The organism is Ignavibacteriales bacterium, from assembly GCA_020635255.1.
GTDB lineage: Bacteria > Bacteroidota > Ignavibacteria > Tepidaquicellales > Tepidaquicellaceae > JAEYVS01.
On sequence record JACKAC010000001.1, the window covers coordinates 1,116,543 to 1,231,885 of the forward strand.

General features: G+C 40.2%; 96 protein-coding genes (2 of these 96 cut by a window edge). 46 read left to right on the top strand and 50 right to left on the bottom strand.

What is annotated here, in order from left to right:
* The 11 genes from H6614_05060 to H6614_05110 all read right to left on the bottom strand — a co-directional run.
* Nucleotides 1–354: the beginning of a 3-hydroxybutyryl-CoA dehydrogenase gene (locus tag H6614_05060; protein ID MCB9243020.1), read on the bottom strand. Its footprint begins 495 nt before the window's first position; only the first 354 of its 849 coding nucleotides appear in the window; the start codon lies at nucleotides 352–354; its stop codon lies beyond the left edge, outside the window.
* Nucleotides 355–371: 17 nt separating this feature from the next.
* Entirely contained in the window at nucleotides 372–1,547 is a 1,176-nt protein-coding gene (locus tag H6614_05065; protein MCB9243021.1) for an acetyl-CoA C-acetyltransferase, read from the bottom strand.
* A gap of 23 nt (nucleotides 1,548–1,570) precedes the next feature.
* Nucleotides 1,571–2,329: a triose-phosphate isomerase gene (locus H6614_05070; GenBank protein MCB9243022.1), complete on the bottom strand. Its 759-nt coding sequence runs from the start codon at nucleotides 2,327–2,329 to the stop codon at nucleotides 1,571–1,573.
* A 1-nt stretch (nucleotide 2,330) separates the two neighbouring features.
* A complete protein-coding gene (gatB, locus tag H6614_05075; protein MCB9243023.1) occupies nucleotides 2,331–3,788 on the bottom strand; it encodes an Asp-tRNA(Asn)/Glu-tRNA(Gln) amidotransferase subunit GatB in 1,458 nt (485 codons plus the stop codon).
* A 15-nt stretch (nucleotides 3,789–3,803) separates the two neighbouring features.
* Nucleotides 3,804–5,240, bottom strand: a complete 1,437-nt coding sequence (locus H6614_05080) for a deoxyribodipyrimidine photo-lyase (protein MCB9243024.1) — start codon at nucleotides 5,238–5,240, stop codon at nucleotides 3,804–3,806.
* 3 nt (nucleotides 5,241–5,243) lie between these two features.
* Entirely contained in the window at nucleotides 5,244–6,584 is a 1,341-nt protein-coding gene (gene sucC / locus H6614_05085; protein ID MCB9243025.1) for an ADP-forming succinate--CoA ligase subunit beta, read from the bottom strand.
* 14 nt (nucleotides 6,585–6,598) lie between these two features.
* Complete coding sequence (locus H6614_05090) at nucleotides 6,599–6,874, bottom strand: hypothetical protein (protein MCB9243026.1); 276 nt, start codon at nucleotides 6,872–6,874, stop codon at nucleotides 6,599–6,601.
* A gap of 11 nt (nucleotides 6,875–6,885) precedes the next feature.
* Nucleotides 6,886–8,448 carry an L-glutamate gamma-semialdehyde dehydrogenase gene (pruA, locus tag H6614_05095; GenBank protein MCB9243027.1) on the bottom strand — a complete coding sequence of 521 codons (1,563 nt, stop codon included), beginning with the start codon at nucleotides 8,446–8,448 and terminating at the stop codon, nucleotides 6,886–6,888.
* Between the two features lie 10 nt (nucleotides 8,449–8,458).
* Entirely contained in the window at nucleotides 8,459–9,625 is a 1,167-nt protein-coding gene (locus tag H6614_05100; protein ID MCB9243028.1) for a beta-lactamase family protein, read from the bottom strand.
* Between the two features lie 88 nt (nucleotides 9,626–9,713).
* Nucleotides 9,714–10,397 carry a hypothetical protein gene (locus H6614_05105; GenBank protein ID MCB9243029.1) on the bottom strand — a complete coding sequence of 228 codons (684 nt, stop codon included), beginning with the start codon at nucleotides 10,395–10,397 and terminating at the stop codon, nucleotides 9,714–9,716.
* Nucleotides 10,394–13,213 (bottom strand): HEAT repeat domain-containing protein, encoded by a 2,820-nt coding sequence (locus H6614_05110; GenBank protein MCB9243030.1) that lies wholly within the window; start codon nucleotides 13,211–13,213, stop codon nucleotides 10,394–10,396. Before H6614_05110 ends, H6614_05105 begins: the two co-directional genes overlap by 4 nt.
* Nucleotides 13,214–13,318: 105 nt before the next feature.
* On the opposite strand from H6614_05110, the gene H6614_05115 reads away from it, so the two are divergent.
* The 8 genes from H6614_05115 (at nucleotide 13,319) to H6614_05150 (ending at nucleotide 25,769) form a co-directional block, all read left to right on the top strand.
* On the top strand, nucleotides 13,319–16,282 hold the full coding sequence (locus tag H6614_05115; GenBank protein MCB9243031.1) for a choice-of-anchor D domain-containing protein: 2,964 nt from the start codon (nucleotides 13,319–13,321) through the stop codon (nucleotides 16,280–16,282).
* A gap of 212 nt (nucleotides 16,283–16,494) precedes the next feature.
* Nucleotides 16,495–17,835: a TMF family protein gene (locus tag H6614_05120; GenBank protein ID MCB9243032.1), complete on the top strand. Its 1,341-nt coding sequence runs from the start codon at nucleotides 16,495–16,497 to the stop codon at nucleotides 17,833–17,835.
* A 1-nt stretch (nucleotide 17,836) separates the two neighbouring features.
* Nucleotides 17,837–19,804 carry a T9SS type A sorting domain-containing protein gene (locus H6614_05125; GenBank protein MCB9243033.1) on the top strand — a complete coding sequence of 656 codons (1,968 nt, stop codon included), beginning with the start codon at nucleotides 17,837–17,839 and terminating at the stop codon, nucleotides 19,802–19,804.
* Nucleotides 19,805–19,918: 114 nt separating this feature from the next.
* A complete protein-coding gene (locus H6614_05130; GenBank protein ID MCB9243034.1) occupies nucleotides 19,919–21,505 on the top strand; it encodes a VCBS repeat-containing protein in 1,587 nt (528 codons plus the stop codon).
* A gap of 197 nt (nucleotides 21,506–21,702) precedes the next feature.
* Nucleotides 21,703–22,245, top strand: a complete 543-nt coding sequence (locus tag H6614_05135; protein MCB9243035.1) for a hypothetical protein — start codon at nucleotides 21,703–21,705, stop codon at nucleotides 22,243–22,245.
* A 58-nt stretch (nucleotides 22,246–22,303) separates the two neighbouring features.
* Nucleotides 22,304–23,260: a tRNA (adenosine(37)-N6)-dimethylallyltransferase MiaA gene (gene miaA / locus H6614_05140; GenBank protein ID MCB9243036.1), complete on the top strand. Its 957-nt coding sequence runs from the start codon at nucleotides 22,304–22,306 to the stop codon at nucleotides 23,258–23,260.
* The gene (locus H6614_05145; GenBank protein ID MCB9243037.1) at nucleotides 23,257–23,616 is read left to right on the top strand and encodes a VOC family protein; all 360 of its coding nucleotides are present in this window, start codon (nucleotides 23,257–23,259) and stop codon (nucleotides 23,614–23,616) included. The genes miaA and H6614_05145 overlap by 4 nt, the downstream gene beginning before the upstream one ends.
* A gap of 101 nt (nucleotides 23,617–23,717) precedes the next feature.
* Nucleotides 23,718–25,769, top strand: coding sequence for a hypothetical protein (locus H6614_05150; GenBank protein MCB9243038.1), 2,052 nt, complete (start codon nucleotides 23,718–23,720; stop codon nucleotides 25,767–25,769).
* Between the two features lie 58 nt (nucleotides 25,770–25,827).
* Here H6614_05150 and H6614_05155 read toward each other — a convergent pair whose 3' ends face one another.
* The 4 genes from H6614_05155 to H6614_05170 all read right to left on the bottom strand — a co-directional run bounded on the left by H6614_05155 (nucleotide 25,828) and on the right by H6614_05170 (nucleotide 33,100).
* Nucleotides 25,828–27,591 (bottom strand): aryl-sulfate sulfotransferase, encoded by a 1,764-nt coding sequence (locus H6614_05155; GenBank protein ID MCB9243039.1) that lies wholly within the window; start codon nucleotides 27,589–27,591, stop codon nucleotides 25,828–25,830.
* Between the two features lie 223 nt (nucleotides 27,592–27,814).
* Nucleotides 27,815–29,566: an aryl-sulfate sulfotransferase gene (locus tag H6614_05160; protein ID MCB9243040.1), complete on the bottom strand. Its 1,752-nt coding sequence runs from the start codon at nucleotides 29,564–29,566 to the stop codon at nucleotides 27,815–27,817.
* A 17-nt stretch (nucleotides 29,567–29,583) separates the two neighbouring features.
* Nucleotides 29,584–30,042, bottom strand: coding sequence for a T9SS type A sorting domain-containing protein (locus H6614_05165; GenBank protein ID MCB9243041.1), 459 nt, complete (start codon nucleotides 30,040–30,042; stop codon nucleotides 29,584–29,586).
* A 1,303-nt stretch (nucleotides 30,043–31,345) separates the two neighbouring features.
* Entirely contained in the window at nucleotides 31,346–33,100 is a 1,755-nt protein-coding gene (locus H6614_05170) for an aryl-sulfate sulfotransferase (GenBank protein ID MCB9243042.1), read from the bottom strand.
* A gap of 184 nt (nucleotides 33,101–33,284) precedes the next feature.
* On the opposite strand from H6614_05170, the gene H6614_05175 reads away from it, so the two are divergent.
* The gene (locus tag H6614_05175) at nucleotides 33,285–34,628 is read left to right on the top strand and encodes an MFS transporter (GenBank protein MCB9243043.1); all 1,344 of its coding nucleotides are present in this window, start codon (nucleotides 33,285–33,287) and stop codon (nucleotides 34,626–34,628) included.
* 7 nt (nucleotides 34,629–34,635) lie between these two features.
* Complete coding sequence (locus H6614_05180) at nucleotides 34,636–36,162, top strand: DUF853 family protein (GenBank protein MCB9243044.1); 1,527 nt, start codon at nucleotides 34,636–34,638, stop codon at nucleotides 36,160–36,162.
* Here the strand turns inward: H6614_05180 and H6614_05185 are convergent, their stop codons facing one another.
* Nucleotides 36,163–36,831 carry a hypothetical protein gene (locus H6614_05185; protein ID MCB9243045.1) on the bottom strand — a complete coding sequence of 223 codons (669 nt, stop codon included), beginning with the start codon at nucleotides 36,829–36,831 and terminating at the stop codon, nucleotides 36,163–36,165.
* A gap of 15 nt (nucleotides 36,832–36,846) precedes the next feature.
* Here H6614_05185 and H6614_05190 point away from each other — a divergent pair, with 15 nt between their 5' ends.
* Entirely contained in the window at nucleotides 36,847–37,617 is a 771-nt protein-coding gene (locus tag H6614_05190; GenBank protein MCB9243046.1) for a TIGR02757 family protein, read from the top strand.
* Here the strand turns inward: H6614_05190 and H6614_05195 are convergent.
* Nucleotides 37,607–38,971 (bottom strand): T9SS type A sorting domain-containing protein, encoded by a 1,365-nt coding sequence (locus H6614_05195; protein MCB9243047.1) that lies wholly within the window; start codon nucleotides 38,969–38,971, stop codon nucleotides 37,607–37,609. The two genes, H6614_05190 and H6614_05195, sit on opposite strands and share 11 nt — an antisense overlap.
* 409 nt (nucleotides 38,972–39,380) lie before the next feature.
* Between H6614_05195 and H6614_05200 the strand changes: the two genes are divergently transcribed.
* Nucleotides 39,381–39,851: an Lrp/AsnC ligand binding domain-containing protein gene (locus H6614_05200; GenBank protein ID MCB9243048.1), complete on the top strand. Its 471-nt coding sequence runs from the start codon at nucleotides 39,381–39,383 to the stop codon at nucleotides 39,849–39,851.
* Here H6614_05200 and H6614_05205 read toward each other — a convergent pair.
* The 5 genes from H6614_05205 to H6614_05225 all read right to left on the bottom strand — a co-directional run bounded on the left by H6614_05205 (nucleotide 39,848) and on the right by H6614_05225 (nucleotide 45,269).
* Complete coding sequence (locus tag H6614_05205; GenBank protein ID MCB9243049.1) at nucleotides 39,848–41,140, bottom strand: ferric reductase-like transmembrane domain-containing protein; 1,293 nt, start codon at nucleotides 41,138–41,140, stop codon at nucleotides 39,848–39,850. The genes H6614_05200 and H6614_05205 overlap by 4 nt on opposite strands.
* A 77-nt stretch (nucleotides 41,141–41,217) precedes the next feature.
* Nucleotides 41,218–41,511, bottom strand: coding sequence for a hypothetical protein (locus tag H6614_05210; GenBank protein MCB9243050.1), 294 nt, complete (start codon nucleotides 41,509–41,511; stop codon nucleotides 41,218–41,220).
* The gene (locus tag H6614_05215) at nucleotides 41,512–41,703 is read right to left on the bottom strand and encodes a hypothetical protein (protein ID MCB9243051.1); all 192 of its coding nucleotides are present in this window, start codon (nucleotides 41,701–41,703) and stop codon (nucleotides 41,512–41,514) included.
* 90 nt (nucleotides 41,704–41,793) lie between these two features.
* Nucleotides 41,794–42,771 carry a hypothetical protein gene (locus H6614_05220; GenBank protein ID MCB9243052.1) on the bottom strand — a complete coding sequence of 326 codons (978 nt, stop codon included), beginning with the start codon at nucleotides 42,769–42,771 and terminating at the stop codon, nucleotides 41,794–41,796.
* Nucleotides 42,772–44,477: 1,706 nt separating this feature from the next.
* Complete coding sequence (locus H6614_05225) at nucleotides 44,478–45,269, bottom strand: hypothetical protein (GenBank protein MCB9243053.1); 792 nt, start codon at nucleotides 45,267–45,269, stop codon at nucleotides 44,478–44,480.
* A 155-nt stretch (nucleotides 45,270–45,424) separates the two neighbouring features.
* Here H6614_05225 and H6614_05230 point away from each other — a divergent pair, with 155 nt between their 5' ends.
* Genes H6614_05230 through H6614_05240 form a run of 3 tightly spaced genes read left to right on the top strand, consistent with a single transcriptional unit; the run spans nucleotide 45,425 to nucleotide 46,845 of the window.
* Nucleotides 45,425–45,736, top strand: a complete 312-nt coding sequence (locus tag H6614_05230; protein MCB9243054.1) for a hypothetical protein — start codon at nucleotides 45,425–45,427, stop codon at nucleotides 45,734–45,736.
* Nucleotides 45,737–45,751: 15 nt separating this feature from the next.
* Complete coding sequence (locus tag H6614_05235; protein MCB9243055.1) at nucleotides 45,752–46,576, top strand: hypothetical protein; 825 nt, start codon at nucleotides 45,752–45,754, stop codon at nucleotides 46,574–46,576.
* Nucleotides 46,577–46,611: 35 nt separating this feature from the next.
* Entirely contained in the window at nucleotides 46,612–46,845 is a 234-nt protein-coding gene (locus H6614_05240; GenBank protein MCB9243056.1) for a hypothetical protein, read from the top strand.
* Between the two features lie 99 nt (nucleotides 46,846–46,944).
* On the opposite strand, the gene groL is transcribed toward H6614_05240, so the two are convergent.
* A complete protein-coding gene (gene groL / locus H6614_05245; protein ID MCB9243057.1) occupies nucleotides 46,945–48,582 on the bottom strand; it encodes a chaperonin GroEL in 1,638 nt (545 codons plus the stop codon).
* A 45-nt stretch (nucleotides 48,583–48,627) separates the two neighbouring features.
* Nucleotides 48,628–48,912 carry a co-chaperone GroES gene (gene groES / locus H6614_05250; protein MCB9243058.1) on the bottom strand — a complete coding sequence of 95 codons (285 nt, stop codon included), beginning with the start codon at nucleotides 48,910–48,912 and terminating at the stop codon, nucleotides 48,628–48,630.
* A gap of 428 nt (nucleotides 48,913–49,340) precedes the next feature.
* On the opposite strand from groES, the gene H6614_05255 reads away from it, so the two are divergent.
* Complete coding sequence (locus H6614_05255) at nucleotides 49,341–49,493, top strand: hypothetical protein (GenBank protein ID MCB9243059.1); 153 nt, start codon at nucleotides 49,341–49,343, stop codon at nucleotides 49,491–49,493.
* 165 nt (nucleotides 49,494–49,658) lie between these two features.
* Here H6614_05255 and H6614_05260 read toward each other — a convergent pair whose 3' ends face one another.
* Complete coding sequence (locus H6614_05260) at nucleotides 49,659–49,916, bottom strand: hypothetical protein (GenBank protein ID MCB9243060.1); 258 nt, start codon at nucleotides 49,914–49,916, stop codon at nucleotides 49,659–49,661.
* 142 nt (nucleotides 49,917–50,058) lie between these two features.
* On the opposite strand from H6614_05260, the gene H6614_05265 reads away from it, so the two are divergent.
* Together H6614_05265 and H6614_05270 are read left to right on the top strand one after the other, a co-directional pair.
* Nucleotides 50,059–51,534: a VWA domain-containing protein gene (locus H6614_05265; GenBank protein ID MCB9243061.1), complete on the top strand. Its 1,476-nt coding sequence runs from the start codon at nucleotides 50,059–50,061 to the stop codon at nucleotides 51,532–51,534.
* A gap of 251 nt (nucleotides 51,535–51,785) precedes the next feature.
* Nucleotides 51,786–52,052 (top strand): UBP-type zinc finger domain-containing protein, encoded by a 267-nt coding sequence (locus tag H6614_05270; protein ID MCB9243062.1) that lies wholly within the window; start codon nucleotides 51,786–51,788, stop codon nucleotides 52,050–52,052.
* A gap of 19 nt (nucleotides 52,053–52,071) precedes the next feature.
* Here the strand turns inward: H6614_05270 and H6614_05275 are convergent, their stop codons facing one another.
* From H6614_05275 to pyk, 3 genes are all read right to left on the bottom strand, one after another.
* Nucleotides 52,072–52,629: a DUF922 domain-containing protein gene (locus H6614_05275; protein ID MCB9243063.1), complete on the bottom strand. Its 558-nt coding sequence runs from the start codon at nucleotides 52,627–52,629 to the stop codon at nucleotides 52,072–52,074.
* A 144-nt stretch (nucleotides 52,630–52,773) separates the two neighbouring features.
* Entirely contained in the window at nucleotides 52,774–53,811 is a 1,038-nt protein-coding gene (gene ypdA / locus H6614_05280) for a YpdA family putative bacillithiol disulfide reductase (GenBank protein ID MCB9243064.1), read from the bottom strand.
* Nucleotides 53,801–55,237 carry a pyruvate kinase gene (gene pyk / locus H6614_05285; GenBank protein MCB9243065.1) on the bottom strand — a complete coding sequence of 479 codons (1,437 nt, stop codon included), beginning with the start codon at nucleotides 55,235–55,237 and terminating at the stop codon, nucleotides 53,801–53,803. Before pyk ends, ypdA begins: the two co-directional genes overlap by 11 nt.
* A gap of 66 nt (nucleotides 55,238–55,303) precedes the next feature.
* On the opposite strand from pyk, the gene H6614_05290 reads away from it, so the two are divergent.
* The 9 genes from H6614_05290 (at nucleotide 55,304) to H6614_05330 (ending at nucleotide 68,004) form a co-directional block, all read left to right on the top strand.
* Nucleotides 55,304–56,071 carry an SDR family oxidoreductase gene (locus H6614_05290; GenBank protein ID MCB9243066.1) on the top strand — a complete coding sequence of 256 codons (768 nt, stop codon included), beginning with the start codon at nucleotides 55,304–55,306 and terminating at the stop codon, nucleotides 56,069–56,071.
* 173 nt (nucleotides 56,072–56,244) lie between these two features.
* Nucleotides 56,245–58,665, top strand: coding sequence for a S8 family peptidase (locus H6614_05295; protein ID MCB9243067.1), 2,421 nt, complete (start codon nucleotides 56,245–56,247; stop codon nucleotides 58,663–58,665).
* A gap of 168 nt (nucleotides 58,666–58,833) precedes the next feature.
* A complete protein-coding gene (locus tag H6614_05300) occupies nucleotides 58,834–59,907 on the top strand; it encodes an Omp28-related outer membrane protein (GenBank protein ID MCB9243068.1) in 1,074 nt (357 codons plus the stop codon).
* 207 nt (nucleotides 59,908–60,114) lie between these two features.
* Entirely contained in the window at nucleotides 60,115–61,179 is a 1,065-nt protein-coding gene (locus H6614_05305) for an Omp28-related outer membrane protein (protein MCB9243069.1), read from the top strand.
* Between the two features lie 155 nt (nucleotides 61,180–61,334).
* Nucleotides 61,335–62,687, top strand: coding sequence for a T9SS type A sorting domain-containing protein (locus tag H6614_05310; GenBank protein ID MCB9243070.1), 1,353 nt, complete (start codon nucleotides 61,335–61,337; stop codon nucleotides 62,685–62,687).
* 1,471 nt (nucleotides 62,688–64,158) lie between these two features.
* Nucleotides 64,159–64,806: a T9SS type A sorting domain-containing protein gene (locus tag H6614_05315; GenBank protein MCB9243071.1), complete on the top strand. Its 648-nt coding sequence runs from the start codon at nucleotides 64,159–64,161 to the stop codon at nucleotides 64,804–64,806.
* Between the two features lie 95 nt (nucleotides 64,807–64,901).
* Nucleotides 64,902–65,795: a squalene synthase HpnC gene (gene hpnC / locus H6614_05320; GenBank protein MCB9243072.1), complete on the top strand. Its 894-nt coding sequence runs from the start codon at nucleotides 64,902–64,904 to the stop codon at nucleotides 65,793–65,795.
* Between the two features lie 3 nt (nucleotides 65,796–65,798).
* A complete protein-coding gene (hpnD, locus tag H6614_05325; protein MCB9243073.1) occupies nucleotides 65,799–66,674 on the top strand; it encodes a presqualene diphosphate synthase HpnD in 876 nt (291 codons plus the stop codon).
* Complete coding sequence (locus H6614_05330; GenBank protein MCB9243074.1) at nucleotides 66,667–68,004, top strand: FAD-dependent oxidoreductase; 1,338 nt, start codon at nucleotides 66,667–66,669, stop codon at nucleotides 68,002–68,004. The genes hpnD and H6614_05330 overlap by 8 nt, the downstream gene beginning before the upstream one ends.
* Here H6614_05330 and H6614_05335 read toward each other — a convergent pair.
* Both H6614_05335 and secA read right to left on the bottom strand, forming a co-directional pair.
* Nucleotides 67,997–68,419, bottom strand: a complete 423-nt coding sequence (locus H6614_05335) for a hypothetical protein (protein MCB9243075.1) — start codon at nucleotides 68,417–68,419, stop codon at nucleotides 67,997–67,999. The two genes, H6614_05330 and H6614_05335, sit on opposite strands and share 8 nt — an antisense overlap.
* Before the next feature lie 5 nt (nucleotides 68,420–68,424).
* A complete protein-coding gene (secA, locus tag H6614_05340) occupies nucleotides 68,425–71,496 on the bottom strand; it encodes a preprotein translocase subunit SecA (protein MCB9243076.1) in 3,072 nt (1,023 codons plus the stop codon).
* Between the two features lie 193 nt (nucleotides 71,497–71,689).
* Here secA and H6614_05345 point away from each other — a divergent pair, with 193 nt between their 5' ends.
* Entirely contained in the window at nucleotides 71,690–72,031 is a 342-nt protein-coding gene (locus H6614_05345) for a 4Fe-4S dicluster domain-containing protein (protein MCB9243077.1), read from the top strand.
* Here the strand turns inward: H6614_05345 and lspA are convergent, their stop codons facing one another.
* The 5 genes from lspA to H6614_05370 form a co-directional block, all read right to left on the bottom strand.
* Nucleotides 72,032–72,805 carry a signal peptidase II gene (lspA, locus tag H6614_05350; GenBank protein MCB9243078.1) on the bottom strand — a complete coding sequence of 258 codons (774 nt, stop codon included), beginning with the start codon at nucleotides 72,803–72,805 and terminating at the stop codon, nucleotides 72,032–72,034. It abuts the gene before it with no gap.
* Nucleotides 72,806–72,813: 8 nt separating this feature from the next.
* Nucleotides 72,814–73,527 (bottom strand): conjugal transfer protein TraR, encoded by a 714-nt coding sequence (locus H6614_05355; GenBank protein MCB9243079.1) that lies wholly within the window; start codon nucleotides 73,525–73,527, stop codon nucleotides 72,814–72,816.
* A gap of 28 nt (nucleotides 73,528–73,555) precedes the next feature.
* Nucleotides 73,556–76,714 (bottom strand): isoleucine--tRNA ligase, encoded by a 3,159-nt coding sequence (locus H6614_05360; protein MCB9243080.1) that lies wholly within the window; start codon nucleotides 76,712–76,714, stop codon nucleotides 73,556–73,558.
* Nucleotides 76,715–76,795: 81 nt separating this feature from the next.
* Nucleotides 76,796–78,727 (bottom strand): S1 RNA-binding domain-containing protein, encoded by a 1,932-nt coding sequence (locus H6614_05365; protein ID MCB9243081.1) that lies wholly within the window; start codon nucleotides 78,725–78,727, stop codon nucleotides 76,796–76,798.
* Nucleotides 78,720–78,953, bottom strand: coding sequence for a hypothetical protein (locus H6614_05370; GenBank protein ID MCB9243082.1), 234 nt, complete (start codon nucleotides 78,951–78,953; stop codon nucleotides 78,720–78,722). The genes H6614_05365 and H6614_05370 overlap by 8 nt, the downstream gene beginning before the upstream one ends.
* A gap of 1,412 nt (nucleotides 78,954–80,365) precedes the next feature.
* Here H6614_05370 and H6614_05375 point away from each other — a divergent pair.
* From H6614_05375 to H6614_05400, 6 genes are all read left to right on the top strand, one after another.
* Nucleotides 80,366–80,713, top strand: a complete 348-nt coding sequence (locus tag H6614_05375; GenBank protein MCB9243083.1) for a DUF4359 domain-containing protein — start codon at nucleotides 80,366–80,368, stop codon at nucleotides 80,711–80,713.
* 19 nt (nucleotides 80,714–80,732) lie between these two features.
* Nucleotides 80,733–81,299 (top strand): DUF4256 domain-containing protein, encoded by a 567-nt coding sequence (locus H6614_05380; GenBank protein ID MCB9243084.1) that lies wholly within the window; start codon nucleotides 80,733–80,735, stop codon nucleotides 81,297–81,299.
* Between the two features lie 25 nt (nucleotides 81,300–81,324).
* Nucleotides 81,325–81,834, top strand: a complete 510-nt coding sequence (locus H6614_05385) for a DinB family protein (protein MCB9243085.1) — start codon at nucleotides 81,325–81,327, stop codon at nucleotides 81,832–81,834.
* A gap of 69 nt (nucleotides 81,835–81,903) precedes the next feature.
* Nucleotides 81,904–82,176: a DUF4242 domain-containing protein gene (locus H6614_05390; protein MCB9243086.1), complete on the top strand. Its 273-nt coding sequence runs from the start codon at nucleotides 81,904–81,906 to the stop codon at nucleotides 82,174–82,176.
* Between the two features lie 87 nt (nucleotides 82,177–82,263).
* Nucleotides 82,264–83,082 (top strand): prolipoprotein diacylglyceryl transferase, encoded by an 819-nt coding sequence (lgt, locus tag H6614_05395; GenBank protein MCB9243087.1) that lies wholly within the window; start codon nucleotides 82,264–82,266, stop codon nucleotides 83,080–83,082.
* Between the two features lie 58 nt (nucleotides 83,083–83,140).
* The gene (locus tag H6614_05400) at nucleotides 83,141–83,719 is read left to right on the top strand and encodes a DUF4126 domain-containing protein (GenBank protein MCB9243088.1); all 579 of its coding nucleotides are present in this window, start codon (nucleotides 83,141–83,143) and stop codon (nucleotides 83,717–83,719) included.
* A gap of 5 nt (nucleotides 83,720–83,724) precedes the next feature.
* On the opposite strand, the gene H6614_05405 is transcribed toward H6614_05400, so the two are convergent.
* The 9 genes from H6614_05405 to H6614_05445 form a co-directional block, all read right to left on the bottom strand.
* A complete protein-coding gene (locus H6614_05405) occupies nucleotides 83,725–84,420 on the bottom strand; it encodes an outer membrane beta-barrel protein (protein MCB9243089.1) in 696 nt (231 codons plus the stop codon).
* A gap of 123 nt (nucleotides 84,421–84,543) precedes the next feature.
* Nucleotides 84,544–87,138, bottom strand: a complete 2,595-nt coding sequence (locus H6614_05410) for a T9SS type A sorting domain-containing protein (GenBank protein MCB9243090.1) — start codon at nucleotides 87,136–87,138, stop codon at nucleotides 84,544–84,546.
* Between the two features lie 108 nt (nucleotides 87,139–87,246).
* Complete coding sequence (locus tag H6614_05415; GenBank protein MCB9243091.1) at nucleotides 87,247–88,548, bottom strand: HD domain-containing protein; 1,302 nt, start codon at nucleotides 88,546–88,548, stop codon at nucleotides 87,247–87,249.
* 95 nt (nucleotides 88,549–88,643) lie between these two features.
* Nucleotides 88,644–89,525, bottom strand: coding sequence for a metallophosphoesterase (locus H6614_05420; protein ID MCB9243092.1), 882 nt, complete (start codon nucleotides 89,523–89,525; stop codon nucleotides 88,644–88,646).
* Nucleotides 89,526–89,532: 7 nt separating this feature from the next.
* The gene (locus tag H6614_05425) at nucleotides 89,533–90,543 is read right to left on the bottom strand and encodes a Gfo/Idh/MocA family oxidoreductase (GenBank protein ID MCB9243093.1); all 1,011 of its coding nucleotides are present in this window, start codon (nucleotides 90,541–90,543) and stop codon (nucleotides 89,533–89,535) included.
* 14 nt (nucleotides 90,544–90,557) lie between these two features.
* On the bottom strand, nucleotides 90,558–91,973 hold the full coding sequence (locus tag H6614_05430) for a cation diffusion facilitator family transporter (protein ID MCB9243094.1): 1,416 nt from the start codon (nucleotides 91,971–91,973) through the stop codon (nucleotides 90,558–90,560).
* Nucleotides 91,951–92,862 carry a DMT family transporter gene (locus tag H6614_05435; GenBank protein MCB9243095.1) on the bottom strand — a complete coding sequence of 304 codons (912 nt, stop codon included), beginning with the start codon at nucleotides 92,860–92,862 and terminating at the stop codon, nucleotides 91,951–91,953. Before H6614_05435 ends, H6614_05430 begins: the two co-directional genes overlap by 23 nt.
* A 220-nt stretch (nucleotides 92,863–93,082) precedes the next feature.
* Nucleotides 93,083–94,141, bottom strand: a complete 1,059-nt coding sequence (locus H6614_05440; protein ID MCB9243096.1) for a class I fructose-bisphosphate aldolase — start codon at nucleotides 94,139–94,141, stop codon at nucleotides 93,083–93,085.
* A 17-nt stretch (nucleotides 94,142–94,158) separates the two neighbouring features.
* Nucleotides 94,159–95,001 (bottom strand): hypothetical protein, encoded by an 843-nt coding sequence (locus H6614_05445; GenBank protein ID MCB9243097.1) that lies wholly within the window; start codon nucleotides 94,999–95,001, stop codon nucleotides 94,159–94,161.
* Between the two features lie 307 nt (nucleotides 95,002–95,308).
* Here H6614_05445 and H6614_05450 point away from each other — a divergent pair, with 307 nt between their 5' ends.
* The 7 genes from H6614_05450 (at nucleotide 95,309) to H6614_05480 (ending at nucleotide 102,907) form a co-directional block, all read left to right on the top strand.
* Nucleotides 95,309–95,968: a metal-dependent transcriptional regulator gene (locus H6614_05450; protein ID MCB9243098.1), complete on the top strand. Its 660-nt coding sequence runs from the start codon at nucleotides 95,309–95,311 to the stop codon at nucleotides 95,966–95,968.
* Nucleotides 95,955–97,364, top strand: coding sequence for an Nramp family divalent metal transporter (locus H6614_05455; GenBank protein ID MCB9243099.1), 1,410 nt, complete (start codon nucleotides 95,955–95,957; stop codon nucleotides 97,362–97,364). The genes H6614_05450 and H6614_05455 overlap by 14 nt, the downstream gene beginning before the upstream one ends.
* Nucleotides 97,365–97,482: 118 nt before the next feature.
* The gene (locus H6614_05460; GenBank protein ID MCB9243100.1) at nucleotides 97,483–98,145 is read left to right on the top strand and encodes a hypothetical protein; all 663 of its coding nucleotides are present in this window, start codon (nucleotides 97,483–97,485) and stop codon (nucleotides 98,143–98,145) included.
* Nucleotides 98,145–98,594 carry a GatB/YqeY domain-containing protein gene (locus tag H6614_05465; protein ID MCB9243101.1) on the top strand — a complete coding sequence of 150 codons (450 nt, stop codon included), beginning with the start codon at nucleotides 98,145–98,147 and terminating at the stop codon, nucleotides 98,592–98,594. Before H6614_05460 ends, H6614_05465 begins: the two co-directional genes overlap by 1 nt.
* A 25-nt stretch (nucleotides 98,595–98,619) precedes the next feature.
* On the top strand, nucleotides 98,620–99,132 hold the full coding sequence (locus H6614_05470; GenBank protein MCB9243102.1) for a CvpA family protein: 513 nt from the start codon (nucleotides 98,620–98,622) through the stop codon (nucleotides 99,130–99,132).
* Nucleotides 99,132–101,477: an endonuclease MutS2 gene (locus tag H6614_05475; protein ID MCB9243103.1), complete on the top strand. Its 2,346-nt coding sequence runs from the start codon at nucleotides 99,132–99,134 to the stop codon at nucleotides 101,475–101,477. The genes H6614_05470 and H6614_05475 overlap by 1 nt, the downstream gene beginning before the upstream one ends.
* Before the next feature lie 50 nt (nucleotides 101,478–101,527).
* Nucleotides 101,528–102,907 carry a sigma-54-dependent Fis family transcriptional regulator gene (locus H6614_05480; protein ID MCB9243104.1) on the top strand — a complete coding sequence of 460 codons (1,380 nt, stop codon included), beginning with the start codon at nucleotides 101,528–101,530 and terminating at the stop codon, nucleotides 102,905–102,907.
* On the opposite strand, the gene H6614_05485 is transcribed toward H6614_05480, so the two are convergent.
* Complete coding sequence (locus tag H6614_05485; protein ID MCB9243105.1) at nucleotides 102,908–104,188, bottom strand: T9SS type A sorting domain-containing protein; 1,281 nt, start codon at nucleotides 104,186–104,188, stop codon at nucleotides 102,908–102,910.
* Nucleotides 104,189–104,288: 100 nt separating this feature from the next.
* On the opposite strand from H6614_05485, the gene H6614_05490 reads away from it, so the two are divergent.
* Nucleotides 104,289–105,755: a hypothetical protein gene (locus H6614_05490; GenBank protein ID MCB9243106.1), complete on the top strand. Its 1,467-nt coding sequence runs from the start codon at nucleotides 104,289–104,291 to the stop codon at nucleotides 105,753–105,755.
* 167 nt (nucleotides 105,756–105,922) lie between these two features.
* Here the strand turns inward: H6614_05490 and H6614_05495 are convergent, their stop codons facing one another.
* Nucleotides 105,923–106,339 carry a leucine-rich repeat domain-containing protein gene (locus tag H6614_05495; protein ID MCB9243107.1) on the bottom strand — a complete coding sequence of 139 codons (417 nt, stop codon included), beginning with the start codon at nucleotides 106,337–106,339 and terminating at the stop codon, nucleotides 105,923–105,925.
* A gap of 275 nt (nucleotides 106,340–106,614) precedes the next feature.
* Between H6614_05495 and H6614_05500 the strand changes: the two genes are divergently transcribed.
* Nucleotides 106,615–108,096 (top strand): hypothetical protein, encoded by a 1,482-nt coding sequence (locus H6614_05500; protein ID MCB9243108.1) that lies wholly within the window; start codon nucleotides 106,615–106,617, stop codon nucleotides 108,094–108,096.
* A gap of 5 nt (nucleotides 108,097–108,101) precedes the next feature.
* On the opposite strand, the gene rlmB is transcribed toward H6614_05500, so the two are convergent.
* Nucleotides 108,102–108,854 carry a 23S rRNA (guanosine(2251)-2'-O)-methyltransferase RlmB gene (gene rlmB, locus H6614_05505; GenBank protein ID MCB9243109.1) on the bottom strand — a complete coding sequence of 251 codons (753 nt, stop codon included), beginning with the start codon at nucleotides 108,852–108,854 and terminating at the stop codon, nucleotides 108,102–108,104.
* 86 nt (nucleotides 108,855–108,940) lie between these two features.
* On the opposite strand from rlmB, the gene aspA reads away from it, so the two are divergent.
* The 3 genes from aspA (at nucleotide 108,941) to H6614_05520 (ending at nucleotide 113,317) form a co-directional block, all read left to right on the top strand.
* A complete protein-coding gene (aspA, locus tag H6614_05510; protein ID MCB9243110.1) occupies nucleotides 108,941–110,353 on the top strand; it encodes an aspartate ammonia-lyase in 1,413 nt (470 codons plus the stop codon).
* A 65-nt stretch (nucleotides 110,354–110,418) separates the two neighbouring features.
* Nucleotides 110,419–111,078, top strand: a complete 660-nt coding sequence (gene rsmI, locus H6614_05515) for a 16S rRNA (cytidine(1402)-2'-O)-methyltransferase (GenBank protein ID MCB9243111.1) — start codon at nucleotides 110,419–110,421, stop codon at nucleotides 111,076–111,078.
* A 307-nt stretch (nucleotides 111,079–111,385) separates the two neighbouring features.
* Nucleotides 111,386–113,317, top strand: coding sequence for a glutamate--tRNA ligase (locus H6614_05520; GenBank protein MCB9243112.1), 1,932 nt, complete (start codon nucleotides 111,386–111,388; stop codon nucleotides 113,315–113,317).
* Nucleotides 113,318–113,526: 209 nt separating this feature from the next.
* Here H6614_05520 and H6614_05525 read toward each other — a convergent pair whose 3' ends face one another.
* The 3 genes in view from H6614_05525 to H6614_05535 are tightly spaced (at most 10 nt apart) and all read right to left on the bottom strand, a layout consistent with a single transcriptional unit that may run on beyond the window.
* Complete coding sequence (locus tag H6614_05525) at nucleotides 113,527–113,811, bottom strand: integration host factor subunit beta (protein MCB9243113.1); 285 nt, start codon at nucleotides 113,809–113,811, stop codon at nucleotides 113,527–113,529.
* Nucleotides 113,812–113,821: 10 nt separating this feature from the next.
* A complete protein-coding gene (sppA, locus tag H6614_05530) occupies nucleotides 113,822–114,799 on the bottom strand; it encodes a signal peptide peptidase SppA (GenBank protein ID MCB9243114.1) in 978 nt (325 codons plus the stop codon).
* Nucleotides 114,800–114,802: 3 nt separating this feature from the next.
* Nucleotides 114,803–115,343 carry the 3' portion of a tetratricopeptide repeat protein gene (locus tag H6614_05535; GenBank protein ID MCB9243115.1) on the bottom strand. 392 nt of this gene lie beyond the right edge of the window, so only the last 541 of its 933 coding nucleotides appear in the window; the start codon falls outside the window, past its right edge; the stop codon is at nucleotides 114,803–114,805.

Genomic DNA, 115,343 nt, shown 5'->3' on the forward strand with positions numbered 1-115,343 from the left:
GGTATTTGTTGCTAGTATGGCTTCCGGTTTACAGGAGTTATCGAGTGTCTCGAAGATGCTTTTTTTAATGTCGAAGTTTTCCGAAGCGGCTTCAACTACCAATTCAGAATCTTTTGCATCCTCAAGATTTAACGAGGTCTTTATATTATTCAGTGTTTCTTGTTTCTGATCTTCGGTTATCTTTTCTTTCTCGACCATCCTGCCGAGATTTTTTGTAATCGTTGCGATTCCTTTATCAAGGAATTCCTGTTTTATATCAATTAGCGTTACAGTATATCCATATTGAGCAAATACGTGTGCAATGCCGTTTCCCATTGTGCCGGAACCTATTACCGATATGTTTTTTATGTCCATTTGATTTAAATTTAAAGTTAATCTCTTTCAACAATTAAAGCGCTGGCTTCACCACCACCAATACACAGTGTAGCAAGACCACGCTTCACGTTATTATCTTTCATAGCGTGGAGCAATGTCGTAAGTATCCTGGCTCCGCTGGCTCCGATCGGGTGACCAAGAGCGATAGCACCGCCTCTTACGTTTACCTTTTCCGGGTCGAGTTTTGCCAATTGCATTACTGCACATGACTGTACGGCAAATGCCTCATTTGATTCATAAAGGTCTATGTCAGCCGTTGTCAGGTTAGCTTTCTTGAGAACCTTCTCTATTGCATAAGCCGGTGCAGTAGTGAACCACTCCGGTTTATGAGCGAATGAACCCTGTGCAACGATCTTTGCGAGAGGAGTTAATCCCAATTCTTTTGCTTTCTCGGCGGACATTAATACTATTGCAGATGCGCCGTCATTGATACTGGAAGCATTAAAAGCTGTTACTGTGCCTTCCTTTTCAAACGATGGACGCAATGTTCTGCCTTTCTCGAAATTAGCTTTTTTGGGATCATCATCTTCAGTAACAGTGATTGTTTCTTTCTTCGTCTTGATCTCGACCGGTACTATCTCATCCTTGAAATACCCTTTTTCATTGGCATCCAATGTCCTTCTATAGCTCTGTTCTGCGAAATCATCCTGGTCATCACGGGTTATATTCATTTCCCTGGCGCAAAGCTCAGCCGCGCTTCCCATATGATAATCGTTATAAACATCCCACAATCCGTCATTAACCATACCGTCTATGATCTCTCCGTTACCCATCCTGTATCCCTGTCTTGCTTTCATCAGGTAATACGGGGCATTACTCATTGACTCAAAACCTCCGGCTACAACTATTTCAGCGTCACCGCATTTTATTGCCTGCTCGGCCAGCATCACTGATTTCAATCCCGATCCGCAAACTTTATTTATCGTCATACAGGGTACAGTATCAGGTAATCCAGCAAATATTGCCGCCTGTCTTGCGGGAGCCTGCCCCAGGCCGGCTGGAAGCACACATCCCATGATCACTTCCGAAACGTCTTCACCTTTTATACCTGCCCTTGCAACAGCTTCCTTGATTGCGATCGCTCCCAGTTCAGTTGCTTTTAATGATGACAGCGAGCCCATAAAACCGCCGATTGGCGTCCTCACTGCCGATACAATTACTACTTCTTTCATTTAATTATGATCCTTTCTTTATATTATATACTTCTTATTATTTGTACGAAACTGTCGGCTTCAAGGCTTGCGCCTCCTATCAGCCCACCGTCTATATCGCTTTGGGAAAGTAGTTCCTTTGAATTAGACGGTTTCATGCTTCCGCCATAAAGTATTCTTACTTTAGACGAAGTCTTTTCATCGTAAACTTCTTTTAAGATCCCGCGGATAAATGTATGCATTTCGTTTGCCTGCTCTGGTGTAGCGTTAACACCTGTGCCTATCGCCCATACAGGCTCATATGCTATGGTAACATTTTCTATATCCGGAACGTTTAAATTCGCTATGCACTCTCTGACCTGCTTTCCGACGACATCATCCTGTTTTCCTGAGTTTCTTTCATCGAGTGTTTCCCCAACACATAGTATCGGTTTAAGTTCGAATCCGAGAGCCTTTAGAGCTTTCTTATTTATTATCTCGTTTGTCTCTCCGAAATATTGCCTTCTTTCACTATGCCCGATAATTACATAACTGCATCCTACTGACCTCAGCATACCTGCCGAGATCTCCCCGGTATATGCCCCGTCATCTTCGTAAAACAAATTCTGCGCGCCGAGGTCTATACTCGAATCCTCCAGTACATCCCGCACAATGCTAAGTGATGTGAAAGGCGGACAAAGAACAACGTCGGCGTTTTCGTAATCGAATTCCGTTAGTTCAAGATTTATCAGGTCAGCAAGTGCCTGCGAATCCTTATAATTCTTGTTCATTTTCCAGTTGCCGGCTATTAACTTCTTTCTCATTCTATTTTGCTTCCTGCAGTTTCTTTAGTAAGAGTTCATTTACGATCTTTGGGTTTGCTTTGCCGTTACTTTCGCTCATCACCTTCCCAATAAAAAATCCCGCCAGTTTCTTCTCTCCGGAATTATATCTGTCAACCTCGTCCTTATATTGTGCTATAATTTTCGTTACAACTTCCTCGATAGCTGATTCATCGGTAACCTGCACTAGGTCTTTTTCTTTAATTATCTCTTCAGGATCCTTGCCGGATTCCTTCAGCATTTCAACGAATACATCTTTTGCAGTGTTATTATTTATCGTTTCGTTAGATACAAGCTCCACCAGCTTTGCGATATGTGAAGGAGGGATAGGGAAGTCGGAAATACCGATCTTATCGTCATTCAATACCCTCATAACTTCGGTCATAACCATATTGCTGGCTGCTTTATAATTCTTTGCGGATTTATCATTTAATCCTGTAACTACTTTCTCGAAATACTCTGCCATTTCCTTTTCCTGTGTAAGTACATCGGCATCGTATTCCGGCAGTGAATACCCGGAGATAAAACGTGCTTTTATTTCGTTAGGAAGCTCAGGTAATTCAGATTTTATTTGATTCTTCCATTCATCACTGACTTCTACAAACACAAGGTCAGGTTCCGGGAAATATCTGTAATCGTGAGCCGCTTCCTTTGTTCTCGTTGCAGATGTGGTCCTGTCCTTAGCGTTATATGTCATCGTATTGTAAATGACCCTCTCACCGCTGTCGAGAACTGCTGACTGTCTTTTTATTTCAGCCTCGATCGCATCCACTACATTCTTGAACGAGTTCAGGTTCTTAATTTCCGTTCGTGTACCGAATTCTTTCGTGCCAGCCGGTCTTATTGAGATATTTGCGTCGCATCTGAGCGAGCCTTCCTCCATATTGCCGTCGTTGATACCCAGCCACATAAGCAGCTGCTTAACCTTTTGCAGGTAAAGGAATGCTTCGTTAGATGAATTCATATCCGGCTCACTTACTATTTCAATCAATGGTACTCCGCACCTGTTAAAATCTATCAGCGAATCATCATCGGAAAAATCGTGAATGGATTTTCCGGCATCCTCTTCCATGTGAATACGTGTGATACCGATCCTTTTCTCACCATTATCTTTAAGTGAAATGTCGAGATATCCATCATAGCAAATTGGCGTTTCATATTGTGTGATTTGATAGCCTTTTGTCAGGTCGGGATAGAAATAATTCTTTCGCGCGAATATCGACCTTTCTCTTATCTTGCAGTTCGTTGCCAGCCCCATTTTAATAATGCTTTCCACCAGTCCCTGGTTAACAACCGGCAGTACCCCCGGGTGTCCAAGACATATAGGACAGACGTTAGAGTTTGCAGGAGCGCTAAAATCCGTCGAGCACCTGCAGAACGCTTTCGATGAAGTATTCATCTGGGCGTGTATCTCAAGCCCTATTACCGGCTCATATTTTATAATGGTTTCTGTCAATTACGATACTGCTTTGTATTCTTTTATTGCTATATCTCTTGCTTTACTGTGATCTACTATTGGCTTCGGATAATCATTTCCGATTACTACCCCGTATTTCTTTTGCTCTTCACTGCTCATTTCCCACGGAGCGTGAATGAATTTTCCCGGGAGGGGAGTCAGTTCAGGAACATATTTTTTAATGTAATCACCGTCTTTGTCGAACTTCTTGCTTTGAAGTACCGGGTTGAATATCCTGAAATACGGCGCTGCATCTACACCTGTCGATGCGCTCCACTGCCACCCGCCGTTATTCGATGAGAAATCCAGATCTATAAGATGATCAGCAAAAAATCTTTCGCCCTTTCTCCAGTCGATAAGCAGGTCTTTTGTTAAGAACATGGCGGTTATCATTCGTACCCTGTTATGCATCCAGCCTTCCTGAACCAGCTGTCTCATTCCCGCGTCCACTATAGGGTATCCCGTCTTTCCCTCGCACCATGCCGTGAGATCTTTCTTATTGAGATTCCACTTTAATGTGTCATATTTTTGCACGAAGGATTTCTTTATTATATCCGGGAAATGATATGTAATATTATAATAAAACTCTCTCCAGATAAGTTCGTTTATCCAGGTTTTAGCCTCTGCCAGATCTTGTCCTGATGATTTTGATAATCGGTTAAATCCTGTCCTGAATGCTTCCCGTATTCCAACCGTGCCGAAATGCAAGTGCGGAGAAAGCTTGCTCGTTCCGTCTAAAGCAGGGAAATCGCGTCTCGATTTGTATCTTGCCAGCTTACTATCCCAGAACTTCTTAAGTTGCTTTAATCCTTCCGCCCTGCTTCCATCGAATACTTCCGCCCCGTTTAAACTCTTCATCTCTTTTCCGGGATCTGTGCTTTTCAATCCGCTGAGTTTGAATTCTTTCGCTTTAGATAGTTTCTTAAAATCGTAATTACACTTTGCATAATCATCTTTCGAAAGCCTGTTGTAGAATGATTTCATGAACGGGGTGTAAACTACATACGGGGTACCGTTATCTTTGAGTATCTCGCCAAGCTTAAAAATTGTGCTGTCGGCAGTTAGCGTAAATTCGCCGCCATTCTTTTTTAAGATCTCTTCTACTTCATTGTCTCTTTTTTTGCTGTAAGGCTCCGGCTGTTCATTCGCGGATACACGTACCTTACCCGCTTTCCCGATTATCTTTTTAAATACCTCGCTGCTGCTGCCAGTAACGATATTCAATTTAAGCGAGCGCTCAGTTAAAGCATTTTCAAGAGATCGAAGTGCCTGGCAGAGAAAGTAAATCCTCTTTTCCCCGAAATATTTATACGTATTCTCATTCTTTATGTAAAGGAACAGGTACTCATCATCCTCAGTAATGTTTTCTATAAATAGCTTTAGACCGGCGTTATCTTCTATACGCAGGTCTTTCCTGAACCAAAATATCTTTAACATTAATTATAATTCTCTGTTGCCCGGGTTCTCGTTGTTTTCGGATGCCATCTGAACTTCAGCGCTGGTCTCTGCATATATTTTCGGCGTGTCATCATATTCATTATCTACAAGACTTTCTTCCTCACCGTTCTTATTAATTGCTTGTGTAACCTTTTGCGCGGCATCCTCAAGAGTATCTGCGGATATTAGGTTAAGACCTGATTCATCGAGTATCTTCCTTGCTTCGATTGCATTTGTTCCCTGCAGCCTGACCACAACCGGTATATTGATATCGATATTCTTTGCTGCCTGTATCACACCGTTTGCAACCCTGTCGCACCTTACGATACCGCCGAATATATTTATTAGTATTGCTTTTACGTTCTTATCTGAAAGTATGATCCTGAATCCGTTCTCGACTGTCTCTGGTGAAGCTGTTCCACCAACATCTAAGAAATTAGCCGGCTCACCGCCTGCAAGCTTGATAAGATCCATTGTTCCCATCGCAAGTCCGGCGCCGTTAACCATACATCCCACGTTTCCGTCCAGCTTTATATAGTTAAGGTTATACTTTGATGCTTCTATTTCCAGAGGGTCTTCTTCATTGAGATCCCTTAATTCCGGATAGTCTTTATGGCGGAACATTGCGTTATCGTCGAGCGTGAGTTTCGCGTCCAGTGCGATGATCTTATTACTTACCGTCAGAGCCATTGGATTTATCTCTACAAGTGAAGCATCCAGGTCTACATATGCCTTGTAAAGCTTTGTTATGAATTTTAGAAAATCTTTGTACGCATCACCCTCAAGTCCTAATCCAAATGCCAGCTCTCTTGCCTGATAATCAGCCAGCCCGATCGCCGGGTCTACCCATACTTTGATTATCTTCTCTGGTGTTTCTTCTGCAACCTTTTCGATTTCTACACCGCCTTCCGTAGAAGCCATAATAACATTTCTTGAGTTACTTCTGTCTAGCAAGATACCTAGGTAATACTCTTTCTTTATGTCCACACCTTCTGTGATAAATAATGTCTGAACCTGCTTGCCTTCCGGTCCGGTCTGGTGTGTAACGAGAATGTTACCGAGAAGCTTCTCAGCATAAGTTTTACCTTTCTCGACATCACCCCCGATAAACTTTACACCGCCCTCAACTACCACATTGTCCCTGTTGTGCTTGCTGTAGACTATCCCTTTACCTCTACCGCCTGCGTGTATCTGTGATTTGACTACGAATTGGTCGATTCCTTGCTCTTTTAGCTTTGCTATCGCGCCATCAAATTCTTCCATGGTTTTTATTGCGACACCATTCTGGACAGGAACACCGTATCTTTTTAAAAGCTCTTTTGCCTGGTACTCGTGAATTTTCATTAAGGTTATTTTATTTATTTATTTTTTTTCTTTTGTTTGATATTTAATGAGTCGAGTGACTTTTGCATCGAATCCAGTTGTTTGCCTGAACTTTCCAGTAATGAGTCTATCTTAGCATTAATTGAATCAGGATTGTTTGCTTCCAATACCGAATCGAGTTTCCTTTGAGATTCGTCTATTGTTTCATCGATCTTTTCGTTTACCTTTTGTTCTACTTTTTGCTTCAAAAAACCGCACCCTGCGACAGCTAGTATCAGGATAACCGTCGCGGTAATGAATTTTATTCTCATTGTTATTGAGTTTATTTGATTTTTTTAGCGCTAATAAGTTTTGCCTGCAGGAACAACAGGAGGTAATCTCTTCCGCCCGCCTTTGAATCCGTACCGCTCATGTTAAATCCGCCGAACGGGTGAACACCTACCAATGCCCCGGTACATTTCCTGTTGAAATATAGATTTCCTACAAAGAAATCGTCGTATGCCTTTTGTAGTTTTTTCTTGTTCTTTGTATATACAGCTCCTGTCAGCCCGAACATCGTGCCGTTTGCAATGTTGATCGCGTCATCGTAATCTTTTGATTTGATGACTGCCAGCACCGGCGCGAATATTTCTTCCTGTGCAATTGTATCGGTCGGCTTTACATCTTTTATTATGGTTGGCTCTATGAAGTACCCTCCGTTGTTGTCTATCTCTTTACCGCCTGAGATAAGCTTTCCGCCCTCTTCCTGTGCTTTATTGATATACCACATTGTTTTTTCCCTGGACTTGGCATTAATAACCGGACCCATAGCAGGGTTTTCTGCGGCATTCCCGATTGAGATATAACTTGTTTTTTCTACCAGCGCATCACAGAATTTGTCATATAAACTCTCATCTACTATAACTCTTGAACAGGCTGAACACTTCTGACCTGTAAATCCGAATGCTGATGCTGTCACTCCAGCTACTGCATCATCGAAATCATGCAGTTCGCTGTCAATGATTATTGCATCCTTACCGCCCATCTCTGCAATAACTCTCTTTATCCAGATTTGTGTCGGTTGTTTCTTTGCAGCAACTTCGTTTATCCTCAATCCAACTTCCATTGAGCCTGTGAATGCAATAACTCTTGTTAGCGGATGCTGAACCATTACCTCTCCGACTATAGACCCGGGTCCCGGAACGAAATTTAATACTCCCGGAGGAAGTCCCGCTGACTGGAATAGCTCTACGAACATCCATGCTATGGAAGGGGAGTCCTCCGATGGCTTCAGAGCCACCGTGTTACCCGAAACGATTGCAGCCGAAGTCATTCCGATTGCTATCGCAAGCGGGAAATTCCAGGGAGGTATCACAAGGCATACACCCATTGGTATATATTCGAGATTGTTATCTTCTGATGGAATTCTGGTCAAAGGCTGTTTTTCACTGAATCGGATCATCTCCCTTGCGTAAAACTCAAGAAAGTCTATTGCTTCTGCTGTATCTCCGTCAGCTTCGGCCCAGTTCTTTCCAACTTCATATACCATCATTGCGGAAAACTCATGCTTTCTCTTCTTAAGTTCCTTTGCGGCTTTAAGTAAAATGTTTGCTCTCTTCTTTGGAGATACTTTCTTCCACATCTGGAATACCTCGTTTGCATGTCGGATCGCCTTATCACCCATTTCCGGTGTCGCTTTTTGAAAGACACCAATTATCTCTTCCGGTTTGCTCGGGTTTAGTGATGCGTTCTTCTCATCTGTGTAAAGCTTTTCTTCTCCTATCAATATTGGGTATTCCTGTCCGAGTCTTGCTTTTACTTTATCGAGTGCTTTTTGAAAATCTTTTCTGTTCTTCTTTTTCGTGAAGTCTGTTAGCGGTTCGTTCTTAAATTTTGGTAATGACATCTTATTTATTCTAGTTTTGTTGGTTAGTATATAATTCAATTATTTTATCATGCAGCTCGGGTCTTACCTGCCAGATACCCTTCGCGGTTCTGGATGGATATACCCGGTTTGTTAAAAATATTATTACAAGGTTCCTGTCGCGGTCGCACCATACGCTGGTACCTGTGTATCCCGTATGTCCGAAGCAGTTATCGGAGATCATATCCCCGCATGGTCTTCCATAGCTATTCGGCTCGGGCTTCGAATCCCATCCCAGCAATCTTGTGTTGTAATAAAATACATCATTGGGTTTCTCAAGGAATAGATCTACGGTTCCTTCGTAAACAAATGACTCGATCTTCAACCCTGCGGAATATGAGTTGTAATATCTTCCCTCATTCATGAGAGTGGAGACAAGCTTGTAAATATCCTCTGTGTTAGAGAATAAACCGGCATTTCCTGATACACCTCCCATTACGGCAGCGGACTCATCGTGAACTTCGCCTTTAAGCTGGCGTCCTCTCCAGTTATTATCATACTCGGTCGGCAATGCAAGGTCATTTAGCTTACCTTTCGGGTTAAATGTAGTACTCGACATTCCAAGCGGTTCGAATATCTCCTGTCTGCAATACTCATCCAGCCCCATATCCGTAACTTTCTCTACTATCACACCAAGTAGTATTGCATTCAAATCGCTGTACTCGACTGACGTGCCGGGTTCATATTTTAATTCCTGGTCGCAGATAGTCTTTATTACATCATCCTTATTCTTACAGGTTGTGTAAAATGGTATCCAAGCCTTAAGCCCTGAATTATGAAGTAGAAGGTTTCTTACAGTGATCCATTCTTTACCGTTCACTGCAAAGTCCGGTAAATAATATGCCACCCTGTCGTCCAGTGACAGCTTGCCCTGGTCATATAGCTTCATTATAGCTGAAGTTGTTGCGATCACTTTAGTCAGTGATGCCAGGTCGAAGATACTATTCTCGGTTACAGGGGTTGATTGGTCATATGTATAGTATCCGTATGATTTTGAATATAGTATTTCATTATTTGTACCGATCAAAAGCTGAGCGCCGGGGTAGGACCTGTTCCGGATACCGTTTTCTACGATTGCGTCTACTTCAGAAAAATCATATGGATATGCCTGTGTGTATAGTAGTAAAGAAAGGAATATTATTAAATAGGCTCTTTTCATAGTAAAAACAAATATATTCAATTATAAACCTTACTTCAATTTATAAAATTGCCCCAAATATTATGTTTTTAAGGAAGATAATGCGGTATTAACGGCGGAATTTTAGTCTTAATACGGTAAGTGTTAGTAAAATTATGATTGGTAGTTCAAAACCGAATAATCCGCACTTTTTTTCCTTCTTTTCTTCAACTGTGCCGGGTCTTACTTTTGTTACCAGGTCCACGTTTTGCACCAGGTCTGCAACAGTATTTTCCCAGCGGACAGTATTGCCGTTTTGTGTACCGTTTGTACCGATCACTTCATTAGGGAAGGTTATCTCATGAACTATCTTATAATCACGCATGCCCGGGCTGAGCGCATTTAATGAATCCTGTAGTAGTCTGTATATAAGTATCATAACTTCCTCCTTTTCGTCGAAATCCCATTCCGCCGTCATTTTTGAGAAGCTCTTCGCTTCAGGTAGCATATTTATATCTCTGAATTTTAAATTTAGCCTGACATGTGTGGTCGAATCTGCGTCATTTTTCTCGATGACAATGCCGCTTGGCTCAGAATTTTCTGATGTGTAATTTTTATTAACGGTGTAATCCGTGAATCCGAACCCGTATATCTCTTCCGATGTGATATTTGAGTTATATGTCCAGTAATGTATCTCCATCGTTCCGGAACCGTCCTCGTTCAGCTTTATCTTCTCTTCTAAGTTCACACATGACGAAAGTATCAAGCATAAGAATACAAACAAAACCGGGTAATATTTTTTGAACTTACTCATTCTACTTTTAAAGGCAGTCCTTCTTTGAACATATTGATCTTTTCATCTGCCCATGATTTGAATTCGCCGTTTTCCGATGCGTCTCTCTTATCCATCAGAGACTTTATCATGTTGTATTTCTGTGCGTCTGTGAATGGAATAGGGGAAATTCCTTCCACAACATCCTCGTATTCTTCATCTGTCAATTTATTCAATGAATATATGAATGAAATCACTGCGTAATCTTCCTGCAGAAGGGAAGTAACATTGTTTAATCCTATTCCCAGCAGGAAGGAAGAGTATGACGGGTACTTGCTTAATGCATCAGATGCGAGGAATCTTGCCCCAAAGAAGTCGTTGCTTAGAAATCCGAATACTGCCGGGAAATTATTTACACTGGGGTAATTATTGAATGCGTAAAGCAGGTTCTTAAAATATATTTTCGAATCGGTTTTCTCTTCGGCAAGCTCCCTGAGTCTTTTGGAAACCGCCTCAATGAATTCTATGTCAGCTGGATCGTATTTTATCTTGCCAAGAGCCAGTACGGCGTTGGACCTTACTCTTATATCATCGTCGTAAGTCAGTAAAAGCAGAGCGTCCTTGCCGAGAGGGTCTTTTGTCTCACCGTAAAGATATGCCATCATGCTCAGCTCCTGTTCGTTAAGCACTTTCTTGTTGCTCTTGTATTCCTCGAGCTTCCTGCTGAATACTGTGCTTACTGCCACGGGTATTTTTACGATCATATTTCGCATCAGGAATGTTTCTCTATGATCGTCTGTACCCAGCTTCGTAAGCATATGCTCTGCCGTTTCCATGCTGTCATTCAGTAAATGTTCCTCACCATACTTTTGCCATAATGAAAATCTCGGCTCGATAGTCTTCGCCATTATAAAGTATTCCTCTATAGAATAAAAATCCTTGATCGGGCTCAGCTCAACCTTGTATCCCTCATTGGTAGTTTCGGTCACTTCTTCATCCGTGTAATAAAGGTCCAGTCCTTCACCCCAGTAGGATTTATTTGTGATTGTGCTGTCCAGTCCTCCAACTGAGTAAAAATCATTTCCCGAACCATCGGCCAGGAGCCCGATACTTCCGTATTCGCGCCTCGGATTACCGTAACCGCGAGTATTACCCGGCTCTTTGTTCAGATAGCCATCCCGTCCGCTCCTGTCTATCAATATTCCTATACCGTTCGCATTGCCCGCGCCCTGCGACAGGGAATAAGCTGAATAATTATCATAACCCTTCACGTCATCGAGTATGCCGACACCGTAATCATGTCCGCATCCCTGCGACACTCCGTTAGATGTGTAGTAGTCCCACCCGTCGTAATCTTTCAATATTCCCACGGCAAGGTGTATTCCCGCACCCTGTCCGTATTGGTATGAATTATACTTATCATGCCCGGATTTATCCACTATAGCGCCAAGCCCGTACCAGTATGCTCCGCCCTGCCCGAAGATATCCGTCGCGTATATATCATTCCCGCCTCCTTCGATGATCAGCCCCACACCACCCGCATAATATGGCCGCAGTCCCAGTCCGTAACCCTGGCACATTGAGACGAAGTGGTCTTCGTACCTGCCCATGTCCAGCGATAGGGAATTGATAAGATACGAATCGTTACCGGAGTTATCTACTATTGCCCCCGCGCCTTTTGTTAGTCCAAATCCCTGTGAGTAAGTATTCGCAGTGTATATGTCATTGCCGGTTTTATCAAAAACTAATCCTACTCCGAATGCTCCCGCGCCAATTGAAAAAGAATTCGAATAGTAAATATCATTTCCGCTTCTGTCCTCAAGGATACCAAGCCCGCATACACCTGCCCCTAACGTAACATTCTTCCCCTTGTATATATCATCGCCATCCATGTCGAGTAAGAATCCAAAAGAAAATACTCCGCTCGCAAGTGCGTAGTTATCGAGAGCTGTGTATGAATCATTTCCTGAATAATCGATTATGACATTAGTATTGTTTCCAAAAATATCTTTATTCTCTAATTCGTAGACGTCATCACCGCCATAGTCAATTATCAAATTGAATTTCCCTTTGTAATAATTCTTTCCCTTCCCGCCGATCGCTATTCTTATCCCGTCTTCGTCACTGTAATAATAAAAACTGCCCTTTACATTATCGTTATCAAGTTCTTCCATAGAGACTTCCGGAGGAACAGAAACAACTTCAGCATTTCCTGTCATTTCATCGTGAAGGAAGCCTATATTCGATAAATAACTACCATCAAATTTTGTCAAAATGTCGGCGACTCTTTTAGTTATTACTTCAGACGAATCCCTTGAAATATTATATTTAAAAATATCTGTTGTACTGTTGTCTATTTTGAATGTTTCTTCACCTGCGAGAAAGGAGACAAGATGTTTTTTTAAGAACTGAATATCTTCTTCTGAAAAGTTGGCTACAGCTTTATCCTGGTATCTGATGATATTCTCGAGATTAAATACTCTCAACAAGTTCTTTATAGTTCTATTACCGGATGTATAAAAATTCAATTTATCACTGCCCCTGCCGTAAAATTTAGTATCGATGTTCTTGTAAAGAAGTTCTAATATTTCATAAATATTATCTGCATTCATGTTTGCCACACTATCCACCCATCCATCATATTCAAGCGGGTTCTTCATCAATCTTTCCACGATAGGAAGTATTAACCTGTTATTGTTCGTAGCTGTAGTATCGGAAAAATTAAGTGGGATAGAAATGTCCCCGGGAGTCAGACCCCGGTACTTTATTGCATCGTAAATTGGATTAGTAATTGTCTGTGAATACAGTGGGTTGGTTATAACATAGGAGACGGACAAAACCAGGAAAAATCTTTTCACTCGATTTTAGGGTTATATTTTATCCTAATAATTAACATTATGATAACATATTTTTTCCTTAAAGATAATTCATTTTTTAACACTTTTGACTTAACGGAGGATTAAATGAAGTTTTTATACAAATTCATACTTATCTGGGCAATTATTTCGTCGGCATCTTTTGCGCAAACCCTGGTGAATACTTACCCTTTTCCCAGTAGTACGGTTAATAATTCATTCTGGGGAATAACAGACCTTAACGACACACTCTTCGTAGCCAGCGATAATAACGGCGCTATTTATAGAGTTTCAAAAGTTGATGGTTCTATAATTGGCGGAAGCATCATGCCGCCTTCAACGATTAATTTCAATCACGGTCTCAGCTGGGACGGATCCGGTTTCTGGGTGGCTCGTTCTGCTAGTGGTGTAACAAGAAGGTTCTATAAGATAAATTTACTTGGAGCCGTAGTTGATTCGATCACCATCCCGACCCTATGGGGAAATTCAACTATCGGGCTCGGCGGTATAGACATTCACGGAACCGATATGTGGTTCTCGGTTTACTATCCCGACTTTGCTTCGTATCCGTTTACATACGCTTACAAGTTAGACCTTAATACAAAAGCTATAACTGATACAATACCTCTGAGAGGAAAACAACCCCAGGGCATCGCTGTAAAAGGCGACACGATATTTTACGTTAACGACAACTTCCAGGGCGAACCTGAAAGAATATACGCCTATAGCATTTCACTCGGCGATACGATATTCTCTTTCCCGGCTCCTGATCCGGATGGCGATTGCGATCCGAGAGGACTGCATTGGGACGGACAATATCTCTGGCATATAGCAAGAAGTGTCGGACCGCTTACAACAAGAACGTTGTATAAGTACCAGCTTGGAGGATCCGGAAATCCGATCATCCATACCTCGGTGGATTCATTATCATTTGGAAATGTAGTCATTGGGCAGAGTTCTAACCTTGCGCTTAACATTGCAAATAACGGGACAGCCCCGCTCATCATAACAAATTTTAATATTTCAAACCCGGCGTTTACTATTGCGCCTAATTCACTGCCGGATACTATTGCCCCTTCGGGTAATGCTAATTACAACGTGACATTCAGCCCGAGTGCGTTTGGTAATACACCGGCTACTTTACAGATATCGAGCAATGATATCGGTACACCGGTCGAGACGGTTGGTCTAAGAGGTGTTGGTGTTTATACCGGTGGACACATTACAACTGTTACTAATTATGACTACGGTAACAGGCGCGTCAATTCGCTCTGCGGATATACGTTTGAGGTTGAAAACCAGGGCGGGGGTGTTATTCAGATATATTCTATCGACACGGAAACGGAAAGATTCCATTTTGATAGTACCGGAATTACTTTTCCTATTAGTATAAACCCGCTTGATAAGGCTTCATTCAGGATATGGTTTAATCCCAATTCTGCGGCAACATTCTCAGATTCGGTAACAATAACTTCCAATTCGACAAACGCACCTTCTTACAAGTTTTCTATTTCTGGTACTGGTGATGCCACGCCTACAGACCTTGGTGATATTCTATGGCAGGGTATAAATCCTGACAACCCGAACACCAGCTTTAATGACATTCAGCCGACAAGTATGAAGTATATAAGTGATGTAAATGGTGATGGTGTGTATGATCTGCTTGTTGCAACAGAAAACTATCTGACTATATGTTACAATGGAAATTCATCGGTTACTGCAGATATACTCTGGATATTCAATACTCACTTTGGAACGATAAATACGGGCTCTGTCGATTGGCAGGATGCCGTCCAGACAATTCAGGACATTGACAATGACGGAATTGAGGATGTTATTATCGGGTGCACGGGCGGAAATGAAATGGTCTATGCGATCTCTGGCAGAACAGGACAGAAGCTCTGGGAATATGGTAATCCTTCTACTACAGATGACGGTGACATCATGGGAGTAAGAACCGATTACGATTATAATAACGACGGACATAAGGACGTTCTTATATCAGCCAGTGGTTCCGGTATGGGTGCCGGACGTCATGCGGCAATATGTGTTAACGGACTCAACGGCGCTGTTATTTTTAATACTACACAATCCAGCGAATTCACATGGGATGTGGTTGCTACGGAAGAGGGAGGTGCGATCGCACTTTCCAATAACGGCGGACCATATTCTGTTAACGGATTCAACACATCCGGTATTGTTTCCTGGAATTACGGTGTTACCGGCGCAGTGTGGAATATGAGAGAGATCAACGACATTAATGGCGATAACGTGAAGGACATTATTGGATTCTATGGTTTTAGCGGTAGTATTTTTGCCATAGATGGCTCAAACGGTGCTCAGCTGTGGACAGATGGTTTAGGTAATAGCAATAATGGAAACTTTGCCATTCTTCCTGATCTCGATGGAAACGGATTTTCTGATTTCACTTTATCCGGTCCTCAGTCGGTATTCAGAAAGGATACTAAAACCGATTCTACTCAATGGATATACAGTCCAAATAGTTCATACATAAGAGGTATTGCTTCCATTGACGACGTAAACGGTGATTCTGTTTCAGACATAGCGGTTATTACGCAATTGCCTCCTAGAGTAATAGTACTCGATGGTGCAAAAGGCTCTGTGCTCTTTGATTACTCTCTCGGTAGTTCTATCAATCAGCGCGGGGACAGGATATCTGCGCTTCCTGATCTCGATAATAACCATAGCAACGAATTTGTTGCCGGTTCAAGGGACGGAAGAGTTATCTGTTTCTCCGGCGGACCGGATGGAACGGTAGGTATACAGCCGGTTTCAAACGTTATACCGGAAAAATATTCTTTATATCAAAATTACCCTAACCCGTTCAATCCGAGCACGCTTATCAAGTTCGATATACCAAAGAATGCTTTGGTAAAATTAAAAGTATATGATATACTTGGAAGGGAAGTCGCGAAACTTGTGAATACTGATCTCCTTGCTGGTAGTTATGAGTTCTCGTTTAACGGCTCTAACTTTGCGAGCGGTGTTTATTTCTACACTCTCGAAGCAGGTGATTTTAAACAAACGAAAAAAATGTTGTTGGTGAAATAAGTGAAAAGTTTTATTAATAAAAAAGCATCCCTTAACAAGGATGCTTTTTTATTTTATAGTTGAATTTATTGCAACTAATATTTATATTATTTCCAATCTACACTATCACTAGTTTTTTTTAAACTAAGCAATTGATCTATCAGGTCGTACTAAATTAAAATCTGTAATTCTATTACGGAATTTTATAAACTTAAAATTTCAGGAGGTTTCCTATGAGAAATTTTTTCCTGCAGTGCATCGCTATATCTTTTTTCGTTTCAATTCTTTCTGTTAATTCCTGGGCTCAGAACTCTGGCCGGGGTATTGATTTTCCAATTCAACTCCCGAGTAACAATGACTTTGATTTTATACTTGCAAGTGAAGGCTGGACAGGTTTTGATCTGACCGGTGATACTGAGGGGTATCAAAAAATATTGTTAGCTATTCATCCGGGTAGGACTTTGAGTGATGTTCTCAGTATAGGAACATATAATCACGGTGTTTTTACTCCGAAGTTATCTTTAAATAGTGACGGTAGTGCTTTCTTCGACAGTGGTATAGAGGTAAATGGTGAAGTTGATGCGTCAGATCTATCTGCGCAGAATATCACAGTTACTGGAAATAGTAACTTTGGAGAAAGTATCAGTTTAAACGGTTCCCTTACCGGAGCCAATGGCTATACTCTTAAACTAAAAACAATTGATAATGATGATTGGGGAATTGAATTTAAAACTAACATTAGTGATAATACCCTTTTTCAGGGAATGGGATTGAGAATTAAAGACAATGCGGGTAATGGCTTCTATATCAGGGATATTGTTTCTGGTGCAATTAGAATGGCTGTATTAAATGGGAATGTTGGGATCGGTACCTCAAGTCCTTCGTATAAGCTCGATGTTAATGGGTCAGTTAATGCTACCGATATAAAGGTAAATGGAAATTCAATTGTCAGTAACCTATGGACGTCTGTACCTGGAGGCATTGCTTATAATGGAAATGTTAGTGTTGGAGAAAGACTTAATCTAAGTAGTTCTCTTACCGGAAGTAATGGATATACACTTAAGCTAAATTTATTAGGTGACGACAACTGGGGACTTGAATATAAATCTTCGATAAGTGATAATTTGTTCGATGGAATGGGCATAAGAATATATGACACAGGAACAAATGGGTTTTATATCCGTGATGCAAATTCTGGAAATATGAGATTCGTTATACAAAATGGAAATGTCGGTATTGGTACTACCAATCCTACCACTAAATTATCTGTCAATGGTCACATTAGAGCCAAAGAAGTTACTGTAGAAACAGGATGGTCCGATTTTGTATTTTATGACAATTATAATTTAATGCCTCTTTCAGAAGTCGAGCAGTTTGTAAAGGAAAATAAACACCTTCCTGAAATTCCATCGCAAAGTGAAGTTGAAGAAAATGGTGTTCAATTAGGCGAGATATCGTCTAAACTTTTACAGAAAGTCGAGGAGTTAACCTTGTACGTTATTGAGCAAGACAAAAGAATCGAAAAACTTGAGAAAGAAAATAAGGAATTGAATGAAAAGCTGAAGGAGGAGTGAAATGAAAAGAAAATGTATTTTGAGTTTACTACTAGTAGTATGTATTCTTTCATTGGGCAATGATCTATATTCTCAAAAAAGAGAATTTAGAGTTAAACCTGGCGCTATTGAGATTGAAGAACTAAGGACGTTTAATTCAAAGACCTTCAAAAATCCTGATGGAACAAGAACAGTTGCTATATCAACTGGTAATTTGCACAAACTTGACCAGTCAACGCATAAGTTAATTGATCTGGAGTTAGATGGCTCAAAGAAAGATATTGATCCCATTACGGCAGAAGTCAATGGACCCATAGAAGCTGGAGTAAGATTGAATAGTAGTGTTTACAGTAGGGTTCCATTTAATAATGCTGGATTAACTTCAAATGGAATTGAAAGGTGTTATAAGGATTGGCCACTTAGTATTATTCCTCCGGGGGTCAATGTGACAGATGCATATTTTACTCTCGATCCAATACCAACAATTTACAGTACAAGCTTTAAGGTAAATTCAATGGAAGAGGACCCTTTTCCTGTTACTACATCTGCGGAAACAATTTATAACGATATTGGAAATCAAAATAGCAGTGGAGTTACATATTTTGAAGGCTCCTTTACAAATGAGGATGAAATCTTTGTTCAAGGGGATGCCAACTTTATTGCAAAAATAGAGACTGAGATAAATAATCCCTTTCCTTATGTAGCGATAGGTATTAAAGTTAATAATGAGAGTTCCCAAAATGATTATATATCTTTGCGTACTGCGACAATTCTATATATAACTTACGATCCAATTCAGATTCCTGAATATCAATTGGTGGTGTATGATACATTTATCTCATCAACTTTGGGATATACAGATGTGAGACAAATGACCCTAGTAAATGCTGGTACTCATGGTCAGGACATGATTGTGAAGTTCACAGTTTTGGATCAACCATCGTGGTTATCTGTTACTCCATCTCAAATAACTTTACCTAATAATGGTCCTCATGACGTTAGTGTTAATTATCTCCAGAATAACTATACAATGCAATATAGATCCGCTATTATTAAGACTGAAACTCTTAGTCCTCCGCCTGCATTTGTTTTGGGAGGTATCCATTATAGTTTTGTAACTCAAGATCCCGTTCATTTTTATACTCATCATGCTTCTTTAGAAGATTATCATTATTATGGCGGGATAGAGCAGATAGAAGTTTTAACTGCTGCTGCCTATGCAATCCAAGAAAATTATAATGTTACCTCAAACGATTCGTGGTTAATTCCTGATATTAATAGCGGTATTACTCATTTGGACAACATAAATCTCACAATACTGCCTAATAATACATTTTCACAAAGAACTGGTAGTATTACAATTAGCGGTACTAATATTGTCCCACATGAGGTTTTTGTTACACAAGAAGGCATTCCCGCAACAGTTACTTTACCTGATGACGAGATTTCGGGTTTGCAGGAGTATTATGCCTCTGATTGGATTATAACAAATGTATTCAATGTCGGAACCGGCGGTAATGTAGAAAATCTAACACTAGGAGCTGGAAACTATGTTAACCTCAAGCCGGGTTTCCATGCATATCCAACAGGCTCAAATAAATTCAGAGCATATATTTTGTCTTCTCAACTTGATAATATTTCCTCTAAGCCTGTTTCGACTAAATCGCTTACTTATGGAAAGAATACGGTTGAGGAAGGTGATAAAATTGAGAGCATTGAACTTCCTTCTGATTTCGAGATCTCTCAAAATTATCCCAATCCCTTTAACCCTGTTACAACCATAAAATATGCTTTACCGGTTGATTCCAGGGTTTCGATCAAAATATATGATATGCTTGGTAGAGAAGTGGCAACTCTTGTAAATGATGATAAACAAGCTGGATACTACCAGGTAAGGTTTGACGCAAGTAATATCGCCAGTGGTATCTATTTCTATCGCATAATTGCTGGGGATTATGTTAAATCTTATAAGATGGTCATTGTGAAATAAGAATTTTAGAAGCTCCAAAATGTATTGTTAAGGCGTGAAATACACTTTTCACGCCTTTTTTATTTCATATAGATTCTTTAAATTTTCTTTAGGTTATTAATTAAATAACGGCTTATGAAGTACCTTATACTTACTCTGGCAATCTTTTTAACCGCTTCAGTTTTATACCCGCAGAGCAGGGGATTGGAATTTGGAGATATCCTGTGGCAGTTTCAGGTTCCCGATAATCCGGGTACCTCTTTTCAGGATAAACAAATAAAAAGCTTAAAACAAATGCCTGATGTGACAGGTGACGGAATAAACGAGGTCATCGTTGCAACGGGAAATTACTGGACGATCTGTTTGAATGGTTCTAACGGTGATACATTATGGAAGTTCAGCACGCACTTCGGTACAATAAATACCGGTTCTGTGGACTGGGAAAATGCTGTCAATATTGCCGATCTCGAAGGCGACGGTACTTATGACGTTGTCATCGGCTGTGCCGGCGGCAATGAAATGGTTTACGCGCTCAATGGACTTACCGGTGCGCTTAAATGGTCTTATGGAAGCCCCACTACGACAAACGATGGTGATATCGAGGCAATAAGCATCAAATATGATTTTAATGGGGATAGTAAAAAAGATGTTCTTGTCTCTGCCAGCGGTGTTACAAACGGAGGACGCCATGCCGCGATATGTCTTGATGCCGTAACCGGTGGTGTCATCTTCAATGTTACACAACCCGAGCCTTTTACAGACGATGCGATTGCGACGGAGTCCGGCGGTGCAATTGGCGTAAGTAATAACGGCTCGCCTTACGGAGTGAACGGGCTGACAACTAACGGCGGAAGTGCGTGGAATTACGGATCACCCGGGAATGTATGGAGCTTACTCGAAATTCCCGATATTAATAATGATAGTGGAAAGGATATACTAGGTCTTTGTGGATTCAGCGGACAGATATTTGCTATAACGGGTGATGCCGGTGCGCAGATATGGACCGGTTCGCTCGGTTCGAGTAATAATGGAAAAATAATACTTCTCGATGACGCAGACAATAACGGCTTTGCTGACTTTACATTATCGGCTCCGCAGGTCGCGTACAGAATTGACACTAAAACAAAAAATATAATATGGTCTAACTCGCTGAGCTCATCTTATACAAGAGGCGTGGCAAATCCGGGGGATCTTAATAACGATAATATAGATGAGGTTGTAATAGCTACACAAACCCCTCCACGTTTGGTTGTGCTTAATGGTGTAAACGGTGGGATACTTTTTAATTACAGCTTTGGTGCAGGTATTAATCAAAGGGGAGACAGAGCGGAAGTACTCGATGACATCGATACTAATGGCATCAATGAATTCCTCGGTGGAAATAGGGAAGGACGCGTGATCTGTTTTTATGGCGGTAATGGGATAATAAGCAGTGTCGATCCTGTATCTTCCGTACCGTCTGATTTTACGTTGTATCAAAATTACCCGAACCCTTTCAATCCATCTACGGTCATTAAATTCTCTCTTCCCGAAAATTCGGATGTTTCTTTAAAAGTATTTGATATGCTTGGCAGAGAAGTATCTACGATAGTGAGCTCGCCTCTGTCAGCCGGTGTGCATGAGTTTTCCTTTGAAGGTGATAATATTGCTGGTGGAGTGTATTTCTACACATTGCAGGCAGGAGATTTCAGACAGACAAAAAAAATGCTTTTGGTTAAATAATTGTAAGTTTTCATACTAAGAAAAAGGTATCTTATTAACTTAATATAAGATGCCTTTTTTCATTAGGTTAAATTTTTGTGTCATTTAATAAATTAATATTTAGTATGTTTATGGTGGTAATCTTAACACGGGAAATTTAAAAACGGGACTGTAGTGGGGGCTTTATTCGATTTATTGGGAGAAATATAACCATTTCTTTGGTATTTCTGGTAGTATTCTTATCTGCGGCTGATATCCATTCGCGCGCAAAAGTATCTTTTCCTCAAAAAATCTTTGTACCTCCGGATACACTTGAAGAGGGTTTTCTGTCTGACGAATCATTTACGATCGGGTCGGGAGTTTCTTTTTTTATAGATAATACTGGTAACTCTCGTAGAAGTCTTATTGGTTACTACGGTACGGTCAGTGCCGAAAAAAAATTCTTTGGCAATTTCCTCATTTCCGCAGGAATAGACGGATATACAATACCAAAATCGGAAACTAAACTCATCGGAAATATTAATATGAACGTTATCTATGGTATTCCGCTGGGCGATAGGATAACTATTGGTCTGATGAGCGGATTGTTTACCGGGTTTATACAGCGAAAAAATTCCAGCGGTATAAATTCGGGCGGTTTGATGGGCATGACCATACGCTACAAAATAAACAAGAAGTATGAGACCGGTATAGTATTTAAATATCCCTTTTTTACAGAGTCAAAGGGTATTGTGCTTACGAACGCATTTTTTTCGTTTTAAATTTACCTTTCTATATACTTTCATAGAATAATTCCCTTATCATTCCTATCTTTGCAATATGAAAAAAGTCCTTGCCATAATAGGTCCCACTGCATCGGGTAAGACCCAGATTGGGGTGGAAACCGCAAAACTACTTGATGGCGAGATAATTTCTGCTGATTCAAGACAGGTATATAAACATTTCCCCATAGCTTCTGCGATCCCATCCGAAAAAGAACGGGAGGGTATTCCACATCATTTCATGGAGGAACTCAATCTGAACGAAGAATTTAATGCCGGAGACTTCGGTAGAATGGGCAGGGAGCTTATTAATCGGATCTTCGAGAGTGGAAAACAACCCATTATTGTAGGGGGAAGCGGGCTTTACATTCGATCTCTTATCGACGGGCTTTTTGATGATGACGAAGACCCCGCAACCAAAGAGGAAGGTAGTAAGGAGATTCGTGATAAACTTTATGAGAGGCTCAAAGAGAAAGGCAAAGAGTTTCTCTATAACGAACTGAAAGAGATAGACAAGATCGCCGCCGCTACAATGCTCCCCACAAATTTCAAACGCGTTATACGAGCGCTGGAGATATATTATGCCACCGGGAAAAAGATCTCCGACCTCCACAAAAATAAAATTGAAGTTGACTTTAAGACCCTGCAGGTTGGGCTTATGTGGGATAGAGCTGAACTATACAAACGCATAAACGAACGTGTTGATATGATGCTCGAAATGGGGCTCGTTGATGAGGTGAGACAGCTTAAAAATAATGGCTATAACCCCGTGCAATATAATTCACTTAATACCGTAGGAATAAAGGAGGTTTTTAGTTACTTAGATAACGAGACGACTCAGTCCGAGATGATAAGACTTATTAAACAAAATTCCCGCCGATATGCCAAAAGACAAATGACCTGGTTTAGGAAAGATAAACGCATAAACTGGGTAAACCTTTCCCATGATTCAGACATCAAACGTGTAGCGGGTGAAGTGGTTACGCTCTTTGAAAATTTTAATCCTGAAAAATGAAAGTGAAACTTGGTCACATCGAATTATTTGTCAAAAACCCCTCTGAATCAAAGAAATTCTATATGGACGTACTTGGATTTAAACTGGTTGAGGTCCAGGGCGATGGCAATTTTGTCTGGCTGTGCTCAGGTGAATCGGTATTTTTATTACGTCCCGGTAAAGGCGCAAAAAGGGGAGTCGATTACCAATCTTCATCTTCCGGGCTGGTCATCTATACTGATGATCTTCCTGCATCGAAGGAACAAATGGAGTCAAAGGGGCTTGAATTTAAAGGCACCGACGGCTCCGAAAACTGCCTTACTTTCACGGATCCTGATGGAAACTGGTTTCAGCTTGTAAATCCGGAAGACCATTAAAAGGATTAAAATTTCACAACTTTTATACCCAATTTACCGTATATCCATTAAAATCCCGCTTTCTGTTACTATTATTCGGTTTCAAAGCAAAAAGCTAAATTATGCGAAAATTTTACCCCATATACATAATTATATTCATTTGCCTGTCCTTATTTTACGTAAGCACTTTTGCCCAGGAAAGCAAAGAGGGATTTCCTACGATCGATGGTAAGATTGAACCGGGTGAGTGGGATGACGCTACAGTTTTTGATAATTTTTATATGATGATTCCCAGAAGCGATGAAAAATACTATGATAGCACCATTGTTTACATCAAACAATCATCGACCGCGCTCTACTTTGCATTCAAGTATTATCCTAAAGGAAAGGTCATCTCGAAATCCCTTACACGTGATAGGAGTACGGAGGACGAAAACGAATTCTTTATTTTGCTCGATTTGGAAAATAAACGGCAGAATGGGTATATATTCGTATTCAGCTTCCTGAATAACCAGAGAGACCAGCTCGTATATAACCAGCGTAATAAATCTTCCGAATGGGATTGGAAATGGTACGTACAGTCAACCATTTATAAAGAGGCAAAGAATGGCGAGCCGGGATATATTGAGACTGAGGTCATGATACCGGTCGACCGTTTGCAGAATAAGAATAAAAAGAAGATCGGAATAGATTTACAGTTATTTGCTTATAAACCCGATGGTGGATACTACTATTATTCCTTGGTTCCTAATTCACAGCTCCTTTCAGTAGAAGAAATGTATGAGTTCACTCTTAAACAGCCATTTGAGGAGAAGCTGGATGTAAAGTTCGAAGCGGTTCCGTACCTGAGGGCTGATGCATTTAATGACTCGACTGCAAATGCGCAGTTCGGCGGTGAATTTAATATGAGCATCGACAAACATAAGCTGAAAGGCACGTATCAGACGGACGAATCAACGCTCGAGGCTGATCCGTTCACGTTCAATTTTAATCGCAGTACGACTTTCCTTGAGGAGAGGAGACCCTTCTTCAGCAAGGACCTCGATCTATACAGCTCTCCGATAAACCTGTTCTATACCCGTTCTATTAAGGACATTCTATATGGATTTAATTACACTTACCGGAGCGACAGGCTCAAAGGCGGTGCTATCTTTGTACAGGAGGATCAAAATCTAAGCGGCAGGGATAGAAAGGTGCTTTTCATGCGTCCTTTCTATGAGACGAATGAGTTTAAAATAGGCTCGATGTTTATTTACTCGGATAATGCCACTTCCGATTATAATGAAAAAATTATTAGCGGTGATTTCTTTTACCGCTTCCCTCAGAACAGGTTTAGGTTCGGCGGGCAGTTCGCGCACAGTAATAGTTCTCAATCGGGCACGGACAATAGTGGTAACTCCATGGAACTTTACGGCTATTACCAGTACAATGATAACGGCGGACCTTACGCGGATTATGGATACAGCAGGACGGATGACGGATTCCGTGCGTCCACGTCTTTTAATAGTCAGACAGGCTTATTAAGCGATTATGAAAATTATTATCTTTCCGGTGGGTACAACTTCGTTTTCGATAGAAAGTATTTCACCGACATGAACTTTAATGGTGGCTATTCAAAGGGCAACGCGATTTCCGATGGGTATGTTTACTATAATCAGTTTTACACTAATAGCAATGTTAAGGTTGCTGAATGGCTCAGGTTAAATCAATACTTTGAATATAATAGACCTAATGATTTTGACGAAACAGGACAGCTTATTACAAGGACAAACACGCTGCAGGAGTATAGTGCCTCATTCTTTTTCGGAACTAACTATTTCAATGTCGGGTATTTCTTTGGTCCGTACTATGGTTCTTACCTGAAAAATCCGTATATGAATTTCAACGTTTTCTTCTTTGAAAAGGTCGGTTTCAGAGGGGGTATTCAATATATTGATGACGGATACAGCAAAGGTATGTTAATGAATACACGCCTTGATTACAGGGTGTTTGACAAGTTGTATCTGCGTTCATTCTTCCAGAGGGATAACATTAGCGACCAGTCGCTGTGGAATTTGCTCGCGCAGTACGAGTTCTTCGGCGGAAGCAACATTTACCTGGTCATTAACCTCATTGGCGACCATCTCCAGCAGACCAATAGATACTTTAAAGTATCCTACCAGTTCGATTTTTAAAAAAAAAGGTGGACAGAGTTTTCACCGTCCACCTAGATTAATGCCGGAAGAAATGATATTACTTCATTAAGACCATTTTCTTTGATTCGATAAAATTACCTGTTTCTATCTTATATATATAAACCCCGCTTGCCAGGTTTGATGCCCCAAATGTCACATTATATGAACCGGCTTGCTTGTATTCGCTTACCAATGAACCCACCTCTCTGCCCATTACATCATATACCTTAAGCATCACATTACCGGCTGCAGGTATCGAATAACTGATGCTTGTTACCGGGTTAAATGGATTCGGATAATTTTGGGATAATGAATATGATTCGGGTATTGAACCATTATTGTTTCCCGTGCTGGTAGGGGAGTCCCACTCGAATTTGAATGCCCTGTATGACAGCCTTGGTGAATCGAGTTTCATTTCAAGTGCTATCCTTCCATCAGGAGTTATTTCAGTTAATGTCGCGGATGTGGCTCCACCGGTACCCCATCCTATCAGCGTGTTTCCATTTTCAAGCCTTCTTACCGATCCCATAGCTGACCCGTATATTGTTGGAGTATTTTTATATTCCCACACTAGTGTTGCGGTTTTATTTATTTCATCCAGTTCGTACTCTACGGCTCTTGAAAACTGTGGAGAGTGATAGTTGCCATTATCGAAGAGCGTTATGTGACCATCGGCTAATCTTCGTATGTCATGCTGATGACTGAATTTCATGGTATCATTCATAAAAGTGAATTCATTATTCTGACCTCCCAATCTCCATATTATCGTACCCTTTGTTCGGTCTATCTTTGTGATCTCATCCATGTGTCTGCTGGAGATGAGCAGGTTCCCGTCTAGATCAGGTTCTATAGCATTACCGTGCACGTAATCTATATAATCCACTGTCATATCTTCGTGAGTTGCATCCGTTATTTGAAAGTGATCCCAGCTCCTCCATTGAAATACGACGTTTTTATTTTCATCCAGCTCCTGCACTACAAGTCCTACTACCCATGCGCTTGTGTCACCCCCAGGTACAATAAGACTCATGTTTATTATTTGGTTATCATACGACATTAAAAGAGCGTGACCGTTCGGGAGCAGTACCAGCTCATGACCATCGGTTGTATATCCGTTTCCGCATGTGAAGGAATCGATTATTTGGTATTGATCATTCATCTGGTAATATCTTGAGATAGCCGATTTATAAAATGTAAGAGTCCCGTCATATTGTTTTTTAAAATCTAAACAATTGTACTCCGTGCCCATCGAGTAGTATAAACTACCGTCATTATTTGCTATTATTAGGTATGGATCTGATTGGTTGAAACTTCCTAAAAAGATTTTTCCCGGCGAAGGATTATCTGAAATTGTAACAGTCAAATTAGGCGGATCGCCTCCCGGTCTGAGATTAAAAGGAGCTCTGAAGTTTTCTCCCAGTTCATCCCTAAAAGATTTTTCGCTATCGACGGATATCCTTGTCTTTTCGATTTGGAAACTGTAACTGAAATCCCTGCTGGAATTGTATTTTATCTGATTATTATTTGAACTTATATGAACTGTGACAGTCTCGTCCGTATTAAATGGGGTGTGAGGCTGGAATAATATCTTTTTCTTATCAGATGTGAATTTTATATCCCCTGTATGCATACCGCTTCTAGAACCGGTTACTATTATTCTGATGTCGGATAGGGAAGATTCACTTATCTGGGATTCAAGCCCGATGATGAGACCATTATATATACTGACGTATTTTGCGTCTGGTACCGGGTCGAGGTATATTACGTCCGGCTTTACCACAGAAGCACAACATAAGAAAACTAAGAGGGAAAGTGCTTTCATATTTTGGGAATTAAGGTTTTAAACTATTGGCTGTTTTCATTTTATTTATTCATTGTCACCAACAGCAAATTTACTGTTTTGTAACCTGTTTCCCCGGTAATTCTTAGACATGCTACTATTAGACGACAATATATCAATAATACTTACGGCAGTGTTTAGCTAGGATAAAAGGAAAGGTGGACAGTATTAATACTATCCACCTGTTGCTGCCGAAAGAAATTGATTACTTCATCAAGATCATTTTTTTGGATTCAGTAAAATTACCTGATTCTATCTTATAAATATAAACCCCGCTTGCTAGCTTAGATGTCCCGAAAGTCACATTGTATGATCCGGCTTGCTTATATCCGTTTACAAGTGATCCTACCTCTCGACCCATTATATCATATACCTTTAGTGTCACATTGCCCGCTACGGGAATCGAATAATCGATAGTCGTTATAGGGTTAAATGGATTCGGATAATTTTGTGATAAAGAATATGTATTTGGTATTGAACCGTTATTATTACCGACCGAGGTAGTGCTGTCCCAATCAAACTTATACGCCCGGTAGGAGACCATATCGTTGCTTAACTTCATTTCAAGTGTAATGTCTTTCTGCTGTGTGACCTCGGTAAGCGTTGGTGTTGTAAACCCCCAGCCTATCAAAGTATTCCCGTTGTCGAGCCTTTGAACGTATCCCATAGCTTTACCGTAAATGGTCGGCTCATTCCTGTATTCCCAGACCAATGTAGCAATTTTATTTACCTCGTCCAATGAATACTCGATTGCTCTTGAAAACTCTGGCGTGTGATAATTTCCGTTATCGAATAATGTAACGTTGCCGTTTGCTATTCTGCGTATAGCATGCTGGTGGCTAAATTGGATCGTATCATTTACAAAACTAAATTCATTATGCTTTCCGCCCAGCCTCCATATAATATCACCGGTATGCCTGTCGATCTTGGTTATTTCATCCATATGTCTGCATGATATCATAAGATTACCGTCTATATCCTCTTCGATGGCATTCCCATGAACGTAATCCAGAGTGCTTGCGGTAAAATTCAGATGTGTCGCATCAGTGATCTCAAAGTGATCCCAGCTCCTCCATTGAAATACCACGTCCTTATTTTCATCCAGCTCTTGTATTATAAGCCCCACAACAGATGCATTCGTATCACCTCCCGGAACAACAAGGCTCATATTTATATATTGAGCGTCGTATGCCATCAGTAATGCATGCCCGTTAGGCAGGAGTCTCAATTCGTGGAGGTCAGTTTCATACCCATTGCCGGTGGAAAATGAGTCGATCATAGTATAATTGTGATCGAGCTGATAAAACTTATTTTTTCTGTCTTCGAAATAGGTCAATGTACCGTTTGGTTGTACCTTAAAATCCATTCCTTCATAGACGAGAGGCTTTGCAAAATAAAATATACTGTTGTTTTCGGCTATAATGAGATATGATTCTGCATTAAAAAAATTGCTGAGAAATATCTTCCCGTGAGAAGGATTATTCGACTTTGTAACTTCGAGTTCAGGTAGATCGTTATCATCCCGTCGAAACGGAGCCCTGTAATTATCCCCAAGTTCGCTTCTCAAAGTATTATCGGTATTCCATCTTCTTCTGGACTTTTCAGTGTAAAAGGAATATGAGAAATCTTTCGAGGAATTGTATTCTATTACACTGGAGTTAGAACTGATCGTGACCGTCACAATTTCATCTTGTACAAAGGGTCTTTCCTGTGTCCAGAGTATTTTCCTTTTGTCAGTTGTAAGTCTTAATGTGCCTGTCTGTAAACCGCTTTTAGTCCCGGATACTTTTACAGTGAGGGTGTTAAATGTTTCATCCGTAAGAGCTTTATCTAGACCTATGATCAGGTTATTATTGATGTTTACATACCTTGCATCCGGCAGTGGGTCAAGATAAACTACATTAGCCCTTGCAGCAAGTGATATTAAAAATAATATCAAAAGGGTAAATTGTTTCATCCTGGTTTAATTTTTAGTTATTTAATTAATACCATTTTTCTGGAAGCAGTATAGCTTCCTGCTTCCAGCTTATATAAATATACCCCACTTGCAAGATCTGATGCGTCGAATAAAATATTGTAATTTCCTGATAGTTTATAATGATTTAGTAATGTCTTTATTTCTCTTCCCAGCATATCGTAAACTTTAAGACTAACGTTTCCCGAAACAGGGATCGAAAACCCGATTGATGTTACCGGATTAAATGGATTAGGATAGTTTTGTGCAAGATGAAATTTATCTGCTATGGAATTATTACCGGGGATATTCGTTAGATTATCGACCTGTGCCTTGGATACTCTGTAAGTAAGAGACCCGGTCGGCAGTTTCATTTCCAGGCTTGTCGTTCCGCTTGGCGTTACTTCTGTTAGGGTAGGGGTTGTATATCCCCAGCCTATTAACGTGTTGCCGTTTTCTAGCCTCTGAACGGAGCCCATTGCGAATCCGTATATATCAGGTGTATGACGGTATTGCCATACCAGTGTAGCTTTCTTATTTATTTCATCTAGATGATATTCAACTGCCCTGGAAAATTGCGGTGAATGGAAATTACCATTATCGAATAAGGTTATATTTCCATTTGCAATCCTTCTTATATCATGCTGGTAAGTGAAATGCAGCGTATCATTAATGAATTCAAATTGATTATTTTTACCTCCCAGTCTCCAGATGATCTCGCCATTTGACCTGTTTATCTTTGTTATTTCATCCAGGTGACGGGATGATAAAAGCAAATTCTCGTCTGTGTCATAATCCAGAGCATTCCCGTGTACATAATCTATGGAATGTGCTGTCAGGTCCAGGTGTAATGCATCAGTGATCTCAAAGTGATCCCAGCTTCTCCATTGAAATACAACGTTTCCCTCTGGATCTATTTCCTGAATTACTAATCCGGTTACCTGAGCTGCTGTATCTCCGTTTGGGACTACAAGGCTCATGTTTATTATCTGCTGATCGTATGATAATAATAAAACGTTATGGGAAGGAGTGAAGATTATATCATGGAGATCTGTCGAGTAACCATTCCTGCAATAAAATGAATCTATGGGATTGAGACTGCTATCCAGTTGTATGAATTTATCATCTAGCTTACTATAATATGTATATGTGCCATCTTCATGCCTTTTAAAGTCATAGCAATTTGATAATAACTCTTCGGAGTAAAATAAACTTCCCGTGTTCTCAACCATCAATAAATACGAGGGAGTTATTGAGAATATACCCATCAGTATTTTTCCCGAAGATGGATTGTTTGATGTTATTACGGTTACTTCGGGGGGATCGGGATCCTTGTCCGTTTGAAAGGGAATATGATATTTGCCAAGCTCACTTTCCAAAGTGCTCTCGATACCTACTTTAATTCTTGATCTTTCTGTTTGAAACCTGTATGAGAAAGTTCTTGAATTATATAAACTAATCTGAGCAGTCCCTGAGTTCACAGAAACAGTAACGGTTTCATCCCCGGCAAATGGCTCGTCTTTTACCCAGATGATTTTTTTCTTATCTGTGGACAATTTAAGAGTGCCTCTAAGTAGTCCGCTCTTAGATCCGGTAACAGTAATTGAGATATTATTTAATTCATTCTCGCTAACCGGGTATTCCAATCCTAATATCAGGTTATTCTCGATGCTAACGTATTTTGCATCCGGCATCGGATCTAGATAGATTACCTCAGCCTTACCGGTTATAGATGCAAGAATAAACACGGCAAGAAATACACTAAAGTTTTTCATTTGGGTATTATTTAATTAACACCATCTTTCTGGAAGCAATATAGCTTCCGGCTTCAAGTTTATATAAATATACCCCACTTGCAAAATTTGATGCGTCGAACAAAATATTATACGACCCCGCTTGTTTATACTCACTTACAAGCGATTTAATTTCTCTTCCCATCATGTCATATACCCTGATGGATACATTCCCAGCAACCGGTATAGAGTAGCTTATGGACGTTACCGGATTGAACGGGTTCGGATAGTTCTGTGCCAAGCTATATGACTCTGGGACTAAACCGCTGTTGCTTCCGGTCGATGTTATATTGTCCCAGTTAAATTTAAATGCTCTGTATGATACTATATTGCCCGGAAATTTCATTTCTAATGCAACCTTCCCATCCGGAGTTACTTCGCTGAGAGCAGGAGTTGTAAAGCCCCATCCTATCAATGTATTACCATTCTCTAGGCGCTGTACACTGCCCATTGCAAAACCATAAATGGTCGGATTGTTCCTGTATTCCCATACAAGGGTAACAGTTTTACCGATTTCGTCCAGGTTATATTCTACCGCCCTGGAGAATTGGGGAGAATGAAAATTGCCGTTATCGAACAGAGTTATATTACCGTTTGCAATTCTGCGTATGCAATGCTGTCTGAAAAATCCAAGCGAATCGTTTTTAAAAGTAAATTGATTATGTATCCCGCCCAGTCTCCATATTATCGAACCCTTCACTCTGTCGATTTTTGTTATTTCGTCCATGTGCCTGCTGGAGATAAGCAGGTTTCCATCCGTGTCCATATCGATAGCATTCCCATGAACGTAGTCTATTGTCGATGATGTAAGATCAAGGCTTGTTGCGTCGGTGATTTCAAAATGATCCCAGCTCCTCCATTGGAATACAACATTCTTGCTCTCATCTAGCTCCTGGATTATTAGCCCGATCACAGTTGCCGCGGTATCTCCGCCTGCTACGATCTGACTCATATCTACTATCTGAGGATCATAAGCCATTAAAAGCGAATGACCGTTTGGCAATAGTATAAATTCGTGCGTGTCTGTTGTGTAACCGTTCCCGCAGGCAAACGAATCGATAACTTCATAATTATCGTTCATCTGGAAAAACTTATCCGATCCGGTTAGATAATATGTCAGAGTTCCGTTAGACTGAACTTTAAAGTCGAGTGTTTGATTGCCAAACCCCTTGCTCCAATAAATATTTGCATTGTTCTCGGCAATTATTAAGTATGAAGGATCTGTATTGTATGAGGAAACGAATAATCGTCCGGGTGACGGATTATTGGATATTGTGACAGTGAGCTCTGGCGGATCCGCGTTGTCCAGCTCGAATGGAGCCCTGTAATAGTCGCCGAGTTCATCACGCAAAGATTTATCACCGCTTATAGGGATTCGTGCCGCCTCGGTTGTGAACCTGTAGCTGAAATCTTTTCGTGAATTAAATTTTATTTGATTATTGTTAGAACTTACTTGCACCGTTACGGTTTCGTTCGTTCTAAATGGAATTTGCGGACGGAATAGGATCTTCTTTCCATCCGAAGTGAGCTTTACGTCATACGTATGTAAACCGCTCTTGGAACCTGTTACGGTTATGTTAACTTCCGCCAGCAAGGATTCGTTTATCGGTGATTCCATCCCGATAATAAGATTATTGTAGATGCTGACGTATTTTGCATCCGGTGCCGGGTCTAGATATATCACGTCCGGCTTTACCAGGGAAGTACAGCAAAAGAGAATAATGGTTGAAATTATCAGTTTCATGTAATGTAAGAGAATTTTTTGCTTCAGTATTTTACTTATTCCCCGCTGAATGCAAGCTCTTTATGTAAGAGAACATGTCTTGAATAAAAGACCAACAAAAATAAATCAATTATAATAATTAAACAAACATAAAATTGGTGGATTTGTAGCCCGTATTTTTCTTTGCTAATGGCTATATTCCTCTATGCCCAAAAAGACACCATTATTACCCATCCTGTCCGTCACATTTGTAAGCACACTTGGTTATAGCATCGTTATTCCGTTCCTGGTCTATCTCGTCGAGCAATATGGTGGAAATGCAATAATTTACGGAGTACTTGGTGCTGCTTATCCTGCTTTCCAGCTGATTGGAGCGCCTATTTTGGGAAATTGGTCGGATATCTACGGCAGAAAAAAGATCCTCTTCCTGAGCCAGGCTGGGACACTTATTTCGTGGGTGCTTTTTCTTGTAGCTATGCTGATCCCGGTAACCAATTTATGGAAAGTAGATTCAGGTTTTCTGGGCGCGTTCTCTATTACTCTGCCTTTGCTATTACTCTTTCTTGCCAGGTCATTCGATGGGCTCACGGGCGGGAATATCTCCGTCGCAAATGCATACCTCGCCGACATTACTAACGAAAAAGATCGGAATAAAAATTATGGCAGGATGTCCATTGCGTCGAATCTCGGCTTTATACTCGGACCCGCGCTTGCGGGTGTGCTAGGAGCGACAGCTTTTGGTTATTTTCTACCTGTTTACGCTGCAATAGCCATTTCCACGGTTGCGACATTCCTCATCGTCTTCTATTTGCCCAACGCAAATCCATGTGACGAAGAAACGGAATCGATAAAGCGCACCGGTCTCAGAAAGCTTTTTAATTTCGAACAAAAGGAGTGTGTTGAATCCCGCGATGACAGAAAGATAAAATTTTCCACCATCTCAAAGTTGCAGGGCATCCCATATGTTCTTGTATTATACTTTCTCGTATTTCTCGGGTTCAGTATTTTTTATACAGCGTTCCCGGTTCACGCACAGCAGACTCTTAAATGGAGCGTTACCCAGCTCGGAGTATATTTTTCCGTGATCAGCCTCTTTATGATATTAGTGCAGGGTCCTCTCCTCACACGGCTATCTAAGTCTTTCGATGACAGCACACTCGCGCTTTTTGGAGCGATCATACTCGGCACGAATTTCTTCCTGCTTACATTCACCAATCTTGTCATTGTATATGCCGCGGCGGTCTTCTTCGCCGTCGGTAACGGCATTATGTGGCCCTCCGTTCTCTCGCTTTTATCCCGGCTGGCAGGTAAGAAATACCAGGGCGCAGTGCAGGGCTTTGCCGGCAGCGCCGGCAGTCTCGCGGGAATTATCGGTCTCACTCTTGGTGGTATTCTTTACGTCCAGCTTAATTCTACCACCTTTATCATTTGCGCCGTGATAATATATTTGACATTTTTATTATCATTTAGATTGATAAAATTAGAGAAAGGGTGCCAATCCAAAGAAGATTTTGCTAAAGAAATGAATCCTGCTTCCGTTAATCCATAATTTTATCATGAGCAATAAAGAACAATTTACAGCAAAAGTCAGTGACGGCTATTCCTTCAAAGGTGACAGCTTCATACTCGGCGCAGCAATGCTCGATAAAGAAACTCTTCCGGGTGTTACTGTATCTGTCCCTCTTAAAACAATGAACCGCCACGGACTTATCTCGGGCGCGACCGGTACGGGAAAAACAAAAACCCTGCAAAATATCGTCGAGCGCCTCTCCGATAATGGCATCAGCGTTCTGCTTATGGATGTAAAGGGCGACCTCAGCGGACTCGCTCAGCCCGGCTCGGAAAATGAAAAGATAAAAGAAAGGCATGAACTTATCGGCGTACCGTGGAAGGCTTCGTCTTATCCCGTGGAAATGTTCACGCTTTCCGAACAAAATGGTGTTCGCCTCCGTGCAACCGTTTCGGAGTTCGGTCCGGTACTTCTCTCAAAAATACTCGGTTTAAATGATAACCAGGCAGGCGTCGTCTCACTCGTTTTCAAATACTGCGACGATAACGGGCTTCTCCTTCTGGATATAAAAGATTTTAAAAAAGCTCTGCACTATCTTACTAATGACGGCAAGGATGAGATAAAAGAACATTACGGGGCGATAAGCACTTCAACCGCAAGCGTCATCCTGCGCAAGCTCATCGAGATAGAGGAGCAGGGCTCCGAACTCTTCTTCGGAGAGCTCTCATTCGAAGTGGAGGACCTCATCCGCATAGATGAAAACGGCAGGGGATACGTGAATATTATCCGCCTCAATGATATACAGGATAGACCTAAAATGTTCTCTACTTTTATGCTCAGCCTCCTCGGCGAGATATATGAGAAATTCCCCGAAAAAGGTGATACCGACCGTCCTGAACTTGTTATCTTTATTGATGAAGCGCACCTGATATTTGATGAAGCGTCAAAAGCGCTCCTCGAACATCTTGAAAATATTATCAAACTCATCCGCTCTAAAGGTATCGGTATTTTCTTCTGTACACAACTACCTACTGATGTTCCGCCGGAAGTTCTTTCACAGTTGGGTTTAAAAATACAGCATGCCCTGCGCGCCTTTACTGCTAACGACAGGAAAGCAATTAAATCCGCTTCCGAAAATTACCCGGATTCGGAATTTTACGAGGTCGATAAGCTTATTACGGAAATGGGTATCGGTGAAGCGTTCGTCACTGCTTTAAATGAGAAGGGTATCCCCACGCCTCTCGTACATGTTTTGCTTACCGCTCCTTCATCTAGAATGGACATATTAACTCCGCAGGAGCTGGATGAAGTTATAGCGAAGTCAAACCTGCTGAACAAATACAGCGAGACAATAGACCGCGAGAGCGCTTATGAACTGCTTACGAAAAAAGTAGAACAAAAAGCTGTCGAGCAAAAAAAGGAAGAATTGAAAAAAGCTGAGGAGAAAAAGGCCGCGTCGGAAAAACCGGAGCCTACTATCATTGATAAAGCTTCTAAAAATCCTCTGGTGAAAACCGCCGTACGTGAAATTTCGCGCGGCTTCTTTGGTATGCTTAAGTCTGCTTTGAAGTGATCACTTTACCATGCTCTCGAGGTAAAGCTCTCTGAGAAGGGGAGTGATGCGGTACCTATCGTCGCCGAAGCTGTTGTACATCGATTCCAGCACATGATAAACATTATCGAGCCCGATGCGCTCGCTCCATTCTATCGGACCGAACGGGTAATTTGTGCCGAGCTTCATCGCCGTATCTATGTCATCACGGTTTGAAGTGCCTTCCTGCAGTACCTGGTACGCCTCATTCATTATCAACGTAACGACGCGCAGATTTACCATGCCGGGCCTGTCCTCAACGTGATGAACTTCCTTCCCGAGATCTGTTAGCGTATTTACAAGTGAATTGAATTCATCATTCGATGTGAACCTGGTGTTCGAAACTTCTATCCCTTCTACTTCCGAAAAGGTTGGGTACAATCCTATTCCCATGAGCCGCGCCGGGTTGCCCAGCGAACGCAATTGTTCGTGAAGAGTTATACAAACCGAAGCGGAAACTACGGGAGCAGTTGTATTGTTCTGGTCTATGTAATTAAGATTATTAAATTTTATTTCCCTGTCATAATTCGTAATTTCGAATATCATCTCCGCGGAACCCGGTGCGTCGATTATCTCGTGCTTTTGTGAAAGAAAACCGGACAGCTCGGATTTAAGCGCGTCACTATCGCCTATGATAAAAATTTTCGACATATTAATATTGCTTGATTGACCGATAAAAAGTTAAAGAAATATTTAGATGGGATATATAAACATTACAGGAAAAAACATTCTTCGAAAGATCCCATCTGGACCCTGCACCGCCTCGATGACCCGCGAGATATCGAACTCCTTGGCTTTATCATTTCCTGCTACTCCTATGGGCAGGTCAACGTGATAAACGCATTTATCGAACGGCTTCTCAAAATAACGGGCAGTAATATATATGAATTTACCGTTAATTTCTCGAAATCTAAAGATAAAAAGCATTTGCAGGGAATGTATTACCGCTTTCATACCGGTGCTCACCTTATCGCGCTGATAGAAATACTCAAGAAAGCAGTCATAAAACACGGCTCACTCAATAATCTTTTTTTAAGTCATTATAATGAAAGCGATGAAAATATAGTAAACGGTCTCGCCGGATTTACACGTGAACTCAAATCACCGCTCAAAGCAAAAGAGTCGTTCAAGCATTTCATCCCGGAGCCGGTCACGAATTCCGCGTGCAAACGGCTTAACCTCTATCTTCGCTGGATGGTTCGTAAAGATGAGATAGATCTCGGTGTGTGGCAGGGGATAAAGCGGTCGAAACTTATAATACCCCTCGACATTCACGTGCACCGCAACGCGCTGAAACTAAACCTGATTCAAAGAAGATCACCCGATCTAAAATTCGCCGTCGCACTTACTAGCAAGCTAAAGCAATTCGACCCGCGCGACCCGGTGAAGTATGACTTCGCCTTATGCCACACCGGAATAGATAAAGCTATTTTATGAGTAGCATCTTACGTGAGTCCGTGTAAACTTTTCCCGAAACACCTTCCGTTTGTAATTTCGCAAAGTAAACTCCGCTCGAAAGATTCCCCGCATCCCATGAATATGTATATTGTCCGGTAATAAATGTAGCATTAACCAATTCCGTAACGGTCCTTCCCATACCATCGTAAATTATCAATGACACGTCCGACTTCTCCGGTAAGTCGAAGCTAATGTTAGTAGAAGGATTGAACGGGTTCGGGTAGTTTTGATAAAGTCGGTATTGCACAGGTGTTGAATTTGTAACCCCGCTCAAGCCTGTTGCCAGGTCGAATATTTTGTATATAGCCTTGTCAGTACTTGCATAAAGAGTGTCGCCGGTGCCGGGATCTTTTGATATTCCGATTATCTTACTTGATATAGGAAAAAGGTAACCTTGCTGATTAAAGGTCATCCCGCCGTTTATTGAGCGGTATATCCCTGAGTTTGCGCCTACGTAAATTATGTTCGGGTTATCAGGATTGATCTCTACCGCATTCACATTTGCGATCGAAGATACCTGCGACCATGTTACACCTTTGTTTGTAGATTTAAATACTCCCGACGAAGAAACCCCGTAAACGTTGTTCCCGCTGTCGAATGCCATATCATTAAATGGAGGAACAGACAATTGTGTAAATGTCGCGCCCGCATTTGTGCTGACGTACATCGACGTTGTCCCTTCTGCAAAAATGATCGAGCTATTCTGGGGGTTGACTTTTATAAAACCATTAAGGAATTGTATGCCGGATATTATATTAAAGTTAGCGCCCCGGTTCGTACTTTTGTAGAGATACTGTATAATTCCAAAGTAAATATTGTTATCGTTATTAGGATCTATGTCGAAGCCTTTTACTTCCTGGTTAGGGAAAAGAGATTGCGTAGTTAGCCCCCCGGTCGTACTCAATTTCGTCATGTATTGTGGATTGAGACAGTTTACGGTGTTGAGGTTCGCGTCTATTTTCATGTAACCGATGACGAAATCCGAATCCTGCTTCGATACCCTGATGATATCCCATGGTTCAGGATAGCATCCCATGTTTACCTCCGAGCAGATAAATCTTTCGAACATTCCCCAGAACGGTTCGTAATTTTGCCCGGTATGAAGGATACGGTAAAGATTGGAATTCTCGGGCGTCAACACGCTGCATGGCGATCCGCTCAAGCCCCTCGGTTGAAAGTACATATTCTTTCGTGGTTGCCCTGAAATTTCGATACTCCAGAATGATATCATATCGAATACCGGCGTATAGATTACAGTGTAATTTTGAGCTGAAGCAGGAATATAACTACATATAAGAATGATCCATATCGTAAATGTGATCAGTTGTTTCATCGTGGTAAGATTATTGAAGGGAGCCGATAAATAATACCGATAATCACAAAAAATAACAACAAAAAAAGCCGGAGTCACTAATGACCACGGCTTTAATTGATTAATCAACTAACATACTTCAGGAGAAGTAATTGCTGTAGGGGAAGGACTCGAACCTTCATGGAGCGGTTAGCTCCCGTATCTCCCACTTGCTTTTGCAACTATGACCGGGAATTTATGCCGTACATCTCCGCCCTCGAGACCGGAGGGTGTGTCTGCCTGATTTCACCACCCCACAGTGTATTTTATCAACGAACTGAAATAATTATAATGATATTGCTATTAAATTACAATATCATTAATATATTATGTAAATTTTTATGAATACTATAATATTATATTCATATTATTAAGAAAATTGTAAAACACTATGCCCGAAACGTCCCAAAATTATGAAATTGATAAGCTGGACCGCGATATTCTCAGCATATTAATGGACGATGTTACGATTCCTTATACCGAGATCGCCAAAAAACTCCTCGTTTCCGGCGGTACAATTCATGTTAGAATGAAGAAATTGAAAGAAATGGGCGTTGTGAAAGGTGCGCAATTGATCGTGGATCCGGTTAAACTCCACTACGATATAACTTCATTCATCGGTGTTTACCTCGAAAAAGGGTCGATGTACCATGACGTAGCGAAGGAGTTACGTAAGCTAGATGAAGTAGTGGAAGTTCATTATACAACAGGCGCTTATGGGCTTTTTGCTAAACTGGTTTGTAAGAATACGCAAAATCTGCGTGAGGTGCTGAATGAAAAGATACAGCGAATAAAAGGGATCCAGCGAACCGAAACCTTCATCTCGCTTGAGGAATCGGTTAAACGCCAGATAAAACTCTAAACAAAATCGAAATCTTCGTATTGTATCCGCTCTCTCGCAACATTTAACTTATCGAATCCTTTTAGTAACGACCGGCGCATTCCCTTCGGTCCGCAAATGTAAACATCCCTCCCGTCCAATTCCTTTATGTGATCTGCTTTAAGGAAACCCGTCTCATCAACGCATACAAGGTGAACGTGAAAATCCTTGCTCTCCAATTCCTCGAACACATTTTGATGAACCGCATCATCCCTGGTATCTACGCAATAGTATAGGTCTGCTTTTAATCCCGGGTACGGTTTTTCTTTAAGCTCGCGCGCCCAGCTGATAAATGGCGCCATGCCAACACCTCCGCCTATCCAAACCTGCTCCTTCTTACCTGTCCTGTAATAAAATGTGCCGTAAGGTCCCTCGAGTTTTGCTTCGATGCCGGGTTCGATATTTTTAAAAAGATTATTAGTGTAATCCCCGAGAGCTTTCATGATTATTTTTATTTCCTTCTCCTCCTTTACATTACATATCGTAAACGGGTGCGACTCTTTCGTAAATTGCGGAGCGATAAAGCTGAAAAAATAATACTGCCCCGGAATGAACGGCGCTTCCTCACCGGAAGCTTTCAAAGTAATTTCCATCACTCTGTCGCTCAATTTATTTACATTTGTAACGGTGTATTGATATTTCCGTTTTATCATGTCGAATAAAAGCGTCTTGTAAACATACGCGGAAGTGCCCAGTACGCTGAGTATTATAACATAAATCAGCAGCGGCGCAAAATCGTATAGGTTGTCTTTGAGCAGAAAAATGTGAAGCATGCTGAGAATAAAAAATATTCCCATGAGCTTGTGGAGCCGTTTCCATTTATCGTAGGCGATGCGTATAAAGAAAGTAAACAAGAGCAATATGGTCACACCGATCACCGCGATACTGCCGAGGTCGATAGCAAGCTTGTCATGTGTCGGGAGCAGGAACGTAATGACCTGCCCGATGCCGTCGGGACGCCATCGGAATGCCATCAGCACCGGATGTATCAACATGAAAACGTACGCGAACTTAGCCATGGTGTGGTGAGTATGATACATCGTATCCAATCCGCCGAAATATTTTTCCATCCACTTTATGCGCGAGGAAAGCAGGAACGACATAGCGAACAATGAGAAGCCCAGCATCCCGCATACCTGGCTCAGCAGGAACGTTATGGGCTTTATATTCTTGCGGAAGGTGTCGTCAAGCGGAGATAATAGCACGAGCGGAACCGCGAGAAGCGCGAACCCCCAGAAGAACCATTGTCCGATGTTATCTTTTCTGATCATCTATGGAAATAACATTTATATACAAAATTAAGATATTCACGCGAGAAATGTGATTCAATACGGGAGTGATGCTGGAGCTACATGGAGGTGGAAAGGTTTATTAGTATAATAAATAATATGACGATAAATGCTATCACAATACCGCCAATGCATTCATACTTGGCATCCCTTTTTTTAACAGCCTCCTCATCCTCTTCGTCATAATCGTCTTTTACTTCAGGATAGTAATTTTCATCTTTGCGTGAAAACATCCCGCTGACCATTTCACCCAGATTTCTTGTAAACTTGTTAAACCAATAATGAAATATTCCAAAGAGTATAAATAAAATAACTGCAAGGATGAAATATCCTATTCCCTTTGGTTCACCCATTTAATTCCCCGATATCAGGTAAATGAATAGCGCGAGTATGATGACCTGGGCGAGAATGCCGGCGGTGATGAAGAGCTTGTCTTTGCCGGTGTACTTTTCGCCGTGTTGTATCGGTGTGTAATCTTTGAATGGGGTGAGTATGAATTTGCCGAGACGGCGGTCGCGCTCGAATGCACGGGCGTAATTTCCCATGACGGCGCGTATGAGTATGAAGGCGCCGAGCCCGATGAGGAAGAGTTCGATGGGGGAGTAGTGGCTCATATATTAATCGGGTAAATCAAATTACGGGAAGACAACATTTTCCAGAAGTGATAACACATCATCTGTCAAAGATTCTATTGTGTTCATATTTAAACCCTGAATAATAAAAAAAGTATATATGAAATCAGATCCATATATTGAAAGTGTCTTTGTTGGAAGTGTAGATCCATCGGATATCTTTTTTAAAAGGACATCCAATAAAACCGCATCTTTTCCGCCGACAGTAGTCTTTCCATAACCCGTGAGCTCGGAGCTCATTCCAGATGAAAATAAAGCATCGATTGCTCCTTTGTAACTCTCATAATTTTTGTCAATGTCCTCGTACACTTCGCTAAAGGATTTCCCGTATTTGTTCTTATCCGTTATTATCACGATGAATCCCTTATCATTCTGAAGAGCATGATATCCTTTGAAATTACTATACTGCCAGTTATCCGGGTAATTGATCATAAGCCCGGTTAAGGAATCGGTAATTACTCCCGGAGTAAACCCGGGAAACCGCGCCGCTTTAAGGATATCATCGATCTCTGCAACGAACGGCTTGTAATTTTCTTCAATTGTCATCGCCGAAAAATTAACCATATAACCTTTGTAATAAGTCATAATAGCTTTTACCTTTAAGATCTCATCAGTGCCAGTATTAAATTTCTGGCTTATATTTAGCACCATATAGACCGATCGTTCTCCGCTTATGTAGGTAGTACCATGCTCTAATAATCCTTCACCCGTGATGCCGGGGAACATGGTTTTTATAAGTTCTTTATCAGAACCTAAGGCTTGGTTAAAAGCAATCGGGTCGAAGGGTTCTCTTGTTTTCTGTGAGATAATATTTAATTGCCCGAGCTTATTATGAATGACAATTGTGCTGTCCTCCTGTATATAGCTCCATCCTTCCGGATAATCTATCGTTAAGCCTGTATTAATATCGGTCAGTGTGCCCTGCGCTAAGGTGATGTTTATCGTGATGAACGATATGATGAGTGTGATAGCAGTTTTCATATCAGAATATAATAAGGCTTTTGAAAAAAAACAGTGGTCTTCTGAGTTCTAAATATACGACGGCTCAATGGAAAATATGTTTCCAACGGGCTCTTTGGGCTTGATCCCCCGCATCCGCTCCGCTTGTGCGGGGCAGGCTCCAGAGCCAAAAGATCAAGACCTCTAGTGTAAATGTTTGCCTTCGGCGACTTCTTTTGCTTGCCTCCCGCATCGAGTGCGGGACAGGCGCCAGAAGCAAAAGGGCAGTCTAACGTAAATCGTCTAAAGCCACACTTCGTGTGAGTTCTTTTGTCTTGATACAAAAGAACCCCCGAAGGGGCAGGCAAAAGATCAAGGCCTCTAGTGTAAATTGTCTAACAATTGCTGCGTTTTTTGCTCGAAGAAAAAAACTCGCTCGAACCCGGTAAACCGGGTAAGACCTCGCTCAGACCACCGCTAAAGCCACCGCATTCTGCGGGACAAGCGGGGCAGGCAGTTTTTCTTCGTCCCTTCGGAAGCGCAAAAAGCCTCACAATTTTACCCCGACTCGTCGGGGCCGACAATTTACACATGGCCGTTTGGAGACTCCTTCGGAGTCTATGGAAACGACGATTTCCGTAATGGCTTTGAATCACCTTCGGTGATTACTTGGTATAGTGTAATATTTGTTTTGTTGTGGTAGTGTGTTTGTGTTTGTTTTTTTCTTAACCCCCCTCTTTCCCCCCTTTGTAAAATGGGGGATGATTTATCATCTTCGTTTACAGTTTGTGTTAAGGGATATAGTTTATTTCATCGTATTTAGTTTTCTCCTCTGGATTCCCGCCTTCGCCCCGTAGGGGCTCGCAGGAATGACAAATAAGAGAAGGATGACAAAAATATAAACAGGCTAGCCTGATTTCGTTGTATCATACGTTATACAGTATTTATGGCAAGTATCCCACAGAGGATAAGGATACAACTGCTCCTTCTGCCGAAGGCGACGGAACACCTTCACGCGATCAGAATCGCATTACAGACGGCTGAACTGTTACGTTGGACTTTTTAGTAGAGGTCCAAGCCACGGGTCACTATTAGACTCTCACCGCCGAAGGGAATATACATATCACCCTTCCACAACATCCCTCACCGAAAGCACATATCGGTTTGCATTAAACGATCCTCTCGCAATTTATGCCGGAGGGACAGCTTATGCTGCCGGTAGAGACCCTTCGAAGTGAAGTAACCAAGCGGTCCCGCCCGCCTAGCGACCTGGGACATTGGCAATCTCTGCTTAAGCAACAGTGAAAGCGGCGCAAGTTAGACAAACAGAACACCGCGGAGCGCGGATATGCCGTTCCTGCCGTAAATACCGGTTCAATTGATGCCGAAGGCATGCCTACTAAGAAACAAAACCAACGGCAATGAACTGGTTATTCGAATAACTGTACAAAGATAGTATGTAAGTCAAGCGTATTAAATGAAGAAAAGGTTAGATACGTATCTATACTTTTTTGTTTTCTTTTAGAATGTATGTACTTTTGACCGCGCAAAAGTACCAAAACGCGCCGGCTTAATGAAGATCGTCTAAAATTCCCCGTGTTCTGCGCTCGAACGGCTAAACTCGCTCGAACCCCGATAGATCGGGGTAAGACCTCGCTCAGACAGTACCCGTTCGTTCCTGCTTCGCCGGAATCGCTTGAAGCCGGGAAATTTTTAATCGCCGATCTTCATAATGCCGTTTGATCAAATTATAATGAAGCTAGAATGTCTTTGACTTTTGTAAATGAAGTTTCCCAAGTTGATTTGGGATGAGTTTGTTTCTCTTTTTCTATTCGAGCAATTAGTTCTTTCTCAATGTTTGCGGATATATAATCATTAATCGCTGTTACTTTTAAAGAAGCAGAATGTGCACCACTAGTAATTCTCATGCTATTTAAGGCAACCAAAAATCCCTGATAGTAAAGGGAAATTCTATAAACATCATCGAATTTGTATAAACTAATTTCCTTGGTTGATGAAAAACTATAATTAGCAATATATAATGCGATTAATCCACTAAAAGAAGAGTATTTTAGTAAAGATTTTATGGTTTCATCATTAACTTTATCAATATTGTCCTTTGTTGGAATTTCTTTTGAAACGTTAGCTGAACTTTCAACTTTTTCAATAAAACTATCTAATCGCTTATGAGTTTTATCTGTGGATTCAGTAATAATTTCTGAAATACTTTCCGTAACATGCTCAATCTTATTCTTAAGATCTGATGTAGCATTATTTAAAGTTAATGCGTTTTCTTCAATATCTTGCGAAACGTCCTTCAAAGAACCAACAATATTATGAAAAGAAGCATTGGAAATATAAGCGTAAACGATTGCTAACACAGCAAGAGCCATTGAAGTGAGTGTCATTCCAAAAGTAAAATAATCGACAATTATCTTTACACCTCCTAGGTATAAAGTAAGTAACGTTATGATTATTAGGCTTAGTATCAGGACAATATAAAAAAAATGAATTCTTACATTATTTTTAATTTTCTCCATTTAAACTATTCATTATAATTTGTGAAAACAATATTTAAAATAGAATAATAAAAATTTTATTTATGAAATACGATATTGAATATAAATAAAATTACTAATAATTTCTTACCAAAATAACTTTAACTATTTTCTATTTTTGGAATTCAAATTTTAAAATGAGAAGAAATATACTTGCCATTGGAAGGGATGGAATACCTGATCAGTATTCAACTCAACTATTTGAAAAAATTGAAAATGAGGTAAGGAAACTTAACATACCTTCAGATTGGAAGTTTAGAAAATGTTTTAAACCAAATAGTTCTGGACTTAATCAAGCTGGGGAATTACTATTTAAAGCTAATAGTTGGGTAATGGAATTTTATTTAAATGATGCTTTTTATGAACAGTTTGCAATAAGTAATATAAAAGAGCTTTATAAAATTGGAATAGCAAAGAAGAATTTAGAAAACCGAATAAATAAACTATAATTGTTTAACAAAGAAATTGAAAATAATAATACAGAATTAATACACTTTAAATCTGAGTTAGAAAAGACCAGATCTTCAAAATTTCAAAAAGCTATAACGAAGTTTATTTTGGCTGCTCTTGGTAGTATTCCATGGGTTGGTGGTTTTGTTGCCGCAGCTGCAAGTCTTAAGACTGAAGAGAAAGATACAAAGCAAGAGGAAATCCAAAATCAATGGCTTGAAGAACACAGCAAAAAAATGCAAAAATTAGGATTAACAATTTTAGAAATTACAAAGAGGTTTGATAGTATAGGAGAGGAAATTGGTGATAGAATAAGTAGTGAAGAATATCTTGATATTGTTAGAAAAGCTTTTAGATCTTGGGATGAAGCTGATACAGATGAAAAGCGGAAATATGTATCAAATTTAATTGAAAACTCAGCTGGTACTCGAATTTGTTCTGATGATGTTATAAGATTATTTATAGATTGGTTAGATCAGTACCATGAATCACACTTTGCGGTGATAAAAGAAATTTATAAAACACCAGGTGTAACTAGATATGATATTTGGATAAATACGTATGGTGAATTAGTAAGAGAAGATTCTGCTGAAGCAGATTTGTTTAAGTTATTAATAAGAGATTTAAGCACGGGCGGAGTTATTAGACAGGCAAGAGATACAACTGAAGATGGAAGATTTTTAAAGAAAACTCCAATAAAAACGAGTGTAAAATCGAAGACGATGGAATCTGCGTTTGAAGCAACCAAACCATATTTGCTTACAGAATTAGGAAAACAATTTGTCCATTATACTATGACAGAGCTAGTACCTCGCGTTACTTCAGAAAATAGCAATTAAATTTATTATCTCATTAATTAAAATTATATAAAAATATGCCAAAATTTATTACAATTGAGTGCTTCTGGGAAAGCGGTAAAGAGCGGGAGGTTACAATTGACTCCGAAAATGTTAGGGGTTTTGATATCTCACCTTCTGAAAAGGATACCTATTATCCAGACAAACCTCCTTATTGTTTACATATCACTGCAGAGCCACAAAAATATTCTGAAGATTTATATTTTCAAACAAAGGAAGATGCGCAAAAAGCAAGAGATTCTCTCACGTAGATTATCTCTAACAAAAAACCCCGCTGACGCGGGGTTCGTTTTTATGGGGTAATACAGTTTTACTTATGGATTCCCACTTCCGTGGGAATGACATCGATATTAATACATATCCATACCGCCGCCCATTCCGCCCGGAGGCATCATTGGTGCAGCTTCTTTTTCGGGTTTCTCTACGATGGTTGCTTCCGTCATGAGTAGCAGTGAAGCGACTGATGCAGCGTTTTCGAGAGCCACGCGTGTTACCTTAGTCGGGTCTATGACGCCGGCTTTCACCAGGTCTTCGTATTCATCGGTAGCAGCGTTGAAGCCGAAGTTTCCTTCGCCTTCTTTTACTTTGTTAACGACAACGGAGCCTTCGAGACCTGCGTTGTGAACTATCTGCCTGATGGGCTCTTCGATAGCCCTGCGGATTATGTCCACGCCGATCTGAATGTCGTGGTTGTCAGCTTTTACTTTATCGAGCTTATTAGCAACGCGGAGAAGAGCAACACCGCCGCCGGGAACTATACCTTCCTCGACAGCCGCGCGAGTAGCGTGAAGAGCGTCTTCCACACGAGCTTTCTTTTCTTTCATTTCGACTTCGGTAGCAGCACCGATCTTAAGGACCGCGACACCGCCGGAGAGCTTAGCAAGGCGCTCCTGGAGCTTTTCTTTGTCGTAGTCTGATGTGGTGTTCTCTACCTGTGCTTTAATTTCTTTGATCCGCTTTTGTATCTCTTCGGTCTTGCCTGCGCCTTCGACGATGGTCGTATTGTCCTTGTCGATGACAACGCGCTTAGCGCTTCCTAGATAAGATACGGTCGCGTTTTCGAGCTTGTAGCCCTGCTCTTCAGAGATAACGGTACCGTCAGTGAGTACAGCGATATCCTGGAGCATAGCTTTTCTCCTGTCGCCGAATCCGGGAGCTTTAACGGCAGCGACTTTTAGCGTACCGCGGAGCTTATTGACAACGAGAGTAGCGAGCGCTTCGCCCTCTATGTCTTCAGCGATAATAAGGAGAGACTTTCCGCCCTGCGCAGTTTTTTCGAGGATAGGGAGGAGGTCCTTCATAGTGGAGATCTTCTTATCGTGTATTAGAATGTACGGGTCTTCGAGCTCGGCTTCCATAGTCTCGGCGTTAGTGACGAAGTAAGGGGAGAGGTAACCGCGGTCGAACTGCATACCTTCAACAACGTCGACCATAGTCTCGGTACCTTTTGCTTCCTCTACAGTGATAACACCGTCTTTGCCTACTTTATCCATAGCCTCGGCGATAAGGTCGCCGATGTACTTGTCATTATTAGCTGAGATAGCGCCGACCTGGGCGATCTCTTTACTTTCTTTGATGTCGTTTGAAATTTCTTTGAGACCTTTTACGAGTTCACCGACAGCAAGGTCGATGCCTCTTTTGATGTCCATCGGGTTAACACCGGATGTGACGAATTTGAGGCCTTCGCGGACGATAGCCTGCGCGAGAACGGTAGCAGTAGTAGTACCGTCACCGGCGACGTCGGAAGTCTTGGAAGCGACTTCTTTAACCATCTGCGCTCCCATATTTTCGACCGGGTCTTCGATCTCGATCTCTTTAGCGACGGTAACACCGTCTTTGGTTACGGTCGGGGCGCCGAACTTTTTGTCGATGACGACATTGCGTCCTTTCGGTCCGAGAGTAACCTTAACCGCGTTAGCAAGAGTATCGACGCCTTTTTTGAGAGCGTTCCTTGCTTCGCTGTTAAATTCGATTATTTTTGACATAATATTATAATTAAAATTTTAAAATTAAAATTGTTAATTGTCGTGTATCTAGATGATAGCATACACATCAGATTCTCTCATAATGAGATATTCAACGTTATCTATAGTGATTTCAGTACCGGAGTATTTACCGTAAAGTACTTTATCGCCGACTTTGAGCTCCATTGGAATTGATTTTCCATCCTCGGTTACTTTTCCGCTTCCGACCGCAACGATCTCGCCTTTCATAGGCTTTTCTTTTGCAGTGTCGGGGATAATGATACCGGAGGATGTGGTCTCTTCAGCCTCCATCGGCTTAACGAGAATTCTGTCCTGAAGTGGTTTTAGGTTCATTTTTTAATATATGTTTAATTAATAAGATGATTATAGTTATTAGCACTTATTATAACAGAGTGCTAAAATAATAAGTTTCATTTTTTAATGCAATGCAGGAAAAGGGTAGAGTGGGGGAATTTTTGGGGGAAGGGGTATGGATAAAGGGGAAATCCGGGTCGCACTTACGTGCGTGAGAATGGGTTGATCTTAAGAATTATGATATTGTTATGTACTTTTGACCGCGCAAAAGTACCCCCGTAGGGGCAGGCAAAGGGCGCGGCTTAATGGAAATTGTTGATTTCTTCTTTTGCTGACCAATTTGGGTTATGTTATTTCTTCTTTTGCTTGCCCAAAAGAAGAAAAAGATCAAGGCCGCTAGTGTAAATTATTGCCTTCGGCGACTTCTTTTGCTTGCCCAAAAGAAGCAAAAGGCAGCCTTACGTAAATTGCCTAAAATTATTTCGTTCAATGCTACGGCAAAAAAACTCGTCCGCTATGGCGGACTCAGACAGTTTTTGCCGCTCGTTTTCCCGATAAAATCGGGAAGAACGACGCATTTCACTCATAATTTCTTGACGGCAATTTCCATATGGCCTTGAAACCCGCCTTCGGGCGGGTTATGGTTAGCGGGAATTCTAAACGACGATTTCCATAATGCCGTTTTGAATCACTCCACGAGTCGAGGACTCGATGAGTCATAGACCAATGGCGGGTATGGGTACGCCTACGATTTATATATAGCCGTATTGGGGATGAATAGATACTTACTTAGATCTCCATTCGAATTCTTTGAATGCCTTCGAAAATTCATCGACTTTATCCATTATCTTATCAGTATTAGAAAAGGTCTTACTGATCACGATCATCAGAGTACCCTGGACCAGAGAAAAATACATTAGTGAAATAGCCACATAAACATTTAGTCCTTCATTATAACGGTTTTTGGAAAAAAGGATCAATATTCCCATAATGCCACCGACAATATAGGTAAAGATGCCGAGGGTTTTAAGTAAGTTTCCCATAATTAATAATTTTGGTTTGATTAGGTAGTTTGTTGTGATGAAATATAGGAAATTTTTTGAAATAAAATAATCATAAAGGGAACATAATGCCCCACAGCGGAGTAATAAAATCAAGGAATTAACCTAAATCAAATCAATAAAGATGAGAAAGAGCAACGACTACTCACAAAGTAATTTCGTCCGCAACTACTTTCTCGTTATTTTGTCGGTGGTGTTCGTGTTTTCGCTAATGATACTGACCATCAACAAGGTAACGGGAAGCGGTAATAATTTCATTGGAAAGCTTGGAAAGACGCTTTTAATTCCTAAGGAAGCAGGTAGGAATAGCGGTCATATCCAGATGGATATGCGTTTGAATAACAACTACTATTACGACGAGAAGAATGGGCAGGTATATCTATACCTGGATATAAAAGCCGACAACATCGAAGTGTCTAATGAGGACAGGACACCGATGAACCTCTCGATCGTTGTAGATAGAAGCGGTTCGATGAATAGTTCGAATAAGCTGGGCTATGTGAAGGAGGCAGTGAATTACATTCTCGACGAGTTGAATTACGATGATTATGTTTCCATAGTAACGTATGATGACTATGTGGACGTATTACAGAAGTCTTCGCAGATGGAGAGCCGTTACGATCTAAAGGATAAAGTGAACAGGCTGGAGTCCGGCGGATATACAAATCTCAGCGGCGGAATGCTGGAGGGATTCGACCAGGTGAAGGATACTTACAGAAGCGGTTACGTGAACAGAGTGCTCTTGCTCTCCGATGGAATTGCGAACAGGGGAATCACTGAAGTTTACAAGCTAAAGGATCTGGTGAAAGAAAAGAACTACCGCGACGGTATAGTCCTTTCTACTTTTGGTGTAGGAAGTGATTTTAATGAGGACCTGATGAGTTCGATAGCCGATTACGGCAGAGGAAATTATTACTTCATTAACAATCCGGAAAGGATACCGAGAATATTTGCCGAGGAACTCAGGGGCATCAGTACATTAGCAGGGCAGAACGCAAAGGTTAAGATACAATTTCCGGCAGATTATTTCAGATTGAATAAGGTTTTCGGTTACCCGTATGATGCAGAGGGAAGCAGTGTAACAATAGATTTTAAAGATATATTCGCGGGAGAAAGAAAGACCGTGCTATTGAAATTCGACGTGATCAAAAAATCAAGCAAGCACCAGAAGTTCTATGCCGATCTTCAATATAACGATGCGACCGAAAACGGCAGATGGGTGACCGATTACCAGGACGTTTCAATAACTCCTACGGAGAGTGCGTCGATATACAGGGATAACTTCGATGAAGAGGTTCAGCAACAGGTAGCGATGTTCGAGGCTAACGAGATAATGGAAGAGGCAATGAAGCTTACAGACGAGGGCAGGTATGACGATGCAAGAGCAAGACTTCAGACGGGCAGGGATGAGATCCAGCAGGAGTTTGGAGAACTGGCGCCTTCACCGGAGATGAACAGGCAGATGGAAAGTCTTGATAAGTATGAAAAGGACCTCGACGGAGTAGAGAATAAGACAGAGGAAGAGAGAAGTACTATGCAGAAGTCAGCAAAGTATGATAATTATAATATAAGAAAGGGTAAAGAGGAGCAGGACGAGTAGCCTGTGACCTCACAACCTTCGCCCCTCTTACAGCTAACGAAGAGGGGCGTTAGATTTGATTTATTCTTTACTTACTTTATTAAGGAGATCTTGCACCGGGGCAAGGTCTCCTTTTAAATTGTGCTTGCACCTCTTCGAGGAACGCTTCGAAGCCGTGAAATTCTTAACGCCGATTTCCATAATGGCGTTTCTTTTCTATAATGATAATATATTCTGATAAAGATAATTCGTATATTATAATAAAAATAATTATGAGCGAATACTGCGGGCATTTTACGGGTGAAGATCTTAAGACAGCAAAGGCATACGAGTGCGAGGAGTGCGTGAAGACAGGCGACACATGGGTGCATTTAAGGACGTGCCAGACATGCGGGGCGACGCTTTGCTGTGATAACTCACCAAACAGGCACATGACAAAACATGCGAACGAAATGGGACACCCGGTTGTGATATCGTCTGAACCGGATGAATACTGGGCTTATTGTTATCCAGATGATATGTTTATGAGATATAGATAGAAGATCCTACAATAAGTAGTTATTTACAAGTTTCAGGTAAATCGTACGAACGATCTTTTCTTCCATGGTCTGTGGTATCGTCTAACTCTTTGGTCTTGTCATCCAGCTCAACGTTATACTCTTCAATAATTTTTTCTAAATCCGATATAGATGTTCGCGGTGATTTTTTCGATAATTCATTTTCTAATTTTGTCAATAGATCATCGAGAATTTGTTGATGCTCTTTTTCGTGTTCCTCCAGATACCCAATCTCTTTATCATATATTTCCTGGCATTCTTTGGGTTGACTAGATGCTTCAATCCATTTAGGCAGGATGATACGATATTTAGGGATCAGAGTAATGAGGTAAATAGAATCGCCTTTGTTGTAATATTTCCACTCAACATTTCCACTCCAGTCGCCGGGTAATTTATCCCGAAGATTAACAAAGAATGACTTTAGGTTTGAGAAATTCACTCCTTTCGTGTCGGTAGATCCGCTTGCAGATGAAACAGTAACTTTTATTTGTGCTGTTATGACATCTTGCATAAAAAATAATGAAAAAATTACTATAAATAGTAAAATTAATGTCTTCATGATCATTGATTTTAGTTTTGAATTAAAAATTTGATAAGAAGGAAGAGGTGCTTTATAGTAAAATAATATTAAGGAAAAATCAAAGAAATTTTTTTCAAAAAGTATTGGTTTGTAAATTCCTAATTAAAGGATAGTTGGAGAGTTTTATGAATCTTTCCGATTGAGAATCTCTTTGATTATTCTCTCGCCGTGTTCGATGGAGTTTTCGATGAAGAGTTTATCGGTTTCCATACCGCCGAGTATGACGCCGGCGTAGAATATCCCGGGTTTGCTGGATTCAAGGGTATCGCGGTTAAATACGGGCATGTTGTCCTTCACTTCAAGACCGATCTTTTCCAGGAAAGTAAAATCGGGTTTATAGCCGGTCATTGCAAAGACGAAGTCATTCGGTATCGTGATTTCGCCCTCCGGAGTTAGAATTACCAATTCCTTTTCCTTGACTTCTTTTACTGTCGAGTTGAAATATGCTTTGATAGAGCCTTCCTTAATGCGGTTCTCTATGTCGGGACGCACCCAGTATTTCACACCTTTCTTGAGCTCAGGTTCGCGAATAACCATTGTAACGTTAGCACCGGTGCGGTATGTTTCCAGCGCGACATCGACGGCTGAGTTGCCCGCGCCAATGACGGCGACGTTTTGGTAAGCGTACGGGTGGGCTTCATCGAAGTAGTGCCTGACCTTAGGCAGGTCTTCACCGGGGACATCCATTGTAACTGCATAGTCATAGAAGCCGGTTGCTATGATAATGTATTTTGTAATGTATGAGTGATTGTTTGTTTTTACTACGTAGCCATCCGATAGGTCGATGGATTTCATCATTGTAAATTTTTCGCCGCCGAGTGTGATCGTTTCGCCTTCTTTTGCGGTTACATGTTTAACACCCTTTATGGATTCCACAGTTTCGTAGGTGTGAATGTTAAGTTTGTAAGAATCGGCGACACGGCGGTAATATTCGAGCGCTTCACGGCGTGTAGGTTTCATTCCGTGTGATACGAAAGGCACCCCGCCGAGTTCGAGCCTCTCCGACGTGGAGAAGAACGTCATATTAGTAGGGTAGTGGAAGATCGAATTAACGATACAGCCTTTCTCGATAATGAGATAGCTAAGCCCTTTCTTTTCGGCTTCGATACCGCATGCAAGCCCGATGGGACCCGCTCCTATTATTATAATGTCATATTGCACTTACGGAAATATTATTTGCAGATTCACCTTCTGCGAGAGGTAATGAAGAAACGATAATAACCCTGTCACCTGCGTTAAGAATTTTGTGATCGCGAATCTTCTCACGTATTTGATGCAGGACCGCGTTATACTCCTCCCGTCCGTCCTCGTCTTTTTTAATCAGCAATGACTCGACACCCCAGATGAGTTTGAAATACCTTATCACCGACATGTTAAAAGTTGCGGCAATGATCTGCGCGCCCGGGCGGTGATTCGATAAAAGCAGGGGAGTTTTCCCAGTGTGTGTTATGCATATGATAGCCTTTGCATTAAGGCGCGCGGCTATTTCGGATGCTGAGTTAGCAATCGTATGCAATGTATTTTCCGGAGAATCTTCAACGAAAAGCTCCTGGAAGTAGGACGATTTTTTAATTGTCTCGGTGCGGAGGATGATCTTTTTCATCATCTCGACCGACTCAATAGGGTATGCCCCGGTGGAAGTTTCACCGGACAGCATTACGCAGTCGGTGCCGTCGAGGATGGCGTTAGCGATGTCGGACGCTTCAGCACGGGTCGGAATCGGCTGTTCTATCATCGAGTCGAGCATTTGCGTAGCGGTAATTACAGGTCGTATCTTTTCGTTGCATTTGCGTATGATCATTTTCTGCAGGACGGGGACTTCCTCTGTGGAAAGTTCCACACCCAGATCACCCCGCGCGACCATAACAAGGTCTGATGCTTCAATGATAGAATCAATGTTATCGATTGCCTCACGGCGTTCTATTTTGGCAATAATGGGAACCTTCTTACCCTTTTCTTCAATGAGCGAGCGCAGATAATAGATATCATCGGCGCTTCTCACAAAACTCATTGCAATAAAATCGACATTATGTTCGAGGCCGAATTCGAGGTCTTTTTTATCTTTCTCTGTTAGAGAATGTAACTTGATATCGGTGTCGGGAAGGTTCAGTCCTTTATTTTCTTTTAGTATGCCCCCTCTAACCACTTCGCAGTGGATGCAATTGCTATCCGGTTCATTTGAAAGGACTTTAAGTTCCAGAGTGCCGTCATCTATAAGAACAGGATGATCCTTTTTAAGATCGTTGATGATGCCGGAGTAGTTAGTGGATATTCTTTCATGATTTCCAATGACCTGATCAGCGCATATATTAATTTTATCACCTTTATTGATCTCAAGTTGTCCGTTTTCGAGCTTACCAATGCGAATCTTTGGACCGCCGAGGTCCTGAATGATCGCGACCATTTTATGGAGCCTGTCGCATACGGTTCGGATGTTATTAATATAGCTCAGATGCTGTTCATGGTTGCCGTGTGAGAAATTCAGACGCGCACCGTCCATACCGGCAGTGATGAGCGCTTCTATTTTTTCTTCGATTTCTACTGCAGGACCTATCGTACAGATTATTTTGGTCTTTTTATATATCAATTTTATTAGAATTATTTCATTTTCATAAAATATTCATAAATTATACTTAATTAAAGTTAGTTATACATGAAAAAACTATTAAATAAAACGGTTTTGATAACGGGAGCGACGAGCGGGATAGGAAGATCGACGGCGTATTTACTTGCTGAACATGGCGCCAATATAATTATTGCCGGAAGAAGAAAAGAAAGGCTGGAGGAAGCGGCAAGTGAGTTAGATAAAAGTGGTGTGAAAGTTTATACAATGCAACTGGATGTGCGAAATTACGATGATGTCGAAAAAGCTGTAAGTGAATTACCCGATGAGTGGAAAAAGATAGATATATTAGTAAACAATGCCGGACTATCAAGGGGATTAAATAAAATCCATGAAGGAGTGCTGGATGACTGGGAGGAGATGATAGATACTAATGTAAAGGGTTTGCTCTATGTTTCTAAGTGTGTGATACCGCTTATGCTGGCAAATAACTCCGGGCATGTGGTAAATATTGGTTCGATCGCGGGACACGAAGTATATCCGGCGGGAAATGTTTACTGCGCGACAAAACATGCCGTGGATGCAATTACAAAGGGAATGAGAATGGACCTAAATGGGACGGGAGTAAAGGTGACGACGATAGACCCGGGGCTTGTTGAAACGGAGTTCAGTAATGTGAGATTCCGGGGAGATGATGAGAGAGCCAAGGCGGTATATAAGGGTATGACGCCGCTAACTCCGGATGAAGTAGCCGAGGCAATTTTGTTCGTGGTTACATGCAGTGAGAATATGGTTGTTGCCGAGATGATATTGCTTCCAAAAGACCAGGCGAGTTCGACAATGGTACATAGGAGTTAAAAAGCTTTTTCGTAATATTTTACCAGTATTTACTTTTTTGTCAAAACTTTTTCGCTTCTAAATAGGTTGATGTTTTAGAAAAAAATCCTGATATTTTAATTCAGGAATATATTTCATTCCTCCAACGCAGAAAGTTTTTCCGATACTATTTCATAATTAAATTCAATTGACTTATGAAGGGAATAATATTAATTATTTTCGCTGCGCTTTTGCATTTACCATTAAGCGCTAACAGTACCCCAAGGATAGATCCGTATTTACAGGAAAAAATGAACTCGTCACAGGATTATGAGCAAATACCTATATATATAAGTTTCAATGAGCATATGAGGCTTCAGGATTTTGCAGATCTTCCGTACAATATGCCAAAGGCAGAGAGACGCAAGGTAGTAATTCAAAGACTCATGACGTTTGCTGAGCAAAGGCAGAGAGACGTAAGGGAATATCTCGACGGGAAATTCGCATCGCGGAACGTAGGGTATTATGAGGTATTGTGGATAAACAATTCGATACGTTTATCGGCTGATGAGCAGACAATAATGGACCTGGCGAGCGATTTTGACAATGTCGAGATGCTTCACTATGACTATCCATACCCGACGAACGAGCTGACAGATGAACCCAAATACGGTGCACCGTTTTCAAGTTTTTCCAGATCCGACATAATGACAATAAATCCTGGTATTACCCTGATGAATGCCGATGATGTATGGGCGTATGGGAATAAGGGCGCAGGGGTATTGGTCGCAAATGCCGATGACGGATTTCACTGGAGACATCCTGACGTAGTGCACAACATTTATCAGAATCTGGGTGAGGATATTAATCACAATGGTATGACAGTTATTTACGGAAGCGGAACGACATCAGCATTCGATCCGGGTGACATAAACGGTGTAGACGACGACGGAAATGGAAAAGTAGATGACCTGGTCGGATGGGATTTTACGACGAATAACTATAATATAACGACAGCATCACACGGTACCGCTACACTGAGTACGGTGATAGGCGACGGAACAATGGGCAACCAGACCGGTGTGGCTCCCGAAGCAAAATGTATCCTGATGAGAAACAGCTCCGGCCAAACAGAGCAGTGGGCGGCTTTCCAATATGCATTACAAATGGGAGCTGACATCGTAACGAGTTCGCTGAGCTGGAAATGGAATCCAAATACGGGAAGCCCGGCACCACCCGATTACAGTATGTTTAGAACTGCGTGCGATATGTCGCTCGCGGCTGGGATGATACATACAAATTCAACAAGTAATGACGGAGGTTCAGTAAATACTACGAGACCTATCCCGGTGAATATTTCAACCGCAGGTAATGTACCTGCACCATGGATACATCCTGATCAATTATTAGTAGGAAACATAAGCGGGACGATCGGTGTAGGTAATGTAGAAGTTAATTCAGATGTAATATATTCCACCTCACCATACGGACCTTCAACATGGGGAAACTGGGCATTATGGGGAACATACACATATTCTATAGATCCTAATCACAGGGATTATCCGTACAGCAGGACAGCCCCGGTAGAGGTTCCCGATTCAATGGGCTTGATAAAGCCGGATGTTACAGCACCCGGACAGAATTCGATCGCTGTGTATGTAAGCTCGGGTACGGGGTATGGTTCACTCTTCGGAGGAACATCATCTGCTACTCCGCATACAGCCGGTTGTGTTGCTTTGATGCTTTCGATCAATCCGGAAATGCTCCCTCAGGATATAGCAAAAGTGATCCAGTTAACAGCTGTCGAAAAAGGTGATCCGGGTAAGGATAACCGTTACGGAGCAGGAAGGATAGATGCATTAGCGGCGACGACGTCTCCGAAATTTACACTCGAAGGTATCAACGGCGGAAGCAACATGCTCATTAGTAATACACTTGCTTCGAGCGATACAGCGAAAGAGTTAGTTGGGCTTAAAATATCTACCAATGTAAATCCACAAGTTGGGTCACTCAAGTCGATCCAGTTTGGTATGGTAACGAATGCATCAGGATCGCATATTAGTTCGTTCGATCTGTATTATGATGCAGACAATAGCAATAATGTCAGCACCGGTGATGTGCTCTTAAAATCGCTTCCATTCCAGAGCGGACCGCTTACTTTTGATGAAATTAAGTTCAAATTCCTCGACACTGAAAGGAAGATAATCCTTTGTGCCAGAACAACCGCTTCAGCAAACAATACGCATACAGTTGATGTAGGTTTACTGGATACGAACCAGGTAACTGCTTACTATACGACAAGACCTTTTGGTACGAATTTCCCATTTGGATCGGTAAGCGGAATAGGCAATACTAACCAGGAGCTATCGTATACTTTGCAACAGAATTACCCGAACCCATTTAATCCTACAACGCTTATAAATTACTCGATCGCTAAAGACGGTTTTGTGAATATAAGTGTCTTCGATGCGGTAGGCAGAAGGATAGGGGTACTTGTAAACGGTGTTAAAACTGCCGGAAACTATAGTGTAGAATTTGATGCAGATTTCTTCGGCGGATTATCCAGTGGTGTTTACTATTACAGGATTAGCTCACTGGGATTTACCGATATTAAAAAAATGATATTACTTAAGTAATATATTTTCTCTCAATCAAAAACCCCTTGTCCGGATCCCCCTCCAGGGAGGGGTTTTTATTTTTTATGAAACTTGAACGAGAAAATGCCATTAACGCATTGAAATTCAGGAATTTTTAATTTACTTTTTTTAATAAACCTAATGTATTATTAAAAGGAAGGAAGGGAAATGAAAAAATTCTTTACGGTTTTAAGTATTGTTTTATTGATATCTATTGCAGGTAACAATAATTCATACTCTCAAACTCCAACAGGTTTTAATACAGTCATCGAATACTGTACAGGTACATGGTGCGGCTATTGTCCATGCGGTCACGATGTCATAGACAATATCCTTCTTGTTTTTCCGGAAACAATGGTACTAGGTTATCACGGTCCCGTTGGATACGGTGATCCCTGGGACAGCTACAGTGCACCAATGATAAGCCTTTTTGGGTTTAATGCCTATCCTACAGGAGTAGTTGGCAGGAGGAGCGGAATAGTTTCACGAAGCGCATGGAATGGTCAGGTTATTAATCAAACCAGCAATGTTCAACCTTCTGCTGAGATAAATATTTCTTCTTTTGATTATAACTCATCAACCAGGCAGATAACCGCTACAATCGAATTTACAGCGATCGGAACGCCGGTTGGTGAACAGCGCGTTAATTTTATTCTAACTGAAGACAATTTAGTTTATCCTCAAGTAGGATATTCTCAATATGGATGTAATGGAAGTAATACTTATGTCCATGATCATGTGGTAAAGGGTTTAATAAACGGTTCTATGGGTGAAGTGGTTGCCTTTACCGGAGACAATTCTACAGTTATCAAAAATGTGAATTATACTATCCCGGCCGGATTTGTAGCAGAGAATTGTGAGCTGAATATACTTTTCTGGACAAATGGAGGAAGTGTTTCAACGCAGGGAGATGTTGGTCAAACAAAACATACTCCGGTTGATAACCCGACAGGAATTCACAACAGCAACATAGCGTCAAGCTACGAATTAAAGCAGAATTACCCAAATCCATTCAACCCAACGACTAATATTTTCTTCTCAATTCCGAAGGATGGAAATGTAAGCTTGAAATTCTATGATATTCTTGGAAACGAAGTTGCTTCATATATTGATAATGGCTTCCTGAAAGCAGGGACTTACAATGCTGAATTTGATGGCAGTAAGCTAGCATCCGGGGTTTATTTTTACACCCTTAGTACCAATGATTTCGTTGATACTAAAAAGATGATCCTGACTAAATAGGTATATCCTAAAACGATTATTTCAACCCCTTCCCGGATAATTTCCGGGCGGGGGTTTTTTGTATAAAATAGGGTTAAATTATGGTGAAAATATGAAAAAATATAATATTAAAGTATTGAAATTTATGAAATCTTAAGTTAAATTCGCTTATAAGGGCACATTTGTATATAAATAACTCAATCTTATAATTAAAAGGAGTATAAGAGAATGAAAAAACTCTTTACTATTTTGAGTGTTGTATTATTATTGTCGATCGCCGGCAATAATACATCATACTCACAAACAGGGTTTAACACAACACTTGAATATGCGACCGGTACATGGTGCCAGTGGTGCCCATGCGCCGAGACTATTATTCATGCTATTTTACAAAACTATCCTGAAACAGTAGTTTTAGGATACCACGGTCCTCCCGGAAGCAGTGATCCATGGGATGGTCTTTGCGGTAACATGATCAGTTTATTCGGATTCAGCGCTTACCCGACCGGTGTAGTAGGTAGAAAATCTGGTATTATTTCAAGAGATGCGTGGAATAACCAGGTTGTAATTCAATCGAATACACAACAGCCTACTATCGAAATAAATCTCGCAGCGATGAATTATAATTCATCAACGAGAGAATTAACTGCTACAATAGATTTCACAACACTTGTTACTCCGTCAGGAGAGCAGAGAGTGAATTTTATCTTAACGGAAGATAACATCATCTTTACCCAGACCGGAAACGGTTCATGTCCGGGATCAGCATCCTTTACACACGATAACGTCGTTAAGGGTATGATCAATGGTGACATGGGTGAAGTACTGACATTCACCGGAGATAATTCTACAGTTACCAAAAATGTTTCTTATACAATTCCTGCTGAATACGTAGCAGAGAATTGCAGATTAAACATTGTTACCTGGACAAACGGCGGCAGCATGTCAACCTCAAATACTGTAGGTCAATCAAGAGCTATTGAAGTAGATAATCCAACCGGTATTCACAATACAGGCAATATAGTAAGCAGCTACGAGTTGAAGCAAAATTATCCAAATCCATTCAACCCGACAACTAATATCTTCTTCTCAGTTCCTAAGGATGGAAATGTAAGTCTTAAGTTTTATGACATTCTTGGAAATGAAGTAGCTTCCTATATTGATAATGGCTTCCTGAAAGCAGGAACCTATAATGCTGAGTTTGACGGTAGCAAATTGGCAAGCGGTGTGTATTTCTACACTCTAAGCACTAACGATTTTACTGCAACCAAGAAAATGATCTTGACCAAGTAGTTACGGTTATTGGTTTTAGAAGTAAGAGAGTAAAAAACGGGTGAAATAAAATTTTTCACCCGTTTTATTATTGATTTTTAAATGTCTTATTGAGATATTACCAAACCATTAAGATTTGAAAATGTTTAACAATTTAAAATAACCTGGAGGGGAAAATGTATAAAAAATACTTCCTAGCATTTCTTTTCTTAGTATTTGCTTTAATCAACCAGAATGCTTTTTCACAATGGACTTTTGCAGGGTTTGTAACCGGTGCAGGTACATTTCCAAGTATTTCTGTAGCAGGTCCTAATCTTGTCGCTGTATTCGGCGGTCCTAACGGATCACCTCAAGTATTTGTATCTACAAATGGCGGTGCTAACTTCACATCCGCAACAGGTACAGGTCTTGGTGCATTAGAACTTTACTGTGGATGGATGAGTAGCGCTACCGAAATGTATGGTGGAAACGGTGGAGCATCCGGCGGAGCAGGTGGTAACGCATCATTTTACAGGACAACTGACGGCGGTACAACCTGGTCGACCGTACTTTCAACAGGAGGTACAGGTGGATTCTTTAACGCTATTACATTCTCAAAAACAACCCCAACTTTTGGTGTTGCTCAAAGCGATCCTCCAACAGGAGCGGGTCAACAATATTATTTCCCGGTCACAACTAACGGTGGCGCAAACTGGTCAGTAACTAATCCTCCTGGAGTATCGGGTGCTGCATCAGCTCAGAACTCTGTCGTTGTTATCGATAACCAGTTTTATGGCTTCGGTCTTAATGCCGGTGCTTCCAGGGTGTATTACACATCCAATGGCGGCTCAACATGGGTTATCGGAAACCTCGGTATTACAGGTTCATTTACTTCCGGTTACGCAATGAGCGATAACAAAATGAACGGTATTGCAGCAACAAATACCTCACTTCCATCTATTGCAAGAACTACAAATGGCGGTACTTCATGGACAAGTTCTACAATCACCGGTCTAAGTGGTTATGCTACCTGTAAATGGATAGAAGGAACAAATATTTGTTACGTTTCAGCAGGTGCCGGCGCAAGTGGTGTTATTGCAAAAAGCACAGACGGCGGTCAAACTTTTACTGTTATGACAACAGCCGGTTTAACAGGTATTACTCACATGGAATTCTACAGATCAGGAAATGACATTTACGGATATGCTGTAGCAGGTGACGGAAGCGTATTGAAACTCGTTGATAACGTTACAGGTGTTGTTAATAATAATACAGGTGTTCCGACTGAATACAAACTTTCTCAGAATTACCCGAATCCATTCAACCCAAGCACAACGATCAACTTCTCAATTCCTAAAGCATCATATGTAACATTAAAAGTATATGATGTAGTAGGTAAAGAAGTTGCTTCAATAATTAGCAGGGATCTTCAAGCAGGTAATTATACCGAGCAGTTTGTTGCATCATCTAATTTATCATCAGGTGTTTATTTCTATCAGCTGATAGCAGGTGATTTCAGCCAGACGAAGAAGTTCATTTTGAACAAGTAAGAAATTGTATTACAGGCAATAAAACTTTGATTTATGGGAACCCGTCATCCTAATGGCGGGTTTTCATTTTTATAATATAAAACAACTTACAATTGAGATGAGAGGAAATAACCTTTTTTCGAAATGCTTCTTTTGGGGGAAAGGTGCATTATTAGCTTTTTTTATACTTACCAATACAGGACTGTCACAGACAGATGCTAATGCTCCTGTATTCGGTGTGGACTACTTTCCAAAAATGATGACCTATACAGCACCTAATAAGGCTTACACACTTGAGCCTTATGGAATAGATGCAATAGTTTCCGTAGGTCCATTCGATAACATCAGAGCTACAACCGTAGCCGGATTTGGTGAACCGCATATTCTTGTTAACCCAACAAATCCATTGAATTTTGTTGCAGGTGATAACAGGGCGGTTGTTAGTTCATCAAATATTTATGTAACAAATGACGGCGGACTCAACTGGAGTAACGTTAGTACCGGTTCGAGCCAGGGTGATCCTGTGTTTGCTTTTGACCACAATGGCTGGGCTTATTACACGGTTCTTTTCAATGGAGTTAGAGTCTGGCGTTCCACTAACGGCGGAACAAGCTGGTCAAACCTTGGTAATGCATTCTCTACTGCTTCGAATGTAACCGATAAGCAATGGGTGGCAGGTGATCAAACTAATGGAACATATTCTAATTATCTTTATCTAACCTATAGCGATTTTACTACTCAGGTCGCAATAAAATTCTACAGAAGTACCAATAATGGATCATCATGGACGGGTCCAACTACACTATATGGTCCGGGTAGTGCACAGGGTTCAAACGTAGAGGTCGGTCCGGATGGTAAGGTCTATGCAGTTTGGTACGGTTCAGGAGGGGCTTCTTTAAGGATGTCCACAGACGGAGGATCGTCATGGACTACATCGCAGACAATAGCGGCTTATACGGAACCCGGCGTTCTTCATTCTTCGGGCAGATTAGTATTAAAAGGTGACATTCGCGTAAACGGGTTTCCGCAGATCGCAGTTGATAAATCAGGCGGACCATTCAATGGAAACGTCTATCTTAACTATTCAGCTAATTCTCCCGGACCGGATAATGCAGATGTTTATGTTGTAAGGTCAACAAATGGCGGAGCTAACTGGAATACTTTTACGCCAACAAAAATCAATGACGATGCAACATTATTCGATCAATGGATGAGTGACATTTCAGTTGATAATCAGGGTCGAGTCTGGGTATTCTGGTATGATTCCAGAAATGACCCGGGTAACCTTTGGACTGAAGCTTATGGTTCTGTATCTACAGACGGCGGCGCGACATTCTCACCTAACTTCAAGATATCGAATCAACCATTCAACCCTAATGTTGTGAAACAATCTCAGGGTAGTGGTCAGGCATACTATATTGGTGATTACCAGAGTATTTCAGGATCGACGATAACTTTACCTTTCTGGATGGATGGAAGGCAGAATAGCATGATGGATTATACTGCTACTTTACCTGATTTCGGAATAGATTTTTCCGGACCGGATACGCTTTACTCTAATGTGAATGCATCCGTCGGTAAGCCGACCGATATACCCGTACTGGGACCGTATGCCGGAAGTGTTCAATTCACCCATACAATTTCACCAACTCCTGGCGCCGGTTCGATCGGAATTACGTTTACACCTAATCCATTAACATCATTTCCATCCAGCGTAAACATTCAGGCTGATGTGTCGGCAACCGTGCCATTCGGGACTTATGATATTATAGTTACCGGAACGGATAACAGTATTTCTCCGCCTAGAGTACATACCAGGACATTGAAACTGATCGTTTCTAACCTTGTAGGCATTGGAAATAATTCGCAGATCCCGGATCAGTTTGCTTTACAGCAAAATTACCCGAATCCGTTTAACCCATCAACTTCGATTGCATATTCCATTCCTCAGCAAAGTTTCGTAACGCTGAAGGTCTACGATATGCTTGGAAGAGAAGTTGCTTCACTGGTAAATGAACTGAAGCAGGCAGGTAATTATAATGTACAGCTAAATGCATCGGATCTTTCGAGTGGTGTATACTACTATAGAATAAAGGCAGGTGATTTCGTTGAGACAAGAAGAATGGTACTGATGAAGTAACATAAAAAACCAAAGATTTTAATATAAATCCGGATTTAGTTTGAATCCGGATTTTTTTATTATATTATTTCAATATTAAGGTTATTTTTGTTTAAATGGAGCAAACCACGGGTAATATAATTTCCGTAGAAGAGTCCTTTCGGTATTGTGAGGGAATAGCTAAAGGTCATTATGAAAACTTTCCTGTCGGGTCCATTCTGGTCCCGGCAGAAAAGCGTAAATATGTCTGGAGTATCTATGCTTTTGCCCGTTTTGCCGATGATATTGCCGATAGCGGTGATCTGGATGTTGACACAAAACTAAAGCAATTAAATGATCTTGAGGTGAATTTAAGAGCTAGCTTAGGCGATGTAAAAAATTATGATGAGCGGTATAACTTCCTTCCTGCGCTGGCGGTTACTGCCTCCGACCTAAAAATACCTTTGAATGAATTTACCGCCCTATTAGCTGCCTTTAAGCAGGATTCTGTGAGGCAAAGATATGATTCATTTGAAGAATTGATAGATTATTCTGCATTATCAGCTAATCCGATCGGGCATCTTGTACTATATGTTTTTGGATATGATCCGGATAGGGATGAGAGGCTTTTTTCTTATTCGGACAGTATTTGTACGGCTTTACAATTGACTAATTTCTGGCAGGATGTGTCACCGGATCTGGAAATAGGGCGGGTTTACATTCCGCAGAATATCATGAAGAAATACGATTATGCGTATGATGATCTGTTTAAGAAGGTGGAAGATGAAAGATTTATTTCGGTAGTTAAGGAATTAGTTGAAAAAACGCGCAGGATATTCCTACATGGGAAACCGCTGGTTGATGAGCTATCCGGACGACTGCGTTATGAAATAAAAGCGACTTATCTGGGCGGAAATGAAATTCTGAATAAGATCGAACTATTAAATTACACCGTTTTGTCACGCAGAGTTAAGCTTGGAAAATCGGACAAAATATCACTTATTTTAAAAACGTTCATGTCGAGGGTTTAAGATTTGCAGAATACCGGCAGGGAAATAACACAAAAAAGCAAAACGAACTTTCTTTACTCGTTTTCTCTTCTCCCGAAGGAGAAAAATGATGCAATAAACACAATATATGCCTTTTGCCGAAAGACAGATGACATCGTCGATAATGAAAACCGGAGTCATAAAGAGAAAGAGAACGATCTGGCAAAATGGAAGCAGGACTTTGAATCTTCGCTGGCAGGAAATTCCGATAATACTTTGCTTAACGAACTGAGTAAAGTTATAAAAAGATTTAAGATCCCAACGGAGCCCTTTACCGATCTTATCAGGGGAATGAAAATGGACCTGGAAAAAACCAGGTATGAAACCTTCGAAGAGCTTTATGAATACTGCTATTGCGCGGCGGGGACAGTTGGCTTGATGTCAATCGAGATATTCGGCTATAGTGATCCCGCTACAAGGGATTTTGCCGTGAAGCTTGGCGTAGCTCTGCAATTGACCAATATTCTCAGGGATGTTAAAAAAGATGCTGAGAATGGGAGAATATATCTTCCGCTTGATGACATGGAGATGTTCAATTACACTGAGGACGAACTGCTGAATAATGTTTATAATAATAATTTCATAGCATTGATGAAGTATGAGGCGGACCGGGCGCATAAATACTATAAGGAAGCTAACGAATTGCTTACTGCAAAGGATACGGGTTTAATGTTTCCAGCCCGTATAATGGAACATATATATTTTGACATTTTGAGGCAGATTGAAATGAAAAAGTATGATGTGTATTCAAACAATATTAAAGTATCTAAGTTTAAAAAACTTTTATACACGTTCGGGATATATCTAAAGTGCAGGCTATATTATAGCATGAAAGATCCGAGAGACTTACCAAATGGATAAGAAGAGTGTTGCAATAATAGGCGGTGGACTTGCGGGATTAGCTTCAGCTGTATTTCTTTCCTCACGAAAAGATAAGTTTGACATTTCAATTTACGAAGCCTCACCGAAACTAGGCGGAAGAGCGTACAGTTTTAAAGATAGTAAAACCGGGCTTTATTTCGATAACGGCCAGCATATTTTAGCCGGATGGTATAAAAATACGCTCGATTACTTAAAAATTATCGGCACTTTCGGGAAGTTAAGTTTTCAGAAAAGTCTCGAGGTTAATTTTATCGATACAGATGGTAGTGTCTTAAAGCTCAAATCACCAAATTTACCTGCCCCATTCGACATCCTTTCCGGGTTATATAAGTTTAAGAAATTCACCGCAAAAGATAAGCTTGCTCTATCTATGTTATCGCCGGGATTCCTCAGATCGGGAAAAGGTATGAATGCCTTGGAACTTCTGGACAAGCTCGGGCAGACCCAAAATCTTATCACTTACTTCTGGGAGCCCTTTATTTACGCGGTTTTCAACGCAAAGCCGGAAAATGTAAGCGGTGAATTGTTAATGAATATATTGAGGATCGGGTTTCTCAAACCGGGAAATTCCAACCTGGTGATACCAAACGTAAACCTAAATGAACTTTTTATAGATGATGCAATAAAGTATTTCGACACAAAAGGGATAAATTATTTTACCAGTGCTAAGATAAGTTCGGTGGAATTAGACGGTGATAAAATGATCTCAGCAGTGAAGGAAAACGGGGAAAAGATCACCGCGGATTATTTTATCTCAGCTGTACCGTTTTTTAGATTTACAGAGGTGTTTAGCAATATTGAACCTTTTAAAAAAGTATCTAATCTCAGATCTTCATCGATAACATCCATTCATATATTCTTTTCGGAAGACATACCGGAAAGCATGCTTGCTGATAACTCGTTCGGGATGACCGGTCTTATCGGCAGGACAGTTCAGTGGATATTTAAGAGGAATCCCCGCCATTTATCTCTTGTCATAAGCGGATCGGATTTTATAGATGACGGGGAAGGGGATTCGATCACTGATACCGAATCACAAAGGATATATGAAATCGCATACGCGGACCTTTGCGCATCTATTAAAAACTTCGACTCTATTCCTGTCTCAGGATATAAGGTAATCAAAGAAAAGCGTGCTACCTTCATTCCTGATAATGAAAGCATAAAATACCGCCTGCCTCAAAAAACCTTCTGTCAAAATCTATTCATTGCGGGTGATTGGACGGATACGGGTTATCCAGCCACTATCGAAAGCGCAATTACCAGCGCAAAGAAATGTACGGATCTTATAATAAAGGCTGTTACTTGAGTGAGTTGTAATATTCTTTGCAGGATGCAAGGTCTGATGCAAGTGACATAAGGTTAGATATGTTGTCCTGTGTGAGAAGCAGGTATTTAGTCTCAAAATAGCTCTGTATTTCCGGGTCACCTGTATCGAGTATGTCTTTGACCGATCTTATGAGACTCTCTACAGCAGATTGAAACTGGTCGAATATATTCTGCTTTGCTTCATCCGGGATACTCACGTCTTTTTCCAGTACTCGCTTTAATCCGTGAGCGTATTTCCCATTAAATATAAGCTTCTCGAAGCCTTCATTATTCCCGGCTCCTTTTGACATCTCTGTCAGCGTACCGAAGTCGCTGAGATTGTTCAATCCTTTGCCGGAGTATTCTTTTATTTCAAATATTAGTTCGTTCGTTTCCTCAGAAAAAGGTATCTGCATTTAATTTACTTTCCCTTACCGTGGCAATGTTTATATTTCTTTCCGCTTCCGCAGAAACATGGATCGTTTCTGCCAATCTTCTTGTCAACTTTTACAGGTTCCTGTTTACCGGGCGTAGCCTCATCGATCTCATTCATTACCGGAGCGGCTGTAAAGCCCATTCCAGTCGATGATGCATGCTGGGTACGCATCCTGGATGTATTCATTTCCTTTGGTCTGTCCGTGAACTGCTCACCTGTCTGTGTAGTGAATCTGAATATAAAGCTTATAACATCTGTGTATAGCGCCTCGAGCATCTCCGCAAAGAGTTTAAATCCGTCCATTTTGTATTCGATGAGCGGATCTTTTTGCGCGTACGCGCGGAAGTTGATTCCTTCCTTGAGATCGTCCATTTCCCTCAAATGCTCTTTCCATTTCTCATCGATAACGGTCAGCATCGCGAACCTCTCGACATTCGACATCAATTCGGTGCCATATCTCTCTTCCTTTCTCTTATAGAAATCGCGTGTCTCTTTTACTATCAGCTCTTTCAACCCTTCCTCGCCGAGTCTTTGGTACTCTTCCGGAGAAAGGTCGAGTTTTATCAGGAACGTTCTCTGTATTTCATCTATCAATCCTTGTACGTCGGCTGATTCCTGGTACTTCTCTATAATATTCCCGATGGACTTCTCCACCATTTCGAATATCTCGTCTTTCAGTCTCTCGCCCATGAGAGCCTGTCGTCTCAATTCGTATATGACCTCTCTTTGCTGGTTCATAACGTTATCGTATTCGAGAAGTCTCTTCCTGATAGCGAAGTTATTTTCCTCCACCTTTTTCTGCGCTCGCTCGACTGAGTTTGTGATCATGCTATGCTCGATCGCCTGTCCTTCCTCGAATCCCAGTCTCTGCATTACGCTTGCTATCCTCTCATTACCGAATAGCCTCATAAGATCATCTTCCAGCGAAAGATAGAATCTCGAAGAACCCGGATCTCCCTGCCTTCCTGCTCTACCTCTTAACTGCCTGTCTATACGCCTGGAATCATGTCTTTCAGTACCAATTATATGTAATCCGCCTTCTTCCTTTACACCGGGTCCGAGCTTAATATCCGTACCCCGTCCTGCCATGTTAGTTGCAATTGTCACTGCGCCCGGTAGTCCGGCGTTTTCAACGATCTGCGCCTCGCGCTGGTGTTGTTTCGCGTTCAAAACCTCATGTGGTATCTTCTTCCTTTTTAGAAGTCTCGATATAGTCTCTGATACTTCCACGCTGGCTGTACCAACTAGAACCGGCCTGCCTTCGCTTTTGAGTTTTTCTATTTGATCGATAACAGCATTATATTTCTCTCTTTTCGTTCTGTATATCTGGTCATTCTGGTCATCTCTTATTACATCTACATTGGTCGGGATGACAACCACATCGAGATTGTAAATATCCATGAACTCCGATGCTTCGGTCTCTGCAGTACCCGTCATTCCGGCAAGCTTATTGTAAAGCCTGAAATAGTTCTGCAATGTTATGGTTGCAAGTGTCTGCGTATCTTTCTCGACCTTTACACCCTCTTTTGCTTCGATTGCCTGGTGCAATCCTTCTGAATACCTTCTGCCTGAAAGCACACGTCCGGTAAATTCATCTACAATCTGCACTTTACCGTCCTGAATCACGTAATCCACGTCCTTTTCATAAAGCGCGTAAGCCTTTAACAATTGGTGTACCGTGTGAAGCCTGTCGCTTCTTTCGGAATATATTTTTGTAATTTCATCCTTTTTAAATTGCCTGTCTTCCACCGAAAGCGAATCATCGTTGTCCAGTATGGCGAACTCTGTCCCAAGGTCAGGGAGTGTGAAGAAATCCTTTTGCGTTGATGAAGGCGCGAGATACTCTCTTCCTTTTTCCGAAAGATCGGTAATGTGTGATTTTTCATCTATGACGAAGTATAGCTCGTCATCGACTATATGCATTTCCTTTCCTTTATCCCGCATATAGTAGGCTTCCGTTGTCTGCATGAGCTTTTTATTGCTCGGCTCGCTCAGAAGCTTTTCCAGTCTTTTATGTTTTGGAAGACCGTGATAAGCTCTTAGTATTAACAGCCCGGCGGTTTCCTCATCATCCTTTGTCATCGCTTCACCTTTTTCGAGAAGCTTCTCTGCCTCGGCAGTAAGATTGTTTACAAGTGTTCTCTGAGCGTTTACAAGATTCCTTATCATAGGGTTGATGTCATCGAACTTATGTTCGGACGCTTCAACCGGACCGGAAATAATAAGCGGTGTTCTTGCTTCGTCTATAAGTACAGAGTCGACCTCATCCACAATAGCGTAGTTGTGGCCGCGTTGTACGAGATGCTCCCTGTTTACAACCATATTATCCCTAAGGTAATCGAATCCGAACTCGTTATTTGTACCGTAAGTAATATCGCATTCGTACATTTGTTTTCTCTTGTCGGAGTTCATATCGTTGAGTATGATACCGACAGTGAGTCCGTGAAATTTGAATATCTCACCCATCCACTCAGCATCTCTCTGCGCAAGATAGTCATTAACCGTAATGAGATGCACGCCTTTGCCCGGTAATGAATTCAAATAAAGCGGGAATGACGCAACAAGGGTTTTACCTTCACCAGTTGCCATTTCTGCGATCTTACCCTGGTGAAGTACGATACCGCCGATAAGCTGTACGTCATAGGGTATCATGTTCCACTTGATCTTGGTGCCGGCTGCTGTCCATTCCTTACCGCAGAGCCTTCTACATGTGTCTTTTACCACGGCATATGCTTCGGGAAGTATGTCGTTCAGAATTGCTTCGACCGTTTCTTTTAATTCCTTCTCGAGATTCTTTATTTCGTCATATGCATCGATTCTTTCATCCGGTTCCATGTCTCCGGAGAGCTTTTCCTTCAGCTCGGCTAATCGAGACTCTATCTCTGCTGTTTCGTTTTTGATATGGTCTTTAAAGCCCTGTGTTTTAGCGCGAAGCTCATCATCGCTGAGACCGGCAAGCGCTTCATAGTGATTATTGATCTCATCTATTATTGGAAGTATATTTTTTACGTCTTTTTCGTGTTTTGTAGGAAATATCTTTGAAAGTACCTTAAACATTTATTTATCCTGCTGTAAAATTTTTAATTTCTAATCATTTAGAACTACTAATTTAACACTTTTAGTTTCCAAAAGAAAAATAAAAAGAAATCTCTAATCGGCTCCGTTATTTAACAAAAAAAGTGTCATTTATATTGAAATTGAAAAAATACCATACTTTATCTAATTTATAGAAACCAAAGGAGAACCTTCTATGTCAATAATGATAACAACCGAATGCATCAATTGCGGCGCCTGTGAGCCTGAATGTCCCAATACTGCCATCTATGAAGGCGGTGTGGAATGGGAACTTATAGGGAAAACGTACGGTCCCGGTGATGCCGCTCCATCAGGTTCGGAAGGTTTTTATTCCGATGAGTTTTTCTACATAGTACCCGATAAATGCACCGAATGCGTTGGTTTTCATGATGAACCCCAATGCGCCGCTGTTTGCCCGGTCGATTGCTGTGTGCCCGACCCAAATCATGTCGAAGATAAGGAAGAACTACTGGCTAAAAAACTAAAACTGGACGAAATAGGAAGGGTAGGTAGGTAATTATATCTTATTCTCTTCGTCTTCCGGTTTTTCTAATTGCTCCGGATTTATCTCATCTGAACTTAAATTTCTCTGCTCAAGGTCCGACTGAACACCATCGGTCATGTTTTGCATACTGTCGTTATTATTAAGCGATGATGTTTCATTTGAGTTCAAGCCTGTATTTATGTCTTCTACAGGATACTCCGTTATTAATATCCCGCCTCCCGCAAGTATTTCAGGATCGATATTACTGTGATGTTTAAAGATCTTATTATATCCGAATAAAATGAGTACGAATCCAACCGATACAGCCACGTCCGCAACATTAAATATAGGGAAGGAGTAAAAAGTTTTCCCGAATAATTCGATGTCAGGGATATTCACGTGAATAAAATCTACTACATTTCCATAGAACAAAGGAGCATATCCGTATATCATTCCGTAAAAGAGTCTGTCAATCAGATTACCAACCGCTCCGCCGAGGATCAATGCAAGCGCGAACCGGATGTAAAAAGGCTCTTTTCTATTCCTGTAAATGAAATACACTATAAGGAATGTAGCAAAGACTGTAAAGAGTGAGAGGAATAGCTTACTGCCCAATTGTAATCCAAAAGCCATTCCCGGATTTTCGATATAGGTTATCTGTACTACGTCGCTGATAATATTGATCGATGTGCGGAAGGGGATTCCATCGATAAATAATCCTATGCTTGGTATGGAAATACCTTTTATAAGGAATTTTGTTACCTGGTCGAGTACAATTACAAATAATGATACGAATAATATTCTCAACTTTGTCTTTAGCCTCTAATGTTTTTACACTCTATACAATGCTGTGTTATCGGAACAAGTTCCAGCCTTTCTTTATCAATTAACGGGCAAGTCTTACAAAGGTTATGCGGAGTCTCAAAACAGTCGATGCAGACACCGTATGTGCCCTGGTCTATCCTGACCAGCGCTTCCTGCAGGTAACCGAGATATTTTTCATCTCTCTGTACGAACATGTAATTCTTTTCTCTTTCCATTTCATCGGATCCTTGCTCAGCCATGTGTGATGCATAGGTCAGGTTATCACCTACATAATTCGATTCTTCGTCCACGAGCGACTGCATATTTGCCTTCGCGCTTTCAATTATTTTGTTTCTTTCTTCGAGTATGATCTTTCTGAAATGTTCGAGTTCAGCCTTAGTATATCTTGTTTTCTTGTTCGGTTTATATTTTTTTATCTTTGGCGCCGATTTTTGTCTGGCTTCTTCAATGAGCCTCTTTGTTTGCTCAACAGCTTTTTTCCTTTGCATCCTTGATTTTTTTACGGATGCTTTGGTCACAACTTTAGCTGTAGCTTTGACAGTAGCTTTTTTTACAGCTTTCTTAGTCGCTTTTTTCTTTACTGCCTTTTTAACAGCTTTTTTCTTAACTGCTTTCTTGACAGTCTTTTTTACTGATTTTTTAGGTGCAACTTTCTTTTTTGGAGTCTTTTTACTCGCTTTCTTCTTTGTTGTGGACTTTGCCAAAGACAGTACTCCTTGTAAATTTAATTAATTAAACTTTTTCGATGTAAAATTCGAAATCCTGTCCGTTAATATCACTCTTAAAATATTCTTTATCCTCACCGTTTCCGGTGGTTACGTCATCGCACAAAATTTCGGACTTAATATAATTAATATGATTATTAATTGCTTTACTAATTTCGTCGGTTGTTTTTACTGTTAATTTTATCCTGTCGTTCACCTCGAAGTCATTCGTCTTCCTGTAATTCTGCACACGGTTAATAAATTCTCTAACTATACCTTCCTCGATAAGTTCCTCGTCCAGTCTCGTGTCGAGCGCAACGGTGATCCCTTTGTCGGATTCTACTATCCAGCCCTCGATGTCTTCCGTAAATACTTCCACGTCTTCCGGCGTGATCGTAAACCCGTCCTTTTCGAGTTGGCCTTCCGTTTCCAGCTTGCTCACTTCATCCCTGGATAACCCGTTTATGACCTGCTGAACTGCTTTGACATCCTTGCCGAATTTCGGACCAATCACTTTGAAGTTCGGTTTTGCCTTCTTTACGATAATGTCGGAATCTCCTTCGATAAGGTTTAACTCCTTCACGTTGACTTCGTCCAGTATAATGCTCTCGACTTTCTTTAAACGCGCTTTCTCCTCGTCGCTGTTCACCGGCACGAGGATCTGCTTCAACGGCTGGCGTGTCTTTAGATTGTTCCTCACTCGCATAGAACGCACCAGGTACACTATAGTCTGCGCGGTCTCCATTTCTTTTTCGAGCGGTGTGTTTATCGCACTCTCGTCGTATGGAGTGTATTCGGTCAAATGTATGCTTTGGTCACCATCCGTTAAGCTCATGTAAAGCTTATCCGAGATCATCGGCGAGAACGGCGCTACCATTTTCAGTATCTCTTCGATAAGAGTATATAACGTTTGATAAGCCGATAACTTGTCCGTTTCATTCTCCGGGTTTCTGAACCGCTTCCTGTTGCGTCTCACGTACCAGTTACTGACTTCGTCCAGTGTGAAGTCACTCACGAGCCTTGCCGCGCGTGTGATATCATAACCATCCATCAGTTCGGTGTACTCTTTCTTTACCGTGTTGAGCTTGGATATTATCCACTTGTCTATTTCGGCTCTCTCACTCACCGGAACTTCATTCGATCCATCATATTTAAATCCCGTCAGCTCGGAGTATATTACGTAAAACTTGTATGTGTTTATTAATGTATCGAAGAACTTATTCCTTACGTCCCTCAGCTCATCCTCGTTGAATAACTTCGACTTGCCGATAGGGGACATCGTTATCATGTACCATCTCAACACGTCCGCGCCGTGTTTGTCCATCATTTCATACGGGTTAACGATGTTACCCATGGACTTGCTCATCTTCTTCCCGTTCTTATCCAGTATGTGCCCGTTTACGATAAGATTCTTATACGCCGGCTGGTCGAATAAAAATGTGCTGATGGCGTGCAATGAATAGAACCATCCGCGCGTCTGGTCGATGGCCTCCGCGATAAAATCCGCCGGAAATGTCTTCACGAACAGCTCCTTATTCTCGAACGGATAATGCCTCTGCGCGAAAGGCATGCTTCCGCTGTCGAACCATGCGTCTATCACGGATTCGACGCGCTTCATTTCTTTGCCCTCTTTGCTTTTCAGTATGAGGCTGTCTATGAACGGCTTATGCAGGTCAAGCTCCCCGGGATAGACTTCATCCCAGTTAACCGCCTTCTCCTTCAGCTCTTCTATCGATCCCACCGCCTCGTAATGCGGTGTGTCTTCATCGTCCGTCCAGTACCATATCGGGAGGGGAGTGCCCCAGAACCTGTTCCTCGATACTGCCCAGTCCTTGTTCTCCTCGAGCCAGTTGCCGAAGCGTCCCGTGCCGAATTCCGGCGGGTGCCAGTTGATGGTCTTGTTCAGCTCCACCATCCTGTCCTTGTAGTCGGTGGTCTTTATGAACCAGCTGTCCGTGGCGTAATACATCAGCGGAACGTGGTGCCTCCAGCAATGCGGGTACGAGTGTGTGAACATCTCCTTCCTGTAAAGACGGTCCCTGCTCTTCAGCTCGTTCATTATTTCCGGGTCGGCTTCCTTAAAATTCTTTCCCGCGAACGGCGTAACGTTCTCCTTAAAGCGCCCGTTTTTTCCCACTGCCTGCAGGACGGGAAGCTTGTATTTAAGCCCCGTCTGGTAATCGTCCTCTCCAAATGCCGGAGCGATGTGAACGATACCAGTTCCGTCCTCCATCGTAATGAAGTCGCCCAGCGTTACGTAATGCGCTTTTTCGTCGAACGTGAAGAACTTATAAAGCGGTTCGTATTCGGTGCCCTCCAGGTCCTTGCCGGAGAACTCCGCGTCTATTGTATAATCTTCCTTTACGGAATCCAATCTCTCTTTTGCCAGTATGAACGTGTTCAGCTTCGATCCGCTTCCTTCGTCCGGTTTGTATGTCGTTATCTTTACGTACTGCTGTTTAGGATTAACGGCAACGGCTGTGTTGGACGGAAGTGTCCACGGTGTTGTCGTCCATACGAGCAGGTCCGCGTCCTTATGCTCACCGCTCGTCACCTTAAACTTCACATACACCGACGGGTCCTTCAGGTCCTCGTAGCCCTGCGCCACCTCGTGAGATGACAGAGGAGACTCGCATATCGGGCAGAAGGGGATTATCTTGAATCCCTTATATATCAGTCCCGCGTCGAAGAGCCTCTTCAGCGCCCACCACACGGACTCGATGTACTCATTGTGAAAGGTCACGTACGCGTGCTCCAGGTCCACCCAGTAGCCCATGCGCCGTGTCAGCTCCTCCCACTTATCCACGTAAGTGAAAACGGAATCACGGCAGGCTTTATTGAACTCTATGACGCCGAACTCCTCGATCTCGTTCTTCGACTTGATGCCCAGCTTTTTCTCCACCTCGATCTCGACTGGCAGACCGTGTGTGTCCCAGCCCGCTTTGCGGTTCACCTGGAATCCGCTCATGGTCTTATAACGGCAGACAGTGTCCTTAACGGCGCGGGAGATCACGTGGTGAATGCCCGGAATGCCGTTAGCTGTCGGAGGTCCCTCGTAGAACGTAAAAGCGGGCTTTCCCTCCTTCTCCGAGATGCTTTTCTTAAAAACTCCGTCAGCCTCCCAGAAGTCCAGGACTTCCTTCTCTATCTCAGGTAAGTTTATATTTTCAGGTAACTTACGGCTCATGATCGAATCGAATATAAGCCATAAAAATAGGTGAAATTATGGGGAATTACAATGCAGAATGGGGAAGAGAAAGGGAGAATTCTATTTATTTTTGTTTTTCTTTTTTACTGTGATGGCTTTATTTTCGCCTCTTTTTGATTTGTTTCTAGTTAAGTTTAAACGAATATATTTTCTTCCAAGAAATACCTTGGATACAAAAACCTCTAATCCCTGCCCAATTACTAAATTATTCATATAATCGGCAAATTCATAGCCAGATTCTTTTAAATAAATGGAGGGAATTCTTCCGGTAAGATTATTTCCAATATCAAGTAAAACATTAAATTCATTAATTTCTATTATTTTGCCATTTAATTCTCTTCCAACAAAATATTCCTTATGAATATTTTTCCAAGGGTCAGGTTCTAAGTCTCTCAAGCTACAAACTAAAGCTCTTTCAGAATCAACTTTATCTGTAACAATCATATTAAATTTTTTTCCAACATATTGTAGTAATTCATCTTCTGGAAGTTCAATCCACGAGATTTCTCTTTTGGGTATGTATGCTTCTAATCCATTTTCGAGAACTCCTTTAAATGATGCTTGTAGAACATTAGTAATCTCCACATCAATTTTATCTCCGATTTCAGGAACTTCATTTTGTTTCCATGGATCATTCTCATCTAACTTACGAGATAATAAAACGCTTCCTATAGAATAGTCGATTTCTATTACTTTAAAATTCAGTACATCACCCATTGATAATGAGTCACTACAAGAATCGACTCTATACCAGCTGCATTCATCAACTGTAATATAACAATCAAAATCATTTACTTTTACAACGGCAAAATCAATAGATATATCAACTACAACCCCTTCAAGTATTGAATCTTTTAGAATTCCTAATTCATCGATAACATTATTGAAATTTGAATCGTAATGAACTTCGTCTTTTGTTAAAAAGGCGATGCTTATTTCTGTCTTTTTAGTGTAATCCTGAGTAATTTCTAATGAAGAATTAGTGCTGAGTAATTGTAAGTTAAGTCTCTTATCTTTCTTTAAATGATCAATGAATTTCTTAAAAAAAGATTTCGCAGGTGGAAAAGAAACTATATATATGTGTTGTGCACCCTTTCTTAAGTGTACATTTAGCGAATTAATGTAAGGGACTAAACCTTGTGATTCTTGTTTTGCGGTTTTAGCTAATAGAATAATACCAAAATTAAATGTCATATTTACAAAAGAAAGTTTAATCTGAGTTCCTACTTTCCTTTTGGCCACAGTCAATAAATAATCAAGTAAACTAACTACATCTCTTGATTTATCAGAATAATCCCCTGAAGAATATATTCCCTCTCCGGCTATCTCCAATTCGTTTATAAATATAGGAATAAAATATCCACCTTTATCAACTTCTATAATCTTGCTATATAAATCTGAAATTAATTTTTCGTTGCTTAACTCTGGGTCGAGGAAAAACTTTTTGTTTACAACTTTTCCATGATTACCTAACTTATTTGCAAGCTTTGTTAACAAAGATAAATCTATTGCTTTTAAAATGTTGGTATCTATATTTTCACGAATATATGAACAGGTTGTTTGTTGTATAACCATTAAGCCAGCAGAAAGTACATTTTTTGTCTGGTCATCGTCATGCTTTAACCTTAAAATGAGTACTCCATTTTTTTTAAAGATTGGATCATCAGGGTTTATAACCCATCTAATTTTTACTTTTACCTTGGGGGAATTTGGTATTTTTTTTATAACTTCCTTATTAAGGAATGCAGTTATTTGCGAGGAAATCTCAGAAGCAATGTACTTGTTTGGAAAAAATTTGAAAAATTTAAAAAATGGATAGAAAACATTTGATTTTAACTTCTCAATTCGATCACTGTCTTCAATAATCAAATATATAACTACTAGACTGAAAATGAATAAGATTAAAAAGAAAGCCCCAAAAAAACCTAATTTTTCAATTAAAAAATATACAACTAATAAGAGTTTATAAAACCCTTCTATAATTTTATCCAATAGGTTTTAATTTATGTGTTGTTTCCAGACACTCTTTACAATCACATAGAATCCTCAATTCACTATTGTCAACCATTATAGCACCAATATTATCCCATGTAATTAGCATAGAACAATTTGAGCAAAATAATTCTTTATTTTCTATTTTTTCGCTTATCCCATAGTAGGTCAATATATCCTTTAATTTATCCTCTTGGATTGCAGGAACTTCTAATTTCTTTGCCATTTTATCTCTGTATATTAATTTAGAATATTTAAAAAAGATTTAATGTAAGTAACTTAAAATATCCATAGTATAATCTAGATTACACCATAATATATATATTTTTTACGATTATTTTTAATTTTTGTTCAAATTTGGAATATTTTATTAATCTATTTAACTATATTAACAACATATTATACTGGAAAGTCGTTCCATGTGGATTATTTTACTTTATTTAATATAACCCCTTTTCCCTTTACAACTCCGCGCTTCCTCCGAACTCGACTCGTGGCGAAGAAAAATTGTTGGAGCGAGAGTTTTTTCGAGCGAGCTTTTTTCTTCGAGCAAAAACCGCAGGAATTGTTAGGCGCATTTACGGCAGACCGCGCATTTTGCCTGCCCTTACAGGGGTACTTTTGTGCGGACAAAAGTACAACACCCCGTAGGCGTATCATGTATTTTGATACTTTGTGCGCACGAAAGTACAACACCAACGAAAGCCCTTTTCCTTTTATACATACCCCTTTTCCGGCATTTCTTCACCCCTGCTCTTTGATAATCCCCTCCGACGGAGGGGTGGATTCCGTCTAAGACGGAAGACGGGGTGGGTTGCCACAGTCTCAAACCATCTTCGTACCTCACATTTTTGTACACCACCGCAGAAAGCCCTTTTCCCTTTACCCGCGCCCCTTTCCCAGCATTTCTTCGCCCCTGCTCTTTGATAATCCCCTCCGACGGAGGGGTGGATTCCGTCAAAGACGGAAGACGGGGTGGGTTGCCGCAGTAAGGATCCATTTTTTTATTTCCTTCTCCGTGTCTCCGCCTGCCCCGCTTTAGCGGTGGTGTCTTGGTGGTGATTTTTTTTGTCCTCTGTGTCCTTTGTGCCTCTGTGGCAAAAGCTTTGAATACCCTTTACCCATGCCCCTTTCCCGGCATTTCTTCACCCCTGCTATTTCCTGTTAGCTTTATCCTTGCTATATTATACAGGTTTTTATCAATGAACAATAAAAACGCAATACGATGAAACACAAAACAAAATCAGTACAACTAACACGATCGAACTACTCGCCGTTCTGCTGAAATCCATGCCAACGGCTTAGAGGCAGGGGTACACCCCCCTGCTGTATACGATCGAACCTCTGGAGGAGCGCGCGGCTCTGCGTCACCATTAAATAATTACTCTCAGCGTACGCGCGCGCAAGATCGAACTAGAATGGGTCTGTCTGTCGCAAATTCCGCGCTCAGGGAATGTTGCGATCGGCTCCCGCGTAGAAGAATAAAGAAGTCACGTACGATTACTGAGCGGTCCCGTTAAGCCCTTACCCCATCTTCTCTCTCAGCCAGTGCCATTCCGCCATGTGCCCGGCTTTTGATTGTCTCTTTCATAATTATGCCTTAATGTTTATTTTCTCGAAACAATCAAATCTATCACCATGAAAAGGATCATAATTATTTTAGCGGTTCTATTTGTTCTTGTCTGTCTGGGGGCGTTTATTTCTAATCCAAGCGAGAAAAAAATGAAGAGTGAGTTCTCTGAAGTGATACTGGAAAAACTCGATAAGAAGACAGATGAGGACATGAAAAATAATCCTTATAATGAGTGGGGAAATTCAATAGTTAAAAATCTGTTAAGCAAGATAATGGATTCAAATTCCAAACGGTTGAACTATTACTTGTTCTCCGAGCTCGAGCTGACCATTAAAGAGAGAAAGAAGATCGTCGCCTTGGGAGCATTTGGTATGGTATATGTTTACGACTTCGATGATAATATAATGGAGTAACCCTTAACTTAATAATAAAATTGTGGCAAAATCGAATAAGCTTACTGCAAAGCAGAGCGAAGAATTGATCGCGGTATTAAAAGACCGTTTCGGGAAGAATATGAAACGGCATAAGGGTATCGTGTGGGATAAGGTGCAGGCCAGGCTGGAGAAGAATCCCGGGAAGTTGTGGGTGCTTCACAAAATGGAAAATACGGGCGGCGAGCCCGATGTCGTCGGATTCGATAATAAAGCCGGGGAATATATCTTTTACGACTGCTCTGCGGAGTCACCTAAGGGAAGGAGAAGTCTCTGCTACGACAGGGAAGCATGGGAGTCGAGGAAGGAGCATAAGCCGAAGGATAACGCAATGGGAATGGCAAAGGAGATGGGCGTCGAGATGCTGACGGAAGACGAGTACCGCGAAATGCAGAAGCAGGAAGAGTTCGACCTCAAAACTTCGAGCTGGGTGAAGACGCCGGATAAGATAAGGAAACTCGGCGGGGCGATATTCTGCGACAGGCGGTTCGATACCGTCTTCACATATCACAATGGCGCTGAGTCGTATTACGGTTCGCGCGGATTCCGTAGTAAATTAAAAGTTTAAGATTAAAAATTAAAATTACGACTGAATGACGGAAGCACAAATAATTTCACTTTGGGACCAGTTCGGGGCGGCGCTGGATATGTTCCAGAACGCGCTGGAGAAATGCCCGGAAGAACTCTGGGATAATACGGAAGAAGGCGCGTACAGGTTCTGGTACTGGGCTTACCACACATTATTCTGGACCGACTATTACCTGGACAAGGAACCACAGGATTTCAGACCGCCGGAGCCTTACAATATGTCGGAGTTCGACCCGGAGGGGTTATTGCCGGACAGTGTTTATACCAAGGAGCAGTTAATCGATTATACGGAGCTCTGCCGGAATAAGCTAAGAAATCTCATAAAAGGGTTCATTTCGGATCCATCGCTTCTGGAGAGGGAATGGCGTAACGACCGTAAGTCCGACACGATGTACGAATTAACTCTTTACAATATGCGTCATGTCCAGCATCATACGGGACAGCTGAATATGCTTCTAGGGCAGGTAGATCATGAATTGCCGGTGTGGGTCTCATATTCGAGACAGGAATTATAATCCTTTCCGGGATGTATTTTTTGTGCAAATTTCTCAGTATATTGGCTTTTCAACCTAACCGCACACAAAATGCCAAAGTACATCATCGAAAGAGAGATTCCCGGAGCAGGAAGTCTCACCAAAGGGGAGTTAGTCGCCATTTCGCAAAAATCATGCGGAGTACTGGACAATATGAAGGATATCCAGTGGCTTCACAGTTACGTCGCAGGAGATAAAATTTACTGTATATATCTTGCCGCCAATGAAGATCTCGTAAAAGAGCATGCGAGCCAGGGAGGATTCCCGGCTAATAAGATAACCGAGATCTCCGAAATAATCGAACCACATACGGCTGAAGCATAATCTTTTCGAAAATACTATTTATCGCAACTGAAATTGGTTTAGATTTATTGTATTTTATTACGGTCAGATAATTATATTTTCGCGCTTATCTTAGCTTTAATAGCTCAAATACACTGGGACGTAAGTCCGGAGATATTTCACACGGGAGGCTTTGCGCCAAGGTGGTATGGCGTGCTTTTCGCGCTGGGACTGCTGTTTGCTTACCTTGTCATGAAGAAGTTTTACCGTGAGGAAGGCAAGCCTGTTTCAGAGCTGGATATACTCTCAGTTTATATTGTAGCGGGTACTATAATTGGAGCGAGGCTTGGGCATTGCTTGTTTTATGGTACGAGCTATTATCTATCGCATCCACTGGAGATAGTGAAATTCTGGGAAGGAGGTCTGGCAAGCCACGGTGCAGCGATAGGAATCGTACTGGCTATATGGCTGTATTCGAGGAAAAAGGACATTTCTACGACGGTAACGTGGATATTCGACAGGATAGTTATCGTAACGTGTCTTGCAGGTACACTGATACGGCTTGGAAATCTCATGAATTCGGAAATACTGGGTACAGCAACAGATCTGCCGTGGGCGTTCGTATTTGCTCGTGTGGATAATGTTCCACGCCACCCGGCACAGTTATACGAAGCGATATTTTACCTGTTTACATTTTTCATTTTGTATAATTATTACAATAAGTCAAAAAATAAAGACTTTCACGGAATTATACTCGGGATGTTCTTTGTGATAGTATTTTCATTCCGTTTTGTCATCGAGCTTGTTAAGGAGCATCAATCGGAATTGCTGATGAACTCTGCGATAGACATGGGCAGTGTATTGAGCATTCCATTCATAATAGCCGGGGTAGTACTCATATTGCAGGCTAACCGAAAGATCAAAAATACTTCAAATAAAATATCATAAGTTTTAGATTTTATTATTGGTTTTCCATTTTTATTTTGAGTGAGATTTTAACTTATTAATGGATATTGCATTAGGAATAATATTGGGGGTTTGTCTTAGCGCGGCTGTGGGATTCAGAATATTTGTCCCGATGCTGATACTTAGCATAGCAGCCAATGCGGGTTATGTAGAACTTTCGAATTCCTTTTTGTGGATCTCTACTCTTCCAGCCTTGATCGCCTTTGCATCAGCAACAATAATCGAGATAATAGGTTACTATGTGCCGTGGATGGATAATATGCTCGATACCATATCCACTCCATTATCCATAGTAGCAGGCGCAGCCGCAACCGGAGCTGTTATAATCGATGTGGACCCGTTAATCTCATGGACAATAGCAATAATCCTTGGCGGCGGATCAGCATTCACGGTCGAGGTCCTGACTGTAAAGGCGCGCGCCTTATCGTCGTTCTTTACAGGCGGATTGGGTAACCAGATCGTTGCAACCGGAGAGCTTTTCTTTTCAACATTTATATCAATTCTAGCGATAGTAGTGCCGATAGTGGCGCTTGCATTCCTTCTCTTTCTCGCATTTGTGATTCAAAAGCTAATCACACGAGAGAGCAATTCACAAAACAAAAAATTCGAAGACATATAAATAGGTTACAGGTATACGGTAATACCAAATTTTAATTCCTTACCCTTGAATTGGGTTTCGTTTCCATCGAGGTCATAACTTTCACTGTAGCCAGAATCAGTATATTGATGGATATATTTTTGCCATGAATAAGTATAAGCGAAATTATATTCCGCGAAAAAACTGAAATTGGAAGTCGCAAACCATTCGATACCAAGCAGGGCATTAGCTCCCAGTGATATACTTCTACTATAATCGTAGTAATTATTTTGATAGTTAGAATTGTTCCTTGTCCTTTTTGTCGATGATTCCGAGTAACTAAAATATGGTCCTAAACCAATAAATGCCTTTACGATATCGTTAGGTCTAACATAATAAATCATATCCACTACGGTAGTAACATAATTAGCATAATCATTTACCGATAAATCGTTTTGACTGAATGTAAGGTCATTTCCTCCAAGGTCTTCCTGTGATAAGTTAATGCCTAATCCAAGGCGCAGTCCAAAGCTATTTGTAAACTGTTTTTTTACGGAGATGTGCAGGTTGTCAAAATTTGTAACATGCAGTAACGAACCGATCGCTAATTGAAACGCGATTGGTTTTGTTTTTAAGATGCTTCCATTTGTTTCAGTCGAATCATTTTTCTCGAATGAAAGAGAAGGAAAATTAAAACATAAAATAAGAATTAAAAGAAAAGATAGCGATAGTGTGGTTTTCATTTTTAACTATTAAGATTATGGTAGAATTTCGGAAAAATAAAAATTTTGTTTTAAAAATAAAAAACAATAAAACAAAAAGGGAGGCAATAGCCTCCCTTTTAGATTTTAAAAGTATAGAACCGCTTATTTTATAAGCGCCATCTTTTTGGATTCTTTCAGATCACCGGCAGTGAGTTCGTATATGTAAATACCGGAACTGACAGGCTGACCATTATCATCTTTGCCATCCCAAACGATCAGTCTTTCACCTGTAGCCTGGACTTCGTTTACAAGGGTGCGTATTAATTTTCCGGAAACATCATAGACCGCAAGCTTAACTCTTGCTTTATTTACTATATCATATCGTATTGTTGTGGTTGGGTTGAAAGGATTAGGGTAATTTTGGTAAAGTTTGAACCTTTCCGGAATATTTGTATTAATAGGGTCAATGCCAACGGTAGAGTCGAGCTGTGATTCCCAGAGACCTCTGCCGAATGTACCTGCACGGAGTTTCTGCACGCCATAGTGTATCTCAAGCTCCCTTACGCCGACATTAGGCAGTCCGGTAGAGAATGCAAGCCAGTCTGCATGAGTGCTATTTCTGTAATAAACGCCGACATCGGTACCAACATAAACGCCATCCGAAGAAGAATTTCTATAAACGATGCAATTTGCCGGAGCATTTGGAAGCGAACCGGAGTAGTTTGTCCAATTAGTTCCACCATTGGTGGTCATATAAACTTTTTCACCGGCAGTATAACCTGAGAATGTAATCCATGCTTTGTTTGGGTCAGTATTTGAAATATCTATATAAGTTATCGAGAGGGACGGAAGCCCCGATGAAATATTAGTCCAGCTAGCACCGTCATTGGTTGTTTTGTAGAGGGTCGATCCTTTGCCGGCGTAAATCGTAGAGGGGCTGGATTCGGATATAGAAAGCGCAAATATCTTTGAGCCTGCGGCAAACGTGGATATCTTAGACCAGTTTGTACCGCTATTAGTTGTTTTCCAGACGTTATCGAATCCTGCATAGAGGGTAGTAGGCGTTGTCGGCGACATCTCATAAGGGGTTACGAAGGCACCCGTTTCGGTTATCCCTCCTACAGCATCGACGAAATTAAGTCCGCTATTTGTAGAGCGAAGAATGCCGCCGTTTTGATATTCTACAAATACTGTGCTTGTATCAGAATAATTGATAGCTGCTTCACCTCCATCTGCGCCGTAAACATGTGTATATTGACCTATCCTGAATCTATTGCTGCCGTTATCCTGCGTACCTCCATACATAAGGTAAGGGCCGGAAGGCGTGCCGGCAATTTTGTAGAACTGAGTTATTTGTAATCCGAATGATCTATTAACCCACAGTGAGCCTCCGTTTGTTGTATTGTAAATGCCACCATCACTACCACTGTATAAAGTCGATCCGTAAAAGTCGAGATAATGTATATCAGCGTGTGTATAACCTGCCGTAGTGGGTGGATATATCCAGTGGGAGCTGATAGTAAGTGACGCACCACCGTTTGTGCTTTTCCATATATTAATTCCTCCGGGATAAATGATATTTGCATCCGAAGGGTCGACGGCAATAACCAGGTCATACCATGCCTGACCGCCTCCGGTTGAGCCATCCATTGCATATCCCAGTATATTCGGCGTAGTTGACATTGTGCTGAATGACGTACCGCTATTTGTAGAGCGGTAGATACCATTAAAGCTGTAATCAGAAGATTTTCCCGCAAGCAGATAAACATAAGAGCCATCAGCGGGGGATACACCTATAGCGTATCTACATGTAGATGATGGGGAGGGGAGTCCTGTTGTGACTTCAGTGAAGCTAGCTCCGCCATCGGTCGATCTATAAAACCGTGCGTCCGATGTCCTGTTCTTGGCGGCATATACTATCGAGGGATCACCCGGTTTAAATTCGATATCATACCATGCACCTGTTTCTACCTGTGTCCAGTTTACGCCGGAGTTTGTGGTTCTGTAAATGCCGTTGCTGGTCGCGGCTACAAGTGTGCTGGTTGTTGTTGGATTAATGAGAATCTTACTAACTCTTCGGAAATCCGTTATGGACCAGACAAGCCCGGTTGGGGAAAAGGAGTTACCACCATCGGTCGATTTAAGTATGCCAATGCTATATGTCTGACTTGCGTCGCCGTCGCCGGTCCCAATGTAGATGGTACTTGTACTTGTTGGGTCTATTGCAACGGATGATACGCCAAGTGTTGCAAGGTCGTCGGTCATGGTGTACCAATTAGCCCCGCTATTAGTGGATTTCCACATACCGCCGGACGGACTACCGATATATATTATGCTGGGTGTTACAGGATCGACCGCTATGCAATTTACTCTACCGATACCCGGGTTATAGCTTGTCGTAGTCCATGATGTAGGTCCAAGTGAAATCCAGTTGCTTCCAAGGTCAATATCGTCCCTTACGTTCTGTTTATGCTGTAATACCGCGTCGTAAAGAAGCTTTGGGCTAGGCAGGTCACCCGATGGGTAACAGATGGGTTCCCAGTAGGCATACCACCTCTGGAATTGTTTCCAGCCTGTGCCTCTTTCAACTTTTCTGTTTCCCCACCATTGATCGAAGCTCTTTTTGATTTCGTAGATATTAGCGTTGTTTTTGTCCATCATTTGCACCCAATCCTGTGAATGCAAAGGATTGACTAACAACAGTATCACAAAAATAGATAAAATAATGCCTGCAAACTTTGTATTGAAAGTTTTCATTTCTGCCCGGTTGGTTTACAAAAAAAGATTTGTTACTAAATTTACCTTAATTAGATAAATTTTTCAATTGTGTTGGATTATGTTAGTGTAATTATATTGTTTAGAGGGTTACTTCAGGATTTCATCTTTAATCTTGTAAAGATATTCTTTAGCGGCCTCATATTCGTTCGGAATTTCACCGTCGAGAATTGCTTCTTCAATACGTTTTTTAATTACACCAACTTTACGTGAGGGTTCGAGATTACAAATTTCCATAATTTCTTCACCACGAACGGGGGATTGGAAGTTACGGAGCTGGTCTTTCTCCTGTACATCCCTGATCTTTTGTTCGACGATGTCATAATTACTCATGAAGCGGGATATCTTTGATGTATCCTTTGAGGTGATGTCTGCGCGGCAAAGGGTGAGAAGGTCCTCTAGTTCCTCCCCGGCGTCAGCAGCGAGGCGCCTAATTGCGGAGTCAGTTACTTCATCTTTTGCTAGCGGGATAGGACGCAGGTGCATACGGACGAGTTTCTCTACATAGGGGAGTTTACTCATCGGCAAGCGAAGTTTTTTGAATATCTTTTTCATCATACGAGCACCGAGTTCTTCATGTCCGTGGAACGTCCACCCTGTTCCTTCAACGAACTTTTTTGTAGGAGGCTTAGCGATGTCATGAACAAGAGCGGCGAAACGAAGCCATACATTATCGGTTTTTTGAGAGATATTATCAACTACCTGTAGAGTATGGTAGAAGACATCTTTGTGATGATAATCCTTGCGCTGGTCCACTCCGGCAAGATTCGACATTTCGGGAAAGATGATTTCCATTACACCGGTTTTAAAAAGGAGATCCAGACCAATAGATGGTTTAGGACTCATAAGTATTTTAAGGAATTCATCGGTTATCCGCTCCTGTGATACGACTGAGTCTTCTTTGAGGCGGTCTTTCATTTTTACTATCGCGTCGTATGTACCGGTTTCGATAGAGAAGTCGAGCACAGATGCAAATCTTATAGCACGCATTATACGGAGCGGGTCGTCATCGAAAGTCTTCTCGGGGGCGAGGGGAGTGCGGATGATCTTGTTCTCAATGTCATCTACGCCGCCAAAAATATCTGTAAGTTGATCAAGTGTGTTCGAGTTTAACGAAACAGCAAGGGCATTGATGGTAAAATCACGGCGCGCCAGATCATCTTCTAAGCCGGAGAATTCTACGTCGGGTTTTCGTGAATCCCTGTTATAGCTTTCTTTTCGGGCAGAAGCGAACTCTATCTTGTATTCGTTATGCTCCAGGAGGGCGGTACCGAATTTTTTGTAAACAGCGCTGAGTTCATCATTTAATTCTGCGGCAACCTTGCCGGCAAATTCGACACCGTCACCGATCACCATTACATCGATATCGACGGTAGGTTTATCAAGGATCATATCGCGGACATAACCGCCTACGACATATGCTCTAAGTTTGGTTGCATCGGCTATTTTTCCTATATCAAGTAATATTTCATCTTTTATCAGCAATTCTAGTTTACTTCTCTCTTAATTAAACGGAATGGAGCTTTGTCCTCACCTCCAATCTCAATAATGTGGTATTCCCTTATACCTGTTGTTGTGAATGGTATGGAACAGCCTGATGAATTTACAAAGAAAGTTCCTTTTCGGGCGTAGGTGTCAGTAATGTGAGTATGTCCGTGAAGCACCATGTTTACCTTATGCTTTTTAAAGAAATCGAATATACTTCCCTTATCATGGATCCTCATTTTCCATTGCTCGGTCTTAAGCCAAAGTGTGTGCTCAGGATGGTTCTTATTCTCGCCAGGTTTATTAAAATGGTGATGGATTAGCACTATCTTTACTTTGTTCTTTATGCCTGCGATTTCCGCCAGTTCATCGATCTCTTTGAGCTGCTTTCCAGAAACAAGTCCGTTTGTTCCGAGAGGATTCATGTCACGTGAGTACTCTGCAATGGAATTAATCGCGATGACAGCTACATCATTGTTGAGTAACTTGATATACGGCAGGAAAGAAGTTTTACTAGTTACAATATTTTCAAACGTTTCAATGAAGGAGTTGTAAAATTGGTTTAGCATACTGCCGTAATCTAGCTCTTTGCACCGGGTAGGGTACATGAAAAAGGGTAGTTCGGGGGAAGGACCACCATATATATCATGATTGCCGGGGATAACACTCAGCCGGGAGGAATTCAGTAAATCAAATTCATCAAGAACTCCTCGGATTATTGCATAGTCTCTCTCATCAGCATAATCAGCAATATCACCCGTAAGAACAATATGGTCACAGCCAGAAGAAATGGCGTCCATGAGCAGAGCGCGGAATTTAGTCACATTTGGCGCAGGGTTATCATATTTAATATGTATGTCCGTTATATGTGCTATCCTATACATGATGCATTTATTTTAATTCTTTAAGTGAGTTCTCAACTTCTGTAATAATATCGGAAGCTACTTCAATTGCCTGTTTACCATCTTCAAGCGTAACGACCGGTTCCTTATTTTGTATAATCGAGTCAAAGAAGTTCATAAGCTCGAACTTTAGCGGATTAATATCAGCAATGTGGGGTCTTTCGTAAAGTATCTTCTCACCATTCCCAAGTTCAATACCTCCGAGCCCAAATGAGTTACCGGAATTATTTGCGTCATCACCGGAGGTTAATTTAAACACTTCCGATAAATTCTGCAAAAAGTCGATAGAAATATACGCGCTTTTCTGAAAGATACGCATCTTTCTCATTTTATATTGTGAAATTCGGGATGCAGTAACGTTGGCTACGGATCCGTTTTCGAACTTTATGCGGGCGTTTGCGATGTCTATCTTGCCGGTAATAATGGAAACGCCATTCGCGTCTATTTTTGATACGGGTGATTTTACAAGGTTAAGGATAATATCTATATCGTGTATCATCAAGTCCTGGATTACCGACACGTCAGTACCGCGGGGATTGAACTGTGCCAGACGGTGTGATTCGATGAAAATCGGAGCAAGATGGTATTCATCAAGCGCAAGGATAGCGGGATTAAATCTTTCGATGTGCCCGATCTGAACTTTAACATTTTTGTTTTTAGTGAGATCGATCAGTTGTGAAGCTTCCTCTGCTGTTGATGTAACAGGCTTTTCGATGAATGTATTAATGTCTTTCGATAGAGTTTTTTGTGCAATGTCGAAGTGAGTTGATGTCGGTGTAACAACTATCGCTGTGTTTATCGAATCAAGGGCTTCATCGAGCGAATTGAATGCTCTTACCTTTTCTTCAGCGGAAATATTCTGCAGGTTAGCAGTATCAGTATCAAAAATACCAATGAGATTAATATTTTCGTTCTCTTGTGATATTTCTTTAAGGATCTTCAGGTGGGTTTTTCCTAAGTGTCCTACACCTATCAAGCCTGCATTAATATATTTTGACATTAGATTGATTTAGTTTATATGCCCGGTTCTGCGTGAATAATTACATTAGATATCTTTGGGAACTGGTCTTTTAAATTCAGGTATATCCTGCTTTCGAGTAAAGTAACAAGGTCGTGTACCTCATCGAAACTCATAGCGGGATCGAATTTACAAGTTAATGATACCCTTATTTTACCGGATGCACTGACAACTTTTATATCGTAATATTCATTAACTTCTTTGACATCTTCAAGTATATTATTAACTTCTTGAATTATTACTCCGGACCTGTGCGTAATATCTTCGGTGTCGAAAACCACGTCACCGGGTTCATCAATATGTATTCTAACGTTAGAGATAATACTTATTTTCTCTTTTATTTTCTCTTCAAGTTCAGTAACCATATCATGCGCAATTACCATATCATTCGTTGATTCGATCTCGACATGTAGCTCTGTAAATATCTCGTCGTTTATCTTATGTGAAAAAATGTCATGAGAGCGAAAACCGAACTCGCTCACAATCATTTTTATTTTATCGTTTATTGTCTCGTTCTCGGTTTCTATGGGTTCAGCATGTATGATTATATCCGTATTGGGGGAAATGTCACTGATCCTTTTTTCGACAGCATCGGTGATCTCATGTACACGCGAGAAGGGGATTATCCTGCTCACGGATATAGTCATATCAATAAATATGTGTGTGCCGGTACTGCGTATCCTATATGAGCAGACTTCTTCGACCCCTTTGACTCCTCTTGTTTCCTTCAAAATCTTATCCGAAAGCCCTTCAGGGACTTTATCCATTAATGAGTTGAATGATTTACGGGCGAGTTTATAACCCATAAACAGAATAACAAATGAAACGAGTATAGCACCCAACGAGTCAGCTTCATAGCTAATGCCAAAATATCCAAGAAGGAGGGATATAATTACGATTGACGAAGTAAGGATGTCGGATGAAAAGTGTAAGGCGTCGGCCTCAAGGGCTTGTGAACCCGTTTCCTTTGCGACTTTTTTTAATGCACGGCTGCGGGAGAAGTCAATTACTATTGTTAAAAGCAGGATGCCAACAGTCCAAAGCCCGATATTAAGATCAACCTGTTTACCCAGGAAAAGACGATGTATCGCTTCGTAAATGATATATGAGCTTGTAGCAAATAATATAATAACCTGGAACAGTGCAGAGAAGCTTTCACCTTTTTCGTGACCGTAGTGGTGGTCTCTGTCCGGTGGTTTTGAGGAAAACTTGATGAAAATAATCGTCATTATGCAGGCAACGATATCTATAGCCGAGTGAAATACTTCTGAGAGCACAGCAAGGCTTCCGCTGAAATACGCGGCAACGATCTTTATCAGGGTGATGAATATTGCCGCCCATAAAGATGATACCGCAACGGAGATCTTTCTGCGGTCGATATATTCTTTTCTATATTCCTGGCTTTGTTCCAACTAGAGCAGCCTTTTCCATTTTGTTTGTTGTTCTCTGGGCAATAAAAACACCAATAAGTGTAATAACAGCCCCGGCAATAAAGTATGACGACAATTCCTCACCTAATAACAACCACGAAAATATGATCGTGATGATAGGGGAGGTATTGGTAAGCGTTGTTAATGTACTTGTGTTGATTATTTTCGTCGAATATGTGTACATAAAGTAACCTCCGAATGCAACTATAACTGACAGGTGAAAGAATGCAAGCATACCAAGCGCGTTTACCTTATCTAAAGATGCATTATGCGCATCGAAGAGAAAGATGGGCGTAAACATTATCATTCCAATGATGAATGCCATGGTGGAGGTCTTAAGTGTTCCATATTTCTCTACCATGCTTTTACTGAATACGAGGTACAGTGACCAGCTGTACACAGCAAAGAAAAGTAATACGTCTCCAAGCAGGGAAGTATTCTTTCCGGTAACAAATATATTTTCCCAGAATATGACAAGTATTCCTATAATCGTAAGTGAGATTGCAAAAAGTTTTTTTGCAGAGAATTTATCAGATTTTATTAAGATGGATGTTGTGAACACAAAAAGCGGTGTACATGCATAAAAGACTCCGGAATGGGAAGCCGACGATAGCTTAATTCCGTAGAGAAAGAAAAATTGATTTATAGGAATCACCAGCGCTCCAAGCAGTAAAAACAATTTCCAATCCTTCTTATCGATTTTGAAATTCTTTTTCTTAATGAAGAAAACTATCAGCAGTAATAGTGTTGCTACACCAAACCTACTGTAAGCAAGAAAAAAAGGAGTAACCTGCTGTACGGCATATCTTGCAGCTATCGGCGTAAATGCAGCCGAAAATGTTAAGAACATAATTAAAAGGAATTTTCTCATTTAGCTGCGAATGTCGGTTTAGTTATATGCAAACGGGACGGACACAAATATCCGCCCCGATAGGTAATATCTAGATTTTACTAATTAATCTTTCTTTGGCGAGGCAGGAGCGCTTTTTTTATTTTTAAGCATTTCCTTTTTCTTTCTCTTTGCCGCGTCCTTCGTTTTTCTGTGCTTCTGAAGCACTACTTTTTTTGCTTTGTTCATTCTTATTGTTAGTTTATGCTATTGTGACTTCTTTAGTAAGGTAAACATCTTGTATTGCATTTAGCAGGCTTATACCATCTTCCATTGGTTTCTGGAAAGCTTTGCGCCCTGAGATAAGACCCATGCCCCCAGCTCTTTTATTGATCACAGCTGTCGTAACTGCCTGCTGAAGATCGGAATCACTTTTTCCGGTCGATGCACCGCCTGAATTGATAAGCCCGGCTCTACCCATATAGCAATTAGCTACCTGGTAGCGTGTTAAGTCTATGGGGTTATCTGTAGTAAGTTTTTCATACACAAGTTTGCTTGTTTTACCGAATTTCAGCGCGTTGTATCCGCCGTTGTTTTCGGGAAGCTTTTGTTTGATAATATCAGCTTCGATCGTAACCCCAAGGTGATTTGCCTGTCCAGTAAGGTCAGCAGAAACATGGTAATCTTTATCAGCTTTAAAGGCAGAGTTTCTCAGGTAGCACCAGAGTATAGTTGCCAGTCCGAGTTCATGCGCATAAGCAAATGCCTGGGAAACCTCCTGTATCTGCCGTGATGATTCTTCGGAACCAAAGTAAATAGTTGCTCCGATAGCGACTGCGCCCATATCAAATGCCTGCTGTACGTTAGCAAACATTATCTGGTCATATTTATTGGGATAAGTAAGGAATTCATTATGGTTAACCTTAACTATGAAAGGAATCTTATAAGCGTATTTTCTGGCTACCGACCCCAGAACTCCAAGTGTTGATGCAACAGCATTACACCCGCCTTCGATCGCAAGTTTTACTATGTTTTCCGGATCAAAGTATATCGGATTTGGAGCAAATGACGCACCGGCTGAATGTTCTATTCCCTGATCGACGGGAAGAATAGAAAGATAACCTGTTCCGGCGAGCCTGCCATGATCGTAAATGGTTTGTAGATTTCTTAGTACATTTGGTGTCCTATCAGACCCAACCCAAACTCTATCAATGAAGTCACCACCGGGTAGGTGAAGCATTTCTTTCGGTATCGTAGTGCATTCATGGGCGAGAAGACTCTCATTGTCTTTGCCCAGAATTTCTTTGATTTTATCGAACATTACGTTTGATTTAATTATTATATAATTTTTGAAATTTTAATCTCAGATAATTTATCACCATGTTTCACGGAATAACTCTTGTTGTAATCCAGGCTGACGCTTCTGATAAATCCGAGTCCGATTATACCATCGCCAACTTTTGCTGTACTGCTTATAAATCCCACTTCCTTTTCGTCGTCTGCGAATATCTTGTCGTTACTTCCCAAACCATTTGTTGAAGAAACTTTTACCATTTGTTTTGGTATTTTGTCTCTTGAATCGATACGAGCGATAACTTCCTGTCCTATGTAGCATCCTTTATTATATGAAATATAATCATTAAGTCCACACTCCATAGGATTAATATCCTCATTGATCTCATTATCGGCTTGCGCGATACCGTGTTCAATCCTGAATATATTAAACTCTTCATCCGACAACCGTTCAATATCAGTTATAGATGATAATAATGTTTCTGCTCTTTCTTTTGAGCAAACGAAATTAACAGAGCCGGTTTTAGAACTATCGTAATAAGCATACAGATCTTTTTCCGGATTAATAATAGAACTATCTTCTTTTATCTCAAAACCGGTGAGTCTGTTTACCTTTTCGATCACTTCCTCACCCCAGATTATTGCCCTGTAAAACTCAAAGTGAGAACTCTCGAGTGTTACGTCATCCATAATGATATACTTTTTCAAATGCTCGACGAGTTTGTTAGTTAATTCAGGGGAGGTTAAAAGTATTGCTTCTTTTTCTAAGTTAAAGATCGTTACAAAATCTACTATACGCCCTTTGTCAGTGGTGAATACTGTCTTTCCAAAAGTATTAACCGGGAAACGCGTGAGATCATTTGAAGACATACGATTAAAAAAATCCAATCTATCATTTCCATAAGCATAAATAAGACCGGCCTTTTGAATGTATGAACACAGCATGCTCTCAGTTTAAAATAATCGTTATGGCAACCAGCGTGAGAATCAGGGTTGAAATCACCAATAAGACAAAGAAAATCTTCTCAATAAAGCTTACCTTTTTCATATTCTTAAATATAAAAATAATGATTTTGATAAGAAATGTAAGAAGATAAGAGGTTTGAGAAGATGTTAAAAATAATGTTATGATATATAAAATATACTTGAAAATTAATTTAAGCTTGCTTAATTTTATTTTAAATTAACTTTAAGAATGAATATATCATTAGAAGATTATTTAAAGAATATCTATGTACTGCGAGGGAGTGACGGAAAAGTATCCACAACAGCTCTTGCGGAAAAAATGCATGTTTCTCCTGCAGCAATAAGCGAAATGGTTTCGAAATTATCGAAAAGCGGGTATATCAAAAATACTCCATACAAGGGATTTGAGCTTGCTCCAAAGGGGAATTCAATCGCATTAAATCTTATAAGGAAGCACAGATTATGGGAAGTATTTTTGGTAAAATATCTTGATTATCCCTGGGATAAGGTTCATGAGGAAGCAGAGAAATTGGAACACTCGTCATCGGACGAATTGATCAGCAAGCTCGAGAAATTCCTGGGTTACCCGGAATTCGACCCACACGGACATCCTATCCCGGATAAAAATGGCAATATTGCAAAGCTAAAACATATCCCTATATCCGAAGCCGATCAAGGTGATGTTGTTGTATTGACAAGTGTATCCGATGAAGACCCGGATGTACTCGTGTATCTTTCAAAGATCGGAATAAAGCTTGGTGATAAACTTGAAATATTAGAAAAGATCGATTTTGATAATTCGATACAGGTTATGCATAAGTCTGAGAGAAAGTTTTTAAGTGAAAAATTAGCAAACTGTTTAAAGATCAAAAAATATGAGCGAGATTAATACTGACGATCTGATAACGAAGGAGGGCGTTAATGCAGAGAGTAATGGAAAAAATGAAGAGGATATAAATAAGGGCTGGAAGCATGCTTTAAAAGAGCATTCATTGCCCGAAGTTTACGGCTCGATAAAAGTACCGGGAAGCCGTTCATCTTTTTGGCGAAAGATGTTTGCCTTTGCCGGTCCAGGAATGCTCGTAGCTGTAGGATACATGGATCCGGGAAATTGGGCTACCGACATAGCTGGCGGCGCGCAATTTGGCTACACTCTTCTAACGGTAATACTTATCTCGAATATATTCGCAATGGTGCTCCAGCACCTGGCTGTAAAGCTGGGGGTTGTTTCAGGCAGGGATCTTGCGCAGGCATGCAGGGATAATTATTCAAAGCCAGTGTCATTTGTTTTATGGGTATTATGTGAAATTGCAATTGCGGCGACAGATCTGGCAGAGGTTATCGGTTCGGCGATCGCACTGAATTTGCTTTTTGGAATCCCGCTTGTAGTTGGTGTAATATTAACGGCGGCGGATGTGCTAGTGATATTATATTTTCAAAATAAAGGGTTTCGCTATGTTGAGAGCATTGTAGCAGGAATGATATTTATAATACTCGGATGTTTTGTTTATGAAATAATTGTTTCAAATCCGGAGATCGGTCCGATGCTAACGGGTTTAATTCCCGATCCACAGATAGCAATAAACCCTGCCATGCTTTATATTGCGATTGGTATTCTAGGGGCAACGGTAATGCCGCATAATTTATATTTGCATTCAAGTATAGTTCAGACCAGAAAATATGAAAAGACTAATGAAGGTAAAAAGATGGCGATCAAATTCGCTACGATCGATTCATCGGCTTCATTATTTTTAGCATTCTTTATAAACGCGGCGATACTAATAGTTGCTGCCGCGACATTTCATAATACCGGTTACCAGGAAGTAGCCGACATTTCGGATGCGTATATGCTTTTGACACCTTTGCTAGGCGCTAAGTTTGCCAGTATTGCATTTGCGGTGGCTCTACTTGCATCAGGTCAAAACTCAACTCTCACCGGAACGCTTGCCGGGCAGATAGTTATGGAGGGCTTCCTTAATATCAGGCTAAAGCCCTGGCTGAGGAGACTTATTACACGCATGATAGCAATAATACCTGCAGTGATCGTAACTATACTAATGGGAGAAAGGGGAGCAGGAAGCCTGCTGATACTAAGCCAGGTGATATTATCCATACAGTTAAGCTTTGCTGTATTTCCACTGATCAGTTTTACAAGTGATAAGCTCAAAATGGGCGGTTTTGTGAACTCACCACGGTTAAAGGTAATTGTATATACGATCGGGTATATAATAGCTTTTTTGAATATATATCTGCTAATACAAACATTTGTGGAGTGGTTTCAGTAGAAAGGCTGATTTATGCCACGAAACCTAATAGGAATTTTGCAAAAGTTTGACTTTTTTAGCAAGATAAAATTGTTTATTTTAGAGGTTTATATTCAGGAACGCATCTTTAAAATCAATTATGGCAAGGAAAACACATACTCAAGACGATAAAATTCTTGAGCTATATTACAAAGCCCTCGAGTATTTTAACGAAAACCGTAAGAGGGTCTATACAGTTTTAACGATATTAGTGGTAGTTGCTGCAGGAGCTTTTATCTATTTCAAGGGAAGACAGGAAAAAAGTGAGAATGCAATGATAGAGCTGGCAAATATCGAGCAGGTCTATAATTCCGGTGCTTATCAACAGGCAATAAACGGAGATTCTTTGGGATTTACAAAAGGTTTACTTTATATGGTGAATGAATTTGGTTCGACAGAAAGCGGACAATCAGCGAAGGTATTACTTGGAAACTGTTATTATTATCTGAGAGATTTTGGTAATGCCGAGAGATATTACAGTGATTATTCGGGCAGTGACCTGATATTAAAAGCGGCTTCAATAGCGGGAATAGCGGCTGTTAAGGGAGCTCAGGGAAATTATGTAGATGCTGCAAAAGAATATGAGAATGCCGCTAATGTCAGTGAAGAGATTGCCATAAACGATGAGTATTTATTCTCAGCGGCGAGGAATTATTCGCTTGCAAAGGATAAAGAAAACTTCGATAGGGTATCTGCTCTTCTGAAGAATGACTATCCGATGTCAACATACATAATGCAATTACCTAGATACGAGATCAACTAATGAGCCTAAAAGATAAGATAAATGACGAACTAAAAGCGGCAATGATCGCTAAGGATTCAGTAAGGACGGAGACGCTTCGGTCTATTAGAGCTGAGATATTAAAAGCGGATAAATCCGGAATGGACCGGGAGCTTAATGAAGAAGAAGAAATAGAACTTTTGTCTAAGCAGGCGAAGATGAGAAGAGAAGCTATTGAGCAATTCGAAACCGCAGGCAGAAGCGACTTGGTTGATAAAGAAAAAGCACAACTTGAAATTATCGAAGCATTCCTACCCGCTCAAATGTCACGTGAAGAGGCTGAAAAGATAATAGATGAAATTATTAAAGCGACAGGAGCAGTCGATCAAAAGGATTTTGGTAAGGTAATGGGCGCATCTATGAAAGAACTCAAAGGCAAGATAGACGGGAAAGTAATACAGGATATAGTTAAATCCAGGCTTTCAGCTTAACCCGCCTATCCAATAGGGGGTCTGATTGAGCAAACTAGACATTCTAATCTTAATTATAGTTGCTGTCCCGGTCATAATCGGGCTTTCAAGTGGTTTTTTAAAAAACCTACTTGGTTTTAGTGCAATCGTAATTGGACTTTTCGTAGCCACCAACTTTCATCCACAAATAATGAGTGTGTTTAATTCCCTGAGCATACCTTCTCAGATAGGTAATGGTTTGGCTTTTGCGGGAGTTATTGTATTTTTTTATGTTTTAGGCGGGTATATTGCACGTAAAATTTCAGGGATTAATAAGTTTACTGCATCTGTCGATAGATTTTTAGGCGCAATATTTGGAATCCTTCAAGGATTATTAATAGCAAGTGTTATATTATTATTTTTGAAATATTTCAATTTTATATCACCAGAGAATGCAGACAATTCGCTTTTTTATCCCTTTGTTGCCGGTGTTGCTCCGGAGATATTAAGTCTTATAGCAAAAGTTCTTCCGTTTACAAAATCAACGTTTGAAGATCTGAAATTTCTGAATGTAAAATAATGGATCAGGTATTAGTAAAAGATAAATTAGAATTCAATATTATTGCCGATAGGGTAAGGCACTACATTACGTCCGGCTTAGGTGAAAAAAAGCTTGAGAATATTGAGTTTTACATTGATGCCAGTGAACTTGAGCGAGAGCTTGATAAAGTTTGGGAAGCAAAGGAGCTGATCCATTTTGATGGTGGTATAGATCTTACTGGATTGAAGGATATATCGGGAGTTCTTAAAAAACTAAAGGTGGAAGGGCATTATGTTTCACCCATGGAATTTTTGTGGGTACTGGAGTTTTTGAGAGTATCGAGAAAGATAAAGCAATATTTTTCATCAAAGAGCAGGGATGATGAGGATAAGTTCAGACTTCTTCCAAAGCTTGCTCAACCGCTTTTTTCCGATAAAATACTAGAACATAATATAGATATTACTATAGATGAAACCGGTAATGTAAAAGATTCGGCTTCAGCGGAATTAAGACGCATCAGGAAAGAGATAAATCAGAAGGAAGAAAGTCTAAGAAAGACTCTTTCGAAAATACTCAAATCATATTCCGAGAAGGAATATTCCCAGGAAGATATTGTTACTCAGAGGGACGGGAGAATGGTCATACCGGTCAAAGCTGAAAACAAAAGGAGTGTACCCGGTATAATTCACAGTACATCGTCTTCAGGAGCTACGGTTTTCATCGAGCCGGGAGAAACGATCGATCTAAATAATGACATTGCTGAGCTTGGATTCAAAGAGAAACGTGAAGTAGAAAAGATATTGAGGGAGCTTTCAAAGCAGGTTTTGGATAATTTAGATAATCTGGAAATAAATTGTGAGATATTGGGTGAGCTTGACTTTCTTAATGCGAAGGCACGCTATGCATCGGAAAGTATGAGCATTAAACCCTTTTTTAATGAAAAAGTAACGTATCTTTTTAAAGCGTATCATCCGGTGTTGTTAATAAACCATAAAAAGAATGAGATAGTACCTCTCGATCTGAAAATGGGTGATGAGTTTAATACATTGATCGTTACAGGTCCTAATGCAGGAGGTAAGACAGTTGCACTCAAGACGGTTGGACTGCTTCAGTTGATGTTTCAATCCGGGATGCTTGTACCCGTTGCGGAAAGGACAACAATGAGATTGTACGATAAGATATTTATTAATATAGGTGATGAGCAATCTATTGAAAATGACCTGAGTACGTTTAGTTCACATCTTCGATCCCTGAAGGATATTATAGATAATGCTGATGATAAATCTCTTATTCTTATTGATGAAATCTGCAGTGGGACTGATCCTAACCTTGGAAGTGCATTATCGGCAGCGATATTAAAGAATTTCTCAGATAGGAATGCTATTTCTATTGTTACAACTCATATTGGGCAGTTAAAGAATTTTGCGTACAATACTCCTAATATTGAAAATGCATCATTAGAGTTCGATCACAAGACATTGTCACCAAGCTTTAATTTTGTGACCGGTCTGCCGGGACAGAGCTTTACTTTTGAGATCGCTTCGAAATTCGATTATCCAAAAGATATTTTAAAAATGGCTAATGAGTTTGCCGACAGTTCGGAAACAAAACTAGAAGAGCTTTTAAAAGAGCTGGCGGAGAATAAGCAGTCGTATAATGAATTGAAAAGTAAATTCGACAGAGAAAATGCAAGACTTACAGGATTAATTAATGTGTACCAAAAGAAGAATGATGAATTAGAACATGAAACAAAGGAAATAATTAAAAAATCTAAACAGGAAGCAAAGCATATTCTCGATGAAGCAAATAAGCTTATTGAGAATACAATAAAAGAAATCCGGGAGAACAAAGATTTTTCACCAAAGGAAGTAAAAGAGCAATTTAGAACAAAAAGTGAAGAGATATCGGGTATTCAAGAGCCAGAGAAAGAAGTGGTTATCGAAGGCGAAATCGAGGTTGGTGACGGTGTAAGATTGAAAGATACAAATACGACGGGCTTTGTGCTGGAGATTTCAGGGAATAACGTGCAGATAAATGCGAATGGATTGACATTGAAAGCGAAGTTATCCGATTTAGAAAAGGTTAGCAGAAAGGAAGTAAAAGAAACGAACAGGTATTCTGAAAGGGATATCAGCATGGAAGGAATCAAGACTTCGCTAGATCTCAGGGGTATGTACACTGATGAAGTAGAGAATTATATAGAAAAATTTCTTTCAGATGCTTATGCCGGAGGAATGAAGGAAGTAAATATCATTCATGGAAAGGGAAGCGGTAAGTTAAGAAATGAGGTTACACGTATTTTAAAATCTAATCCCATTGTTAAGTCGTCTCGCCTCGGCGGTATTAGGGAAGGGGACTCAGGTGTAACTATAGTCGAATTATAGTTCGATATTTCATCCCTCAAAAAAATGTTTAGTCGTATTATATTACAGGTATGAGTAAAATTTCAGGAAAACCAGACAGAATATTAATTGTGGATGATGAGCAGAGTATTATTGATACTCTAAAGCTTATTTTGAGCCATGAGAATTATATTGTTGATGGATGCCTGGATGGAGCCTCAGCTTTAAAGAAAGTTCAAGATGAGAAGTTTGATCTTATACTTCTAGATATAAAAATGCCCAGAATGGATGGAATGGAAGTCCTGGACAGATTAATGGAGATGAGCAGAGATTTTGTGGTTATAATGATATCGGGGCATGGAAATATCGAAACCGCAGTTGAAGCAACTAAAAAGGGTGCTTATAACTTCCTTCAAAAACCTCTTCCTGATCTTCATGAGCTAAAGATAATTATTAAGAATGCGATAGATTTTAAGAAGTCTAGAGACCAGTTAAGTGAACTTCGTAAGGAATTAATTGAATCCAACAAGATAGTCGGTAACAGCCCGGAAATCGAAAGTGTATTAGAGCTTATAAATAAATTTGCTAACCTTAATTCAAATGTTCTTATAACCGGGGAGAGCGGAACAGGCAAAAAACTTGTTGCAAAACAGATACATCTTCTCTCATCACGAGCAAAAGAACCCTTCATCAGTATTAGCTGTGCTTCACTTAACGAATCAAACATCGACGGGGAGCTTTTTGGTAAGACCGAGGATGGTGGGCAAGTAGTATCACCCGGAAAACTAGAAGAAGTGAACGGTGGAACGGTATTCTTTGACGAGATAACCCATCTCTCTCTTGATTCGCAGGCAAAAATCCTAAAGGTTATAGAGGAGAATAAATTCTCACGACCGGGTTTTGAGAAGGAAGTTGAGCTGGATGTAAGGTTCATATTTTCCTCTAATAAAGATCTTATTACAGAAATAGAAGAAGGTAGATTTCGGGAAGATCTTTTTCATAGGATTCATGTCTTGATCATCGATGTGCCTCCGCTACGTGAAAGGACGGGGGATATAGAGCAACTAATAGATTACTTTACGGAAAGGATATGTTCGGCGAATAATATTCCGGTTAAGAAGTTTACAACTCAAGCGGTGGCACTATTGAAGACATTCCGCTGGCCCGGTAATGTAAGGGAACTCCGAAATCTTATCGAGAGACTGATATTTACTGTTAACAAGGACAGTATAGACGCGGACGACATTGAGATGCCCGGATCAAAGCACTCTAAAGTATTAACAGATCTGATCAACAGGAATATGTCATTGAATGATTTTCAAAATGAATCAGAGAAGCTCTTTCTGATGAAAATGCTGAATGATTACGATTATAATGTTACGCAGACGGCTGAAGCTCTTCAGATACAGCGCAGTCACCTGTATAAGCTTATGAATAAATACGACATACCTCTACCAAGCAAAGTAAAGTAATTATTTAATTACTATCATCTTTTTTGTTTCCGTAAATGTATTATTCTCGCCGTTAAAATCTAATCTATAGAAATACGTACCGGAGGACTGAGATTCAGCATTAAATAGTGTTTTGTAGTTACCTACATTCATATCTCCATTCACAAGGGTAGATACTCTTCGGCCGTATATATCAAATACTTCTAATGTAATATGACCTCTTTCCGGTATTGAAAACTCTATATTAGTAACCGGATTAAAGGGATTAGGATAGTTTTGTTCTAATTTGAATTTACTTGCTATGGAATTAGTTTGTATAACCGAAGTGGCTGTACCGTTTCTGTAAACTCCACTGCTTCCGGTACCGGCAAAGACAAAATTACTTTCGGAGCCTGTAATTGAATAAACTGTCTGACCTGATGGAATTCCTGTCTCGAATAGCGACCAATTATTGCCGCCATTGGTAGACCTATATAAATTACCCGAATTACTAACGTAAATATTATCTTCATTATCAATGTGAAGATCTTCAACAGTACTTTCGCCTACACCTAACGGGATCCAGCTCGAACCATTATCAGTAGATTTCCAGACCGAATTCCCGGAGGCATTGCTGGTTCCAATATATAAAACTCCTTCGGAATTTTTATCCATGTCTGCTACATAGGGAGTGAAGGAAGTTATGCTCCAGTTGACGCCGTTATTTGTCGATACGATCACGCCTCCAAGTGAAGTTCCTCCGTATATACGCCCATCATCAGCTAAAACCATTGCATTTAAAAAGCCGGCACCAAGCAACGTGACGATATTCCATGTTGCACCGCCGTCGGTTGATCTTACAATCCGGGCTGCAATATCACCAATAGTGGGTCCTATAGTAAATGACATGCCTGCAAGGTAGTTCATGCTGTCAATAAAAACAATGTCACCACCTAGAGCGAAATTATTCGGACGGCTCTCGTTATAAACTTCAGTCCAGTTATCTCCTGAATCGGTCGATCGATATAGTCTGATTGATGAAGTAGAATTGGCTAAAGCATAGAATATACCATTCGGCGCGCAAATTAGTTTATATACACGGGGAGTACTAACCATGTAAGAAGTAGTATTCCAGTTTACACCGTTGTTAGTTGTTTTGTAAATCCCAACAGCCCAACTGGAGGCGACAACATTTCCATTACCGTCATCTGCCATCGAATAGATATAATCGGTTGGCGAAGAGAGTGGAGCAGTTTGAGTCCATACCTGGGCTACCAATCCCGCAGGAAGTATAATTAAAAATAGGATAATTAACTTTTTCATATAATTAGTTTTAGGTTATTATCCCATAACCACTTCCAAATTAACCTAAAAAGCCTAGTTTTACAAAGAATTATAATTATAAATGTATCACAGTAATAAAATGAAAACTACAAAAATCGTTATTATAGAAAGAAAATTAAATATATATAATGTAAATTGTATCATGAATAATACTGAATTGATATTACTATTAAAATCATTTAATCGGACAGAAATAACCCGATTAGGTGAATTTGTAAAGTCGGAGTATTTTAACAAGCTTAAAAATCTTGTTAAGCTATATGACATATTGTATAAACATTTCCCAGATTTTAATATAGAAAAGGAAGATATTTTTAATGAGGTATTTACAGGTGAAGAATTCGATGATGCAAGATTGAGGGTGCTTTTTTCACGCATGTTGTCAATAAGCAAAACATTCTTAGGTTATGAATTATATAAAGGTGATCGTTTGGGAGTTTTATTAAACGAGAGCAGGGCGATGTACCGGAAGGGACAGTTAAAATCGTTTAGGAAAAGTATCAAAGATACCGATAGAACACTTAATGAACAGGAAGTAAAAGATGAAACAGGTTTATATAAAATGTACGAGCTTACTTTACTTAAAAACTCTGTGAAAGGAAATTATGGCTTAACAGAAGAAGATCTACGAGAAGAAGAAAATTTATTATTACTTAATTCCATTTTATCCTTACTTAGGACATATATTACTTTAATGAACCGAGCTTCGGTATTGGAATTCAAGGATAAGACCGACAGGATAGAAATAATTGAACCCCTTATAAGTGAATTTGAATCACATCCTCTCGTAAAGGTATATTATAGTATTTACAAACTTCTCAAATACCCGGAGAAGGAGGAATTGTTTTCAAATTGCCTTAGATTGCTCAATGAAAGTGACAGGTATTTTAAATCGGAAGATGTTTTCGATCTTTATGTGACACTTCTGAATTATTGTGTTCTTAAAACAGGGAATATTTTATTTCGGAAGTACAAATTGACAATTTATAAAACTATGATCGAAAGGGGTTATTTACCAAGAGAGGGGATGGAGTTTCCATATGTTTATTTTAATAACATAGTTAATTCGGCTATAGAATCAGAGGAGTTCGACTGGGGGTGGGAATTCCTGGAGAGTAACAAAGGATTCCTTGAGCCTGGAATGAAGGATAATATTATTTCACTGTGTGAAGCAAAATTGTATTACGGGGCAAAAAAGTATGATGAAGCTCTTAATTGCCTGGCAAAAGTAAGTAATCCTGAAACAGATGATGTATTCTATAAACTTGCAATAAGGGATCTGCAAATAAAAATACTTTTTGATATGGGGCACTATGAGAGTATTTATTCTGCAATAGACAGCTATGTACACTATCTGAATAGGAGCAGGATACTGAATTCTTCCTCAAAGGAAAACTACAGACTTTATTTAAAATATCTTAAAAGACTTATCGATATAATTACGGGAAATAAAAATGATGTGGGGGATTTCAGAATTGATCTGGAGCAGGAACGGGAATTTATTTTTAAAAACTGGATAAAAGAAAAAGCAGGTAAATTGGCTTAAACGTTTATGTTTTTCTCCCCGGTATATCTCCAAAGAAATATGTCTGCTGAGACCTAAATACCAAGGGGTAATTAATTTATGCAAAAGCGCTTCTTTCATCAGAAAGAAGCGCCGGAGTATCAATGTTATAAATGGGCAATAAATAACATTGAAGAGAACAAAAAAATTTATTTTAAAATTATCCTGGCTCTGGTGAGCTTTTTTAATTGGGAAATATTCCAATGCCAGTCATCATAATCGAGATAAAGTTCTTTTAAAAATTTTAATTTATTTAGCTCTTCAGGTAAATAATAAATATCGTTTCCAGTAAGGTCTAATACCCTAAGATTATTTAGGTTTTCAATTTTAGAGGAAACTTCGGTTATGGAATTATTACTTAAATTCAGATAGTATAAGTTTTTATTGGTGTATATATAATCAGGGATTTCTGTAAGGTTTTTCCTGCTTAAGTCAACCTCCGTAGAGTTGGATATCAATTCGATTAGGGATGTATCTGAACCGGCTGTTTTATCGGATTGAGAGTATAAAGTTACTTTGAATATTATTAAAAATATAAAAACCAGAGTATATTTTATTGATTTCATAATTTTAAATATAATTTTATATTGAGTTGAGAATTAAATTATGGAGCAACCATCCGGCATACCGGCGATGCCTTTAAAGCTTCTATGAATGCACTCATAAAAGCTGGATGATTACTCACATTTTCTTGAGCTGTGTAAAAGTAGAAAGAAATATTCCACAGGTCAAAGAAACTTTTAGCCGGATTTCATCTTATAACCTTCCGGAGAAAAACATTTTTAGTTGAATTTCAAACAATTTTGAGGCTTCCTAGCTAAAAACCTTCATTTATACACCAATGAAAAAAAGTTCTGTTTTAAAAATTCTCAGATCTTTTTCCAAGAATGAGATGGAAGAATTCAGGGATTTTTTAATCTCACCCTTTCACAACAAAAAATCTATGGTAGTAAGGTTGTTCGATGTGATACGGAAAAAGGGACCGGAGTTTATCGATGATTCACTTGAAAAAGAAATGATCTGGGAAAAGATCTACCCCGGTAAACCATATAACTACGGGGTAATGAAAAATTTAATCCACGATCTTACAAAACTTGCAGAAAATTTCATAAGCTATCTTAAATATGAAGAATCACCGGGTTTTCACAGAAATATGTTAGAGAGTCTTCATGAAAGAAATGTTACTGAAATATTTATAAATAAACTGATAAAATTTAAAAAGCATATCGAAAAATCAAATCTTAATGAGTTTTCGAAATTGGAAAATCTAACATTCTATTATGAACTTCGTTCCTATTGCACTAAATTTCCCATGGATGATTCATATAATATTGCCAATGAGTTAAAAACCAAAGAGAAATTTTCTTCGTTAAATATGATGAACGCGTTTTTACCTTGGTATCTACAAAGCGCGAATGTTGTTACCAATTATGATATTAGTGTTTATAAAGATCTATTGGATTTCTTATATAATAATTTTCGTGAAAACGAAAGTTCTGATATTATAAAGTTGTATTCTCTTTTTCTTGTGAGTATCGAAGACATTAATGATACGAGCAAATTTGATGAATTACGGATGGAGTTTAAAAACAGGAAAGATGCTCTTCACCATAAGGATAAATTCCGAATATATGAACTGGTTTCATTATTGTATGAAATGAATTTTCGAAACGGTGTAAGAAGTTATGATGTAGAGTATCTTAATCACTGGTTTGAAGTTGTTGATAAACAGGTATATACAATTAGTCCGAAAGGATATTTAGATCTTATAACTTTTAGAAATGTTCTTATACTGTGTAGGAGAACTGAATCTACAGATATAATGGAGAAGTTTATAGAAATAGGAATAGAAAAAGTAAATCCGGCTGTAAAAGATACTTTGTATAACTATTCCTGCGCAGTATTGTACTATGAAAAAGACGAATACGAAAAGGTTCTCGAATATGAAAAAAGGACCGTCTTTAGCGGATTACTGAATTCAGACAAAGAGAATCTTTATTTTAAGATGGATCTAAAGACCATAACTTTAAAGAGTTCGTACGAGCTTGAGTTGTTTGAGGAAGTGTTTTCTCAAATCGATTCTTTTAAACATTTTCTCCGAAACACTGTATTAATACCCGCAAATTTTAAAGAGTTAAGGTATGATTTTTTAAAATGTCTTAATGAGCTTACGAAACTCAGGATAAGCTATAATGAATATGCTCTAAGAAGTCTAAGTACAAGGGTAGAAAGTACACGTGATGGCTGGCTTATCAAAAAAGTAAATGATTATTTAAGTCAATATTCAGGGCAACAAAACACTGAAGAACTTCAAAGCTCATAGACTTATCACATATTTTTCTGTCTGAATATTTCATATAGAAACACTCCTGCTGATACGGAAGCATTGAGCGAATCTAGTTTGCCTGCCATAGGTATGCGTAATAAAAGATCACAATTTTTACGGATGAGGTCTCGCATACCCGTTCCTTCACTTCCGATAACCAGCCCAAGCGGCATTTTGAGGTCGGTTTCGAAGATGGTTTTATCAGCCTTGAGATCTGTTCCGGCTATCCAGTATCCATTCTTCTTCAGGTATTCGATACTATGGGCAAGGTTCGTTTCCTTTGCTATCTGGATATGATTTACTGCCCCGGAAGAGGATTTGAAAACAGTATGGTTAACTTCTGCTGAGTTGTGGCGGGGTATTACGATTCCATCAGCGCCCAGACATACGGCAGAACGTATGATCGCACCCATATTATGAGGGTCGGTTATTTCATCCATTAAAACTATTACCGGATTAATAATCCCATGGTCTTTTATACCGTCAATAATTTCTTTTAACGGGGTATATTCGAAGTCTTTGATAAATCCGATAACTCCCTGCGAAATTCCTTCTTTTTTGTTGTTCCTATTAAAAAATTTCTCGAACCCAAAACGGTTAAGCATCATTAGATTAATACCATTCTCCTCTGCCAGTTTAACTATCTTTTTAAGTTTTGGCTCGGGTTTTAGTGTCTTTAAGAGAACTATCTTGTTAAGCTCTTTTGGAGTCGTCACAAGGATCTCATATACAGGATTTTTACCGATTACTATCATTTCTGGGAATTATTAGTATAATTCTTAATTAAATTAATATAATTATATTTGTTATTTAATTTAATTAACAAAATTTAGCTCAATAATTGGATAATAACACTGAGTCATACAGAGTAGAGCATGATTTTCTTGGTGAAGCAAATATTCCCGATAGTGCATATTATGGAATCCAAAGCCTTCGCGGCAGGGATAATTTCGAGATCACCGGAAGGAAATTAAGTGAATTCCCGCTATTTATAATTGCTCTTGCATATACCAAAAAGGCTGCCGCAATGGCAAATACAATTCTTGGTGTACTGGATAAAGAGCGAAGTGACGCAATAGTAAAGGCATGTGATGATATTATTTCAGGAAAATATCATGATCAATTTATTGTTGATATGATGCAGGGTGGTGCAGGAACATCGACAAATATGAACGCGAACGAGGTCATTGCAAATATTGCGCTTGAATATGCTGGAAGAAAGAAAGGTGACTATGAATACATACATCCAAACAATCACGTAAACCTTTCGCAATCTACTAATGATGTTTACCCGACTTCGATCAGGATAGCAACCTACTTTATGACAGAAGAATTGCTGAAATCTATACAGAGGTTTATAGATGCTCTCAAAGGAAAAGAAAATGAATTCGATGACGTTCTGAAAATGGGAAGGACACAGCTCCAGGACGCTGTACCAATGACGTTAGGGCAGGAATTTGGTGCATACGCCGTGACGATAGGCGAAGATATGGACAGGATAACATATGTAATGAGGCTGATAAGCGAGATAAATATGGGCGCTACTGCTATAGGTACACAGATCAATACACCTGATACTTATTCGGAGGTTGTTTCAGAGATACTCAGGAATGAGACTAAACTTCCCCTGGTCGCAGCGGAGAATCTGGTTGAAGCGACACAAGATACAGGAGTTTTTATTCATATAAGTGGAGTTTTTAAAAGATATGCCGTAAAGATATCTAAAATATGTAATGACCTGCGATTATTGTCATCGGGACCCAGAGCCGGTTTGAATGAAATCAATCTGCCGCCGATGCAGCCCGGATCATCAATCATGCCGGGTAAAGTAAACCCTGTTATACCGGAAGTGGTTAATCAGGTAGCATTCCAGGTAATAGGAAACGATCTTACTATTACAATGGCGTGCGAAGCGGGACAGCTGGAACTCAATGTCATGGAGCCGGTGATAGCGTTTAGGCTGTTTGATACAATATCGATATTAAAAAATGCGACAGATACACTTACCGAGAAATGCATAAAAGGCATTACTGCAAATCGTGATGTTTGTATGGGTTATGTTGAGAATAGTATTGGATTATGTACGGTTCTTGTTCCAATAATAGGCTATGAGGCATCATCGTCAATTGCAAAAGAAGCTTTAAAAACAAATAATTCCGTTTATAACCTTGTTCTCGAAAAAGGTTTACTTTCAAAGGAACAACTCGACGTTGTTCTTAAGCCTGAAAATATGACCGGTCCCGGAAAGAAATAATGTTTGAGGATAGAGGTAATATCGATGGATATATAAATGAGAAATTCCCGTCGCTTAATATCGGCATGGGATGCCTCTATGTAGTCGCTACACCGATAGGGAACCTGGATGATATTTCATTCAGAGCATTATATGTTCTTAAAAATGTCGATCTGATAGCTTCAGAAGATACTAGGGTAACCGGAATTCTTTTGAAGGAATATGGAATAGACACGAAACAGATCAGTTATTTCTCACAGGTCGAGAGCAGAAAGCTTGACGACATCATTGAAAGGTTAAAAGAGGGGAAAGCTATTGCTCTTGTAAGCGATGCCGGAACACCATGTATCTCCGATCCTGGCAGTCAGCTTGTTTCCAGGTGTATTGACGAAGGTATAGAAGTAAGAAGTATTCCCGGAGCGAGTTCAATAACAGCCTCCTTGGTATATTCCGGTTTCGATTACGGACGATTTTATTTCCAGGGGTTTCTTCCACAAAAAAAAGGAAGGCAAAGTACTCTTGAGGAGCTAAAAGATGTGAAAATGCCGGTCGTTGTTCTTGAATCTAAATATAAGCTGGTTAAAACACTTGAGGATGTGATGAAGTTTGTGGGAAACAGGGAAGTTTCTATATCCAGAGAATTAACTAAGAAGTTCGAGGAGATAACCAGAGGAAGAGTAAAAGATGTTTTAAAAGAAAGGAACCAGATCAAATTAAAAGGTGAATTTGTAATAATTGTAAAGTAAATTCGAATCATTGTGATTGATTCAAGAATAGAAAAGGTAAAGGAGTATAAAAGTATATTATTAGAGACAAGGAAGAAATTTATTGTCTTAAATTATGATGGTCATTTATATGTATTGCTGAATAGACAAGCTGAACCAAAGGATCATTGTTTGTGTATTGGGGAGCTAATTGATAATCTTAACTCAGAAATTGAGAATGGAGATTCTTTACCTCAAATTGATCCTTTTGCAATCTTTCAGGAAGAAAATACATGCAAGTCGTGTAGGAAAATAGTATATACAACAAATTTTAAAATACAAGAGGTTAATGGGTGAAAAAAGTAATATAAGAGTACGTTTTGCACCGTCGCCTACAGGATACCTGCATTTAGGATCCTTAAGGACTGCTTTATTTAATTTTCTGTATGCCCGTCATACAGGCGGGAAGTTCATACTTCGAGTAGAAGATACAGACCAAACACGTTATGTAGAGGGAGCAGTTGAAAATCTTATTAAAACAATGAATAGCCTTGGCTTAGATTACGATGAAGGTCCGGTAAAAGGAGGTGATTTTGGTCCGTATTATCAATCGGAGAGGCTTGATATTTATAAAAAGTATGCTTTTGAGTTAGTAGAGAAAGGTTATGCTTACTATGCCTTTGAGACTTCAGAAGAACTCGAAGAAATGCGTAAGATGGCAAAGCTAGAAGGTAGAATGACTTCGTATGACAGAAGAGGAAGAAATTTAACAGAGGATGAAGTAAAGGCGAACCTTGAGAAAGAATTACCATATGTTATAAGGCTAAAGGTACCTCTTAATGAAGAGGTGAAATTCGATGATATTGTTAAAGGAACGATCAAGATCGAAACAAACATGGTCGATGACCAGGTACTTCTTAAATCAGATGGTTTTCCTACGTACCATCTCGCAAACGTCGTGGATGATCATCTAATGGGAATAACTCATATTATACGCGGTGAAGAATGGATCACGTCCGTACCAAAGCATATAATACTTTATAAAGCATTTGGCTGGGATGTCCCTGAGATGGTTCACTGTCCTCTTATACTTAATCCAGACAAGACAAAGCTCAGTAAGAGACAGGGTGATGTTGCTGTAGAGGATTATCTGCAAAAGGGATATTTACCCGAAGCCTTGGTTAACTTTATGGCTCTTCTAGGTTGGCATCCGGGAGAAGGGGAATCTGATGAGCTATTTACAATGGATCAGTTAGTAGAGAAGTTTACTCTTGAAAGGATACAGACATCCGGAGCAGTATTCAGTGTTGAAAAACTTAACTGGATGAATAACCATTACATAAAAGAATATGACCTGGATAAACTGACCGATCTGGCAATGCCTTTCTTTAAACATGAACATGTCGATACCAACGACAGGGAAAGAATAAAAGAGGTACTCGATACGATTAGAGTATATTTAAATAAGCTTGATGAAATCCCGGAGCATATTGGAATGTTCTATAATGATGAAATAAAGGTAGGCGGACACCAGGAAGATATACTGAAGGAAGATACGAGTAAAACGGTTTTCCAAGAACTGGCAAAAAAGGTAGAAGCAATGGATACAATTGAACCTGATGCATTCAAAGAAAAGATGAAAGAGGTACAAGCTGAAACAGGTATAAAAGGTAAGCAATTATTCAAACCCATAAGGATAGCGTTAACAGGAAGTGAGGACGGTCCCGAACTACCAAAGATCGCACAAATACTAGGGAAAGAGAAGGTAGTCAGGTTTTTAAAAAGATGGGTGAAATTAACAGAATCAGAAGATGTTATAGAGCCTGAAGGGAAATCAGAGGAATCCAAAGAGATACAAGAAAAGCCTTCGTCAAGTTTCGGTTATATTACCGCGCTTGCTCAAATAAATGTAAAAATTGAATCTAATCCAGAGGATTCTCTTTTGTACTTACAAAGAGCAACAATTTATTTTACTCAAAAAAAATATGAAGAAGCGAATCAAGATGTTAAAAGATCAATTGAATTAAAGCCTGACCTTTATGAAGGCTATTTTATCCGTGGGACAATCAATTTGTTAAAAAATAACCTTAATATTGCAAAAAAGGATTTTAAAAAAGCGTATGAGTTATCTAAAGACGAGGTGATAAAATCATTTATTGAAGAGAATTTTCCAAAAATTTTACAAAATGAAAAAGATTTTGAGTTAGATTGGGAAAGTAGGAAAATTGAAATAGACCTAAATTATTTTTTGACTTTCTTAAATACTCATTGGGAGAAATAAAAAACCCGTCATTCGACGGGTTTCAATGATAAAATAAACTCTATGAGATTTAGCAGTAATTTAAGCTTATCTTATTTTCTTTTTGTGTCTGTTCTTTCTGAGTCTTTTCTTTCTTTTGTGAGTAGCCATCTTGGCTCTCTTTCTCTTTTTACCACAAGGCATTAATTAATTCTCCTAATTAGGTTATTGATTATTTTTATTCTAAAATTTTATTGTAAACTATCCTGTACTACTTTTTTAAATTCTTTTGAAACCTTAAACATTGGAATAAATCTTTTTCCGAGCTGGATCTTTTCGCCGGTCTTTGGATTCCTGGCTATTCTTGGTTCCTTTATATTATTTTTGAATGTACCGAAGCCTCTTATCTCTATTGTTTCATTTTCTTTAAGGGCTTCTATCACACAAGATATAAACCCTTCAACTACTATTTCGGTTTCCTTTTTGCTTAATCCGGTTGCTTCCGAAATTTTAGCGGCGATTTGAGCTCTGGTCATTTTACTAAGTTTATTTTACAAATTTATATTGTAATAGGGGAGCATCTATATACTCCTCTTTGACTTCCTGCTTAATATCATCAAATTCAGAATGGGTAAGTCCCTCGATTACGTATGTAAAGAATCCTTTCCTTCTTCTTTCTCTAACTAAAGGGGGATCGCCTTCAATACCCACAAGGTCAGCCGCATACTTAACAGCATCATCAAATGTACCCAGTTTATCCACTAACCCCAGTTCAAGTGCTTGTGAGCCAGTGAAAACCCTTCCATTTGCTATCTCTTTTAGCCTTTCCCTGTCGATATGTCTTTCTGTTGCAACAACATCGAAAAACTGCTGAAATGAGTTATTTATAATATCCTGAAAATAAAGACTGTCCTTTTCTGTTAAGACCTTAAATGGATTCCCAGCATCTTTTAATTCGCCGCTCTTTATAGTTGTTTCCTTAATACCGATCTTCTCAGCTAATTCCTTAAAGCTCATCAGGTTGATTATTACGCCAATGCTTCCGGTCAATGTACCAGGATTTGCAAATATATAGCTGCTTCCACAAGCAGAATAATATCCACCGCTAGCGGCAATCGATCCCATTGATACGATTACGGGCTTACCGCCGTCACGTGTTCTTCTTATTATTTCATACATCTCCTGCGAAGCGGCTACACCGCCTCCCGGTGAATTTATCCTGAGAATGATCGCTTTTACTCTATCGTCTTTTGCATACTTTTTGAATTGTCTTACTATAGACTCTGAGGAGATGATAGTAAAATCAAGATCAACAACAGCAATCCTTTCCGAACCACTACCTCCGGTTGTTTCGTAGTAATAATCACCGGTATCCATATTGGTTACGGCCGAAGAGAATACCAAGAATGATCCAGCGACCATAAGAAGTCCGATGAAAATTAAAACCAGTACAATACCAAAGAACCACTTCCATCCGGAGGATTCTTTTTTAACGTAAACGGTATTTGTGGAGGTGTTATTCAAGTCCTATTGCATTGAATTTCTTTTTTCCTGTGCAGCATCTCTTTTCGCATCCATATTAAGAGCGTCGTATGCTACAATGATTATATCCAGTGAACTTTTTACAAGGTCATTATTCGTAGAAGATTCAATAAAAGGTTCAAGGATCGATACTATATCATTCATATAACTTGAAACATCAGCACTTCCATCTGCCTCTATTATCTTTTCAGCCATTTTAACCCTGGCGAGTGCCGCATTGTAAACTGCAACTTCATAATATTGATTGTCATGAGGCAAATATTGAATGTTAACGATCTTATCAAAAAGCTTTACAGCTGTTTCATAGTTCTTGCTATCCATTGCTGAGATACCAGATTGGTATAATATCTTTGCAATCTGTATAGCATCTTCTTTACTCTTGCTCTTGTTTAGAATATGAGTATAAATGTCCAAAGCATCATCAGTTTTTCCTATAATTACGTATGTATCAGCAAGCATTTGCTGTGCGGCAATACTATCGGGAAAAATTGTAGTAGCAGCAATAAAATAATTAGAAGCGTTGTTA

Excerpts from the sequence above, each read along its gene's own strand:
- H6614_05065 (MCB9243021.1), bottom strand. The coding sequence starts at position 1,547 with ATGAAAGAAGTAGTAATTGTATCGGCAGTGAGGACGCCAATCGGCGGT.
- H6614_05130 (MCB9243034.1), top strand. The coding sequence starts at position 19,919 with ATGAAGTACCTTATACTTACTCTGGCAATCTTTTTAACCGCTTCAGTT.
- H6614_05390 (MCB9243086.1), top strand. The coding sequence starts at position 81,904 with ATGCCAAAGTACATCATCGAAAGAGAGATTCCCGGAGCAGGAAGTCTC.
- H6614_05230 (MCB9243054.1), top strand. The coding sequence starts at position 45,425 with ATGAGAAGAAATATACTTGCCATTGGAAGGGATGGAATACCTGATCAG.
- H6614_05525 (MCB9243113.1), bottom strand. The coding sequence starts at position 113,811 with ATGACCAGAGCTCAAATCGCCGCTAAAATTTCGGAAGCAACCGGATTA.
- sucC (MCB9243025.1), bottom strand. The coding sequence starts at position 6,584 with ATGAAAATTCACGAGTACCAGGCAAAAGAGCTTTTAAAAAGATACGGT.
- secA (MCB9243076.1), bottom strand. The coding sequence starts at position 71,496 with ATGTTTAAGGTACTTTCAAAGATATTTCCTACAAAACACGAAAAAGAC.
- H6614_05260 (MCB9243060.1), bottom strand. The coding sequence starts at position 49,916 with ATGGGAAACTTACTTAAAACCCTCGGCATCTTTACCTATATTGTCGGT.
- H6614_05460 (MCB9243100.1), top strand. The coding sequence starts at position 97,483 with ATGGCAAGGAAAACACATACTCAAGACGATAAAATTCTTGAGCTATAT.
- H6614_05165 (MCB9243041.1), bottom strand. The coding sequence starts at position 30,042 with ATGGGCTCCGTTCAGAGGCTAGAAAACGGCAACACGTTAATAGGCTGG.
- H6614_05070 (MCB9243022.1), bottom strand. The coding sequence starts at position 2,329 with ATGAGAAAGAAGTTAATAGCCGGCAACTGGAAAATGAACAAGAATTAT.
- H6614_05425 (MCB9243093.1), bottom strand. The coding sequence starts at position 90,543 with ATGTCAAAATATATTAATGCAGGCTTGATAGGTGTAGGACACTTAGGA.
- H6614_05360 (MCB9243080.1), bottom strand. The coding sequence starts at position 76,714 with ATGAGCCGTAAGTTACCTGAAAATATAAACTTACCTGAGATAGAGAAG.
- H6614_05270 (MCB9243062.1), top strand. The coding sequence starts at position 51,786 with ATGAGCGAATACTGCGGGCATTTTACGGGTGAAGATCTTAAGACAGCA.
- H6614_05495 (MCB9243107.1), bottom strand. The coding sequence starts at position 106,339 with ATGAAATCAATAAAATATACTCTGGTTTTTATATTTTTAATAATATTC.
- pruA (MCB9243027.1), bottom strand. The coding sequence starts at position 8,448 with ATGTCATTACCAAAATTTAAGAACGAACCGCTAACAGACTTCACGAAA.
- H6614_05170 (MCB9243042.1), bottom strand. The coding sequence starts at position 33,100 with ATGAAACTGATAATTTCAACCATTATTCTCTTTTGCTGTACTTCCCTG.
- H6614_05450 (MCB9243098.1), top strand. The coding sequence starts at position 95,309 with ATGAATATATCATTAGAAGATTATTTAAAGAATATCTATGTACTGCGA.
- H6614_05315 (MCB9243071.1), top strand. The coding sequence starts at position 64,159 with ATGGATTATACTGCTACTTTACCTGATTTCGGAATAGATTTTTCCGGA.
- H6614_05090 (MCB9243026.1), bottom strand. The coding sequence starts at position 6,874 with ATGAGAATAAAATTCATTACCGCGACGGTTATCCTGATACTAGCTGTC.
- H6614_05200 (MCB9243048.1), top strand. The coding sequence starts at position 39,381 with ATGCCCGAAACGTCCCAAAATTATGAAATTGATAAGCTGGACCGCGAT.
- H6614_05105 (MCB9243029.1), bottom strand. The coding sequence starts at position 10,397 with ATGAGTAAGTTCAAAAAATATTACCCGGTTTTGTTTGTATTCTTATGC.
- H6614_05370 (MCB9243082.1), bottom strand. The coding sequence starts at position 78,953 with ATGGCAAAGAAATTAGAAGTTCCTGCAATCCAAGAGGATAAATTAAAG.
- H6614_05435 (MCB9243095.1), bottom strand. The coding sequence starts at position 92,862 with ATGAGAAAATTCCTTTTAATTATGTTCTTAACATTTTCGGCTGCATTT.
- H6614_05180 (MCB9243044.1), top strand. The coding sequence starts at position 34,636 with ATGAGCAATAAAGAACAATTTACAGCAAAAGTCAGTGACGGCTATTCC.
- H6614_05465 (MCB9243101.1), top strand. The coding sequence starts at position 98,145 with ATGAGCCTAAAAGATAAGATAAATGACGAACTAAAAGCGGCAATGATC.
- H6614_05120 (MCB9243032.1), top strand. The coding sequence starts at position 16,495 with ATGAGAAATTTTTTCCTGCAGTGCATCGCTATATCTTTTTTCGTTTCA.
- H6614_05080 (MCB9243024.1), bottom strand. The coding sequence starts at position 5,240 with ATGTTAAAGATATTTTGGTTCAGGAAAGACCTGCGTATAGAAGATAAC.
- H6614_05310 (MCB9243070.1), top strand. The coding sequence starts at position 61,335 with ATGTATAAAAAATACTTCCTAGCATTTCTTTTCTTAGTATTTGCTTTA.
- H6614_05220 (MCB9243052.1), bottom strand. The coding sequence starts at position 42,771 with ATGAAAACTGCTATCACACTCATCATATCGTTCATCACGATAAACATC.
- H6614_05125 (MCB9243033.1), top strand. The coding sequence starts at position 17,837 with ATGAAAAGAAAATGTATTTTGAGTTTACTACTAGTAGTATGTATTCTT.
- H6614_05455 (MCB9243099.1), top strand. The coding sequence starts at position 95,955 with ATGAGCGAGATTAATACTGACGATCTGATAACGAAGGAGGGCGTTAAT.
- H6614_05275 (MCB9243063.1), bottom strand. The coding sequence starts at position 52,629 with ATGAAGACATTAATTTTACTATTTATAGTAATTTTTTCATTATTTTTT.
- H6614_05150 (MCB9243038.1), top strand. The coding sequence starts at position 23,718 with ATGCGAAAATTTTACCCCATATACATAATTATATTCATTTGCCTGTCC.
- H6614_05475 (MCB9243103.1), top strand. The coding sequence starts at position 99,132 with ATGGATCAGGTATTAGTAAAAGATAAATTAGAATTCAATATTATTGCC.
- H6614_05145 (MCB9243037.1), top strand. The coding sequence starts at position 23,257 with ATGAAAGTGAAACTTGGTCACATCGAATTATTTGTCAAAAACCCCTCT.
- hpnC (MCB9243072.1), top strand. The coding sequence starts at position 64,902 with ATGGAGCAAACCACGGGTAATATAATTTCCGTAGAAGAGTCCTTTCGG.
- H6614_05440 (MCB9243096.1), bottom strand. The coding sequence starts at position 94,141 with ATGTTCGATAAAATCAAAGAAATTCTGGGCAAAGACAATGAGAGTCTT.
- H6614_05300 (MCB9243068.1), top strand. The coding sequence starts at position 58,834 with ATGAAAAAATTCTTTACGGTTTTAAGTATTGTTTTATTGATATCTATT.
- H6614_05385 (MCB9243085.1), top strand. The coding sequence starts at position 81,325 with ATGACGGAAGCACAAATAATTTCACTTTGGGACCAGTTCGGGGCGGCG.
- H6614_05210 (MCB9243050.1), bottom strand. The coding sequence starts at position 41,511 with ATGGGTGAACCAAAGGGAATAGGATATTTCATCCTTGCAGTTATTTTA.
- H6614_05160 (MCB9243040.1), bottom strand. The coding sequence starts at position 29,566 with ATGAAACAATTTACCCTTTTGATATTATTTTTAATATCACTTGCTGCA.
- H6614_05195 (MCB9243047.1), bottom strand. The coding sequence starts at position 38,971 with ATGAAACAACTGATCACATTTACGATATGGATCATTCTTATATGTAGT.
- H6614_05375 (MCB9243083.1), top strand. The coding sequence starts at position 80,366 with ATGAAAAGGATCATAATTATTTTAGCGGTTCTATTTGTTCTTGTCTGT.
- H6614_05215 (MCB9243051.1), bottom strand. The coding sequence starts at position 41,703 with ATGGGAAATTACGCCCGTGCATTCGAGCGCGACCGCCGTCTCGGCAAA.
- H6614_05185 (MCB9243045.1), bottom strand. The coding sequence starts at position 36,831 with ATGTCGAAAATTTTTATCATAGGCGATAGTGACGCGCTTAAATCCGAG.
- H6614_05500 (MCB9243108.1), top strand. The coding sequence starts at position 106,615 with ATGAAAAAAAGTTCTGTTTTAAAAATTCTCAGATCTTTTTCCAAGAAT.
- groES (MCB9243058.1), bottom strand. The coding sequence starts at position 48,912 with ATGAACCTAAAACCACTTCAGGACAGAATTCTCGTTAAGCCGATGGAG.
- H6614_05295 (MCB9243067.1), top strand. The coding sequence starts at position 56,245 with ATGAAGGGAATAATATTAATTATTTTCGCTGCGCTTTTGCATTTACCA.
- rlmB (MCB9243109.1), bottom strand. The coding sequence starts at position 108,854 with ATGATAGTAATCGGTAAAAATCCTGTATATGAGATCCTTGTGACGACT.
- H6614_05240 (MCB9243056.1), top strand. The coding sequence starts at position 46,612 with ATGCCAAAATTTATTACAATTGAGTGCTTCTGGGAAAGCGGTAAAGAG.
- H6614_05290 (MCB9243066.1), top strand. The coding sequence starts at position 55,304 with ATGAAAAAACTATTAAATAAAACGGTTTTGATAACGGGAGCGACGAGC.
- H6614_05345 (MCB9243077.1), top strand. The coding sequence starts at position 71,690 with ATGTCAATAATGATAACAACCGAATGCATCAATTGCGGCGCCTGTGAG.
- H6614_05400 (MCB9243088.1), top strand. The coding sequence starts at position 83,141 with ATGGATATTGCATTAGGAATAATATTGGGGGTTTGTCTTAGCGCGGCT.
- H6614_05520 (MCB9243112.1), top strand. The coding sequence starts at position 111,386 with ATGGGTGAAAAAAGTAATATAAGAGTACGTTTTGCACCGTCGCCTACA.
- H6614_05415 (MCB9243091.1), bottom strand. The coding sequence starts at position 88,548 with ATGATCCTTGATAAACCTACCGTCGATATCGATGTAATGGTGATCGGT.
- H6614_05335 (MCB9243075.1), bottom strand. The coding sequence starts at position 68,419 with ATGCAGATACCTTTTTCTGAGGAAACGAACGAACTAATATTTGAAATA.
- H6614_05410 (MCB9243090.1), bottom strand. The coding sequence starts at position 87,138 with ATGAAAACTTTCAATACAAAGTTTGCAGGCATTATTTTATCTATTTTT.
- H6614_05225 (MCB9243053.1), bottom strand. The coding sequence starts at position 45,269 with ATGGAGAAAATTAAAAATAATGTAAGAATTCATTTTTTTTATATTGTC.
- H6614_05115 (MCB9243031.1), top strand. The coding sequence starts at position 13,319 with ATGAAGTTTTTATACAAATTCATACTTATCTGGGCAATTATTTCGTCG.
- H6614_05490 (MCB9243106.1), top strand. The coding sequence starts at position 104,289 with ATGAAAACTACAAAAATCGTTATTATAGAAAGAAAATTAAATATATAT.
- H6614_05265 (MCB9243061.1), top strand. The coding sequence starts at position 50,059 with ATGAGAAAGAGCAACGACTACTCACAAAGTAATTTCGTCCGCAACTAC.
- H6614_05175 (MCB9243043.1), top strand. The coding sequence starts at position 33,285 with ATGCCCAAAAAGACACCATTATTACCCATCCTGTCCGTCACATTTGTA.
- H6614_05305 (MCB9243069.1), top strand. The coding sequence starts at position 60,115 with ATGAAAAAACTCTTTACTATTTTGAGTGTTGTATTATTATTGTCGATC.
- H6614_05485 (MCB9243105.1), bottom strand. The coding sequence starts at position 104,188 with ATGAAAAAGTTAATTATCCTATTTTTAATTATACTTCCTGCGGGATTG.
- rsmI (MCB9243111.1), top strand. The coding sequence starts at position 110,419 with ATGGGATGCCTCTATGTAGTCGCTACACCGATAGGGAACCTGGATGAT.
- H6614_05100 (MCB9243028.1), bottom strand. The coding sequence starts at position 9,625 with ATGAAAAGAGCCTATTTAATAATATTCCTTTCTTTACTACTATACACA.
- H6614_05205 (MCB9243049.1), bottom strand. The coding sequence starts at position 41,140 with ATGATCAGAAAAGATAACATCGGACAATGGTTCTTCTGGGGGTTCGCG.
- miaA (MCB9243036.1), top strand. The coding sequence starts at position 22,304 with ATGAAAAAAGTCCTTGCCATAATAGGTCCCACTGCATCGGGTAAGACC.
- H6614_05405 (MCB9243089.1), bottom strand. The coding sequence starts at position 84,420 with ATGAAAACCACACTATCGCTATCTTTTCTTTTAATTCTTATTTTATGT.
- H6614_05330 (MCB9243074.1), top strand. The coding sequence starts at position 66,667 with ATGGATAAGAAGAGTGTTGCAATAATAGGCGGTGGACTTGCGGGATTA.
- H6614_05155 (MCB9243039.1), bottom strand. The coding sequence starts at position 27,591 with ATGAAAGCACTTTCCCTCTTAGTTTTCTTATGTTGTGCTTCTGTGGTA.
- H6614_05480 (MCB9243104.1), top strand. The coding sequence starts at position 101,528 with ATGAGTAAAATTTCAGGAAAACCAGACAGAATATTAATTGTGGATGAT.
- H6614_05420 (MCB9243092.1), bottom strand. The coding sequence starts at position 89,525 with ATGTATAGGATAGCACATATAACGGACATACATATTAAATATGATAAC.